This window comes from Streptomyces sp. NPDC127092 (assembly GCF_042722475.1).
Taxonomy (GTDB): domain Bacteria; phylum Actinomycetota; class Actinomycetes; order Streptomycetales; family Streptomycetaceae; genus Streptomyces.
This window is the reverse complement of sequence record NZ_JBHXFE010000024.1, coordinates 1-111337: the sequence shown is the minus strand read 5'-3', so window position 1 is coordinate 111337 and position 111337 is coordinate 1. Positions and strand designations below refer to the sequence as shown.

The window sequence follows — 111337 nt, the reverse complement described above, 5'->3', positions numbered from 1 at the left end:
GCGCTCGGGGCGGTGGTCAGAGCGGCCGACGGGGCCGGGGGCCGGGCCGGGTGGTCCGGCGGCAGCATGAGATCGCCGAGGCCCACGTGGGCGCGCAGCGTCACCGTCGCGTTCCGCGGCACGATCACCTTCACCTTGCCCGCGCCGACCTCCACCCGCGTCGACACGGTCGTCCCTGCCGGGACCGCGAGCTGGGACAGGTCGAGCGTGCCGACGCCGGTGCCCAGCTCGTACCGCGGCTGCACCGCCGCGACCGCCGCCGGGCGCCAGGTCTCCCGCGCCCAGACCGTGGAGATCTCCTTCGGCAGCACCGAGGCGACCGCGAGCAGGCCCGCCGTGAGGACCATGAGGCAGAGCGTGCCGAACCCGGTGCGGCCGAGGAAGCTGCTGACGAGCAGCCCCAGACCGATCACACCCAGCGCGGCCGCGAGTCCGATCTGCAGGCTCGTGCCCAGCGGATGCCCGTCCCACGACAGACCCGTGCCCAGACCGCCCGCCATCAGGGCGAAGAGGAAGACCAGTCCGCCGATGGACACCGGCTCGCCGCCGACCCGGCGGGACGGCACGGGCCGGCCGGGAGCGACCGGCGGCCCCCACTGGCCGCCGGGGGTGGGCACCTCGCCGTTGACCCTGCCGTCCTTGTCCACGATGCCGTGCGGACCCCAGAGATAGCCGATGGCCACCTTGCCGGTCGAGCCGTCCTTGACGATCGGGTCCCGCCACCACGACGGGAACTCCACCAGCGGCGGCGCCTTGGTCTCCGGCGGCGCCTCCGCGACCGCGAGCGCCGCGGCCGGGTCTATCCGGCCGCCCTCCTCCGCCGTCGCGGCGACCGCCGGCCGCCGCTGCGACCAGACCGCCGCGCCGCTCAGGCCGAGCGTGAGGACGAGGGCGAACGCCATCGTCCCCCCGTTGCGCAGCATCGACAGGAAGATGCCGCTGCCCACGAGCGCCATCAGCACCGCGGACAGCGAGGAGCCCGAGACCCGGCCGGTGAGCAGCCTGCGTCCCTCGTTCTCCTCCTCATCCGCGAGCGGGATCACCAGCCACGCGAAGCCGTAGAAGATCAGCCCGACGCCACCGGTCACCGCGAGCACGCCCAGCGCGACCCGGAAGATCACCGGGTCGAGGTCGAAGTGCCGGCCGAGACCGCCGCACACGCCGGCCACGACCTTCTGCCCGCGCGAGCGGCGCAGGGGCGGGGCGGACCGGGCCTCCGCCGGCGGCGGGGCCTCGTGGTGCGAAGGCGTCGAACTCGTCATGGCTCCATGGTGACCGCCCGTGACGCCCCGCGGCACCGGGACCGACCCTGCCTTGACCCTGATCTTCCGCCGCCCGCCGACCCCGAGACGCTTCCGGGGTCGATATCCGGGCCGACCCTGATGCCCGCGGGCGGCCGAACGTGTGACGATCGGTACATGTCCGCAGCCGCTCGTGTCACCGACCTCGACGAACCGCCCGTGCGCAGGCTCTACCGGAGCGCCGACGGCCGGTGGCTCGGCGGTGTCGCGCGCGGCCTCGCCGGGCACCTCGGCCTTCCCGTGATCTGGGTGCGCGCGTTCTTCGTCGCGCTCCTCCTCGCGGACGGGCTCGGTGCGCTGCTGTACGCGGTGTTCTGGATCGTCGTCCCGCTCGGCGTCGGCGGCCGTTCCGCGCCCCGCCCCGTCTTCGAGACCACCCCGGACGGCCGCAGGCGGCTCCGCAAGCCCGACCGCGGCCAGGTCTTCGCCCTGATCGCGCTCGCGATCGGGATCTCCGTCTTCGTCGGCAGCGTCAACGTCGACAAGCAGGCCGGTCGCTATGTCTGGCCGTCGCTGCTGATCGGCGTCGGCGTCGTCCTCGTCTGGCGGCAGGCCGACAACGCGCGGCGGGCCAGCTGGACCGATCCCGGCCGGCGGCGACGGGTCCTGCAGCTGGTGCGCGGCCTCGTCGGCGTCGCCCTGGTCGGCACCGGCCTCGCCGTCTTCATGGTGGTCCGCGGCTCGGTCGCCCAGCTCGGCACGGCCCTGACCGCCGCCGTCGCGGTGCTCACCGGGATCGCCCTGCTCGCCGGCCCCTGGCTGGTGCGGATGTCGCAGGACCTCAGCGAGGAGCGGACGCTGCGCATCCGCGCCCAGGAGCGCGCCGAGGTCGCCGCCCACGTCCACGACTCGGTGCTGCACACCCTCACCCTGATCCAGCGCAACGCCGAGGAACCCGGCGAGGTCCGGCGGCTCGCCCGCGCCCAGGAGCGGGAGCTGCGCAACTGGCTGTACAAGCCGGAGGGCACGGGCAAGGACGAGGACGAGGAGCCGGCCACGCTCGCCGAGGCGGTCAAGCGGAGCGCGGCCGAGGTGGAGGACAAGCACGGCGTCCCGCTGGAGGTCGTGGTCGTCGGCGACTGCCCGCTCGACGAGAAACTGGGCGCGCAGATGCAGGCGGCGCGCGAGGCGATGGTCAACGCCGCCAAGTACGGTGGCGAGGGCGGCCCGGTCCAGGTCTACGCGGAGGTGGAGGGCCGGACGGTCTTCGTCTCCGTGCGGGACCGCGGCCCCGGTTTCGACCTGGACGCGGTGCCGGACGACCGGATGGGCGTACGAGAATCGATCATCGGCCGGATGCAGCGCAACGGCGGATCGGCGCGGCTGAGATCCGTGCCGGGCGGGGGCACCGAAGTGGAGCTGGAGATGGAAAGGGCGGACGGATGAGCGACGAGACCGTGACCGGGAGCGGGGCGGCGCGGGACGCGGAGCGCCGGGTGCGAGTCGTGCTCGTCGACGACCACCGGATGTTCCGTACGGGCGTGCAGGCCGAGATCGGCCGGACGGATGTGACGGGCGTCGAGGTGGTCGGCGAGGCCGCCGACGTCGACCAGGCGGTCACAGTGATCACCGCGACCCGCCCCGAGGTCGTCCTGCTGGACGTCCACCTGCCCGGCGGCGGCGGGGTCGAGGTGCTGCGCCGCTGCGCCGGCCTCATGGCCGCGGCCGAGGACCCGGTCCGCTTCCTGGCCCTGTCGGTCTCCGACGCCGCCGAGGACGTGATCGGGGTGATCCGGGGCGGCGCCCGCGGCTATGTCACCAAGACGATCACCGGCACCGACCTGGTCGACTCGATCTTCCGGGTCCAGGAGGGCGACGCCGTCTTCTCCCCGCGCCTGGCCGGGTTCGTCCTCGACGCCTTCGCCTCGACGGACGCCCCGCCCGTGGACGAGGACCTGGACCGGCTCACCCAGCGGGAGCGCGAGGTGCTGCGGCTGATCGCCCGGGGGTACGCGTACAAGGAGATCGCCAAGCAGCTGTTCATCTCGGTGAAGACGGTCGAGTCCCATGTCTCCGCGGTGCTGCGCAAGCTTCAGCTGTCCAACCGGCACGAGCTGACCCGCTGGGCGACCGCCCGGCGCCTCGTGTAGCGCCTGCGCCTGCGCCCGCCCCGGCGGACTGGCCGAGCCCGCCGGCCAAGCCCGCCGGGGCGCGCGCCGGCCGGCCTGCGCGCAAGCCCGCCGGGGCCGCCCACAGGCCCCGCCCCGCCGGCCCGGTCAGCCGACCCTGGTGGCGCCCGCGAAGGGCATCTCGTCGATCGGCGCGATCCGCACCGGCGCGCCCGGGCGGGGTGCGTGGATCATCTGGCCGCCGCCGATGTAGAGGCCGACATGGCTGATGCCGGAGTAGAAGAAGACCAGGTCGCCCGGGGCCAGTTCGGAGCGGGAGACCCGGCGGCCGGCGTTGATCTGGGTGTAGGTGGTCCGCGGCAGCGAGACCCCGGCCGCGCGCCAGGAGGCCTGGGTCAGCCCCGAGCAGTCGTAGGCGGAAGGACCCGTCGCGCCCCACACGTACGGCTTGCCGATCTGCGCCCGGGCGAAGGCGATGGCCTCGGCGGCCCGCCCCGTCGCCGTGCCGATCGGGCCGCGGACCGCGGCGGCCCGGTCGGCACGGTCGGGTGCCGTCGCGCCGCCCGTGGCGGCGTCGTGGCTTCCGGCGGCCACGGCCGCGTCGTAGCGGGCCCGTTCCTCGGCGGTGAGCCGGGCGAGCAGCGTGCGGGCGGCGTCCAGCTTGCCCTGGACGGCCGCCTTCTGCCGCCGCAGCTCCGCCTCGTGCGCCTTCAGCTCGCGCAGCCGGCCCTCCGACCGGACGCGCAGCTGCCGTACGGCGGCGAGCTCACGCCGTACGGAGGCGATGGCGGCGGCCTGCCGGTCCCCCGCCTTCTCGGCGAGCGCGGCCCGCTCCAGGTACTGGTCCGGGTCGGAGGTCAGCGCGAGCTGGATGGCCGGGTCGAGCCCGCCGGAGCGGTACTGCGCGGCGGCGAAGGCGCCGAGGGCGTCGCGGGAGCGGTTGAGCCGCTCCGTCCTGCGGGCGGCCTCGTCCCGGAGCCGGTCGAACGCGGCCCGCGCCTGGTCGGCCTGCTCCTTCGCCCCGTTGTACTTCTCCGTCGCGACCTCGGCCTCCTCGTAGAGCCGGTCGACCTCGGCCTTGACCTGCGCGGGAGTGGGCTTGGGCGCGGCGTGCCCGGATCCCTCGAAGGCGGTCGCGGTGGCCGCGGAGGCGAGGGCGAGGGTGGCGGCGGTGCGGACGGCCTGGCCACCGAGCGGGGACTGCCTGGGCTTTCGGTGTGCTGCCACGAGGGCGGGTCACATCCTCTCCCTGTGGGGGACGCTGCCCGCCGGGGCCGGCGGCGGCCCGCACAGGGGAGACGGGCCGCCGCCGGTTTTCTCGGCGGGGGCGGTCGGCAACCGCCGGGATGCGGCGGTGGTGGGGAGCCGGCCACCTGGGGGAGGACGCTAAACCTGGCCGCCGCCCGGCGGCCGTCGTTGACCGCTATTGGCGTCGGATGGCGTTTCCGTGACCGTTTCCGTTCGACCCGACGGCGCTCGGGCGGTGCTTCCCGCAGCCGCCTGACCGAAGCCCCGGAGAAGGTGGACCCGCCCCGGGGCCGGTGCTAGGGGGTGTCTCGCCGATCATGCCGGGCTCGCGACGCCTGGCACCGCGCCTCGCCGCGTTGCCGAAGCGCCCCGATAGCTCCGCTATCGAGCCACTCCGGCGCCTTGCGACGCACGGCACCAGACGCCGCTCCCTGATCCGGCCTGATCGACGAGACACCCCCTAGCCCCGGTTAGGCTCCGCCCCATGGACGTACTCATTCATGTCTTCGTCGCCCTGCACATCATCGGAATCGGCGCACTGCTCGGCGGATTCCTGGCCCAGATGAAGGCGATGGGCGCGGGTACGGCCCGCTTCACCCCCGCGATGCTGCACGGCGCCCTGACCATGCTGGTCACCGGCGTCGCCCTCGTCGGGCTCAACCAGGCCGACGACCAGACCGTGAACAACCTCAAGATCGGCATCAAGCTCGCCGTCCTCGTGGTCATCCTCGGCCTGGTCTACGTCAAGCGCGACGAGGAGAAGGTCGACAAGGCCCTCTTCGGCGCGGTCGGCGGCCTGACCATGGCGAACATCTTCATCGCCACCCTCTGGGTCTGACGGTCCTCAGGCCGGGCGCACGCTGCCGTAGATCGGCATGTAGTAGATCGACTCCTCGCGGACGTAGGCGCCCGGCTTCGGCGCGTGGATCATCTTGCCGTCGCCGATGTAGATGCCGACGTGGCTGATGTCGTCGTAGAAGAAGACGAGGTCGCCGGGGAGCAGGTCGGCGGTGGCGACCCGGGTGCCGACCTTCACCTGGTCCCAGGTCGTACGCGGCAGATCGACGCCCGCCGCCCGCCAGGAGGCCTGGGTGAGGCCGGAGCAGTCGTACGAGCTGGGGCCGGTCGCGCCCCAGACGTACGGCTTGCCGATCTGCGCCCGCGCGAAGGCCAGCGCCTCGGCGGCCTTCGCCGCGTACGAGGAGTCGCCGGACGTCGGCGGCGTGGTGGGCGTGGGCGTCGGGGTGGGCGTCGGGCTCGGCGTGGGCCGGGCCGCCTCCTCCTGGCGCCTGCGCTCGGCCTCGGCCTCCGCCTCCGCCTTGGCCCGCTCCTCCGCCTTGCGCCGGGCCTCGGCCTCCCGCCTGCGTTCCAGCTCCGCGAGCCGGGCCTTCTCCTCGGCCGTCAGCCGCGCGAGCAGCGTGCGCGCCTCCGCGAGCTTGCGCTGCACGGTCCGCTTGCTCGCGCTCAGCTCCTTCTGCGACGCGGTCAGCTCGGCGAGCCGCCGGGTCGCCTCGGTCCGCTGCTTCGCCGCGGCGGCGCGCCGGGACTCGTACTCGGCGACCGCCGTGCGCTGCCGCTCGGAGAGCCGGTCCATGAGGTGGGTCTGGTCGAAGTAGTCCTGCGGACTGTCCGCGAAGATCAGGGTCGCGGTCGGGCCGACCGCGCCCGCCCGGTACTGGGCCGCCGCGTACGAGCCGAGGGCGCGGCGCGCGGTGTTGATCTCCTCCGTGCGGCGGGCCACGTCGTCGAGGATCCGGTCGACCTCGCGCCGCTTGCGGTCGGTGGCCTCCTTGGCGCGGTCGTATTCCTGGGTGGCCACGCCGGCCTCCCGGTACAGCCGGTCGACCTTCTTCTGGACCTCCTCGACGGTCGGCCTGGGAGCCGGGGCCGAGGGAGCCGCCTGGGCGCTCTGCCCGGAGAGCAGCGTGACGGAGGCGAGCGCGGCCGTCGTGACGCCGACGGCGGGGGAGTGGGGGCGGGTGGTGCGCGGCTTGCGATGGGACGCCAAGGCCGGCATCTCCTTCCGTGGACGCCGGTCACCACGAGGCTCAAGTGGCGTGGGGAAGAGCCGGTTTCGGCGTGGGCCGCCCGCTCGGCGTGGTTCGCCGACGGTGGAGAGCGGTAGGGGACGGGCTGCTTGGGCGAGCACGCTAGCGAGCCGTGGGACGCCTGGGAAGGCCGGTGCGCCTTATGTCCGATACATTTCCGTGACCTGAAGCGGATCGTCGCCCTCCGTGAGTTCGCGGTCACTTCCGGGGACAGGAGCGGACTGTCAGTCCGGCGTCCTAGACTCGTGAGGCGATGAGCAACAGCCTCTTTGACGACAGCTTCCTGGCGAGCCTCCAGAACCACTCCTCGGAGGAGCCTCCGCCCCTGCCCGAGGACGACGAGCACGGCGCCCCGGCCGCGGAGGAGGTTCCGCACGACCTCTTCGGGGAGCACTTCGACGTGCCCCCGGCCGACCGGGACGCGTACTACCGCGACGGCGCCCACCGGCCCGTCGTGGACCCCGCCGCGCTCCTGGACGGGCTGAACGAGCAGCAGCGCGCCGCCGTCGTCCACACCGGCTCCCCCCTGCTCATCGTCGCGGGCGCCGGCTCCGGCAAGACCCGGGTGCTCACCCACCGCATCGCCCACCTCCTGGCCACCCGGCACGTCCACCCCGGCCAGATACTGGCGATCACCTTCACCAACAAGGCCGCGGGCGAGATGAAGGAGCGCGTCGAGCAGCTCGTCGGCCCGCGCGCCAACGCCATGTGGGTCTCGACCTTCCACAGCGCCTGCGTGCGCATCCTGCGCCGGGAGAGCAAGAAGCTCGGCTTCACGTCCTCCTTCTCGATCTACGACGCCGCCGACTCCAAGCGCCTCATGGCGCTGGTCTGCCGCGACCTGGACCTCGACCCGAAGCGGTTCCCGCCGAAGTCCTTCAGCGCCAAGATCTCCAACCTGAAGAACGAGCTGATCGACGAGGAGACCTTCGCCGACCAGGCCGCCGACGGCTTCGAGAAGACCCTCGCCGAGGCCTACCGGATGTACCAGGCCCGGCTGCGCGAGGCCAACGCGCTGGACTTCGACGACATCATCATGACGACGGTCCACCTGCTCCAGGCCTTCCCGGACGTCGCCGAGCACTACCGCCGCCGCTTCCGGCACGTCCTCGTCGACGAGTACCAGGACACCAACCACGCCCAGTACACCCTCGTCCGCGAGCTGGTCGGCACCGGATACGAGGACCTGGCCCCGGCCGAGCTGTGCGTCGTCGGCGACGCCGACCAGTCGATCTACGCGTTCCGCGGCGCGACCATCCGCAACATCCTCCAGTTCGAGGAGGACTACCCGGACGCGACCACGATCCTGCTGGAGCAGAACTACCGCTCCACCCAGACGATCCTGTCCGCCGCCAACGCCGTCATCGAGCGCAACGAGTCCCGCCGCCCCAAGAACCTGTGGACCAACGCGGGCGCCGGCGCCCAGATCACCGGCTACGTCGCCGACACCGAGCACGACGAGGCCCAGTTCGTCGCCGACGAGATCGACCGGCTCACGGACGCGGGCGACGCCAAGGCCGGCGACGTCGCGGTCTTCTACCGCACCAACGCCCAGTCCCGCGTCTTCGAAGAGATCTTCATCCGCGTCGGACTGCCCTACAAGGTCGTCGGCGGCGTGCGCTTCTACGAGCGCAAGGAGGTCCGTGACGTCCTCGCCTACCTGCGCGTCCTCGCCAACCCCGAGGACAACGTGCCGCTGCGCCGCATCCTCAACGTGCCCAAGCGGGGCATCGGCGAGCGCGCCGAGGCGATGATCGACGCCCTCGCGCTGCGCGAGAAGATCACCTTCCCGCAGGCCCTCAAGCGGGTCGACGAGGCGTACGGCATGGCGGCCCGCTCCGCCAACGCCGTCAAGCGCTTCAACACCCTCATGGAGGAGCTGCGCACCATCGTCGACTCGGGCGCCGGACCCGCCGTCGTCCTGGAGGCCGTGCTCGAACGGACCGGCTACCTCGCCGAGCTGCAGGCCTCGACCGACCCGCAGGACGAGACCCGCATCGAGAACCTCCAGGAACTCGCGGCCGTGGCCCTGGAGTTCGAGCAGGAGCGCGGTGAGGAAGGGGGCTCGCTCGCCGAGTTCCTGGAGCAGGTCGCGCTCGTCGCCGACTCCGACCAGATCCCCGACGAGGACGAGGAGGGCTCCGGCGTCATCACGCTGATGACCCTCCACACCGCCAAGGGCCTGGAGTTCCCGGTGGTCTTCCTCACCGGCATGGAGGACGGCGTCTTCCCGCACATGCGCGCCCTCGGCCAGACCAAGGAGCTGGAGGAGGAGCGGCGGCTGGCGTACGTGGGCATCACCCGCGCCCGCGAGCGCCTCTACCTGACCCGCTCCGCGATGCGCAGCGCGTGGGGCCAGCCCTCGTACAACCCGGCCTCGCGCTTCCTCGAGGAGATCCCCGCCACCTACCTGGAGTGGAAGCGGACCGGCCCGATGGCCAAGCCCGCCGGGCCGACCTCGGGCATCACGTCGGCGCTGTCCTCGTCGCGCTCCCGCTCCGGCCCCTCGGGCTTCGCGACCCGGCGCACCACCGACAAGCCGGTGATCGCGCTCCAGGTCGGCGACCGGGTCACGCACGACCAGTTCGGCCTCGGCACCGTCATGGCGGTGCAGGGCGCGGGCGCCGACGCGCAGGCGACGATCGACTTCGGCGACGAGAACCCGGAGCGCCTGTTTTGGTGTTCCGCGCTGTTTGAGACTCTTTACCCACCCACCGGTGCTCACTCCGTTTGACGGGGGGGGTCCCCGGCCGTGTCGGCCGGGGCCCCTCCTCGTGTGTACGGGTTCAGCTGGTCGGGTCGAGGCCGTGGCCGCGCAGCCAGGCCAGCGGGTCGATCGCCGAGCCGCCGTTGGGCCGGACCTCGAAGTGGAGGTGCGGGCCGGTGGAGTTGCCCGAGTTGCCGGAGTACGCGATGACCTCGCCGGCCTTGACCTTGCCGGAGCGGATCTTGGTGCTGCTGAGGTGGCAGTACCAGGTCTCGGTGCCGTCCGGAGCGGTCACGATCGCCATGTTGCCGTAGGCGCTGTTCCACTGGGTGCGGACGGTGCCGTCGGTCGCGGCCATGACGGGCGTGCCGTACTGGACCGGGAAGTCGATGCCGGTGTGCACGGACATCCAGTTGACGCCGGACTGGCCGTACCGCGCGCTGAGCTGGTGCAGCTTCACCGGCAGCATGAACTTGGGGCGCAGGGCCTCCCGGCGGGCCGCCTCCTCCTCGCGCTTCTTCTTCTCCGCCTCCTGGCGGAGCTTCAGGTCGATGCGCTCCTGGGTGCGGCTCGCACGGTCGCCGAAGTCGCGGGCGTCGGCGCTGAGCGCGGCGAGCTGGGTGTCCAGCTTGCTGTTGGCGGCGACCTGCTTCACGGAGGCCGGGTCGGCGGCGGCGAGGGACGTCGTGTCGTCCTTCTGGTCGGCACCGCCGTCGGTGAGGCCGCTCACGGAGGCGGCGGCGATGCCGGCGACGCCCATCACGCAGGCGGAGGGGACGGCGACCGTGAGGAGCGCGGAGCGCTTGGCGGGCGTACGGCGCCGGCCGCGGCCGCCGCCGCCGGAACGGCGTACGGGGCGGGCGGGGAGCTCGGTACCCGGGGCCGGAGCGGCCGCCCGGTCCGGATCGAGGTCGGCGCCGTCGAGCTCCAGGGCGATCATGGTCTCGGCGTCGTGGAAGGTGTCGCGCTCCGGCTGCGGGCCCTGCTGCGCCTGCGGCTCGTCGTAGCCCGTGTCGTAAGCGGTGTCGTACGACGTGTCGTAGGCGTAGTGGTCGTCGGCGTCGTACTCCGCGACGGCGGGGTATTCGGTGGTGGCGAACTCCGGCGCGGAGTAGTCGCCGCCGGAGAACTCGGTGGCGGAGAACTCGGCGGTGTGCTCCGGGGTGTACTGCTCCGGGGTGTACTGGTGCGGGACGACCGGCTCGGGCGAGGCCTGGTTCCAGGCGGTGGCGTCGTAGGCGCCGGTCTCGTAGCCCGCCGGGGTCGTCCACTGGCCGGTGCCGGTGGAGTCGTACGAGGCGAACTGCGCCGCCGTCTCGTACTGGCCGGTCTGCTGGGCCTCGGTCCACGCGCTCGCGTCCCACTGGCCGGTGGTGGTGTACGAGCCGTACGAGCCGGTGTCCCACTGGCCCTGGCCGCTGTAGTCGGCGGCGTAGCCGCTCTGCTCGCCGTACCCGCTGTAGCCGTCGTATCCGGCGCTGTAGTCGGTGTAACCGCTCTGACCGCTCTGACCTGCTTCGTATCCGGCGTCATAGGTGCCGAACAGTGGGTCGACGGCGAAGCTGCCCGTGGTCTGGGTGGCGTCCGTGACGTACCCGGCGTGGGGGTGCTGGTCGTTCACCAACTTCTCTCTCGCCTCGGCAGCAGGGGGTCAAGCAGTGGCGTGACTGTACCCGGCGGTACGCGCGGCGGACAATCTTCGGCGGGTTTCGAGCCGCCAGGAAACGGGCAATCGGCCGCCTTTCGGCGGGTTGTGGGGAGAGCCTTGGCCCTGTGTTCGAAGAACGTTCGAAGAACGGAAACCCTCTGGCGGTCCGTCAGGGGGAGGCGCCGGTGAGCCGGCCGGGTCCGTCAGAGGTGCCGTCACGCCACCGAGGCGGCGCCGGTCGAACCGTCCCGCGCGTCCGTCGCCGGCGCCCCGTCGTCCAGGGCGCGGAGGATGCCGGTCGCGACCGTGGGATGCACCGGCAGCGCGAGGTGTCCGATGCCGCTCACGCGCACGTTCTGGACGGTGAGGTCCGGATGGTCGAGGCGGGCCGTCTCCACCGGGACCATCACCTGGTCCAGATCGCTCCAGAAGCTCACGAAGCGGGTGCGGCAGCCCGGCGCCGGGCCCGCGAGCTCGCGCAGCACCTCCGAACCCGGGCGCATCTGGCGCACCAGCGGGTGGGCGTCCGCCAAGGCCAGTGGCGCGAAGGCCGTCCCGGAGTGCGGGGTCCCCAGCATGACGAGCGTGCGCACCTTCGCGTCACCGCCGAGGCGCTGTACGTAATAGCGGGCGATCAGACCGCCGAGGCTGTGGCCCACGAGATCGATCTCGGTGTGGCCGGTGCGGTCGAGGAGCTCCGTCACCCGGCGCCCGAGCAGCTCCGCGGCGGTGCGCAGGTCGCACGTGAGCGGGGAGTAGTTGAGCGACTCGACCCTGTCACGGCCGTGCCGGGCGAGGGCGCGGCGCAGCAGGACGAAGACCGAGCGGTTGTCGACGAAGCCGTGCAGCAGCACGACTGGACGGGCGGCCGCGCCGGGACCGGGCGGGGAGCCGTCACCAGAGGCCGAGGAAGGCGCGGTGCGACGTTCGCCCACGAGTCCGGAGGGGTAGAGAACCAGATGTCCCGCGAGGACGGCGATCTCCAGGGCGGTGGCCTTCATCCGGTCGGCGAACGCGGTGGGGAAGAACTCCATCGCCGACCTCCGTCCGGTACGGCGGTGCGCCGCACTCCGTGCCGCACGACAGGCGGCGCGGACGTACGGCACACTCCGCGGCGGCTCCTCCGGGGAGCGAACAATGTCCCACGTGTGATTTCCCCCTCGCTGTCCACCGCGAAACGGGCGCGTGCGGGATGCTGGCGATAACGTTCGTTCACCTCCCCGGCAACGAAGCGCGGGGGTCGCATGTGGAGGCAGTGATGGGTGTGACCGGTCCGATCCGCGTGGTGGTCGCCAAGCCGGGTCTCGACGGCCACGATCGCGGGGCCAAGGTGATCGCTCGCGCGCTGCGCGACGCCGGTATGGAGGTCATCTACACCGGCCTCCACCAGACGCCGGAGCAGATCGTGGACACCGCCATCCAGGAGGACGCCGACGCCATCGGCCTGTCGATCCTCTCGGGTGCGCACAACACGCTGTTCGTGAAGGTGCTCGAGCTCCTGAAGGAGCGCGACGCCGAGGACATCAAGGTCTTCGGCGGCGGCATCATCCCGGACGCGGACATCGCCCCGCTGAAGGAGAAGGGCGTGGCGGCGATCTTCACGCCGGGCGCGACGACGGCGTCCATCGTGGACTGGGTCAACGCCAACGTGCGCGTGGCGGCCTGACACCTTTCGGTACGGCGGGGGCAGGGCTGGCCCGGGCCCGGGCCGGGGGCCCGGGCAGGGCGGGACGCGGCTGGGCACGGCTGGCACGCAGCCCCGCTCGCCCCGGCAGCCCTGCCCCGCTGGCCCCGCCCCGCCCCGCCGTTTCAAGCCGCCGCGTCCGGGGCCCGCAGTTCCGCGTGCATCGCGGCGCGGAGCTCCAGGGTGGAGACCAGGCGCTGGAAGGCCTCCGACCAGTAGCCGGCGGCACCGGGCGAGGCGTCCTCCGGCTCCGCGGCCAGCGCGGTGAGGGCCGCGAGCTGGGGCGCCGCGGCCGGGGACAGACAGCGCTCGGCGAGCCCCATCACCCCGCTGAAGCTCCACGGGTAGCTGCCCGCGTCCCGTGCGATGTCGAGCGCGTCGACGACGGCCCGGCCCAGCGGCTCCGCCCACGGCACCGCGCACACGCCGAGCAGCTGGAAGGCCTCCGACAGGCCGTGTGCCGCTATGAAGGACGCGACCCAGACGGCCCGCTCCTCCTCCGCGAGGGTCGAGAGCAGCTGGGCCCGCTCCGCGAACGACGAGGTGCCGGGACCACTGGCCTGCGGTGCCGCCGGAGAACCGAGCAGGGCGCGCGACCAGTCCGCGTTCCGCTGGCGTACGGCCGCCCGGCACCAGGCCGCGTGCAGCTCGGCGCCCCAGTCGTCCGCGACCGGCAGCGCGACGATCTCCCCGGGGCCGCGCCCGCCGAACCGCGCGGGCCAGCAGTCCAGCGGCGCCGCCTCCACCAGCTGGCCCAGCCACCACGAACGCTCGCCGCGACCGGTGGGCGGCGTGGCGACGACCCCGTCGTGCCGCATGCCCGCGTCGCACTCGTGCGGCGCCTCCACGACGATCGTCTCCGCACCCTGCGTACGGTCCAGGGACACGCACGACGCGGCCCGCTCCGCCATCCGCGCGGCGAGCGCGGACGCCGGCAGGGCGGAGAGCAGCTCGGCGGCCGTCGCGCGGACGTTGCGGCTGCGGTCGGACAGGGCCGCCTCCAGGAACTCCTCGTCCGCCGGACCGAGCCCCGCCCGCAGCGAGTCCAGGAACATCAGCCGGTCCTCGGCCCGCTCCGCCCCCCACGTCGAGGCCAGCAGCTCCCGGCCCCGCGCCGGGTCGTCGGCCCGTACGGCGGCGAGCAGCGCGACCCGCTCCGCGAACAGACCCTCCTCCCACAGCGCCAGGACCGCGTCCCCGTCGGCCGGGTCGGGCAGCGAGCCCCCCGCCCCGCCGCCCGGGCCGGCCGCCCCGCGGAGCGCGAACCTCCACTCCGGGTTCAGCCGGGCCAGCCACAGCCCGCGCGGTCCGGCGAAGGCCAGCGCCTGGGGCCGCAGGTCGGTCCGGGCCCGGGCGGCGTCGAGCAGCGCGGGCAGTGCGGCGGCGGGCGCGCGGTAGCCCCGCTCGTTGGCGGCGGCCAGCCACTGCGGCAGCAGCTCGGCAAGGTCCGGTGCCGCCCCGCGCCGCCCCCCGGACGGCGCGGGCGCGGCCCGGCCCGCGAGCAGCTGCCCCAGCCGCCGCCGGGCCGCCGCGGGCAGTGGCTCGCGGGTGTCCTCGGGCGCGGCCTCCAGCGGCGCGGCGGCCGGTCCGGGGCGGAGCCCCGCTCTGCGCCGTACGGTGTGCACGGCGGCGGCGTCCAGCAGCGCGACCGGCGCCGTGTCCCCGCTGCCGTGCGCGAACGGCTTCCGGTCGGTGCCCCGCAGCGCCGACGTGACGAGCTCTTCCCAGGCGTCCATGGACTCCTCCAGAGGTGTTCGGGTCAACGCGGTCGGTGGGTCGTCGGGGCGGGAGCAGCGGTGGGAGGCGTCAGGTGAGCGGCACCGTCTCGCCGGGCTCGTCCGGCGACCAGGCGGCCAGCGGAGTGAACCCCTGGTGCCCCACCTCGCCGAACACGCTCACCGGCCCGCCTCCGGACAGCGCGACCAGCCGCCATAGCCCGGGATGCGCCTGGGCGGCGCGGGTCAGCGGTACGGCGTCCCGCTCGTCGGGCGCCGTGCCGCCGGCGCGGCCCGCGGTGCCCGCGTGCGGCCGTGCGTCGGCCAGTTGCCAGCCGTACTCCGCCCGTGCCGGGACCACGTCCGACAAGGTCACCGGCCAGGTGTCCAGCCACGGGTCCTCGCGCAGCGCGCGGCCGTAGGCGGCGAGGGCGTCGGCGACGCGAGTGCCCGCGGGCGGCGGACCGGAGGCCGTGGTGGTGCCGGACTGCTCGACGAGCTCGGCGCGCAGTCCGCCGCCCGATCCGTAGGGCCGCAGCCCGGCCTCGACCACGACACCGGCCGGGAGGGCCAGTTGAGGCGAGCGGCCCGCCGCGCCGAAGGAGAGGACCAGGGCCGTACGCCCGGTCGACCGGCCGTGCAGCCAGATGCGGCGGGTCGTCAGACGCGGGTCCGCCGTGTCGTACTGGGCGAGCACCAGCCAGTGGTCCCGCAGCACGGGACCCTCCGGCGAGACCGGCAGGCCGACCCGGCCGCGGACGGTCGCGGCCAGCGGGCCGGGCAGCGCGTCCACCGACAGCCAGGCGCGGTCGAGGAGATGGGTCAGCGCGCACTCCTCCAGGAGCCGCACCGGCCAGCCGGGCCCCGAGCCCGCGACCGCGCCCAGCTCGCGCACCCGGCCGGCGAGTCCCGGAGCCTGCGCGTCGACCATGCGGGCGGCGGTCTCCTCCCACAGCCCGTACCCCGCCTGCTCGGCCGAGGCGAGCCCGCCGCGCAGCAGATCGGCGAGCCGCTGCTCCAACTCCCGCGCGCCGGACGTTATTCGCGCCGCCCTGCGCTCCGCCCGGCGGCGCGCGGCCTCCGGGTCGGCCGGCCCGGAGCCCGTCTCCGCCCGCGCCGCCTCCGCCCGCGCACGTCTGCCCGCGAGCCAGTCCGCCGCCCAGCCGGGCGCCTCGCCGGCCGTCGGCACCGCCGTCCCTGCCGCGTCCCCCGCCCACAGCAGCAGCAGTCCCAGCGCGTGCTTGCACGGGAACTTCCGGCTCGGGCAACCGCACGCGTACGCCGGGCCCGTGGTGTCCACGACCGTGCGGTACGGCGTCTTCCCGCTGCCCGCGCACAGGCCCCAGACGGCCCGGCCGTCGCAGCCCGCTCCGGACCACGGGCCGGGCGAACCCAGCTTGCCTCCCGCTTTGCGCGACGCGGCGTCAGGAGCCAGTGCCAGCACCTGTTCCGACGTCCAGCGCACCCCCTGCTCAGTCATGCGAACGACCGTACGGGTCGCCACTGACAACGGCCTCGCCGTGGCCCTGACCTGGCATTTCCACCGACCGCGACCGAATGTCAGTGGCATGGTGCACCGTGGGTCGCACAGCAGGTCGAACGATCTGGAGGGGGACTCATGACCCTGCCCGAAACCACCACGACCACCAGCGCGGACGGGGCCCTGCGGCCGCACGCCGAGCACGCCTTCGCCCACGAACTCGCCGCGCTCGCCGCCGCCGACGACCGGCCGCGACCCGCACGCTGGCGGCTCTCCCCGTGGGCCGTCGCCACCTATCTCCTCGGCGGCACGCTGCCCGACGGCACGGTGATCACGCCCAAGTACGTCGGCCCGCGGCGCATCGTCGAGGTCGCCGTCACCACGCTCGCCACGGACCGCGCCCTGCTCCTGCTCGGCGTGCCCGGCACCGCCAAGACCTGGGTCTCCGAGCATCTCGCCGCCGCCGTCAGCGGCGACTCCACGCTGCTCGTCCAGGGCACCGCCGGCACGCCCGAGGAAGCCATCCGCTACGGCTGGAACTACGCGCAGCTGCTCGCCCACGGCCCCAGCCGCGCCGCCCTCGTCCCCAGTCCCGTCATGCGGGCCATGGCGCAGGGCATGACCGCCCGCGTCGAGGAGCTGACCCGCATCCCCGCCGACGTGCAGGACACCCTCATCACGATCCTGTCCGAGAAGACCCTGCCGATCCCCGAGCTGGGCGAGGAGGTGCAGGCGGTCGGCGGCTTCAACCTCATCGCCACGGCCAACGACCGCGACCGCGGCGTCAACGAGCTGTCCAGCGCGCTGCGCCGCCGCTTCAACACCGTCGTGCTGCCGCTGCCCGCGACGCCGGACGCCGAGGTGGACATCGTCGCCCGGCGCGTGGACCAGATCGGCCGCTCGCTCGACCTGCCGGCCGTGCCGGACGGCGTGGACGAGATCCGCCGGGTCGTCACCGTCTTCCGCGAGCTGCGCGACGGCGTCACCACGGACGGCCGCACCAAGCTCAAGTCCCCCTCCGGGACGCTGTCCACGGCCGAGGCGATCTCCGTCGTCACCGGCGGCCTCGCCCTCGCCGCCCACTTCGGCGACGGTGTGCTCCGCTCCGCCGACGTCGCCGCCGGGCTCCTCGGCGCGGTGGTCCGCGACCCGGCCGCCGACCGGGTGATCTGGCAGGAGTACCTGGAGACGGTGGTCCGTGAGAGAGACGGATGGAAGGACTTCTACCGCGCCTGCCGCGAGGTGAGCGCATGACGCGCCCCGCCGTCGCCGCCTACGCCGCCGATGCCGTGGAGACGGCCGCGAGCACCCTCGGCCGGCCGGCGCCGTCCCTGACCGGGCCGCTCGTGCTCGGTGTGCGGCACCACGGCCCCGGATCCGCCCGGGCCGTGCTCGCGGCGCTCGACGCCGGGCGGCCCAAGGCGGTGCTCGTCGAGGGACCGCCCGAGGCCGACGCGCTGGTCGAGCTCGCCGCCCACGAGGAGATGCGGCCCCCGGTCGCGCTGCTCGCGCACGCCGTGGACGACCCGGGCCGGGCCGCGTTCTGGCCGATGGCCGAGTTCTCGCCCGAGTGGACCGCGATCCGCTGGGCCCTCGCCCACGGCGCCGAGGTCCGCTTCGTGGACCTGCCCGCCGCCCACACCCTCGCCGCCCTCGACCCCACCTGGGACGACGGGGAGGAGTTCACCGGGGCGCCACCGGCCGGCGGCCGGGAGCTCCGCGTCGACCCGATCGCGGAGCTCGCCCGCACCGCCGGTTACGACGACGCCGAGCGCTGGTGGGAGGACGTGATCGAACTGCGCGGCGCCGCCGACCCGTTCGCCCCGTTCGACGCCGTGGCCGAGGCGATGGGCGCGCTCCGCGAGGCGTACGGGCACGGCGGCCACCCGCGGGACCTGGTGCGCGAGGCGCACATGCGGACAGGGCTGCGCGCCGCCCAGAAGGAGTTCGGCGACGACGTCGCCGTGGTCTGCGGCGCCTGGCACGTGCCCGCCCTGCGCCGCCGGACCACCGTCACCGCCGACCGCGCCCTGCTCAAGGGCCTGCCCAAGGTGAAGGCCGAGCTGACCTGGGTCCCCTGGACCCACCGCCGGCTCGCCCGCCGCTCCGGCTACGGCGCGGGCATCGACGCCCCCGGCTGGTACGCCCACCTGTTCTCCGCGCCCGACCGGCCCGTCGAGCGCTGGATGACCAAGGTCGCGGGCCTGCTGCGGGACGAGGACCTGTCCGTCTCCTCCGCCCACGTCATCGAGGCCGTACGGCTCGCGGACACCCTGGCCGTCCTGCGCGGCCGCCCGCTGCCCGGCCTCGGCGAGACCACCGACGCCGTCCGCGCCGTCATGTGCGAGGGCTCCGAGGTCCCGCTGAACCTGGTGCGCGACCGGCTCGTGGTCGGAGACGTCCTCGGCACGGTCCCGGCCGGCGCCCCCGCCGTGCCGCTCCAGCGCGACCTCGACCGGCTCCAGCGCCGGCTGCGCCTCAAACCGGAGGCGTACGAGCGCGAGCTCGACCTCGACCTGCGCAAGGACAACGACGCCGCCCGCAGCCGGCTCCTGCACCGGCTCCGGCTGCTCGGGGTCGGCTGGGGCAGCCCCGTCGCGGGCCGCGGCTCCACCGGAACGTTCCGGGAGAGCTGGCGGCTGCGCTGGGAACCCGAACTCCACGTGCAGGTCGCCGAGGCGGGCGTCTGGGGCACCACCGTCGAGGCGGCCGCCACCGCCAGGGCACGCTCGCAGGCGGCCGCCGTCGACGACCTCGCCTCCATCACCGCGCTCGCCGAGCAGTGCCTGCTCGCCGGACTCCCCGACGCCCTGCCCGCCGTCCTGCGCGCGCTCGCCGACCGCGCCGCCCTCGACACCGACGTCGCCCACCTCGCCCAGGCCCTGCCCGCCCTCGCCCGCTCCCTGCGCTACGGAGACGTCCGCGCCACCGACACCACCGCGCTCGGCGAGGTCGCCGCCGGTCTCGCCGAACGGATATGCGTCGGCCTGCCGCCCGCCTGCGCCGCCCTGGACTCCGACGCCGCCGCGGAGATGCGCGACCGCCTCGACGCCGTCCACACGGCGATCACCCTTCTGACGACCCGGTCCACCGGCCGGCCGGAGCCATCTGAGCCGGCGGAGGCGGCGGAGAGCCTGGCCACGGCCACAGCCACAGCCACAGCCACAGCCACGACCACCCCCGCCCCCGCCGCCGGGCTCGGTGAGCGGTGGGCCGCCGTGCTGCGGCGGCTCACCGTGCGCGACCGGGTGCCCGGTGTGCTGCGGGGCCGGGCCGCCCGGCTGCTGCTCGACGAGGGCCGGGTCGGCGTGGACGAGGCGGCGCGGCTGATGGGGCTCGCGCTCTCGCCCGGGACGCCGCCCGCCGACGCCGCCGGCTGGATCGAGGGCTTCGTCGGCGGCGCCTCCGGCGGCGGACTGCTCCTCGTCCACGACGAGCGGCTGCTCGGCCTGGTCGACGACTGGCTGGGCGGCGTGTCCGCGGAGGCGTTCACCGACGTCCTGCCGCTGCTGCGGCGCACGTTCGGCGGATACGAGCCGGGCGTCCGGCGCACCCTCGGCGAGCTCGTCGCCCGCGGCCCCGCCACCGGCGGCTCCGCCGGCGCCGCGGCCGTCACCCCCGGCTTCGCCACCGTCCTCGACGAGCGCCGCGCCGACGACGTCCTGCCCCTGCTCCACCTCATCCTCGGTACGGAGGCACCCGCATGACCAGCACCGGCACCGGCACTCGCACCGGCACGGACGACGAGCGGCTGCGCCGCTGGCGGCTGGTCCTCGGCGGCGGCGCGGCCGACGGCACCGGCCGCGCCCTCAGCGGCACCGACGCCGCCATGGACGGCGCCCTGGCCGCCCTCTACGGCGGCACGAGCGGCGGCGACCGGCGGACCGGCGGGGACCGCACGGCCGGACTCGGCGCCTCCGCGCCGTCCGTCGCCCGCTGGCTCGGCGACATCCGCACGTACTTCCCCAGCTCCGTCGTCCAGGTCATGCAGCGCGACGCCATCGACCGGCTCGGGCTCGCCACGCTGCTCCTGGAGCCCGAGATGCTGGAGGCGGTCGAGGCGGACGTCCACCTCGTCGGCACCCTGCTCTCCCTCGACAAGGCGATGCCGGAGACCACCAGGGAGACCGCCAGGGCCGTCGTCCGCAAGGTCGTCGACCAGCTGGAGAAGCGGCTCGCCACCCGCACCCGCGCGACGCTCACCGGCGCCCTCGACCGCTCGGCCCGGATCAGCCGCCCGCGCCACCGGGACATCGACTGGGACCGCACCGTCCGCGCCAACCTCGCGCACTACCTCCCGGAGTACGGCACGGTCGTGCCCCAGCGGCTGATCGGGTACGGCCGGGCGAGCCAGGCGGTGAAGAAGGAGGTCGTGCTCTGCGTCGACCAGTCCGGATCCATGGCCGCCTCCGTCGTCTACGCCTCCGTCTTCGGCGCCGTCCTCGCCTCCATGCGCTCCCTCGCCACCCGCCTGGTCGTCTTCGACACGGCCGTCGTCGACCTCACCGACCAGCTCGACGACCCCGTCGACGTGCTCTTCGGCACCCAGCTCGGCGGCGGCACCGACATCAACCGGGCGCTCGCCTACTGCCAGTCGAGGATCACCCGCCCCGCCGACACCGTCGTCGTCCTCATCAGCGACCTCTACGAGGGCGGCATCCGCGACGAGATGCTCAAGCGGGTCGCGGCGATGAAGGCCTCGGGCGTGCAGTTCGTCGCCCTGCTCGCCCTCTCCGACGAGGGCGCTCCCGCCTACGACCGGGAGCACGCCGCCGCCCTCGCCGCGCTCGGCGCCCCCGCCTTCGCCTGCACCCCCGACCTCTTCCCCGAGGTCATGGCCGCCGCCCTGGAGAAGCGCCCGCTGCCGATACCCGAGGCCTGAGCCACCCGACCGAGGCCCGGGCCACCCGACCCGGGACGCGGTCCGACCGGACCGAGGCCCGGGCTGCGCGGTGCGGATACGGTGGCGGAGCGGTGCGGATTCCGTCGCCGCGCGACCACCCGGACGGGCGCGCCCCCTGTCACTGAGGCCCATATCACACCACCGGCCGCACGGCCCTCACCTCTCCGCCCGGCGCGCCGTGAGGCGCCCGATCCCCGCACCCCGCCTGCCCCGAGGCCCTGCCGGGCGTCCGCGGTCACCACTCCGGACCGCCTCACCGCGCCTACGTTCTGTGACCCGTATCACCGCCAGGTTGTGATCTGCGATTTAGGGACCCACGTCCCTCGGGGATAACCTGCGAGACGGACATGCCGCGTCCACGGACACCGTGTACGCCTCCCTAGTGACAGCGCAGTCACGTTGCCCTTCGCGGCACGCCCACGCAGACAACGAACCGCGATCATCTAGAAAAGGGACGCGCGTGGACCTGTTCGAGTACCAGGCGAGGGACCTCTTCGCCAAGCACGGTGTACCGGTGCTGGCCGGTGAAGTCATCGACACGCCTGAGGCGGCGCGCGCTGCGACGGAGCGGCTTGGCGGCAAGTCGGTCGTCAAGGCGCAGGTCAAGGTCGGCGGCCGCGGCAAGGCCGGCGGCGTCAAGCTGGCCGCCACCCCGGAAGAGGCCGTCGCCCGCGCGACGGACATCCTGGGCATGGACATCAAGGGCCACACGGTCCACAAGGTGATGATCGCGGAGACCGCTCCGGAGATCGTCGAGGAGTACTACGTCTCGTACCTCCTCGACCGCACCAACCGCACCTTCCTCGCCATGGCCTCCGTCGCCGGTGGCATGGACATCGAGGAGGTCGCCGCCACGACCCCCGAGAAGCTCGCGAAGGTCCCGGTCGACGCCAACAAGGGCGTCGACATCGAGAAGGCCCGTGAGATCGTCGCCCAGGCCCAGTTCCCGGCCGAGGTCGCCGAGAAGGTCGCCGAGGTCCTCGTGACCCTGTGGAAGACCTTCATCGCCGAGGACGCCCTCCTCGTCGAGGTCAACCCGCTGGCCAAGGTCGCCTCCGGCGACATCCTGGCCCTCGACGGCAAGGTGTCCCTGGACGCCAACGCCGACTTCCGTCAGCCCGAGCACGAGGCGCTCGAGGACAAGGCCGCAGCCAACCCGCTCGAGGCTGCTGCCAAGGCCAAGGGCCTCAACTACGTGAAGCTCGACGGCGAGGTCGGCATCATCGGCAACGGCGCCGGCCTGGTCATGTCGACCCTGGACGTCGTCGCGTACGCCGGTGAGAACCACGGCGGCGTGAAGCCGGCCAACTTCCTCGACATCGGCGGCGGCGCCTCCGCCGAGGTCATGGCGAACGGCCTGGAGATCATCCTCGGCGACCCGGACGTCAAGTCCGTGTTCGTCAACGTCTTCGGTGGCATCACCGCCTGTGACGAGGTCGCCAACGGCATCGTGCAGGCCCTGGAGCTCCTCGCCTCCCGTGGCGACGAGGTCACCAAGCCGCTCGTCGTGCGCCTCGACGGCAACAACGCGGAGCTGGGTCGCAAGATCCTGTCGGACGCCAACCACCCGCTGGTGCAGCGTGTGGACACCATGGACGGCGCGGCCGACAAGGCCGCCGAGCTCGCGGCTGCGAAGTAAGGGAAGAGGGACAGAACAGCCATGGCTATCTTCCTCAACAAGGACAGCAAGGTCATCGTCCAGGGCATGACCGGTGCCACGGGCATGAAGCACACCAAGCTCATGCTGGGTGACGGCACCAACATCGTCGGCGGCGTGAACCCGCGCAAGGCCGGCACGACCGTCGACTTCGACGGCACCGAGGTCCCGGTCTTCGGCACCGTCGCCGAGGCGATGAAGGAGACCGGCGCCAACGTCTCGGTCCTCTTCGTCCCGCCGGCCTTCGCCAAGGCCGCCGTGGTCGAGGCGATCGACGCCGAGATCCCGCTCGCCGTCGTCATCACCGAGGGCATCGCGGTCCACGACTCCGCCGCGTTCTACGCGTACGCCGTGGAGAAGGGCAACAAGACCCGCCTCATCGGCCCGAACTGCCCCGGTCTCATCACCCCGGGCCAGTCGAACGCCGGCATCATCCCGGGCGACATCACCAAGCCGGGCCGCATCGGCCTGGTCTCGAAGTCCGGCACGCTGACGTACCAGATGATGTACGAGCTCCGCGACATCGGCTTCTCCTCCGCCGTCGGCATCGGTGGCGACCCGGTCATCGGCACCACGCACATCGACTGCCTGGCGGCCTTCGAGGCCGACCCGGACACCGACCTGATCGTCATGATCGGTGAGATCGGCGGCGACGCCGAGGAGCGTGCGGCCGACTTCATCAAGGCCAACGTCACCAAGCCGGTCGTCGGCTACGTCGCGGGCTTCACCGCGCCCGAGGGCAAGACCATGGGCCACGCCGGCGCCATCGTCTCCGGCTCCTCCGGCACCGCCCAGGCGAAGAAGGAGGCCCTCGAGGCCGCCGGTGTGAAGGTCGGCAAGACCCCGACCGAGACCGCCAAGCTGGCGCGCGCGATCCTCGCGGGCTGACGCGCGACAACCACACGGGAGGGGCCCCCCCCAACCGGGGAGACCGGGGGGTGCGGGCCCCACTCGCGTACGCGCCGCCCTACTCGGCGGCAGGGACCAGCCGCTCGGGGCCCGGGTGGGGGGCCGTGCGCAGCCGGTCGCGGAGCTTCCGGTCCTCCGGGCCGAGTTTCTGCGGGCCACCGCGTACCGGAACGCCCTCGACGACCTCGCCCGGTGCGATCACGGGGATGTACTGGGTCGGCGCGGTCGCCGCGGTGACCGCCGTGACGCAGATCAGTGCCGCCGTCACCCCGATCACCGTCCGCGTCAGCCGCCGGGACCGCCGCTCGCTGCCCGTCCGCACCGCGCGCGCCGCGGGGAGCGTGGCCGTCGGCGCCTCCGCGACGAGCGCGGCCAGCCGGCGGTGCAGCGCCTCCGGATCGGCGAGCTCGGGCACCCGCTGCCCGATGACCGTACGGGCGTGCAGCAGCCGGTTCCCGGCGGCCGGGGTGCTCGCCTCGGTCTCCGCGGCCGTCTCCGGCAGGTCCAGGCCGAGGCCGTCGTAGAGCAGGACGGTACGGCGGTACGGCGGCGGCAGCTCCAGGAGCGCCCCGAGTAGCGCGCGCCGGGAGGCCTCGGTCGGCGCGGAGTCGGGATGCCGGTGGCGGCGCCGGAACCGGTGCCAGGGCGACAGCGCGTACTCGTACGCCGCCGCGCGCACCCAGCCCACCGGGTCGCGGTCGACGGCGACCTCGGGCCAGTGCTGCCAGGCGTGGTGAAAGGCGAACTCGACGGACTCGCGGGAGAGCCGGCGGCGCCCCGTGAGCAGATAGGTCTGGTGGACGAGCGAGGGAGCGGCGTACGCGTAGAGCGCGTCGAACGCGGCCTCGGGCGTGAACTCCGGGCCACCGGCCGCCGCCTCAGCCGCCTCCGCGGCAGCGCCGTCCTCGCGGCCGGGTGCGCCGGCGCGCGCGTCCGCGTCGACGGCACCCGTGCCTGCGCCTGTGCCGTCCGTGCCTGTTCCGGCCGCCCCCGCGCCTGCGCCGTCGGTGCTTGTTCCGACGACACCGGCGCCTGCTTCGTCCGCGCCTGCGCCGACCGCTTCCGCGCCGTCGACACCCGCGTCTGCGCCGACCGCTCCTGCACCCTCCGTGCCGGCCCTCGCCGCGTCCGCGGCGGGTCCGTCCGTCGCCTCCGGCGTGGGTGCCGTGCCGGCGCCTGCGTTCCCGTCAGTCGGAGTCCGGGCGTGCCGGCCGGAACCGGCGCGCGAGCGGTCCGGTTTCAGGCGCTCCTCCGGCGGCTGGGCGGCTTCCCACGGGCGGTGGGGCTCCACGGGCTCCTGGGTCGGCCTCGCGGCCGTCGCGGCCGTCGCGGCCGACGGCGCCGTGGGTGTCTTCGGCGGCCGGGCGGCGCCCTTCGCGGCGGGTCGCGGGCGGGTGCCCGCCGGCGAGGGGCGGGCGGGCTTCTCCGTGCGGGGCGCGGTCGGCTCCTCGTACACGCCGAGCAGCCTCGCGTACGCCTCCCGCTTGCGCCCTCTGGGGGAACTGCGGCCGGTCTCCCAGGCGCGGACGGTGGCCCGGGTGACGCCCAGGGCCTCCGCGACCTGGTCCTCGCTCAAGGAGAGGGCCTCACGCAGCCGGCGCCGTTCCTTGGGTGAAGGGAGGGAGACGGAGGGGCTCGTCGGACTCATCGGCGTCGACCTCCCACAGCACGGCTCCGGGCGGAAAAGTACATAAACGTATCTTGAGCGACACAACGGCCATTCGCCTGTTACGCGGGCAAACCGCGTGTCGCTGGCAGCATGGCCTCCGTGACGTACGTGACCGAGCAGCGCCCGCCCGCGGTGCCCGACGCACCGGTCCAGGGCCGCGCTTCCGCCGCGCCCCTGGCCACCGCCTTCGTGCGCGGCGCCGTCGCGGCGGGCCTCGGTCTCGGTGCGCTCGCCGTGCTCGTGATCGCGGCGTGGATCGCCTCCCCGTTCCCGGACAGCGGCCCCGGCGGCGCCCTGCACACCGCCGCCGGTCTGTGGCTGCTCGCCCACGGCGCGGACCTGATCCGCACCGGCACCGTCTCCGGCGTCCCCGCCCCGCTCGGCGTCACGCCGCTGCTGATCACCGCCCTGCCGCTGTGGCTCGCGCACCGGGCGGCCCGGGACACCCTCGACGAGGACGGCGGCCCGGCGCCCTCACCGCTCGGTGCGGTGGCCGCCGTCGCCGGCGGGTACCTGCTGGTCGCGGCCGCGGTCGTGGTCTACACGGAGGCCGGGACGCTGCCCGCGGACCTGATCGCCACGGGTGCCTGGACGCCCGTCACCGTCCTCGCCGCGGCGGGCTCGGGCGTCTGGACGGCCCAGGGCCGGCCACTGCCGGAGCGCGAGCGGTACGAGGTCGCCCTGCGTGCCGCCGGCCGCGCCCTGGTCGTGCTCCTCGCGGGCGGCGCGCTGCTCGCGGCGGCCTCGCTGTTCTGGCACGTGGGCGAGGCCCAGGCGTCCTTCGACGGGCTCGCGGGGGAGTGGTCGGGGCGGGCGTCCGTCGCGCTGCTCGTCCTCGCGCTGCTGCCGAACGCCGTCGTCTGGGGACTGGCCTACGGGCTCGGCCCCGGCTTCTCGCTCGGTACGGGCGCCCTGGTGACCCCGCTCGGTTTCACCGGCACTCCGGCCGTGCCGGACTTCCCGCTGCTCGCGGCGCTGCCCGGCGAGGGGCCCGGCCGGTGGCCGCACTGGGCGGCGGCCGCGGTCCCGGCCGTCGCGGCGCTGGTGCTCGGCCGCCGGGTGGGCCTGGCGTCCCGTGACCGGTCGGGGCGGGAGACGGCGCTGACCGCGCTGGGCGCGTCCTGGGTGTGCGGGGCGGCCGTCGCCGTCCTGTCGGCCCTGGCCGGCGGCCCGCTGGGCTCGGGGCGGCTCGCGGTCTTCGGCCCGGTGTGGTGGCAGACGGGCGGGGCGGCGGTGCTGTGGTGCGCGGTCGTGGGAGTTCCGGCCGCTTTCGCGGTACGGGCCTGGGGCCGCCGCGCGGCACGCGAGGCGACGGAACGGGCGGCCGCGGCGGCGGCCCTGGCGTCGTCCCCGGCGCCCGGGTCCCTTCTCGGGGCCGTGCCGGGATCCGGTCCTGGGAAGGCGCCCGGGGCCGTACACGGGTCCGGTCCCGGGTCCGGGGCCGTGTTCGGGAGCGCGCCCGCGCACGTACCGCCGACCGTGCCCGCGCCCGGCGGGGCGGATGCGGAGCGGCCGCCGGAGTCCGGTGCCACGGCGGCCCCGGACGGCGCGCGGGGGAGCAGCGCGGGAGCCCTCGCCGCGCTCGACGCCCTGGAGGCGCTCGACGCGCTGGACGACGACGCGGGGGAGGAGGGTTACGGCTTCCTGCCGGCGGCCTGGGAACCACCGGCCTGGGAACCACCGGCGGGGAAGGCTCCCACGGGGCCGCCTCTCCCGGAGCCCTTGACCCCGAAGTCCCCGACTCCGAAGTCCCCGAATCCGAAGTCCTCGGCCCCGAAGTCTTCGACCCCGCAGCCCTCGCCCCCCAAGTCCCCGGCCCCGGAATCCCCGGCCCCGGCGCCCGCCCCGAAGCCGTCCGGCCCCGAGCCCTCGGCACCGGCGCCTCCCCGCGGGATGCCGGCACCCGAGCCGCCGGCAGCGGCGCCCGTCCGGCCCCCCGGTGCGGATCCGGAGTGACTACTCCCGCACGCCGAGCGTGTCCTGGAGCGGCTTCGGCAGCAGGTCGTTGCAGGACAGCTGGGCTTCCTTGGTCAGGGCGTCGGCCCGGCACTCGTAGAAGTCGCGGTAGACCAGGTGCACCAGGAAACCGCTCGCGACGATCATCAGGGCCAGCGTGGACGCGACCAGACCGCTGATCGCCGCCGTCTGCTTGGCGCGGTTCGCGGTCGCCGCGGCCACCACCTGCGCCGGCGACGGCGGACCGGCGGCCCCGTCAGGAGCCGCGGCACCCTCCGGGCCCTCCGGCACCTTCGTCCGCATGCGCAGGGCGCTGATCGCCCAGTACGCGCCGAGGGCGCCGAGCAGCAGCGCGACCTCCTGCACGAAGAAGGCGAAGAAGAAGGCCCACATGCCCGAGAGCACCGCGTACCGCGCGCGCCGCTGGGCCGGGTCGGTCGGGTCCCAGCGGAGCCCGGGGCCCTGCCCGCCGTCGGGCCCGCCGCCCGGTCCGCCCGCGCCGCCGCCCTGGCCGCCGGACCGCTCGGGGCGGCCGCCGAAGCCGTCGGAGGACCGGCCCGGCTGACTGCTGCTCCAGCCCGGGCCCGAGCCCGAACCGTCGTCGGAACCCTGGGAGCCCTCCGGGAGCCGCGGCTGCCACGGCTGGTCCGGCTGCCCCTCCGGCGGCGGAGCGAAAGGGTTGCTGTCGTTCGTGGACTGGCGATCCGGCATGTGCTGGACGTCTTCCCTCTGTCTGTGTGCGCGGGTGGGACTGTGGCGCGGCGCTGGTGTGGCGTGTCGTCGGACCCTGACGCTACCCCCCGGTCCCGCCCCCGTCCCGTGGGGGCCTTCCCGTGTGCCGGTATCGTTGCTGACGGTCGGACCCTTCGTAGGGTTCCCCGTATCCAGGGATGCGATTCGTTCGTACGACCGCACAAACACCACGGAAAGAGTGACCCAGTGGCTGCCGCCCGCCTCGTCGTCCTGGTCTCCGGCTCCGGCACGAACCTCCAGGCCCTGCTCGACGCGATCGCCGCCGACCCCGAGGGCTACGGCGCCGAGGTCGTCGCCGTCGGCGCCGACCGCGAGGGCATCGCCGGTCTCGAGCGGGCCGAGCGCGCCGGGCTCCCCACCTTCGTGTGCCGCGTCAAGGACCACGCGAGCCGCGACGAGTGGGACCGCGCGCTGACCGAGGCCACCGCCGCGTACGAGCCCGATCTCGTCGTCTCGGCCGGGTTCATGAAGATCGTCGGCAAGGAGTTCCTCGCCCGCTTCGGCGGCCGGGTCGTCAACACCCACCCGGCGCTCCTCCCCAGTTTTCCCGGCGCGCACGGCGTGCGCGACGCCCTCGCCTACGGGGCGAAGGTGACCGGGTGCACCGTCCACTTCGTCGACGACGGTGTCGACACCGGCCCGATCATCGCCCAGGGCGTGGTCGAGGTGCGGGACGAGGACGATGAGGCCGCGCTCCACGAGCGCATCAAGGAAGTCGAGCGCTCGCTGCTCGTCGAGGTCGTGGGGCGCCTCGCCCGCAACGGCTACAGCATTGAGGGACGAAAGGTTCATGTCGGTGAACACGGACACCGTTAAGCCCATCCGCCGCGCGCTGGTCAGCGTCTACGACAAGACGGGCCTGGAGGAGCTGGCCCGCGGTCTGCACGAGGCCGGGGTCGAGCTGGTCTCCACCGGCTCCACCGCGTCGAAGATCGCCGCGGCCGGCGTCCCGGTCACCAAGGTCGAGGAGCTGACCGGCTTCCCCGAGTGCCTGGACGGCCGCGTCAAGACCCTGCACCCGCGCGTGCACGCCGGCATCCTCGCCGACCTGCGCCTCGAGTCGCACCGCGAGCAGCTGGCCGAGCTGGGCGTCGAGCCCTTCGACCTCGTCGTCGTGAACCTGTACCCGTTCCGCGAGACCGTCGCCTCCGGCGCCACGCCGGACGAGTGCGTCGAGCAGATCGACATCGGCGGCCCGTCGATGGTCCGCGCCGCGGCCAAGAACCACCCGTCGGTCGCCATCGTCACCAGCCCCGAGCGGTACGCGGACGTCCTTGCCGCCGTCCGGGCCGGAGGCTTCGACCTGACCGCCCGCAAGCGGCTCGCCGCCGAGGCCTTCCGGCACACCGCCGCCTACGACGTCGCAGTGGCCGGCTGGTTCGCCGACGACTACGCGGCGGCCGACGACTCGGGCTTCCCCGGCTTCCTGGGCGCCACGTACGAGCGCAAGAACGTGCTGCGCTACGGCGAGAACCCGCACCAGGGCGCCGCGCTCTACGTCGACGGCACTGGCGGCCTCGCCGAGGCCGAGCAGCTGCACGGCAAGGAGATGTCGTACAACAACTACACGGACACCGACGCCGCGCGCCGGGCCGCGTACGACCACGCCGAGCCCTGCGTCGCGATCATCAAGCACGCCAATCCGTGCGGCATCGCGGTCGGCGCCGACGTCGCCGAGGCGCACCGCAAGGCCCACGCCTGCGACCCGCTGTCCGCGTTCGGCGGCGTCATCGCCGTCAACCGTCCGGTCTCCGTGGAGATGGCCGAGCAGGTCGCCGAGATCTTCACCGAGGTCATCGTGGCCCCCGGCTACGAGGACGGCGCGGTCGAGATCCTCGCGAAGAAGAAGAACATCCGCGTGCTGCGCGCCGAAGGCGCCCCGGCCAACCCGGTCGAGGTCAAGCCGATCGACGGCGGCGCCCTGCTCCAGGTCACCGACCGCCTCCAGGCCGACGGCGACGACCCGGCGAACTGGACCCTCGCGACCGGCGAGGCCCTCTCGGCCGATGAGCTGGCCGAGCTGTCCTTCGCCTGGAAGGCCTGCCGCGCGGTCAAGTCCAACGCGATCCTGCTCGCCAAGGACGGCGCCTCGGTCGGCGTCGGCATGGGCCAGGTCAACCGCGTCGACTCCGCCAAGCTGGCCGTCGAGCGGGCCGGCGAGGAGCGCGCCCGCGGCTCGTACGCCGCGTCGGACGCCTTCTTCCCCTTCCCCGACGGTCTGGAGATCCTCACGGCCGCGGGCGTGAAGGCGGTCGTGCAGCCGGGCGGGTCGGTCCGCGACGAGCAGGTCGTCGAGGCGGCGAAGAAGGCGGGCGTGACGATGTACTTCACCGGGACGCGCCACTTCTTCCACTGAGCCCAGCCGCTCGGACGGACGGAGGGCCCGCCGGTACGCGATGCGTGCCGGCGGGCCCTCCGCGTGCGGCGGCCGGACGTGACGCCGGCGATTCCGCCGGTCGAGTGGACTCTGTTCTAATGGGTTGCTCTTTTGTCGGCGGCTGGTCCATGGGGGCGCGGTGTTGGATGTGCAGAGCAGTTCCGCGGCGGAGCCCTCCGCCCCGGAGGCCGTCGGCGACGCGCCGGACGGCGGCCTCGCGCCGGCGCCCGCGCTGCCGTACGCGATCGTCGCGACCGTCCTCGGCGCCCTGTACTTCCTGTACTCCTGGGTGCAGTACTCGCGCTTCCGCACGCCCTCGTGGGACCTCGGGATCTTCGAGCAGTCCGTCCGCGCCTACGCGGAGCTGCGCGCGCCGATCGTCGACATCAAGGGCCCCGGCTTCCTCATACTCGGGGACCACTTCAGCCCGGTGACGGCGCTCCTCGCGCCGCTCTACTGGGTGTGGTCCTCCCCGCTCGCCCTGCTCCTCGCCCAGGCGGCGCTGTTCGCCGGCTCCGCGGTCGTGGTCGGCCGCACCGCGCAGCAGGTGCTCGGCAGCCGGGCCGCCGGCATCTCCCTGACCGTGGCGTACGGGCTGTCCTGGGGCCTCCAGGAGGCGGTGAAGTCCGACTTCCACGAGATCGCCTTCGCGGTCCCGCTGCTCGCCCTGGCCTGCCGGGCCCTGCTGCTCGGCCGCTGGAACGCGGTGGTCGGCTGGTCCGTGCCGCTGGTCCTCGTCAAGGAGGACATGGGCCTGACCGTCGCCATGGTCGGCGCGGTCCTCTTCGTGAAGGGCCAGAAGCGGCTCGGCGCGGCCCTCGCCGGCTTCGGGGCGGCCTTCTTCGCGCTGACGGTGCTCGTGCTCATCCCGGCGGCGAGCCGGGTCGGCCAGTACGACTACTGGGCCAAGATCGAGAAGGGCGGGGACGGCGCCGAGGTGTCCTTCCTGGACTCCGTGCTCGGCGCCTTCCAGCACGGCGAGAAGTGGGAGATGCTCCTCTTCCTCGTCGCCGTCACCGGCTTCCTCTGCCTGCGCTCCCCGCTGATGCTGCTCGTGCTGCCGACCCTCGCCTGGCGCTTCCTCTCCCACGACCCCAACCACTGGGGCATGTTCTGGCACTACAGCGCGATCCTCATGCCGGTGGTCTTCCTGGCCCTGGTCGACGCCGTCCGCGAGGTGCGGACCTCGCCGCGGCCCTGGCTCGTGGCGTACGGGAAGGTCGCCGTCCCCGTCGCCACGGCGGTCGCGCTCGTGCATGCCCTGGACATGCCGCTGCGCGAGCTGACCCGGCCCGAGACCTACCGCACGGACGCCCGCACGCTGGACGCGCGGCGCGCGGTGGCGGCGGTGCCGGAGGGCAGCAGCGTGGAGACCAACGTGACGCTGATGGCCCACCTGACCGGCGACCACACCGTCTACTGGGTCGGCGGCGCGCAGGGCGTGAACCCGGACTACCTGGCCTTCGACCTCAACTCGGGCTGGTCCCAGCCGGTCGCCGACCCGGTCGGGCTCGCCGCCCAGCTGCACCCGGAGGCGCGGTACGCGGTGACCGAGCAGGCGGGGCAGTTCGTGGTGCTGAAGCGGCAGTGACGGAGCGGAGCGCACGCGCCCGCATGCGGAAGGGGCCGGGTCCCGTCGGAACCCGGCCCCTTGCGCGTACTGCTCGGTGCGCCGCCCGTGTCAGAACTGCTGGCGCTGGCGGTTGAACCAGGCCGCGCCGTCCGACTTCGCCGCGAAGACGACGACCAGGATCGCCATCACGGTGTGCGCGAGGCCGACCACGACGAACGGGTAGATGCCGAGCACGGCCGTGATGACGCCGAAGACGATCGCGGTGACGCGGACGCCGTTGCCGCCCGAGCCGAACTTCGCGCCGAGCACGATGGACAGGACGCCCCAGGCCAGGATCAGCAGCGCGACCGCCCAGACGGCGCCGGCCGACCAGTCGGCGACCTGCTGGAACTGCACGTCGTCCTTCAGGGCCGGGTCGTTCTTCGCGGCGGAGACGCCGACGGCGGCGAGGGCGGCGAAGATCGCACCGATGACCTGGAGGCCGCCGATGACGAAGAGCATCACGCGGGCCGCCTTCAGGCCGCCCGGCATCTCGGTCGGGCCGGCCGGGTAGCCGCCGTACGCCGGGGCGGCCGGGTAGCCGTAGCCCTGCTGCGGCGGGACGCCCTGCGGGGCCTGCTGGGGGTAGCCGTAGCCGGGCTGCTGCCCCTGCTGCTGGCCGTAGGGGTTGTTCGGGTCGCCGAAGCTCATCGGGAGACTCCTCCGTTGGTTCCTGTGCGGGGACGACGCGGCCCTGCGCGGAGGAGATGTCACCACGTGTTTCACGACGTATGAGCGGTTTTGCCCCCCGGCACTGCTCGCGGCACTGCGCAGATCATCGTGGTCAGAACGTCCACATCTTGTCCAGTCGATAGGCAGCGCAGTTGTGCAAGTGCAATCTCCGGTTCCGAATTGGAATCCGGCGGGGGTCATCCGGGAGGATGGCCGCATGAGCGCCCAGATTCTCGATGGCAAGGCCACCGCAGCCGCGATCAAGTCCGATCTGACCGCCCGTGTGGCGGCCCTCAAGGAGCGGGGCGTCACGCCCGGTCTCGGCACGATCCTGGTCGGCGACGACCCGGGCAGCCAGAAGTACGTCGCCGGCAAGCACCGCGACTGCGCCCAGGTCGGCATCGCCTCCATCCAGCGCGAACTGCCCGCCACCGCCACCCAGGAGGAGATCGAGGCGGTCGTCCGGGAGCTCAACGAGGACCCGGCGTGCACCGGCTACATCGTCCAGCTGCCGCTGCCCAAGGGCATCGACGAGAACCGCATCCTGGAGCTGATGGATCCGGCCAAGGACGCCGACGGTCTGCACCCGATGAACCTCGGCCGGCTGGTCCTGAACGAGCCCGCCCCGCTGCCCTGCACCCCGTACGGCATCATCCAGCTGCTGCGCGAGCACGGCGTGGAGATCAAGGGCGCCGAGGTCGTGGTCGTCGGCCGCGGCGTCACCATCGGGCGCCCGATGCCGCTGCTGCTCACCCGCCGCTCCGAGAACGCCACCGTGACGCAGTGCCACACCGGCACCAAGGACCTCGCGGCCCACCTGCGGCGCGCGGACATCATCGTCGCGGCGGCCGGTGTGCCGCACCTCATCAAGCCGGAGGACGTGAAGCCGGGCGCGGCCGTGCTCGACGTCGGCGTCTCCCGCAACGACGAGGGCAAGATCGTCGGCGACGTGCACCCCGGTGTCGCCGAGGTGGCCGGCTGGATCTCCCCGAACCCCGGCGGTGTCGGCCCGATGACCCGCGCCCAGCTCCTCGTCAACGTCGTCGAGGCCGCCGAGCGCGCGGCCGGGGTCCGCTGACCGTGTCCTCCTCCGACGCCTCCGGCGACCCGGAGACCCCGGAGGAGCCCGGCGAGGGGGGCGGTGGCGGCACGGCATCGCGCCGGCACCCCCGGGCGAAGCTCACCACCACGACCGCCCGGCCCGAGGGCGGCGGCCGGGCGGCGCCCGGCGACGCGTCGGCGCCCGCGCGCCAGTGGCCGCTGCTCACCGTGCTCGGCATGGCCGTGCTCGGACTGCTGATCGTCGGCACGGACCTGTTCCCGCAGGCGTTCCGGATCGGCACGCTGCTCGTCGGGGCCGCGCTGCTGACCGGCGCGGTGCTGCGCCGGACGATGCCCTCGGTCGGGATGCTCGCGGTGCGCTCGCGCTTCACGGACATGATCACGTACGGCGTGATGGGCGGGCTCATCGTGCTGCTCGCGCTCATGGTGCAGCCGGAGCCCTGGCTGCGAATCCCGTTCCTGGAGGACATCCTCCATCTGACGGTCACCTGACGGGGCCTGAAGCGCCGGTGACGGGGGCCTGAAGCTCCGGTCCATCGGTCGCCCGGGATCCGTGGGTCACCCGAAACGGTGACGGCGCCCGCCCTCTCCCCCGTGGGAGGACGGGCGCCGCTGCGATCAAGGGTCATGTACGTGCCAACGTCGGTTCAAGGTCCGCCGGGCCGTTGTGGCACGGAGGTGACGGAGGTGACCATTCCGCTACGTGTCCGGTACCCGGGTGGCAGTGAGCCGCACCACAAGGGGGTGGAGGTGCGCGGGGGCCCGGGTCCGATAGCCTGACGCCGGATATCTCTTCACGTCGAGACATCGATCGATCACGAAGGGACGTCCAGCCTCCGGGGCCTCCTCAGGGGCAAGGGAAACCCCACCGCCAGCTGTCTTACGGAGATCGCCATGACCCGCACTCCCGTGAATGTCACCGTGACCGGCGCGGCCGGCCAGATCGGCTACGCGCTGCTGTTCCGCATCGCCTCCGGCCACCTGCTCGGCGCGGACGTGCCGGTCAAGCTGCGCCTCCTCGAGATCCCGCAGGGCGTCAAGGCCGCCGAGGGCACCGCCATGGAGCTCGACGACTGCGCCTTCCCGCTGCTCAAGGGCATCGACATCTTCGACGACCCGAACAAGGGCTTCGAGGGCGCCAACATCGGCCTCCTCGTCGGCGCCCGCCCGCGTGGCCCGGGCATGGAGCGCGGCGACCTGCTCGCCGCCAACGGCGGCATCTTCAAGCCGCAGGGCGAGGCCATCGCCGCCCACGCCGCGGACGACATCAAGGTCCTCGTCGTCGGCAACCCGGCCAACACCAACGCCCTGATCGCCCAGGCCAACGCCAAGGGCGTCCCGGCCGAGCGCTTCACCGCCATGACCCGCCTGGACCACAACCGCGCCCTGACGCAGCTGGCCCAGAAGACCGGCTCCTCGGTCACGGACATCAAGCGCCTCACCATCTGGGGCAACCACTCCGCGACCCAGTACCCGGACATCTTCCACGCGGAGATCGCCGGCAAGAACGCCGCCGACGTCGTGAACGACCAGGCGTGGCTGGCCGACACGTTCATCCCGACCGTCGCCAAGCGCGGCGCCGCGATCATCGACGCCCGTGGCGCGTCCTCCGCCGCGTCCGCCGCCAACGCCGCCATCGACCACGTGTACACCTGGGTCAACGGCACCGCCGAGGGCGACTGGACCTCCATGGGCGTCCCGTCCGACGGCTCCTACGGCGTCCCGGAGGGCCTGATCTCCTCCTTCCCGGTCACCTGCAAGGACGGCAAGTACGAGATCGTCCAGGGCCTGGACATCAACGAGTTCTCCCGCGCCCGCATCGACGCCTCCGTCAAGGAGCTGTCGGAGGAGCGCGACGCGGTCCGCGAGCTCGGCCTCATCTGAGAGCAGCACCCGTGACGTGACGGTGCCCCCGGCCGCTCCGGCCGGGGGCACCGTCGTGTCGTCCTGACGCTGTGTCGTCCTCAGGCCGTCTCCGCCGCCAGGCCGGCGCTCAGGTCCGCGAGGTGCGCGAGCGTGCGGCGGAGCAGGCCCGGGCCGAAGGTGATCCGCGTGGCGCCCAGCCGGCCGAGCTCGGCGAACGACGGGTCGCCCGGCCGGGCAAGGAAGTTGAGCGGACCCTCGACGCCCGCCGCCCTCAGCCGGGGCAGGTCCTCGGGCGGCGCGAGGACCGGGAAGACGCAGTCCGCGCCCGCCGCCCGGTAGAGCACGGCGCGCTCGGCGGCCTCCTCGGCGGTCCCGCCGTGGAGGTACGTGTCGACGCGGGCGTTGACGAAGAGCGCGGGCCCGGCCGCCGCCCGTACCGCCGCGAGCCGTTCGGCCTGCTCGCGCGGGTCCCGCAGCCGGTGGCCGGAGCGGTCGGAGTCCTCCAGGTTCAGCCCGACGGCGCCGGTCTCCAGGACCCGCGCCACGAGCTCGTCGGCCGGGAGCCCGTAGCCGTCCTCCAGGTCGGCGCTGACCGGCACGGACACGGCCCGCGCGATCCGCGCCACGGCCGCCAGCATCTCCTCCGGCGGGGTGGTGCCGTCCGGGTTCCCGAGCGCCGCGTCGATCGCCGCGCTGGGCGTGGCCAGAGCCGGAAACCCGGCCTCCTCGAAGACCCGCGCCGAGGCCGGGTCCCACGGCCCCGGCAGGACCAGCGGACGCCCGGCGGGCCGGCCGAGGTGCAGGGCGCGCAGGGCGTCGACGCGTGAGGGGCCGCCGGCGGGTCCGGTGAGGTCCGCGCTCATCGCTTGTACGCGCCGGGCGTGTGGTGGCCCGGCGTGAAGCGGCAGGTCACGGCGATCCGGTTCCAGGCGTTGATCGTCACGATCGCGCCGACGAGGTGCGCCAGCCCGGTCTCGTCGAAGTGGCGGGCGGCCTCCGCGTACACCTCGTCGGGCACGAAGCCGTCGGTGAGCACGGTGACCGCCTCGGTCAGGGCGAGGGCGGCCAGCTCGCGCTCGGTGTAGAAGTGCCGCGACTCGCGCCAGGCGGACAGCTGCACGATCCGCTCGACGCTCTCCCCGGCCGCGAGCGCGTCCTTGGTGTGCATGTCCAGGCAGAAGGCGCAGTTGTTGATCTGCGAGGCGCGGATCTTGACCAGCTCGTACAGCGTCGGGTCCACGTGCTTCGACGCGGCGATCTCCAGGCCGATCATGGCCTTGTAGAACTCGGGGTGCCGCTCGGCGAAGGCGAGCCGGGGCGGCTGCTCGGGGGCGCGGGCGGCCTGGGCCGGGTCCTGCGGGGCGGCGGTCGTGGTGGTGGTCATGCCGACGACCGTACGGTCGGGATGGCGCCCGGGTATGGTCCATTTCCATGGCGGATGAATGGGCCACTTTCGGCGCCGACCTGCACCTGGAACTGCGCGGGCACGGCCTGCGCGACGGACTGATGAACGCGCTGCGGGAGGCCGTGCGCAGCGGGCGGCTGGCGGCCGGGACCCGGCTGCCGTCCTCGCGTTCGCTCGCCGTCGACCTGGGCGTCGCCCGCAACACCGTCGCCGACGCGTACGCGGAGCTGGTCGCCGAGGGCTGGCTGACCGCACGTCAGGGCTCCGGGACCCGGGTGGCCCCGCGCTCGGTGCCCCGGCCGGCGGCGCGCCGCGCGGCCCCGTCGGGCGGCGCCGCGGCCGTCACACCGGCGGCGGGGAAGCCCGCGTACAGCCTCCGGCCCGGCACGCCCGACGTCGGCTCCTTCCCGCGCGCCGAGTGGCTCAGGGCGGCCCGCAAGGCGCTCATGGCGGCGCCCCACGAGGCCTTCGGCTACGGCGATCCGCGCGGCCGGATCGAACTGCGCACGGTCCTCGCCGAGTACCTGGCGCGGGCGCGTGGTGTCCACGCGCGGCCGGAACGGATCGTGGTCTGCTCGGGGTTCGTGCACGGCCTGATGCTCATGGGCCAGGTGATGCGGGACCGCGGGGTGCGCGAGATGGCCGTGGAGTCGTACGGCCTCGACGTCCACTGGGACCTGCTCGGCCGCCAGGGCATCCGGATGCCGGCCCTGCCCTTCGACGAACGCGGCACCCGGACCGAGGAGCTGGGGTCGGGCGCGCTGGGCGAGGTCGGCGGCGTCCTGATGACGCCCGCCCACCAGTTCCCGACGGGCGGCGCCCTCCGGCCCGACCGGCGGGCGGCCGCCGTCGACTGGGCGCGGGCCTCCGGCGGTCTGATCCTGGAGGACGACTACGACGGGGAGTTCCGCTACGACCGCCAGCCCGTCGGCGCCCTTCAGGGACTGGACCCGGAGCGGGTGGTCTACCTCGGCACCGCGAGCAAGTCCCTCGCGCCCGGTCTGCGGCTCGCGTGGATGGTGCTGCCGGAACACCTGGTCGACGAGGTCGCGGCGGCCAAGGGCGTGGTCGACTGGATGTCGGGAGTCACCGACCAGCTGACCTTCGCCGAGTTCCTCGCCTCCGGCGCGTACGACCGGCACGTCCGGGCCATGCGGCTGCGCTACCGGCGGCGGCGCGACCAGTTGGTCGCGGCGGTCGCCGGCTCCTCGCCCGGAACCCGCGTCAGCGGCATCGCTGCCGGGCTGCACGCCGTCCTCGAACTCCCCGAGGGCACCGAGGAGTCGGTGATCCGCGCCGCGGCCTTCCAGGGCCTTGCCCTGGACGGCATCAACCGCTTCCGGCACGAGACCGTCCCCCGCACCCGCGACGCCCTCGTCGTCGGCTACGGCACCCCGACGGACAGCGCGTGGTCGGGCGCGCTGGACGCGTTGTGCAGGGTGCTGCCGTAGGGCCGTAGGGCCGTTGGGCTGTAGGGCCGTGGAGCCGCTGGGCTGTAGGGCCGTTGGCGTGGTCCCGGCCCGTCGCACGGCCCGGCTCGGGCGGCTCGGGCCGGCGGCCTCGGCCGTGCCGACGGCGACGGCGACGGCTTCGGCCACGGCCCGGCTCGGGCCCGTTCGGCCCTGCTCAGCCCCGGAGTTCCGCGTCCGCCCGCTCCACGGCCGGGGCCTCGCCGAAGCGGGCCAGGGTCAGTGAGCCCGCGACCGCGACGGCGAAGCCGAGCAGGGCGAGCCAGCCGAGGCCCTCGCGGGTGCGGTCGCCGAGCCAGACGACGCCCGCCAGCGCGGGGCCGATGGTCTCGCCGAGGACCAGGCCGGCGGTCGCGGTGGTGACCGAGCCGCGCTGCAGGGCGGAGGTGTAGAGCAGGAAGGCGCTACCGCCGCCGACGAGGAGGGCGTACAGGGCGGGCTCCGTGAGGTCGACCGAGTCGATCAGCCGTACGGCGACCTCCACCACGCCGAAGCCGAAACCGCCCGCGAGGCCGAGGGTCAGGGCCCGCGGCCGCTCCGGGAGCCGGCCGGCCGCCGCCCCGACGAGCAGCACCCCGAAGGCCGCGGCGAGCAGCCCCCACTCCAGCACGGCACCGGGACTGTCGTGGCCCTCCCTGCCGGAGGCGAGCGCCAGCATCGCGAGCCCGAGGCACACCACCGCGACCGCAGCCCACTCCACACGGCTGAGCCGCACCTTCAGCATGCGCGAGGCGATCACCGCCGTGACGGCGAGACTGGCCGCGAGGGAGGCCCCGACCGCGTAGATCGGCAGCGTCCGCAGCGCGACGATCTGGAGCACGAAACCGAGCCCGTCCATGCCGAGCCCGGCGACGTAACGCCACTGCCGCAGGGCCCGCCACAGCAGCGCCACGTCGACCCCGCTGCCCGTGCCGGGCTCGGCGGCCCTGGCGCCGAGCGCCTGGAAGACCGAGGCGGCCCCGAAGCAGACGGCGGATCCGAGTGCGCACATCATCCCAAGAAGCACGAAAGGGACTCTAGTGCGACGGGGATCGGACGGGCGTTCACGCCGGGCCTACACTGTGCGATCGCAACCGGGCGCGGCCGCCGCCCCGTCCGGAGAACAGGGGCAACAGGGGAGGACAGGGTCATGCGCAGACTGCGGTCGACCACGGTGGTACTCGGTGGAGTGGGCATGCTCGCGGCCACACTCACCGCCTGCTCCTCGGAGCCCGACCGGCGCTGCGTCGACCCGGTGACGTACAAGGAGCTGCCGGACTACAAGTGCGACGGCGACGGCAGCAGCGGAAGCAGCAGCAGCTCCAACGGCCGCTACTACTACGGCGGCTCGTCCAGCAACGGCAAGGTCAGCGGCGGCAGCTTCGACAAGTCCGCGGTCGACAGCGGCGGCTTCGGCGGCCACCACTCCTCCTCCGGCGGCTGATCCGGCCGTGGAGCGCCATACCATCGAGCCCCGCCCCGGCTGGCAGCAGACCGTAGAGGAGCAGGGCCTGATCTACCCCCTGACCCGCTATCCCGACGGTTCGCTGCGCCCCTACTGGGACGAGAGCGCCTACTACTCCTTCAGCCTGCCCGAGGTCGAGGCGCTGGAGGAGGTCGTCGAGGAACTGCACGCCATGTGCCTCGCGGCCGCGGCGCACATCGTCGAGAAGGACCGTTTCGCCGAGCTCGGCATCACCGATCCCCGGCTCGCCGCCCGGGTCGCCGAGTCCTGGCGCCGCCGGGCCGAACTCCCCACCGTCTACGCCCGCTTCGACCTGCGCTACGACGGTACGGGCCCGGCCAAGATGCTGGAGTACAACGCCGACACCCCCACCTCCCTGGTGGAGGCCGCGAGCCCGCAGTGGTTCTGGATGGAGGAGCGCTTCCCCGGCGCCGACCAGTGGAACTCGCTCCACGAGCGGCTCGTCGACGCCTGGAAGCGGCAGGCCCATCTGCTGCCGCCCGGCAGCCCGGTGCACTTCGTCCACTCCGACGGCGACGAACTCGGCGAGGACCTGATGACGGTCGCGTACCTGCGCGAGACCGCCCAGCAGGCCGGGCTCGCCACGGAGGCGCTCTCCGTCGAGCGGATCGGCTGGGACCGCATCTCCGGACGCTTCGTCGACGACCGGCTCCGCTTCATCCGCGCGTGCTTCAAGCTCTACCCGTGGGAGTGGCTCACCACGGACCGCTTCGGCCCGCACGTCCTGGACACCCTCGACAACGGCGGCGGCACCGGCACCACCTGCTGGATCGAACCCGCCTGGAAGATGCTCCTCTCCAACAAGGCCCTCCTGGCGATCCTCTGGGAGCTGTACCCGGGCCACCCGAACCTGCTGCCGGCCTACCTGGACGGCCCGCGCGAACTCGCCGCCGCCGGCGGCCCCGGCTACGTCTGCAAGCCGCTGCTCGGCCGCGAGGGCGCGGGCGTGACCCTGCACGAGCCGGGCGCGGCGCCGTTGGCGCGCGAGGAGCCCTGCGTCTACCAGGAACTGGCCCCGCTGCCCGACTTCGACGGCAACCGCGTGGTGCTCGGTGCCTGGACCGTCGGCGACGAGTCGGCGGGGCTCGGGATCCGGGAGTCGGCGGGACTCGTCACGGACGAGTACGCCCGCTTCGTCCCGCACGTCATTCTGTGACGTAGTCCCTGAGGGGCGCGGGCTTCAGACCGGCCGCCTCGGCCGCGTCCAGGACGCGGCGGAGGTCCTGCTCGACGGTGCCGTTGAAGTGCAGCAGCACGATGTCGCCCGCCTTCAGCCGGGGCATCGGGACGGGATCCGCACCCCAGGTGGTCAGGTCGTACGTCCACGTCACCAGGGCCTTCGCCCCGCAGGCCCGCGCGGTCGTCCGGGTCGTCGCGTCGTACGCGCCGTACGGCGGGCGCAGCAGCCGCGGCCCGTCCCCGAACTCGGCGAGGTGTGCCTCGCGCGCCCCGCAGACCTCGGCCTTCTGCCCCGCGGCGTCGAGCGTGGTGAGGTCCGGGTGACTGACGGTGTGGTTCTCGACCCGGGATCGCCCCTGGTCGAGCAGGCCGTGGAAGTAGCCGGAGTCGTACGAGTACGCGCCCGGCAGCAGGAACAGCGAGGCGGGCACCCTGCGGTCGAGCAGGAGTCTCGCGGCGCCGGGGTCGTGGTTCCAGCCGTCGTCGACGGTGATGAAGACGACCGGGTCGGCGGTCTCGACACGGGAGACGACCGGCACGGGCTCGGGCCACGCCGCCGCGGGGGCGGCATGGGCGGAGCCGGAGAACGCGCCGAGCAGCGCGAGCGGGACGAGTGCGGCGAGCGCACCGCGCAGGGCGCGGCGCAGACGGGGTCTCGACATGGCCGCAACATTGGCCTAGACCAACTCCCGTGTCAACGGCTCGAGTTGCCCGCGAACCGGACCCGGCGCATCCACCTCCCGGCCCCGGCGCAACCACCCCCCCCAGCCCCGGCATCCACCTCCCGGCCCCGGCGCGGGTCCAGTACGGGCCAGGGGGCCCACTGGGCCCGCGCGGTCGCGGCCCGCGCTCCTGGCCGGCGCACGCGGACCGCCCCGGCGCGGCAGCCAGGCACGGCGCGCGCACGGCCCGCCCGGGCACGGCCGGCGCACCGGGTTGGCGCACCCGGACCGCGCTCGTGGTCGGCGGAGGCGGACCTCCCGGACACGGCAGCCGGGCGCGGCAGCCGGGAACGGCCCGCCCGGGCACGGCCACACACGGCCCGCCGGGCACGGCCCACGCGCACCACCCGCCGCACACGGCTGGCGGACCCGGGCGGCGCGCGCCGGTCGGTCGCGCGCCGGCCGGCCGTCACTCCTCCGTCAGCACCGCCCGCAACTGCTCGAGCCCCCAGTCCAGATCCTCCTTCGAGATCACCAGTGGCGGCGCGATCCGGATCGTCGACCCGTGGGTGTCCTTCACCAGCACACCCCGCTCCATCAGCCGCTCCGAGATCTGCCGCCCCGTGCCCTTCGAGGCCGCGATGTCGACGCCCGCCCACAGGCCCCGCCCGCGCACCTCCTCCACCGCGCCGCCGCCCACCAGCAGCTTCAGCTCCGCGTGCAGGTGCTCGCCCAGCTCCGCCGCCCGTTGCTGGTACTCGCCCGTCCGCAGCATCGCGATCACCTCGAGGGCCACCGCACAGGCCAGCGGATTGCCGCCGAACGTCGAGCCGTGCTCGCCCGGCCGGAACACCCCGAGGACGTCCCGGTCCGCGACCACCGCCGACACCGGCACCACACCGCCGCCCAGCGCCTTGCCGAGAACGTAGACGTCGGGCACCACGTCCTCGTGCTCGCACGCGAAGGTCTTGCCCGTGCGTCCCAGGCCCGACTGGATCTCGTCCGCCATGAACAGCACGTTCCGCCGCGCCGTCAGCTCCCGCACCCCCCGCAGATAGCCGGGCGGCGGGACGAGGACACCCGCCTCACCCTGGATCGGCTCCAGGAGCACGGCCACCGTGTTCTCCGTGACCGCCGTCTCCAGTGCCGTCAGATCGCCGTACGGCACGATCTCGAAGCCCGGCGTGTACGGGCCGTAGTGGTCGCGCGCCTCGTGGTCCGTGGAGAAGCTGACGATCGTCGTCGTCCGGCCGTGGAAGTTGTTCCCCGCGACCACGATCTTCGCGTGCCCGTCCGGCACGCCCTTCACCTCGTAGCCCCACTTCCGCGCGGTCTTCACCGCCGTCTCCACGGCCTCCGCGCCCGTGTTCATCGGCAGCACCATCTCCTTGCCGCACAGCTCGGCCAGGCGCGTGCAGAACTCCCCGAACCGGTCGTGGTGGAAGGCCCGCGAGGTGAGCGTCACCCGGTCCAGCTGCGCCCGCGCGGCGTCCAGCAGACGCCGGTTGCCATGACCGAAGTTGAGCGCCGAGTAACCGGCGAGCATGTCGAGGAAGCGGCGCCCCTCGACATCGGTCATCCACGCCCCCTCGGCGGTGGCGACGACCAGGGGAAGCGGGTGGTAGTTGTGGGCGCTGTGCGCGTCCGCGGCAGCGATCTCGTCTTGCGTCTTCGACACGGGATCTCCGTTCGTCCTGCGGCTGGGGAGGGTGTGGCTCCCTTTTCTTATCGTCGCTCACATGCCGGACCGGGAAACCTGCCGTGACGGCGCGCCCGCTAGTCTGGGAACACGCACGGCGACTGGCGCACGGGGAAGCGACCCCGGGGGAACCGTGCGCGGCAGACCACACGAGGTGCCGCTCGCCTGGGCACCACGGAACCGTCAGGTCCCGTGTGGCGCCGCGCGGCACCCGCACCGGGACCTCCTGCCCGGAGGAACGAACGCCATGAACCTTCCCGCCCACCACCCGGCACTCGCCGCCGCCGACCCCGAGCTCGCCGCCCTCGTCGGCGCCGAGGAGCGGCTCCAGGCCGAGACGCTCCGGCTCATCCCGAGCGAGAACTACGTCTCCGCCGCCGTCCTCGAGGCCTCCGGCACCGTCCTGCAGAACAAGTACAGCGAGGGCTACCCGGGCCGCCGCTACTACGAGGGCCAGCAGAACATCGACCAGGTCGAGAGCCTCGCCATCGAGCGCGCCAAGGCCCTCTTCGGCGTCGACCACGCCAACGTCCAGCCGTACTCCGGCTCCCCGGCCAACCTCGCCGTCTACCTCGCCTTCGCCGAGCCCGGCGACACCGTGATGGGCATGGCCCTGCCCATGGGCGGCCACCTCACCCACGGCTGGGGCGTCTCCGCCACCGGCACCTGGTTCCGCGGCGTGCAGTACGGCGTGCGCCAGGACACCGGCCTCATCGACTTCGACCAGGTCCGCGAACTCGCCCTCGCCGGACGCCCGAAGGTCATCTTCTGCGGCGGCACCGCGCTGCCCCGCACCATCGACTTCGCCGCCTTCGGCGAGATCGCCCGCGAGGCAGGCGCCGTGCTCGTCGCCGACGTCGCCCACATCGCCGGCCTGATCGCCGGCGGCGCCCACCCGTCGCCCGTGCCGCACGTGGACGTGATCTCCACGACCACGCACAAGACCCTCCGCGGCCCGCGCGGCGCCATGCTGATGTCCCGCGAGCAGCACGCCAAGGCCCTCGACAAGGCCGTCTTCCCCGGTCTCCAGGGCGGCCCGCACAACCAGACCACCGCCGCCATCGCCGTGGCCCTGCGCGAGGCGGCCCAGCCCTCCTTCCGTGACTACGCACACGCGGTCGTCGCCAACGCCAAGGCCCTCGCCGAGGCCCTGCTGGCCCGCGGCTTCGACCTGGTGTCCGGCGGCACCGACAACCACCTGATCCTCATGGACCTCACTCCGAAGGAGGTCCCCGGCAAGGTCGCCGCGAAGGCCCTCGACCGGGCCGGGATCGTCGTCAACTACAACACCGTCCCCTACGACCCCCGAAAGCCCTTCGACCCCTCCGGCGTCCGCATCGGCACCCCCTCCCTCACCTCCCGCGGCCTGGACGTCTCCCACATGCCCCAGGTCGCCGACTGGATCGACCGCGGTGTCACCGCCGCCGGCAAGGGCGACGAGGACGCCCTCGCGGTGATCCGCGCGGAGGTCGCCGACCTGATGTCCGCCTTCCCGGCCCCCGGCCTCCCGACCTGACCTGCCCGGCCACGCCGGCCGGCGCCCCTCCGGCCCGGTCGGCGACCCTCCGGCCCCGGCCGGCGACCTTCCGGCCCGGCCCCCCGGCCCCTGCCTTGGCCCGGCCCGGCCCCGGCCTTGGCCCGGCCCCGGCCTTGCCCCGGCCTTGGCCCGGCCCGGCTCCCGGCCCCCGGCCTTGGCCCAGCCCCGCCCTGGCCAGCCCCGGCCCCCGCCGCCTCCGTCCGGCCCTTACCGGACGGACGCGGCGATGCGTATCGCCTCCGTCCGGTCGGTCACGCCCTCCAGGCGGAGGGTGAGGGCGCCCCCGCTTCTCGTCCAGAGCAGCGTGGGGCCCGCCGGCCGGACCGACGGGGTCCAGCCCGAGCCGGCGGAGTCCGTCATCGGGAAGGTCAGCAGATGCGGCCGGGCGAACCAGTAGGCCTCCGTGCCGTCCGGCAGCGCCACCCACTCCGGCGGCACCCGCACCTGCTTGCCGAAGCCGACGTCCAGCCGCGCCGGGAACTCGTCCAGCCGGACCGCGCGGCCCTCCGCCGTCCGCCAGCACAGGCCGATCACGCCCCGCGGCGGGACGCCCGTCACCGTCGCCGCGTCCGGCTCCCCGAGCGCCCCGGGTATCAGCGGCATGAAGCCCGCTCTGCGCCCTGCCTCGGCGAGCGGCACCGGGTTCCGGCAGCCCGGCACCCCGGCCACCGCGCCGGGCGCGGGCGGCGCCCCCGGCTCGTACCGCACCGCGACCCCGCCGAAGCCCAGCCACTCCACCACCGTCGCCCGCACCGGAGGAGTGAGCACCACGACCATCAACAGCCCCGAGACCGAGGCCACCAGCGCCTTCCACCAGCGCCGCAGCCACGCCCACCGGTCAGGCGGCGGCGGGGGTGCCGGTGCCGGCACCCGCTCGGCCAGGAGCTGGGCCAGCACCCGCTCGGCCATCGTCGGCCCGTCGACATCGGGCACCCTCAACGCCCGCCCGAGCTCCCGCAGCTCCTCCTCCAGCTCCCGCTTCGACTCAGCCATGCTCCTCACCTCCCTTCAGCACCGTCCCCAGCCTCTTCAGCGCCCGGCTCAGCCGGGACTTCACCGTCCCGCGCGGCCAGCCGAGGGCCTCGGCCGTCTCCGCCTCGTCCAGCTCCAGCAGATAGCGGTGCACCACCACCGCGCGCTGCTCCTCGCCCAGCGCTTCGAGCGCCACGAGCAGGCGTCTGCGCCGCTCGTCCTCCTCCAGCGCCACCGCCGGATCCGCGCCCTCCGGTATCAGCGGCTCGCCCGCGAGCAGCTCCGCCTCCCGCCCGGCCACGGCCCGCTGCCGACCCGCCGAGCGCAGTGTGTTCCTCGTCTCATTGGCCACGATGCTGAGCAGCCACGGCCGGAACGCCGACCCGTCCCTGAAGGCGCCCAGCGAGCGATACGCCTTGAAGAACGCCTGCTGCACGACGTCCTCGGCGTCCGCGCCCGCCCCGCAGGCCACCGCGGCCCGCAGCGCGACCCCGGTGTGGGCGCGAACCAGCTCCGCGTACGCCTCCGGCTCTCCGGCGCGCACCCGTGCGATCACGGCCCCCTCGTCGACGACGACTCGGCCCCCCTCCCGGGTCCCCTCCCTCGTCCTCACATCTCTGATACACCGGCAGTCCGGGATCGGTTCCCACACCTGAGAGAATGATGAGCATGGCCTCTGATCGACCTCGTGTGCTCTCCGGAATCCAGCCCACCGCAGGCTCGTTCCACCTCGGCAACTACCTCGGCGCCGTCCGTCAGTGGGTCGCGCTGCAGGAGTCCCACGACGCCTTCTACATGGTCGTGGACCTGCACGCGATCACGGTCCCGCAGGACCCGGCCGAGCTGCGCGCCAACACCCGGCTCGCCGCCGCCCAGCTGCTCGCCGCCGGCCTCGACCCGGAGCGCTGCACCCTCTTCGTCCAGAGCCACGTGCCCGAGCACGCCCAGCTCGGCTGGGTCATGAACTGCCTCACCGGCTTCGGCGAGGCCTCCCGCATGACCCAGTTCAAGGACAAGTCCGCGAAGCAGGGCGCCGACCGCGCCACGGTCGGCCTCTTCACGTACCCGATCCTCCAGGTCGCCGACATCCTGCTCTACCAGGCCCACCAGGTCCCGGTCGGCGAGGACCAGCGCCAGCACATCGAGCTGACCCGCGACCTCGCGGAGCGCTTCAACGGCCGCTTCGGCGAGACCTTCACGATCCCGGCGCCGTACATCCTCAAGGAGACGGCCAAGATCTACGACCTGCAGGACCCGTCGGTCAAGATGAGCAAGTCGGCGTCCACCCCCAAGGGTCTGATCAACCTCCTCGACGAGCCGAAGACCACCGCGAAGAAGGTCAAGAGCGCCGTCACCGACACCGACACGGTCATCCGCTTCGACCCGGAGAACAAAGCCGGCGTCTCCAACCTGCTCACGATCATGTCCGTGCTCACCGACACGTCGGTCGCCGACCTCGAGAAGAGCTACGAGGGCAAGATGTACGGCGCCCTGAAGACCGACCTGGCCGAGGTCATGGTGGACTTCGTCACGCCGTTCCGGACCCGCACCCAGGAGTACCTGGACGACCCGGAGACGTTGGACTCCGTGCTGGCCAAGGGCGCGGAGAAGGCCCGCGCGGTCGCCGCCGAGACGCTGGCGCAGACCTACGAGCGGATCGGCTTCCTGCCCGCCAAGCACTGAGCCGGACACCGGCCCGGCACCAGGTCCGAGGACTCTGGCCCAAACGGTGGTGCAGGCCGCACACTGGCGGCTGCACCACCACACACATTTCCACGCACGACGGACGACGCACGACGGAGGAGAACGACGTGGGGACCGTAACGCTCGGCGTTTCGATCGCGGTCCCGGAGCCTCACGGCAGCCTGCTCCAGGAGCGGCGCGCGGGCTTCGGGGATCCCGCCGCGTACGGCATCCCGACCCACGTCACGCTGCTCCCGCCGACCGAGGTCGACGAGGAGCGGCTGCCGGAGATCGAGGCGCACCTCGCCGGCATCGCCGCGCTCAGCGACCCCTTCACGATGCGGCTCGACGGCACCGGCACCTTCCGGCCGCTCTCTCCCGTCGTCTTCGTGAAGCTCGTCGAGGGCGCCGCCGGCTGCGACCGGCTCCAGCAGCGGATCCGCGACGCGGCCGGCCCCGTCCCGCGCGAGCTGCAGTTCCCGTACCACCCGCACGTCACCGTCGCCCACGGCATCGCCGACGAGGCGATGGACCGCGCCTTCGAGGAGCTCTCCGGCTACGAGGCGACGTGGACCTGCCGTTCCTTCGCGCTGTACGAGCAGGGCGCGGACGAGGTGTGGCGCAAGCTGTACGACTACGAGTTCGGCAGCGGCCGGACCGTCACGGCGGTCCCGGCGCAGGGCGGCAGCCCGGTCGACGCGCCGGCCACCACACCGGCGGTCTGAACCGGGAGAGCCGGACACCCGGCCCCGGACTCGGACCCCGGACACCCGGACCCGGACCGCGACCCGGAGCCGCGCCCGTACGGCAGGTCACACCGGGAGGCGCCGGAACAGCGGTCGCGGCACGTGCCGCAGCGCCGACATCACCACCCGCAGCGCGCCCGGCACCCACACCGTCTCCGAGCGGCGCCGCAGCCCCAGCTCGATCGCCGTCGCGACGGCCTCCGGCGTGGTCGCGAGCGGCGCCTCCTCCCGGCCCGCGGTCATGCGGGTGCGGACGAACCCGGGCCTGACCACCATCACGTGCACGCCCGTGCCGTGCATCGCGTCCCCGAGTCCCTGCGCGAAGGCGTCCAGCCCGGCCTTCGACGAGCCGTAGATGAAGTTCGCCCGCCGGGCCCGCTCGCCCGCTACCGACGACAGCACCACCAGCGAGCCGTGGCCCTGCGCCTGAAGGGCCTGGGCACAGACCAGACCGGCCGATACGGCACCGGTGTAGTTCGTCTGGGCGACCCGTACGGCCGCGAGCGGATCGGACTCGTCGCGCACCTGGTCGCCGAGGACGCCGAAGGCGAGCAGCACCATGTCGATGTCGCCCTCGGTGAAGATCTTGCCGAGCCGCTCCTCGTGCGCCTCGGTGTCCAGCGCGTCGAACGGGACGGTGCGCACCTCCGCGCCGAGCGCGCGCAGCGAGTCGGCCGCGGCGGTGAGGGCGGGGGAGGGGCGGCCGGCCAGCCACACCGTACGGGTACGCCGGCTGATCAGCCGGCGGGCGGTGGCCAGGCCGATCTCGGAGGTGCCGCCGAGAACGAGCAGGGACTGGGGTGCGCCGAAGGCGTCCTTCATGGCGTTCAGCCTCCAGGGAGGGAGCGGGACGGGGAGAGGTCGGAGGGGACGACAGCGGAGGGGAGAGGACGGGGGGGAGGACGGGGGGAGGACGGGAGAGGACGGGGGGAGGACGGGAGAGGACGGGGACGGGACGGGGGCCGCGGGAGGCGGATGAGGCGGGTGAGGGACGGCGGGGGACGGCAGGGGACGGGGATCAGAGGGCGAGGCGGCGGGCGAGGTCCGACATGAACACCGAGTGCGGGTCGAGGGCGGCGCGCAGCTCGCGGAAGTCGTCGAGCCTCGGGTACATCGCCGCGAGCAGGTCCGGCCGCAGCCGCGAGTCCTTGGCGAGGTACACCCGCCCGCCCGCCGCGACGACCTCCTCGTCCAGTTCGTCGAGGAAGGCGCCGAGCCCGCTGAGCGAGGCCGGGATGTCGAGCGCGAGGGTCCAGCCGGGCAGCGGGAAGGAAAGCCAGCCGGGATCGGCCTCGCCGAAGCGCTTGAGGACGGCGAGGAAGGACGGACAGCCGCGGGTCGCGATCCGGCGCACGACGCGGCGTAGTGTCTCCTCCTGCCCGTGGCCGACGACGAACTGGTACTGCACGAAGCCGCCGCGCCCGTACACCCGGTTCCAGTGCGGCACGCCGTCGAGCGGGTGGAAGAAGGAGGAGAGCCGCTGGAGCCGACCGGTGGAACGGCGCGGCGCCTTGCGGTACCAGAGCTCGTTGAAGAGACCGACCGTGGTGCGGCCGAGCAGTCCCTCCGGGACGTACGCGGGCGCGGGCGGCAGCTGTCCGGTCCGGAAGGCCAGGGGCGCGCGGCGGGCGCGCCGGGCCCGTACCGGCAGCGCGTCGTACGGGGCGTGGTCGCCGCGGGTGAGGACGGCGCGGCCGGTCGAGGCGCCGCGGGCGAGCAGGTCGATCCACGCCACGGAGTAGCGGTAGCGGTGATCGGTGGCGGTCAGCCGGGCCATCAGGTCGTCGAGGTCGGTGGCCCGTTCGGTGTCGACGGACATCAGCGAGGTCTCGACGGGCAGCAGCCGGAGCGTGACGGAGAGGATCACGCCGGTCAGGCCCATGCCGCCGGCGGTGGCGTCGAAGAGCGGCGTGCCGGGGCCGACGGTGTGGACCCGGCCGTCGGCGGTGAGCAGGTCGAGGGAGACGACGTGGCGCGAGAAGGAGCCGGAGACGTGGTGGTTCTTGCCGTGGATGTCGGCGCCGACGGCCCCGCCGACGGTGACGTAGCGGGTGCCGGGGGTGACCGGCACGAACCAGCCGAGCGGCAGCAGCACCTCCATCAGGTGGTGCAGGCTGACGCCGGCGTCGCAGACCACGAGCCCGGCCTCGGCGTCGACGGCGCGGATCCGGGCGAGTGCGGTCATGTCGAGCACGGACCCGCCGGCGTTCTGGGCGGCGTCTCCGTAGGCCCGGCCGAGGCCGCGTGCGATCGACCCGCGGGCGCCGCACGCGCGGACGGCGGCTGCGGCCTCGTCGTACGTACGCGGGCGGATCACGCGCGCGTGGGTGGGGGCGGTGCGGCCCCAGCCGGTGAGGGTGTCGATGTCGACGTCGGTGTCGATGTCGGTGTCGACGTCGGTGTCGAGGGCGGGGGCGACGTGGGTGTCGACGCCCGTCTCGAAGTCGGTCTCGGCTGCCATGGAGCGACCGTATAGCCGGGAGTGTCGCTTATGCCGGGATTGGTGGGCGGTTCGTCGAAATGGGTGATTAAACGAGTGTCAGGAAAGCGTGCCGTGCCGAAGGCCGCCTCTGGACGTCAGAGTCGCCCATGGTTGACGGCGGCGCACCGGGGAGGCGGGCGAGAGACATGCGATACGGGGAGTGGGCCGCACCCGGGACCGCCGCTAGGAGGCGTGCAGCACGCGGGGCCCACGGCACGGTGCGGACGGCGCCCGAGCCCCAGGCCACCGGCGCCGCCGGGCCGAGCCCCAGCGGGGACCGGGCGCGGCCCCGGACCTGGCCGGCACCGCGGGCCACCGACACGGCCGGCGACCGGGACCGGGAGCCGACGCGGGTCACGCCTTGGGCTGCCTCCTGGGGCGCGCCCGGGACGGCGCTCGTGCCCGGACCCGCCCCCGAGCCCAGACCCGCCCCCAGCCCCCCGCCCCAGGCCGCGCGGACCGCGTCCTGGGTCGCTCTCGTCGCTTCCGCCGCCGCGGTCGACCGTCGGCTGCTGGCCGTAGCGCGCCGCGCCGGGCAGTGGCCCCTCGTGGGCGGAATCGCCCGCGGTCTCTCGTACGGCGGTGAGCACGCCGCGCTCTGGCTCGCCGCCGGGGCCACCGCCGCCGCCTTCGATCCGGCGCGCCGGGCGGCCTGGCTGCGCGGCACGGCCCTGGTCGGGGCCGCGCACCTGGCCAGCATGGGCGTCAAGCGGGTGGTACGGCGCCCCAGGCCGCGCCCCGCGCGTGACGCACCGCTGGTCCGCACCGCCGGGCGGCACTCCTTCCCCAGTTCGCACGCGAGCTCGGCCGCCGCCGCGGCCGTCGCCTTCACCGTCCTGCACCCACCGCTCCGGCACGTCGCCGTCCCGGCCGCCGTGGCGATGTGCCTCTCGCGGCTCGTCGTCGGCGTCCACTACCCGAGCGACGTCGCCGCGGGCGCGCTCCTCGGCGCGGCCACGGCCGCGGCGGGCCGCGACTGGCTGCGCGCGACCCCACCGGGAGGCACCCGTGGCTGAACCGGTCGCCTCCACCTCCACGGCCGTCTCCGCCGACGCCGGCGCCCCGACCACCGGCGCCACCGCCACCGCCACCGCCACCACCGAGGCCGCCGCCGGCACCGCCATCGGCACCGCCCTGCTCGACGCGCCCGACACACCCGACGCGCCCGACACACCCGGCGCGCCCGACACACCGGACGCGCCCGACACAGCCGACGCATCCGCCACACCCGCCGCCGAACCCTCCCGGCCCGCCACGCGGCCCGGCGCGCTCGCCCTCGCGGTGGCCCTCCTCCGCACCGCCCGGCCCCGCCAGTGGGTCAAGAACACCCTCGTCGTCGCCGCGCCCGTCGCCGCCGGGCAGCTCGCCTCCTGGCACAGCGCCGCCCGACTCGGCCTGGTCTTCGCCCTGTTCACGGCCGCCGCCTCCGCCGTCTACCTGGTCAACGACGCCCGCGACGCCGCCGCCGACCGCGCCCACCCCGTCAAACGGCACCGCCCGGTCGCCGCCGGCCTCGTCCCCGTACCCCTCGCGTACGCGACGGGCACCGTCCTCGGGACCGGCGCGGCGGTCGCCGCCGCCGTGCTGTGCAACGCGATGACGGCGCTGCTCCTCGCCGCGTACCTGGCCATGCAACTCGCCTACTGCGTCCGCCTCAAGCACGTCCTCGTCGTCGACCTCACCGTCGTCACCACCGGCTTCCTCATGCGGGCGATGATCGGCGGGATCGCGCTCGGCATCCCGCTCTCGCGCTGGTTCCTCATCACCACCGGCTTCGGCGCGCTGTTCATGGTGGCGGCCAAGCGCTACTCGGAGGCCGTACAGATGGAGGAGGCCCAAGGGGCGACCCGGGCGCTGCTCACCCAGTACACGGCCGGATACCTGCGTTTCGTCTGGCAGCTGGCGGCCGGGGTCGCCGTCCTCGGCTACTGCCTGTGGGCCCTGGAGAGCGGCGGCGTCGCGAACGGCTCGCTGCTGCCATGGCGTCAGCTGTCCGTCGTCGCCTTCGTCCTGGCGGTGCTGCGCTACGCGGTCTTCGCCGACCGGGGCACGGCCGGCGAACCCGAGGACGTGATCCTGCGCGACCGGCCGCTCGCCGTCATCGGCGTGGTGTGGGCGGCGATGTACGGCATGGCGGTCGCGGACCTGTGAGCAGCACCGCACGAGCCGGAGCCCGCCCGAAAACGGTCGGCCCCTGCCGCGAGCCGACGGGCCGCCCGGGCGGCGAGATCCTCGGCTTCGCCCTCGCCGGTCTCGCCGCGTACGCCGCCGACCTCGCCCTCTTCCTCTGGCTGCGCGGGCCGCTCGGCCAGGACCCGATCACGGCCAAGGCCGCCTCCTTCCTCGCCGGCTGCACCGTGGCGTACCTCGGCAACGCGCTCGGCACCTACCGCCGCCGGGCCGTCGCCCTCCGCGAGTACGCGGTCTTCTTCGCCGTGAACGTCGCCGGAGCAGTCGTCCAGCTGCTCTGCCTCCTCGTCTCGCACCACGGCCTCGGATTCACCTCCGCCCGGGCCGACACGGTGTCAGGACTCGGTCTGGGCATGGTCCTGGCCACGTGTCTGCGATTCTGGGGTACTCGGACCCTGGTGTTCCGGATTCCGTCCCGCGAGGGACCAGAGGAAGAGGCACGTACGGCATGGACTGGCTGACCAAGCTCCCCGTCGTCGGCCCGTGGGTCACACGGCTGATGAAGACCCACGCCTGGCACTCCTACGAACGCCTCGACGAGGTCCGCTGGGCCCGGCTCGCCGCCGCCATCACCTTCCTCAGCTTCCTCGCGCTCTTCCCGCTGATCACCGTCGCCGCCGCGGTCGGCGCCGCGCTGCTCTCCGACGAACAGCTCAAGAAGATCGAGGACAAGATCGCCGACCAGGTCCCGGGCATCTCGGACCAGCTCGACATCGCGGGCCTCGTCGACAACGCCGGCACCGTCGGTCTGGTCGCCGGCGCCGTGCTGCTCTTCATGGGCATCGGCTGGATCGGTTCGATGCGCGAGTGCCTGCGCGCGGTCTGGGAGCTGGACGCCGTCGACGAGGGGAATCCGTTCCTGCGCAAGGGCAAGGACGCGGTCGTCCTGCTCGGCCTCGGCGGTGTGATGCTCTGCTCTCTCGCCGCGTCCTGGCTCGGCTCCACCGCCGTGGGCTGGAGCGCCGAGCGGCTCGGCATCGCGCACACCGGCCCCGGTCGGGTGCTGATCGAGGCCGCCGCGATCCTGGTGGCGGTCGTCGCGGACTTCCTGATCCTGTCGTACGTGCTGACGCTGCTGCCCGGCGTCGAGCCGCAGCGCCGCGACCTGCTGATCGCGGCGCTGCTCGGCGCGGTCGGCTTCGAGCTCCTGAAACTGCTGCTCGGCGGCTACATGAGGGGCGTCGCCGCGAAGTCGATGTACGGGGCCTTCGGCGTGCCGGTGGCCCTGCTGCTGTGGATCAACTTCACCGCGAAGCTGCTGCTCTTCTGCGCGGCCTGGACCGCTACGGGCAGGAAGACGGAGCAGGCCCCGGCGGACGAGTCCGAGCCGAAGGGAGCGGATGACCCTACGGATTGACGCTCTCGTCGACCGGAGCGGCGGGCTCCTCGGCCGGGCGGGGGCGACGGGCCGACCCCGCCAGCGGCCAGCGCCGGTTGACCAGGAACACCGCGCCGGCGAGCAACACCAGCACACCGCCCGCCACGGCGAGCGCGATGCCCACGCCGCCCGACTTCCCCTCGACGGCCGCCGCGTGCTCCGTACCCGCGGGAGCGTTCTTGCCGGGAGCGGGGTCCGTACCGTTCGAGCTGGTTCCCGAGCTCGTCCCGGGGCTCGTACGCGCCGACTTCGGCGGCACCAGCTCGCCGACGGGCGTCACCTTCCCCGCCGCCGCGAAGCCCCAGTCCAGCAGCCGCGCGGTCTCCTTGTAGACGGCGTGCTGCTCCTTCGACGACGGGTTCATGACGGTGACGAGCAGCACCCGGCCGTTGCGCTCGGCGACGCCGGTGAAGGTCGCGCCGGCGTGCGTGGTGTTGCCGTTCTTGACGCCCGCGATGCCCTGGTACGCGGGGACGCCGAGGTCGCCGGTGAGCAGCCGGTTGGTGTTCTGGATCTCGAAGGTCTCACGCTTCTTGCCGGGCTTCTGCTCCCCGGGGAACTTGGCGCGCGCGGTCGCGGCGTACTCCCGGAAGTCCGGCTTCTGCATGCCGCTGCGGGCGATGAGGGTGAGGTCGTACGCGGAGGAGACCTGGCCCGGCTCGTCGTAGCCGTCGGGGGTCTTCACCGTGGTGTCCAGCGCCTGCAGCTCCACCGCCCGCTGCTGCATCTCCTGGACGGTCCGCTCCTTGCCGTTGTTCATCGCGGTGAGGACGTGGACGGCGTCGTTGCCGGAGCGCAGGAAGACGCCCATCCACAGGTCGTGGACGCTGTACGTCTGCTTCTCCTTGATGCCGACCAGACTGGACCCGGAGCCCAGACCGGTCAGGTCCTGGGGCAGGACCGTGTGGTTCTGCGTCTTGGGGAACTTGGGCAGCAGGGTGTCCGCGAACAGCATCTTCAGGGTGGAGGCGGGGGCCAGCGGCCAGTGCGCGTTGTGCGCGGCGAGGACCTGCCCGCTCTCCGCGTCCGCCACGATCCACGAGCGCGCGCTGAGCTCCTTGGGCAGCACCGGGGCGCCCGGGCCGAGCCGCACCTGAGTGCCGGGCTGGGCAAGCAGCGCGCCGCCGACGCTCGACATCCGGGCGGGCGGCTGCGGCTGCGGGGGCTTGCCGTCGGCGTGCGCGGGGGCGGCGGCGAGCAGCGGGAGCAGCGCGGCGGCGGCGGTCGCCGCCAGGGCGGCCTTCGCGGTGGTCGAGGCCTTCGCGGTCATCTTCGAAGCGGACACGACCGAGAACGTACATCCCCGGAACCTCCTTCCGAACCCCGCGGGGCGGTTCGCCCCCGCTCGTCCACCCGTCCGCAGGGCCGCGGGACCCTCTGGTGATACTGGGACCATGAAGCTCAGCCGCCCCGTCTCCTGGTTCCTGCTCGCGTTCGGCGTGTGGAGCTGGTTCATCTGGATCACTTTCGTCAAGAACCTGTGGAACGACGCGAGCGGACTCGCCTTCGACGACGCCGGCGATCCGACGGGCTACTTCTGGGTTCACCTGCTGCTGGCCGTGACGTCCTTTGTCTTGGGGACGGTGGTCGGGGTGGTCGGGTTGCGTGGCGTGCGCGCGCTTCGGCGCGAGCGCGGCTGACGGGGTAGGGAGAGGGTGGGGCGGGGCGTGGTCGTGTTCCTGGTGGTACTGGTCGTGATCCTCGCGCTCCTGGGCGCGGTGCACTGGTACGTGTGGCGGCGCCTGGTGCGCGATCTCACAGCGCCCGGCGGGGCGGCCCGGCGGATCGGTACGGGCGCCGCCGTGCTGCTGCCGTTGCTGTCGGTCGCGGCGCTCGTCTCCGGGCGCGCCGGCGCGCCGTTCGCCGTGGAGCAGGTCCTCGCCTGGCCGGGCTTCCTGTGGCTCGCGGTGCTCCTGTACGTGACGCTGGCGCTGGTCGTGACGGAACCGCTCCGGCCGCTGCTGCGGCGGCTGCTCGCCCGGCGGGGGCCCGTGGCGGTGGCCGAGGCTCCGGCCAATGCCGTGTCCGTGCCGGCACCCGTTTCCGCGGGGGCTGCCGAGGGCACCGCCGAGGCTCGGGCTGCCGAGGGCGCCGTCGAGGCTCCTGCCAGCGCCCCGGACCCGGTCCCCGACCTCTCCCGCCGTCTGTTCGTCAACCGGATCGTCTCCGGGACCGCCGTCGCCGTCGCCGTCGGAACGGTCGGACAGGGGACGTACGGCGTGCTGCGCGGGCCGCGCCTCAAGCGGGTGACCGTGCCCTTGGCGAAGCTGCCGCGCCGGGCGCACGGGTACCGGATCGCGGTGGTGTCGGACATCCACCTCGGCCCCATCCTCGGGCGCGCCCACACCCAGCGCATCGTCGACACGATTAACGCCGCCCAGCCCGATCTCGTCGCCGTCGTCGGTGACCTGGTCGACGGCTCCGTGGCCGACCTGGGGCCGGCCGCCGAGCCGCTCGCGCACCTCAAGGCCCGTGACGGCGCGTTCTTCGTGACCGGCAACCACGAGTACTTCTCCGGTGCCGACGCCTGGGTCGACCACGTCCGCGAGCTCGGCCTGCACCCCCTGCGCAACGCCCGCGTCGAGATCGGCGCCGGGTTCGACCTCGCCGGCGTGGACGACGTCGCCGGTGAGAGGGAGGGCCAGGGGCCCGACTTCGGCAGGGCGCTCGGGGACCGCGACCGGTCCCGTACCGCCGTGCTCCTCGCCCATCAGCCGGTCGTCATCGACGACGCCGTCCGGCACGGCGTCGACCTCCAGCTCTCCGGCCACACCCACGGCGGGCAGCTCTGGCCCGGCAACTTCATCGCCGAGCTGGCCAATCCCACCGTCGCGGGGCTCGAGCGTTACGGCGACACGCAGCTGTACGTGTCGCGCGGCGCGGGTGCCTGGGGGCCTCCGGTCCGGGTCGGCGCGCCCTCCGACATCACGGTCGTGGAGCTCGCGTCCAGGCAGGCGTGACGGGGACGGCGGGGGCGACGGCGAGCGCCGGCGGGTCGCCGGGCGTGAGGCGGCTGCGAGCGTCTGACCTGGTGCGTTACTGAGTGCTTGGTGACCGGTACGTACGGTTCAGGTAGTCGAAATCCCTTATCCCTGGACATATGCGTGCGGTGTGAAGGTTTACTCTTCCACCAGTGAAATTCGTGTGATGGGATGGCGCCCATCGCGGCCGGCCGTTTTCCGCCGCGGCAGGGGTGGGCACGCGATGAAGGAAACACGACTCATGCGGTCGACGGTCCGTCTGCGAATTCTGATCACTTGCGGTGTTCTGGTGGTCGCCGGGATCGGAGGCTGGCAGTTGCTGCCCTCCGACGACGTGCGGACGGATCCGATCTCCGTCGGCACCACGGACGAGGTGACCTCGCTGGACCCGGCCGGGGCCTACGACGCCGGTTCCTGGGCGATGTACAGCAACGTCTTCCAGTCGCTGCTGACCTTCAAGCCCGGCTTCACCACGCCGGTCCCGGACGCCGCCGAGAGCTGCCGTTTCGTCGGCAACAAGCTGACCACGTACGAGTGCACGCTGCGCGACGACCTCACCTTCTCCAACGGTCGCAAGATCACCGGCGAGGACGTCAAGTACTCCGTCGAACGCATTCTCGCCATCAAGACGGACGTCGGCCCGGCGCCCCTCTTCCCGACCCTGAAGAACGTCGAGGCGGACGGCCAGAAGGTCACCTTCCACCTCAGCGGCCGGGACGCCACCTTCCCGCTGAAGCTCGCGACGGGCGCCGGCTCGATCGTCGACCGCACCCTGTACCCGGCGAAGAGGCTGCGCGAGGGCACGGCGGTGGACGGCTCGGGGCCGTACATCCTCAAGGAGTACCGGCCGGGCGAGCTCGCCCGCTTCGAGCCCAACCCGAGCTACCGGGGCGCGGTCTCCAAGGCCGGTCGCACGGTCGTCGTGAAGTACTTCAAGGAGTCGGAGCAGCTCGCCGCCGCCTGGAAGGCGAAGCAGGTGGACGTGACGCACCGGCAGATGCCGCCCGGCTTCATCAACTCGTTGAAGGACGCGTCAAGCGACGGCACCCGGATCACCGAGGTGGCGACCGCCGAGATCCGCAACCTCAACTTCAACCTCCGGTCCGGCTCGGTGATGGCGGACAAGGCGGTACGGCAGGCCGTCGCCGCCGTCCTCGACCGCCCGGCCATCACCACCGGCCCCTACCAGGGCACGGTCGAGCCGCTGTACTCCCTCGTCCCGCAGGGCTTCGTCGGTCACAGCACCGCCTTCTACGACGCCTACCCGGAGCCCAGCGCGGCCGTCGCCAAGCGGCTGCTGAAGAACGCGGACGTCGACGTCCCGGTGAAGTTCACCCTCGGGCACCGCGCGGACGCCACGTACGCCGCCGAGGCCGCCGAGATCAAGAAGCAGCTGGAGCAGAGCGGGCTGTTCGAGGTCGAGGTCGAGTCGGTGGACTGGAAGGCCTTCCAGAAGGCTTACGCGCAGGGCAAGTTCGACGCCTACCCGATCGGCTGGTTCCCCGACTTCCCGGACTCCGACAACTTCGCCGCGCCCCTCGTCGGCACCGGCAACGCGCTGCACAACGGGTACTCCAGCAAGACGGTCGACTCGCTGATCGCCGCGTCGCAGCAGTACAGCGACCGGGCGCGGGCCACCGACGACTTCAAGGACATCCAGAGCGAGGTCGCCAAGGACGTGCCGCTGGTGCCGCTGTGGCAGAAGAAGGACTACGTGCTGGCCACCGACCAGGTCGCCGGCTCGCAGTACCTGTCGGACGGCACGGGCGTGTGGCGCCTGTGGGAACTCGGCTGGATCTGAGGACGGCTCCCGAGGGCCGGGCCCCCGGGAAGCCCGGACGCCCAGGTCCTCCTCTTGGGGGTCGCTAGGGCTTCCTGCCGGCTCGCTTCGGCTTGCCGGAGGCCGCCATTCCCGCCGCCGTCGGCATGAAGTCGGACAGGACGTCGTGGACGTCCGTGACCAGGGGGCGCAGGATCCGGAAGCGGGACAGCGAGATGGCCCGGGCCGTGACCGGGGCGAGGCGTTCCACCAGGCGGCGGCTGTTGGCGGCGCCCTCGGAGCGGTCGTACACCCAGAACAGCACCAGGCCCATCTGCTGGAGCCAGAGCAGCCGCGGCAGCGGCTCGGCCAGTTCCTTGTCGACCTTGACCGCGGCCCCGCGGATGACCCGCCGGTGGACCTCGATCGCCGCCTCCCGCGGGCCCTCCGACTCGGGGGAGAAGGGGCTGAGCGGGCTGTCCGGGTCGGCGGCGTTCTTGAAGAACTGGGACGCGAACTCGTGGTACGGCTCGGCGATGTCGAGCCAGGCGAGGAGCACCCCGCGGATCCGGGCCGTCAGGTCCTTCTCGCCGCCCTCCAGGATCGGCTCGACGGCCGCCTGGTGCTCCTGGGCGATCCGGTCGTAGAAGCCCTGGACGAGGTGCTCCTTGGAGGAGAAGTAGTAGTACGCGTTGCCGACGGAGACCCCTGCCTCCTGGGCGATGGCCCGCATGGTCGTCTTGTCGTAGCCGCGCTCCTTGAACAGCCGGAGCGCGGTCTCCAGGATGAGCGCGCGGGTCTGCTCGCTCTTGGGCGCCTTGGCGGCCCTGTCCTGCTTCTCTTCCATCTCTTCCCTCGCGTCCACGGGACCTGAGCCTAGCCGGACGAGCTGTGAGTCTCGCACCGTCCGTCGGCGCAGCCGTTGCCGGAGTGCTCGCCGCCTTCGCCGGGACCTTCTCCGCGGCCGGACTTGAGCGCCTCGCGCCACTTGGCGGCGGCGAGGACGGTGGCCCGGGCGAACGGCTGCCCGGCGGGCGTGGCCAGCCAGTGGGCCCGGGGCCGGTGTTCGGCCAGGGCCCAGAGGCAGACGATCCAGGCGGCGGTGGAGCGGTAGATCTGGCCGCCGTCGCCGACGACGGTGATCTCGCGCAGGGTGGACTCGTGGTCGAGGTCCGGGAAGCGCTGCCGCGCCTCCCGGGAGCCGGCCGGGACCAGGTCCAGGGGCACCAGCTGCGGCTGGCGGAGCAGCCAGTGCCTCAGGTGGACGCAGAGCGGACAGTCCGCGTCGTAGAGGACGGTCAGGCGCCGCACGGGCGCGTTCGGGTTCACGGGTGCTCCCGGCCGGGCGGGGCGTCAGGCGTTGGTCGCCGGGGCCGCCCAGGGGCCGGGGCCCTGCGGGCTGCCGGGGCCGCCCTTGCCGGGGCCCATCCAGCCCTGCGGCGGCACGGGCGGGACCTGGCGGCGCTCCATGACGCCCCGGCGGCGGATCTTGTTGAGGACGTAGACGTTGGCGAGGTGCAGCACGCCGAGGACGAGCAGGACGACGCCGAGCTTGACGGAGAGGGCCTCGAAGAGCCCGCGGGCGTCGGGGACGGCCTCGTCCTGGCTCAGGTAGAGGGCGACGAAGCCGAAGTTGACGAGGTAGAACCCGACGACGAGCAGGTGGTTGACGGCGTCCGCGAGCTTCTCGTTCCCGTGCAGGACGTCGGCGAGGAAGACCTTTCCGTTGCGGCTGAGGGTGCGGGCGACCCAGATGGTGAGCCCGACACTGACGAGCAGGTAGACGACGTACGCGACGACAGTGAGGTCCATGCCCCACGCTCCCTTGAACGCGTTCAAAGCTGACAGGCATGACTGTAGACCTCTCTTTGAACGTGTTCAAGCCGTGCTTGGCGATCCTGGGGAAACCCCTGGTGGGGCGGGTCCTGGGCGATCTAGGGTCAGGCCCATGACACTTGCTCACGACGTGGCCGGCGACGGCCCCTCCACCGTGCTCCTGCTCCACTCCGGCGTCTGCGACCGGCGCATGTGGGACGGACAGTTCCACGCCCTCGCCGAGGCCGGACACCGGGTGGTGCGGTGCGACCTCCGGGGCTTCGGCGACAGTCCGATCGACCGCCCGCACGTCCACGCCGACGACATACGCGAGCTGCTCGACCACCTCGGCGTCGAACGCGCCGCGCTCGTCGGCTCCTCCTTCGGCGGCGAGGTGGCCCTGGAGTTCACCGTCCGCCACCCCGGCCGCACCACCGCCCTCGCCCTGCTCTGCGCCGCCGCCCCGGGCCACGAGGCCGGGCCGGAGCTGCGCGAGTTCTTCGCGCGCGAGCGGGCGCTGCTCGTCGACGGCGACATCTCCGCCGCGGCCGACCTCAACGTCGACTTCTGGCTCGGCCCGGACGCGGACGCCGACGCCCGCGAGCTCGTCCGCCGCATGCAGACCCGCGCCTTCGAACTCCAGCTGCCGGCGCCCGACGAGTTCGCGCCCGGCGACGTCGAGGTGACCGACGCCGACCTCGCCGCGATCGGCGTCCCGGTGCTCGTCGCCACCGGGGCCCACGACGTGCCGGACTTCCGCGCGATCGGCGACCGGCTCGCCCGGCTCTTCCCGGACGTACGCCGCGTCGAGCTCGACCGGGCCGGTCATCTGCCCGCCGTGGAGCACCCGGAGGAGACCGCGAAGCTGCTCGTCGACTTCCTGGGCTCCCGCACCTCCCTCACCACGCCCGCCGCCTGAGGCCGGGCCCGCCTGAGGCCGGGCCTGGCGGAGGCCGGGCCTGGCGGCCGGGGCGGCGCCCTGCGGAGGACCGCCCGGCGGAGGCCGTGCCCGCCGCCCGGGGCCGCCCGGCCGAGGCCGTGCCCGGCGCCTGAGACCGCGCCCAGCGCCCGGGCCCGCGCTCGCTACCTGAGGCCCGGCCCGGCGGCGGCCAGGCCTGGCCTGGCAGAGGCCGTGCCCGGCGGTCCTCCCCGGTCCTGCCGTCAGTCGCTCCTGAACCTCCGTACGCCCGGCACCAATGCCGTCCCGAGGCAGCACGCCGCCACCGTCACTGCCGCCGCCACCAGCGGGAGTTCCGGCCCCCAGGCCGAGGCGGCGAGCGGGGCCAGGCCGTAGCCGAGCGGCATCGCCGCGAAGGACAGCAGCCAGTCGTACGAGGTCACGCGTGCGAGCGCGTGTTCCGGCACGGCCCGCTGCACCGCGGTCCCCCAGACCGGCGTGAGGAACCCGAGCCCCGCCTGCGCGAGCCCGTACGCGGCGAAGACCGCCGGAGCCGGCGCGTGGGCCGCCAGGAGCAGCAGCGGCAGCGCGTACAGGGCGAGGCCCAGATTGGCGACGAGGATCGGGCGCCGGGGGCGGATCCGGTCGGCGGCCAGCGAACCGGCGAGCAGCCCGATCGCCCCCACCTGGAGCAGACCCGCCCACGCGAGGTCGCCGCCCAGCCGGTCGAGGGCGAGCGCGGGGCCGAGCGTCATCAGGACGGCGGCGGCGCCGTTCCAGGCGCTGTGCCCGACGAGGCTCGTCCAGTACCAGTCACGGGTGCGGACCTCCCGCCAGCCCTCCTTGAGGTCGGCGAACACCGACCGGCGCGGCGGCGCCGCCACCCGCTCGACCCGTACGGCGCTCAGCAGCGCGGCGCTGACCGCGAAGCTGGCGGCGTCCAGGACGAAGGCCCAGCCGGGACCCACGGTCGCGATCAGCGTCCCCGCGAGCGCCGGACCGCCGACCCGGCTCGCGCTGTACGCCACGGCCATCGCTGCGTTCGCCCGCTGCAGGGACTCCGCCGGCACCGTGCCCTTGACCAGCGGCGCGGCCGTGGGCATCGCGAAGGCGCCCGCCGCACCGCCGAGCACCTCGACGACCGCGATGACCGCGAGGGACGGTGTGCCGCTCAACAGCTGGACGCCGACGACGAGTTGGGTGACGCATCGGACGAGGTCCATGGTCAGGGCGACCGTCCTGGCGTCGAACCGGTCGCCGACCACACCGCCGAGCGGCAGCAGAAGCAGCCTGGGCACCATCGAGCACGCGAGCACGAGCGCGAGGGCCGAGGTGGAGCCGGTCGCCTTCAGGACGGCGAGGGCGAGGGCGGCCGGGATGACGGCGTCGCCGAGGAGGGAGAGCGCGCGCCCGGTGAAGAGCAGCCGGAAGGAACGGGTGCGCAGCGGATGGGGGAGAGGAGGCCGGTCGAGGGTGGTGGCAGGCATGCACCGCAGAGTATTTCGGTACCGAATAATTCGTCAACGAAATACTTCTCCGGTGCTTCGCCCCCGCGCCGACGTACGATCACCCCATGGCACCGACCGAGCAACCGAGCGCAGAGGACCCCGGCGCGGAGCAGCCGAGCGCCGAGCGGTCGGGCGAACCCGCCCCGCAGGGCACCCCCGCGCCGCCGCGCGACTGGACCGACGAGCACGTCGCCCGCTGGCAGCCCGTCCTGCCCGGCCTCGACCCGGTCGTCGAGGGCGCGGTCACCCGGATGAAGAAGCTCTCCGTCTACTTCCGCCGCGTGCGCGAACAGTCCCTCGTCGACTTCGACCTCGAACGCCACGAGTTCGACACGCTCCACAAGCTCGCCGGCCGCGGCGGCAGCGCCGCGCCCTCCGAACTCGCCCAGGACCTCGACCTCGCCCCGGCCTCCGTCACCGGCCGCCTCGACGCCCTGGAGAAGCGCGGCTTCGTCCGCCGTACCCAGTCCACGACCGACCGCCGCCGCGTGATCGTCGAACTCACCGAGTCGGGACACGAGACCTGGCTCGGCGCCATGGACCTCCTCGGCCACGAGGAATACCGGCTCCTCGGCGTCCTCGGCCCCGAGGAGCGCGCCACCCTGAACGACCTGCTCCGCCGCATCATGCTCGCCGCCGAGGAGGACCCCACGGTCCCCCACTGGCACGGCTAGCGCCCGTCCGGCGGGCCGTGGCCGCGCCTGCCGGGCGGCCCCCAGGGGGTCTAGCGCGGCACGCCGCGGAACGCGGCGTCGGCTATCCTCCGGACCCGCGCGACCTCCTGGTCCGCGTCCTTGCCGGTCGGCAGCGTCGAGTAGACGAGGACCCGGCCCAGGTCCGCCGTGGCGAACACCCCGCTCGCGTACCCGTGGTGGGAACCCGTCTTGCCCCAGACCACCGTTCCGTCCTTCAGCTCGACACGGGTCAGCCCGCCATAACTGAAGGCGGCCCCCGGCACCTCCGGCATCGCGAACAGCAGCCGCCGCTCGGCCGGGCGCAGCAGCCCGCCGCGTATCAGCGCGGTCGTGAAGCGGCGCAGATCGGTGGCGTCGGACACGAGCCCGCCCTCCGCCCAGGCCCAGTCGCCGGCCGGCAGCCGGGTGTGCCGCAGGCCGAGCGGGCGGAGCACCCGGTCGTCCAGCTCCTCCGCGTACGTCCGGCCGGTCACCTTCTCGACCACCAGGCCGAGGACGAAGTAGTTGATGCCGTTGTACTGAACGGCGCTCCCCGGGGCGCCCGGAGTCCCGCAGGAGACCGCGGACCTGACGACCTCCACCGGCGTCCCGGGACGGACGCAGGTGGGCTTCTGCAGCCCGCTGGTGTGACTGAGGAGCTGCCCCACGGTGATCGGGGCGTAGGAGTCCGGCAGCAGGCCGGGCAGCACCTCCTGGACCGTGCCGTCGAGCGACAGCCGGCCCTCGCCGACGAGCTGGAGGACCACGGCGGAGGTGAACAGCTTGGTGACGCTGCCTATGGCGAACTCGGCCTCGGCCGGCGCGGTCCACTCACCGGCCGTCCCGCTCCACCGCCCGTCCCGCCCGGTCACCTTCACCATGGCGCCCCGTACGTAGTCGTCGGGCAGTCCGGCGAGCGCCTTCCGCAGCGCCGCGGCATCGACCCGGCCGGCGGCCTGCGCCACCACTGCCGGGGCCACCGCTGCCGGCGCTGCCGGGGAAGGGGCCGCCAGGGAAGGAGCCGCCGCCGCGCCCGCCGGTACGGCCGCACCCGCCACCACCAGGGCGGCCACCACCGCAGCCGTCGCCCAACGTGCCGTGTTCATCCACGAGTTCGTCATGGATCAAGGTTCCCGCCGGACCGACCCTCGGGACCATCGGGGACCACCCTGGTCCACCCCTGAACCGTTCGGGCTCCGAACCCTGAGACCCGCTCAGACGCTAAGCGACCGCGCGTAGTTCAGCTGCCCCATCACCCAGTGGATGGTGTCCGGACCGGTCGCCGGGATCATCGTCGAGTGGTGCTTGCCGCCGCTCGTCACCGTGACCTGGATGAAGCCGGTGGTCTGCTTCTCCTTCATCAGCAGGAACAGCAGGCCCAGCAGACACAGCACGAAGAAGATGATCGCGAGCACGATCGCGACCGTCGGGATCTTCTCCTCGGTCCGCGACATGTCCATCGCGTTCCACACCGCGCCCTTGAGCGGCATCGACCCGGCCGGCGTGATGATCTGGTCGCCGACCACGGTGATGTCACCGAGACTCAGCAGCGGAGCCCCGCCCGCCATCGGCATGGCCGGCACCGGCGCGTGCTGCGGCGGCACCGGGACGCCGCCCGGCAGGGTGGGCTGGTAGGCAGGCGGCGTCTGCGGGTAGCCGTAACCCGGAGTCCCCGCCTGCTGGCCCGGCCCCCACTCGTAGTTGCCGGAGTCGTCCGACTTGTAAGGGTTCGGCTCGCTCATCAGTCCCCGTCCTTTCCTGCACGTCAACGCTGCCTCAGATCCTGGCACATCCGGTCGGCTCCCGGAGGGTGCTGGTGTCCCCCCGTACATGGCGAAGGGCCCCGCCTCCAGAGGGAGACGGGGCCCAGCGTCGAAAGGGGTCAGAAGCGGGCTTCCCCGTAGTGACCTGGTGTCAGAAGCGGCGGGTGATGAGCGCGCGCTTCACTTCCTGGATCGCCTTCGTGATCTCGATGCCACGCGGGCAGGCGTCCGTGCAGTTGAACGTCGTGCGGCAACGCCACACGCCGTCCTTGTCGTTCAGGATCTCCAGGCGCTGCTCGCCGGCCTCGTCACGCGAGTCGAAGATGAAGCGGTGCGCGTTGACGATCGCGGCCGGACCGAAGTACTGGCCGTCGTTCCAGAAGACCGGGCAGGAGGAGGTGCAGGCCGCGCAGAGGATGCACTTCGTCGTGTCGTCGAAGCGCTCGCGGTCCTCCGCCGACTGCAGCCGCTCGCGGGTCGGCTCGTTGCCCTTGGTGACCAGGAACGGCATGACGTCCCGGTACGCCTGGAAGAAGGGCTCCATGTCGACCACGAGGTCCTTCATCACCGTGAGGCCCTTGATGGCCTCGACGGTGATCGGCTTCTCGGGGTTGATGTCCTTGATCAGCGTCTTGCAGGCAAGGCGGTTCTTGCCGTTGATCCGCATCGCGTCCGAGCCGCAGATGCCGTGCGCGCAGGAGCGGCGGAAGGTCAGCGTGCCGTCCAGGTCCCACTTGATCTTGTGGAGACCGTCGAGCACGCGCTCCTTCGGGTCGATCTCGATCTGGAAGTCCTCCCAGACCGCCGCGTCCGACACCTCGGGGTTGTAGCGGCGGATCCGGAAGGTGACCGTGATGTACGGGGACGCGGCGGAGTCCTTCTCCACCTTGTCCAGAACGGGGGTAGCCATCAGTACTTACGCTCCATCGGCTGGTAGCGGGTCTGGACGACCGGCTTGTAGTCGAGACGGACGGTCTCGGAGCCGTCCTCGCCGACCTCGCGGTACGCCATGGTGTGGCGCATGAAGTTGACGTCGTCGCGGTTCGGGTAGTCCTCGCGGTAGTGACCGCCGCGGGACTCCTTGCGCGCCAGGGCCGAGACGGCCATGACCTCGGCCAGCTCGAGCAGGTTGCCCAGCTCGATGGCCTCCAGGAGGTCGGTGTTGAAGCGCTTGCCCTTGTCCTGGATGGACACGTTCTTGTAGCGCTCGCGCAGCTCGGCGATCTTCTCGACGGCCGTCTTGATGGTCTGCTCCGTACGGAACACCATCACGTTCGCGTCCATCGTCTCCTGGAGCTCGCGGCGCAGGTCGGCGACCCGCTCGTTGCCCGTGGAGTTGCGAAGGTTCTCGATCTGCTCGACGACGAAGGCCTCCGGGTTCTCCGGCAGCTCGACGTAGTCGTTCTTGGCGGCGTACTCGGCGGCGGCGATGCCCGAGCGCTTGCCGAAGACGTTGATGTCGAGCAGGGAGTTGGTGCCGAGGCGGTTGGCGCCGTGCACGGAGACGCAGGCGACCTCGCCGGCCGCGTACAGACCCGGGACGACGGTGGTGTTGTCCGAGAGGACCTCACCCTCGACGTTGGTCGGGATGCCGCCCATGGCGTAGTGCGCGGTGGGCTGGATCGGGATCGGGTCCGTGTACGGCTCGATGCCGAGGTACGTACGGGCGAACTCGGTGATGTCCGGGAGCTTGGCGTCCAGCTGCTCCGGCGGGAGGTGCGTCAGGTCCAGGTAGACGTGGTCGCCCTCGGGACCGCAGCCGCGGCCCTCGCGGATCTCCGTGTAGATGGAGCGGGAGACGACGTCACGGGACGCGAGGTCCTTCATGACCGGCGCGTACTTCTCCATGAAGCGCTCGCCGTCCTTGTTGCGGAGGATGCCGCCCTCACCGCGGGCGCCCTCCGTCAGGAGGATGCCCATGCGCCAGATGCCCGTCGGGTGGAACTGGAAGAACTCCATGTCCTCCAGCGGCAGACCGCGCCGGTAGCACGCGGCCTGGCCGTCACCGGTCAGGGTGTGGGCGTTGGACGTCACCTTGAAGAACTTGCCGGTGCCGCCGGACGCGTAGATGACCGCCTTCGCCTGGAAGACGTGGATCTCGCCGGTGGCCAGCTCGTAGGCGACCACACCGGCCGACTTCTTGATGCCGTCGACCTCGGTGATCAGCTGGTCCAGGACGTAGAACTCGTTGAAGAACTCGACGCCCTCCTTGACGCAGTTCTGGTACAGCGTCTGGAGGATCATGTGACCGGTGCGGTCCGCGGCGTAGCAGGACCGGCGGACCGGGGCCTCGCCGTGGTTGCGGGAGTGACCGCCGAAGCGGCGCTGGTCGATGGTGCCGTTCGGGGTCCGGTTGAACGGCAGACCCATCTTCTCCAGGTCGAGGACGGCGTCGATGGCCTCCTTCGCCAGGATCTCGGCGGCGTCCTGGTCGACCAGGTAGTCACCGCCCTTGACCGTGTCGAAGGTGTGCCACTCCCAGTTGTCCTCCTCCACGTTGGCCAGCGCGGCGGCCATGCCGCCCTGCGCGGCGCCCGTGTGGGAGCGGGTCGGGTACAGCTTCGTCAGCACGGCGGTGCGGCTGCGCTTCGTCGCCTCGATGGCGGCGCGCATGCCGGCGCCACCGGCGCCGACGATGACGGTGTCGTACTTGTGGAACTTCATGACGTGGTTACCTCAGCCCCGTGCCTAGCGGATGTTCGGGTCGAAGGTGAAGATCACCAGCGTGCCCAGAAGGATGGTGAACACCGTGGCGGTGTACAGCAGGCCCTTGAGCCACAGGCGCGTGTTGGCCCGCTCCGCGTAGTCGTTGATGACCGTGCGGAGGCCGTTGGCGCCGTGCAGCATCGCGAGCCACAGCATCAGCAGGTCCCAGACCTGCCAGAACGGGGACGCCCAGCGGCCGGCCACGAAGGCGAAGCCGATCTTGGAGACGCCGCCGTCCAGGAAGAGCTGGATCAGCAGGTGGCCGAGGACCAGGACGACGAGGACGACACCCGAGAGGCGCATGAAGAGCCACGCGGCCATCTCGAAGTTGCCTCGGGTCGCCCGCGGGGTCTTGCCCGTGCGCTTGCGGGGGGCCTCGATGTACGGGGCCGGGTTGTCCACGTCGTAGCCGGCGCCTTCGACGGGGCCGATCGCGGTAGAGGTGTCAGCGGACATGTGCGTCAGCTCCCGAACAGTTCACGTGCGGCGTGGCCGAGGACGGGGTACAGGGAGCCCGCCATCAGCACGACCCAGATGCCCACGACGGTCCAGAGCATCTGCTTCTGGTAGCGCGGGCCCTTGGACCAGAAGTCCACGGCGATGACCCGGAGGCCGTTGAGCGCGTGGAAGAGGATGGCAGCGACGAGGCCGTACTCGAGCAGAGCGACGATCGGCGTCTTGTAGGTCGCGACGACCTCGTCGTACGCCTCGGGGGAGACGCGGACGAGAGCGGTGTCCAGCACGTGTACGAACAGGAAGAAGAAGATGAGGACGCCGGTGACTCGGTGAGCCACCCAGGACCACATTCCTTCCCGGCCGCGGTACAGCGTTCCAGCCGGCACGGAAAAACCCTCCGGGAGCGGGGATCAGGGCCGGCCGGCTTCTCTGTCGGTCTGGCCCGGCCGGGTACGGTCCACCGGCCCCGGTCATCGTAGCGACGACTTGTCGGTTCGCTCGCGCGGGGTCCATAGGTGTGATCAAACAGGCACGGACGGGCTATCGTCCGGCCCTGAATCGCCGCGTTCCGGGCGAACTCACCGCGCGGTGATCGAACGCGTGAGCCGGGTACGGGCCAGCCGGCGCAGTTCCTCGGCCGCGATCGCCCGTTCCTCCTCCCTTTCGTTGCCGAGGCGTGACCGGATGCCTTCGAGCACCTGGTCGAGCCGCTCGCCCGCCGGGACGCCGTCCAGGCTGATCACGAAGGCATGGCCGAAGCTGCTCTCGTACGCGGCGAGGGCGGCGCCGAGCGCGGTGCGGGCGGCCGGCGGCGCGTCCGGGTGCGGCAGCGACGAGGTCTCGCGCGACAGCGCCTCGTCGAGGTCCGGACCCGACAGGTCGTACCCGGCCTCGTCGGCGGCGGCGAGCAGCGCGTCGAGGGTCGGGTAGGGCCGGTGCGCGGCCACCCGTTCGGCCCAGCGGCGGCTGCCGCAGCAGTCCAGCAGCAGTGCCTCGGCCGCGCCGGGCGGGTCCGCGTTGAAGCGCACGAGCCCGGTGAGGTGCCGGCCGGTGCCCTGCTGGGCAGGTATGGCGGGAGTGACCGGCGTCCGGCAGGGGGCGGCGTGGGTGTCGCTGGTCAGCGGGGACTCCGGGAGCGAGACGTGGAGGTGTCGGGGAGAACGATGGGGAGGATGTGACGCCACGCTATCGGCGGGAAGGGGGAAGCGTCCGACGGATGCGCGAATTTCACCTGGACGAGTGGGTTTCGTCGTGAAGGTCGACCGTGTCGGCGGGGTGGACGGAGGGGCCGGAAGGCCCCGGGATGCCGTGGTTCGCGCGGTGAGGGAGGATTCCGGGTGATGCGGTACTCCATACGAGGGCCCCGCCGGGGGCCCGCACTCGTGGCGGCCGCGGTGGCACTGGCCACCGTGGCGGCCTGTTCGAACGGATCCTCCGCCGGGCCGCCGGAGGGCACCGGCGGCACCGCCGCGAGCGGCGCGTCCAGCCCGGCCGGCCCGGCCGTGAGCAGTCCGCCGCCGAGCCCGCCGCCCAGTCCGACGCCGACGAGGACGTACCCGCTGTCGAAGGCGCCGCAGGTCGTCCCCTCCGTCGTCGCCCACCGGGCGGCCCGCGGCCCCGGCTGGAAGCCGGGCCGGGACACCGCCGTGGTGGTCGCCGAGAAGGACGAGTTCGCGCTGGCCGACGAGGCCCGGCTGATCGCCGCCGAGCTGCGCGTCCCGTACGGGGGCACCGCCGCCGCCGGGCCCGGTGACGTCAGCCTCGCCCTCGGCGGGGCGGGCGCCGCCGAGTCGTACACCCTCACCGTCCAGGGCGGCGGGGTCCGCATCACCGGGCCCGACCAGGCCGGGGTCTTCTACGGCACCCGCACCCTCAAACAGTCCGTCAGGTCCACCGGCGCGATGCCGGAGGGAGTGGTCACCGACGCCCCGGCCAAGCCGCAGCGCGGACTGATGGTCGACATCGCCCGCAAGTACTACTCCGCCGACTGGATCGAGGGCCGGCTGCGGGAGATGGCCGACCTCAAGCTCAACCAGCTCGGCCTGCACTTCTCGGACGACCAGGGCTTCCGCATCGCCTCCGACAGCCACCCCGAGGTGGTCTCCCAGCGGCACCTCAGCAAGGCCGAGGTGCGGCGGATCGTGGACCTCGCCGCGAGCCTGCACATCACGGTCGTCCCCGAGATCGACTCGCCGGGGCACCTGGGCGCGGTCATCGCCGCGCACCCCGAGCTGCAGCTCGTCAGCGCGAGCGGCCGCACCCCGCGCGGCGCCGTCGACATCTCGAAGCCGGCCTCGGCGAAGATCGTCGACGAGCTGCTCCGCGAGTACGCCGGGCTGTTCCCCGGTGCCTTCTGGCACCTGGGCGGCGACGAGTACGTGGCCCTGATGGTGAAGAACCCCGAGGCCACGTATCCCCAGCTGGCGCGTGCCGCGACCGCGAAGTACGGGGCGTCGGGCCGGGTCCAGGACCTGGCGACCGGCTGGCTGAACGACCGGGCGGCCGTGGTCCGCCCGACCGGCAAGGCCATGCGCGTCTGGAACGACGGCTTCTTCACCGGCGGCGTCACCAGCGCCGACAAGGACCTCCAGGTCGCCTACTGGACGGGCAAGGAGATCGGGGCCAGGACGCCCGTCTCGTACCTGAGCGCCGGCCGCAAGGTGATCAACTACAACGACAAGTACCTCTACTACGTGCTCGGTCAGCCGAACCAGTTCGTGTACCCGACCGGGCGCCTCATCTACGAGCAGTGGACGCCGCTCGTCCTGCGCGGCAGCACTCCGGTGCCCGCCCGCTACGACCCCCAGATCCTGGGCGGCAGCTTCGCCGTCTGGGGCGACCTCCCGAACGCCCAGACCCAGGCGCAGGTGGCGGCCGGCATCCGGATGCCGCTGGCGGCGACCGCCCAGAAGCTCTGGGACGCCAGGAAACCGGCACTCGGCTGGGCGGCCTTCCAGACGCTGGCGGGACGCGTGCGCGGCTGACGCTGCCGCTGATCTCCGTGGACTCCGGCGCCCGGGGTGCCGTACGGTCCCTGTTCGGCGGCCGCGCGGCCGCCCGGCGTGCTCGGGGAGGGGGGCGCCGCGCATCCGTGGGGGTCCGCTTTCCGCATGCTCAGAAACCCCGGTGGCCTGGCGGGCGCCGTCGTGCCGCTGCTCGCCGCCAATGCCGCCGTCGACGTCGTGCTCGGCCTGTTCGACATCCGCTTTCTCGTCGTGGGCGACCAAAGCGGTGACTTCGACGCCGCCGTGATCGGCGGCGCCGACCTGAACCCGCTCTACAGCCTCGCGTTCATGCTGTACGTGGCGACCGGCGTGGTCTTCATCGTCTGGTTCCACCGGCTGCGGCAGAACGCCCAGGTGTGGGCGGGCGACCAGCAGGAGCGCGGTGTCGGCTGGGCCATCGGCGGCTGGTTCGTCCCGATCGGCAATCTGTGGATCCCGCGCGGGATCGCCGCCGACATCTGGCGGGCCAGCCGTTTCGCGCCGACCGCGGCCGACCGGCCGGGGGAGCTGTCGTTGATCAACGCCTGGTGGGGCTTCTGGGTCGCGAGCACGCTGGTCAACTGGATGTCCGGGGTGCTGTTCCGCGGGGCGGCGGACGCCGCGGCGTACACCGCCGCGACCTGGTGGTCGGCGACGGGCTACGGCCTGGACATCGTCGCCGCGCTGTACGCGATCCGCTTCGTCCGCTGCCTGACCTCTATGCAGCACGCGAGGGCCACTGGCATGATTCCGGCCGCGCAGTGACGAAAACGCGCCGGGCGGCGCAGTAGTGGAAGTACTGCTTCCGCATAGCTGGCGAGGAGGCGTCCATGACGTCCGTGACGAGCACGAGCCTGCAGGAACTGATCGACCGCGCCGACGAGCGGGGCCTCGCGGCCGCCGGGCTCGCCTGCCTCGACCGGTGTCTGCCGCTGCTCTCGCCCGACGGTGCGGACGTCCTCCGGCCCGTCTGGGCCGCCGTCGCCCGCGGGGACGGCGGTGCCTGGGGCGAGGCCGTCGCGAAGGCCCGGGTCGAACTCGACGGCGTGGGCTCCGGGGCCGGTGACGAGGCCGCCGCCCTGGTGCGCGGGATGCTCGACGGCGCGCCCGCCGACTGGGCCGGGGAGCCGCTGCGGGAGTGGGCCCGGCGCTGTTCCGAGGCGGCGCTCACCGCGCACGCCCACCACGACGCCACCGACGCGGGCCCGCTGTACGCGGGCGAGCTCCGGCGCCAGCAGGCCGTCCTGGAGGCCGTGGCGCACGGGCCGACCGGACTGCGCCGCGCCCGCGACCTCTCGACCGAGGGCGGGCGCGTCCTGCGCGCGGTCGTCTCGCGCAGGGCGCGCACCGCCTGAGCCGCGTCCGCGTGGCACCGGTGCGACTCCGGGCCGTACGGACCGGGTAGCACCGCCTGAGCCGTGCGCCCGTCAGGCCTCCGGCTCGGTGTCCGCGATCGCCAGCGAACCGATCGCCTCGGAGATCTCCCGCTCGGCCCTGGCCTTGTCGAGGCCGAGGTCGGCGAGCACGCCCTTGCCGTCCTCGAACTCCAGGAGCGCGAGCAGGATGTGCTCGGTGCCCACGTAGTTGTGGCCGAGCCGCAGGGCCTCCCGGAAGGTGAGCTCCAGGACCTTCTTGGCGTCCGCGTCGTACGGGATGAGCGCGGGCACCTCCTCGACGGCCGGCGGCAGCGTCGCCGTGACCGCCTCGCGGAGCCGCTCCGCGGTGACGCCCTGGCCGGCGATCCAGTGGCCCGCGAGCCCCTCCGGCTCGGCCAGCAGGCCGAGGGCCAGGTGGGCCGGGACCGTCTTGTCGTTGCGGGCGGCTGAGGCCTCGTTCTGCGCGGCCATCACGACGTTGCGGGCCCGGGGCGTGAACCGGCTGAAGCCGGCGTTCGGGTCCATCTTCGCCGCGTCCGCCTCCTTGTCGTCCTTGGGGACGAACCGCTTCTGGGCGGCCTGCCGGGTGACGCCCATGCTCTTGCCGATGTCGGTCCAGGAGGCGCCGGCCCGCCGTGCCTGGTCCACGAAGTGGCCGATGAGGTGGTCGGCGACCTCGCCGAGGTGGTCCGCCGCGATGACCGCGCCGGACAGCTGGTCGAGGGCGTCCGAGTGGGACTTCTTGATCGCTTCGATCAGGTCGTCGAGTCGCACCGGGTTGTTCATGCCGAGAGGATTCGTCATGAGTGCAACCCTAGGTTGACACCCCTGGATTGTCAACGGTCGGTTGACAGTTGTGGTCGACAGTCGTGGCGGGTCTGGGGGCGGGCCGCGGTCGAAAGGTGCGGGCGAAGGCGCGGGCAAAAGAAAAGGGCGCCCCTCGTGGGCGCCCGTAACCGCAGGTGAAAGGAAGACGACCGGGGCCGCCACCCCCCACAGGAGAGGCCCCGGTCGTCGTCCGCGGAGCCGCAGCACGGCCCCGTACTCCTAACAGCGCCGGGCATGCGTTTTCTGTCACACCCCGAAGTTGCGAGTTGCACAAAGAACCGGACCCGCGTGGACGCGGCGCCCGAAAAGGACGTAGCGTTCTGCTGCGCCCGGGCGGCGTGGCGGTGACGACCAGCCGCGATGAGCGCGACGACGGACAGGTGTGGGGAGTGCTGGGGGACGACGCGGAGCTGACAGCCGCAGTGCTCGCCGCGCAGGAGGGCGACGAGCACGCCTTCCGTACCGTCTACCGCGCGGTGCATCCGCGGCTGCTCGGATACATACGCACCCTGGTCGGCGAGGCCGACGCGGAGGACGTGGCTTCCGAGAGCTGGCTGCAGATCGCCCGCGACCTCGACCGCTTCGACGGCGACGCGGACCGGTTCCGCGGCTGGGCCGCCCGCATCGCCCGCAACCGCGCCCTGGACCACATCCGGATGCGCGGCCGCCGCCCCGCCGTCGGCGGCGACGAGACCGAGCTCACCGACAAGCCCGCCGACTCCGACACCGCGGACGAGGCCCTGGAAGCCCTGGCCACCGGCCGCACCATGCACCTCATCGCCCAACTGCCGCAGGACCAGGCCGAGGCCGTCGTCCTGCGGGTCGTCGTCGGACTCGACGCCAAGAGCGCTGCCGACACCCTCGGCAAGCGGCCCGGCGCCGTCCGCACCGCCGCACACCGCGGCCTCAAGAAACTCGCCGAACTCCTCGGCACGGCCGGTGCCGACGACACCGCCCCGCTGGACGGCGTCCCTCCGCAGCGCGGCCCCCGGCCCGGGGCCGGCGCCCCCGGCGGTGTGACGCAATCGCGCGCGCGGACGCAGAAGGACATGTGATGGCCGACGAGCGGTACCAGTGGCTCGACCAGGAGGCCGCGGAGCGGCTGCTGCGCGGCGAGCCGGTCGACCCCGTCGACGACGCCTCCCGCGCGCAGGCCGAACTCCTCGCGCGCGTCCTCGACACGGCCCGCACCCCCGCCGTCGGCCCGCTCGCGGGATCCGGCGGGGAGCTCCCCGGCGAGGCCGCCGCGCTCGCCGCCTTCCGCAAGGCCGCCGCCGAGCGTGCGGCCGCCGCCGTACCGGGATACGCCGGCCAGGCCGCCACCGATCTCGGCCGCGTCCGGATCGCGCCCGTGCTCACCGGCCGCCGCTGGGGACGCTCCCTGCGCTACGGCCTGGCGGCCGCGGTCGCCGCCGTCACGGTCGGCGGTGTCGCCGTCGCGGCGGGCACCGGCATGCTGCCGCTGACCACCGACCCGGAGCCCGGGAAGTCGGTCGTGTCCGTCGGCACCACACCGCCCGGCGAGTCCGGCAGCCCCGGCACCTCCGGCTCGCCCAGCGGCGGCGCCGGCACGCAGGTCCCCGGCGTCCCGACCGACCGGGACGGGCAGACCGCCACTCCCGGCGCCACGGACGGCCCCGGCACCGCCTCGGCGGGAGCCGGCGGCGGCGACGGCGCCACCGCCACGCCCGGTGAGACCGCCGACGGTCGCACGCCGGACGCCGACGAGCGCGCCAAGGTGATCCAGGCCTGCCAGGACTACCGCGCCGGCCGGCTGGCCGACAGCGGCCGCGACCGGCTCACGAACGCGCTCAGGAGCGGCGAGACCGTCAAGCGCTACTGCGACCGGATCCTCTCCGGCGCGCCGGCCACGGCCACCGCCACGCCCAAGCCCACCGCCGGACGGACGTCCTCCAGCGGCGGCTCGGGCAGCGGCGGCTCCGGCGATTCCGACTCGGGCAGCGCCGACGGCGACGACAAGAGCGACCGAGGCGACCGGGACCGGGACCACGGGAAGAACGGCGACCACGGCGGCGGGAAGACCGGCGCGGCGGGCGGCGGGACGCACGGCGCGGCGGGCGGAACGGGCGGCGGAACGCACGGCAGGGACCGCTGACGTTCACGGCGCCGACGGGGGTGTGACACTTTTCGACCCCGCGACGCAGTACTGAATGAGCCGACTGGTCATCGGCGAGCGCAAGGAGCCGGGGTTCCCCCCGTACCTTCGGCTCGGCGCACCGGGGCGGGTGGGGGACGTTCCCCCGGTCCCACCCGCGCCCTCTCTCCTACGGGGTCACCCGCGCACGACGGTCCTTCGCACGAGGCTCCCGCACACGGCGGTCACCAGTGCACGACGACCTTGTCGCCCACCTTCACCTGGTCGAACAGCACCGCGAGCCTGGCCTTGTCACGGACGTTCACGCAGCCGTGCGAGCCGCCGTTGTAGCCGCGGGCCGCGAAGTCGGCCGAGTAGTGCACCGCCTGGCCGCGGCTGAAGAACATCGCGTACGGCATCGGCGTGTGGTAGATCGTCGACGTCCAGTTGCGGGCCTTCCACTCCACCTTGAACTCGCCCTCGCGGGTCGGGGTGTTCTCCGAGCCGAAGCGCACGTCGAGCGACGACACGACCTTGCCGTCGATCATCCAGGCCAGCGTCCGGCTCTCCTTGCTGATGCACAGCACCCGCCCGGTCATGCAGCGCGGGTCGGGCGTGTCCAGCTTGTTGGTCGTGGACGGCTTCAGTTCGTCGGCCGTCGGCCGGTGCGTCATGGCGAGCAGCCGCTGCCAGGTGACCTCGTCCACCGAACCGGTCTGCGGCAGCTCCCGCTTCTTCTGGAAGGCCTTCACCGAACCCGCCGTCATCGTCCCGTAGAAACCGGTGGGCGCCCGGTCGAAGTAGCCGATCTGGCGCAGCCGCGCCTGGAGCTCGCGCACCTGCTCGTTCTCGTCGCCGTCGTCCATCAGGACCTTGGGCTTCGGCTTCTCCGTCGTGGGCGTGGCCGACGGCTTGTCGTCGGACGAGGGCGTCGCCGGCGGAGCCGTGGTGCCGGCCGACGGCGTCGTCGTACCGCCCGCGCCCCCGCCGGAACCGGAGCCCGCCGCCTGGGCCGTACAGCCGGCGGCGAGCGCGACGGCCGCGGCGGCCAGCACTGCTCTGCGTATGACGGATGACGAACGCTTCATCGGAGCCCCCCGGGAAGAATGACGTGTGTACGAAGTGATGCTTCCCGCGCCCGAGTGGTTGCGCACGTGACCGAAAAGAGACGGGCATGCTGGGAGCGAGCACGACGTCGATCGGGAGGCACAGCACATGGCGCGCGAGTCGGAGTCGGGGCTGCCCGTGGAGCCGGTCTACGGGCCGGAGGCCCTGGAGGGCTGGGACCCGGCCGAGAAGCTGGGCGAGCCCGGCGCGTACCCCTTCACCCGTGGCGTGTACCCGTCGATGTACACCGGCCGGCCGTGGACGATGCGCCAGTACGCCGGCTTCGGCACGGCCGTCGAGTCCAACGCCCGCTACAAGCAGCTCATCGCGAACGGCACCACGGGCCTTTCGGTCGCCTTCGACCTGCCGACCCAGATGGGCCACGACTCCGACGAGCCCATCTCGCACGGCGAGGTCGGCAAGGTGGGCGTGGCCGTCGACTCGCTCGACGACATGCGGGTCCTCTTCGACGGGATCCCGCTGGACAAGGTGTCCACGTCGATGACGATCAACGCCCCCGCCGCGCTGCTGCTCCTGCTCTACCAGCTCGTCGGCGAGGAGCAGGGCGTCCCCGCGGACCGGCTGACCGGCACCATCCAGAACGACGTGCTGAAGGAGTACATCGCCCGCGGCACGTACATCTTCCCGCCGCAGCCCTCGCTGCGCCTGACCGCCGACATCTTCAAGTACTGCCGGGCCGAGATCCCGAAGTGGAACACCATCTCGATCTCCGGCTACCACATGGCGGAGGCGGGCGCCTCGCCCGCGCAGGAGATCGCCTTCACCCTCGCCGACGGCATCGAGTACGTCCGCACCGCGCTCGACGCCGGCATGGACGTGGACGAGTTCGCGCCACGGCTCTCCTTCTTCTTCGTCGCGCGCACGACGATCCTCGAGGAGGTCGCCAAGTTCCGGGCGGCCCGCCGGATCTGGGCACGGGTGATGAAGGAGGAGTTCGGGGCCAGGGATCCCAAGTCGCTGATGCTGCGCTTCCACACCCAGACCGCCGGCGTGCAGCTCACCGCCCAGCAGCCCGAGGTCAACCTGGTCCGGGTCGCGGTCCAGGGCCTCGCGGCCGTCCTCGGCGGCACCCAGTCGCTGCACACCAACTCCTTCGACGAGGCCATCGCCCTGCCGACGGACAAGTCCGCCCGGCTCGCGCTGCGCACCCAGCAGGTCCTCGCGTACGAGACCGACGTCACCGCGACCGTCGACCCGTTCGCCGGCTCGTACGTCGTGGAGAAGATGACCGACGACGTCGAGGCCGCGGCCCTGGAGCTCATGCGGAAGGTCGAGGACCTCGGCGGCGCCGTCAACGCGATCGAGCGCGGCTTCCAGAAGAACGAGATCGAGCGGTCCGCCTACCGCATCGCGCAGGAGACCGACTCCGGCGAGCGGGTCGTCGTCGGCGTCAACCGCTTCACCCTGGACGTCGAGGAGCCCTACGAGCCGTTGCGGGTCGACCCGGCGATCGAGGCCCAGCAGGCCGAACGGCTCGCGAGGCTGCGCGCCGAGCGTGACCAGGCGGCCGTGGACACGGCGCTCGCGGAGCTGAGGAAGGCGGCGGAGGGCACGGAGAACGTCCTCTACCCGATGAAGACGGCGCTCAGGGCGCGGGCCACGGTCGGCGAGGTCTGCGACGCGCTGCGCCAGGTCTGGGGCACCTATGTCCCCACCGACGCCTTCTGACGCTGCCCGCCGCCCGCCTTCCGATCTTCCGCGATGCGAAACACCGGAGCAGAGTGTCGTACGCACGTGCGACACTCCGCTCCATGCTGGGTGTCACCGATCTGCCGACCTATCTCGCCGGGCTCGTCCTCATCATCCTCCTCCCGGGGCCGAACTCGCTGTACGTGCTGTCCGTCGCCGCCCGCAAGGGCACCAGGACCGGATACAAGGCCGCCGCCGGCGTGTTCACCGGCGACACGGTCCTGATGACCCTGGCCGCCCTCGGCGCGGCCTCGCTGCTCCAGACCACCCCGCTGCTCTTCATGATCGTCAAGTACGCGGGCGCGGGCTACCTGGCCTGGATGGCCTACGGGATGCTGCGCGCCGCCCGCGAGATGTGGCGCACCCGCGGCCAGGCCGTCGCGGACGAGCCGGCCACCGAGGGCGCCGCGGGTCCGGTGGAGCGCCCCTACCGCCGCGCCCTGATCATCAGCCTGTTCAACCCCAAGGCGATCCTCTTCCTGATCTCCTTCTTCGTGCAGTTCGTGGACCCGTCCTACGCCTACCCGGCGCTGTCCTTCCTGGTCCTCGGCACCCTGCTGCAGCTCGGCAGCTTCCTCTACCTGACGACGCTCATATTCGGCGGCACCCGCCTCGCCGCCGCCTTCCGCCGCCGCAAGCGCCTCTCGGCGGGAGCGACCTCCGCCGCCGGCGCGCTCTTCCTCGGCTTCGCCGTGAAGCTCTCGCTCAGCAGCGCCGCCTGACCGGTTGACCCTGACACCGTGTGAGGCCGTTCCGTAGGAGACGTCATGTTCACCATCGGAGACTTCGCCCGGCACGGGCGGGTGTCGGTCCGCATGCTGCGTCACTACGACGCCATCGGACTGCTGCGCCCGGCCCACGTCGACCCGCACAGCGGCTACCGCTTCTACTCCGCGGACCAGCTCGCCCGGCTCAACCGCGTCATCGCGCTCAAGGACCTCGGCTTCACCCTCGAACAGGTGGCGGCCATCCTCGACGACGAGATCGGCGCGGACGAGCTGCGCGGAATGCTGCGCCTGCGCCAGGCCGAGCTGGAGACGGCCCTGGAGGAGGCGCGGGCCCGGCTCGCCCAGGTCGGTGCGCGGCTCCGAGCCATCGAGAGCGAGGGACGCATGTCCACGCAGGACGTCGTCGTCAAGAAGATCCCCGCCGTCCGGATCGCCGAGCTCAGCGGCACCGCCGGCAGCTTCGGGCCGAAGGACATCAGCCCGGTCATCGGCCCGCTGTACGAGGAGCTGTGCGGCCGCCTGGAGGCGGCGGGCGTCACCGGGTTCGGCCCGGGCATCGCCTACTACGAGGACGCGGGCAGGGGCGACGGATCGGTCGTCGTGCACGCCGGCATGACCGTCCCCGAGGGGACGGCCGCGGAGGGCGTGCTGGTGCACGTCCTGCCGGGCATCGAGGAGGCCGCCACCATCGTCCACCGCGGCTCCATGGACGGGATCCTCCCGACCGCCCAGACCCTGGCCTCCTGGATCGACACCAACGGCTACCGCTCCGCCGGCTACGCCCGGGAGCTGTACCTGGAGTGCCCGGAGGACCCCGCCGGCTGGATCGCCGAGATCCAGGAGCCGATCACCCGGGGCTGACCCGGTCCGGCGCGTGGGCCCCGTCCGGCCGGCGGGCCCGGTCCGGCGCGCGGGCCGGGTCCCCGGGTCTCACCGGCCGCCGAGGGCCCGTCGCTTCAGCTTCAGGGCGCGGCGGGCCAGGCGGCGCAGGCCCGGGTGGCGGGGGACCGGGAGGCCGCCGGGGAGGCCGAGCGAGGTGAGCCGGCGCCGGGTGAAGTGGTGCCGGGTGCCGGCCGCGAGCGGGCCCGACAGGTGCCGTACGGCTTCCTCGCGCAGGTCCGGCCGGATCCTCGGCTGCATCGCGAAGCCCACCGCCGCGACCAGGCCGGTCAGTTCCGGCAGGCCGAGCGCCGGCTGCCCGGGGTCCTCCAGGTCGGGCACCAGCGAGTCCACCAGGACCACCGGCACCCGGTTGCTGTTCTGGTACGGCGAGAGCCGGGCCAGCAGCGGCCGGGTGCCGACCCTGGCGGTCTCGATGCCGTAGAAGGCGCTCGCCGTGAACAGCGCCGTCGAGAAGCAGCCCACGACGAGCGCGGGCCGCAGCTCCCGGTAGAGCACCTCGGCGAGCACCGGCCGGTCCTCGACGGTGAGCTCGGCGCCCAGCGTCTCCGCCTCCCGGACCAGGGCCTTCGACCAGGCGTCGGGGGCCGTCGGGTGCGGCTTGAAGACCAGCCGGCGGTGGCCGCGGGCGACCGCGCCCCGCACCATCCGCAGGTGCAGTTCGCCCTCCTCCTCGGCGGTGAGGAGCGAGAGCGCCGCCAGGTACTGGCCGAGCAGCAGGGCGGGGCCCCGCTCCGCGCCGGGATCCGTGGCCTCGGGACCGGAGAGTTCCTCGACGACCTTGGTGAAGGCCTCCGTCGGCACGGTCTCCGGGGCCGCGCCGAACTCGGCCAGCAGCAGCGGCGCGAGACCGGGGACCAGGTCCAGGTGGAGCAGCCGGCGCACCCGTTCGCCGACCAGCGGGTCGATCTTGTTGCGGGTCGGGCCGTAGCTCATCAGGCCGTCCGCGTAGACGTCGATCGGCGCGTCGGGGAAGAGCTGGGCGATCGTCAGGGCGGGCGCGACCTGGAGGGATTCCACGACGAGTTCGACCCGGTCGGTGCCGAGCCCCCACAGCCGCCGCAGGTGCCGCTGGAGCAGCGGCAGGTCGTCCGGGCGCGGGGTCCAGCCGCCGGGGTGCAGCGGCTCGATGGTCTCGTTCCAGTCGAGGACCTCGTCGAACCGGCCGCGCAGCCGCTCGAATCCGGGCATCCGGTCCACCGGGGTGGTGGTCTCCGGCACGGCCGCGTTGGTGGAGACGAGCAGGAGGCGCCGCCCGGCCGGGCGGAAGCAGCCGCTGTCGAGGGCCGCGGCGAGCGTGACCGCCCCGTACAGGGTGGAGGCGTAGAAGATCTGGGTGGTTCCGGTGCGGTTCTCGCTGCTCATGCGGCGTTCTCTTCCTGGGCCGGGGCGGCGGGTGCGGCCGGGGCGGGCGCGGGGCGGCGGCGCTTGAGCCGGCGCAGCGGGCCCGCGCGGTCCTCGCCCATCGCGGACAGGGCCTCGGCGAGCACGTCCTGCGGCAGCCGGCGCAGCGCGCCCGAGCTCATGGCCCGCAATTTCCTGCCGACCTCGGGTTCGAATTTCGCCATGTTGCCGATGTGGTGGGAAATCACCGCGCAATAGGTACGGACGGCTTTCGGAAGCAGGAGATCCGCATCGGGATCGTTCTTTGTCTCGTCGATCACCTGATCGAAAGCGCGGATGAAATCGAGCTGCCGGACGTCACCGATCTGCGTGAGCGAGGTGGCGACCCCGCGCCGGTAGAAGATTCCCAGATCACCGGTCACGGCGAAGGATTCCGCCTCCCGGTGCAGCCGCCAGATCCACGGCCGGTCCTCGGCGGTCCGCAGCCCGTGCGGGAAGTGCAGGAGCCCCCGGTCGAGCAGCCGCCGGTGGTACATCCCGGCCCAGGCGTACGGGTAGTCCACCGAGGTCGTCCGGTCGGCCGGCAGGATCGCGTCCCGGGGGCGCAGCAGCTCCCCGCGCCGGCCCACCGGCGCCCGCCGCACGGAGCGGCTGCGGCCGGTCACCCGGACGTGGTCGGTGCGCAGGAAGTCGCAGTCCAGTTCGTCCATGGCGGCGACCAGGCCCGCGTAGAAGCCGGGCGAGAGCCAGTCGTCCCCGTCCAGGAAGGCCACGTACCGGCCGCGGGCCTGGTCGAGACCGGTGTTGCGGGCGGTCGCCAGTCCCTCGTTGCGCGCGTGCCGGAGCAGCCGGGCCCCCGGGATCTCGCGCTCCGCCCGTGCCAGGAGCTCCGGGGTCCCGTCCGTCGAACAGTCGTCGACCAGCAGGAACTCGAAGTCCTCACGGGCGTTCGCGCGCAGGCTTCTGAGGGCGTCGGGGGCATATGTCTGCACGTTGTAGAACGGCACGACGACGGAGAGCTTGACCACGGAACCGACGCTAGGCGGCGCCCCGGCATTCGTCCTGACCGGCAAGGGGATGCTCGGTGAACACGAAGCGGCGAGCCCCTTAACCGCCCCGGATCCGCTTCTCTTTCTGTCCGTTTCCCGCAATGCGTCATGGTGCTGTTAACCATTTGTTGTGGCCCAGTTGGGCTGCGAATCCCCGGGCCCTCCTAGCGTCCTGGACGTGCCATCACGTACCGATCGAGCGGTGCGCGTCGCCGTTCTCGCCGACTCCGACACCCGGTGGAAATGGGGCGTGCTCACCGCACGCAGAATCAGCGCCGAAGACGCCCCCGCTCCCACGGGATTCGTGCTGCGCGGCCGCGCCACCCCCACCTCCCGCCAGCTCGCCGAGACGGCGGTGTCCGACACCGCACCGCGCGAGGTGACGGGCACGGAGTTCCTGCGTGAGGTACGCGACGCCGCCGACCGCGGAGAGGGCTACGACGTCGTGGTGCTCGCCCTCGTCGGCGGCACCGTCCGCGCCATGCTCCAGGGCCTCGCCGACCTCGCCCTCGACCGCCGCCCGGTGCTCGTCACCGGCTATGTCGGCGTCGTCTACGAGAAGCTCGCCGACGGGCTCCTGCTGCGGCACGGCGCCGACGTCGTCCTCGCCAACTCCCGCCACGACGCGGAACGTTTCCGTGCCGTGTACGAGGGCGTCGGCGCCGATCCCGGCTCGGTCGTCGAGGCCGCCCTGCCCTTCCTGGGCGGCGCCCCGCACCGCCCCGAACCCGGCCGCGACACCCTGGTCTTCGCCGCCCAGCCCTCCGTGCCCGTCACCAAGGCCGAACGTGCCTACGTGCTGCGCCGGCTGGTCGAGCACGCCCGGCTGCGCCCGGACCGCGAGGTGCTGCTCAAGCTGCGCTCCCGGCCCGGCGAACACACCACGCACCTGGAGGAGTTCCCGTACCAGAAGCTGGTGCGCGACCTGCCGGTGCCGCCCAACTTCCGCCTCGTGTACGGGCACATGGGCGAGGTGCTGGACCGCACCGACCTGCTGGTCACCGTGTCCTCCACGGCCGCCCTGGAAGCCCTGCACCGGCGCGTCCCCACCGCGATCCTCACCGACCTCGGCGTGCGCGAGGCGCTCGGCAACCACCACTTCATCGGCTCCGGACTGCTCACGTCCTTCGACGCGCTCGACGAGGGCGCCGTACCGCGGCCCGACGAGCACTGGCTGGCCCGCCAGGGCGTCGGCGCCGCGGGACTGCCCGGGGGAGTCCCGTACGAGAAGGCCTTCGACGCCGCCCGCGAGCGGGTCGCCGAACTCCTCGCCGGGCCCGCGCTGCCGCCGGTCGCCCCGTACTACACGGCCGAGACCGCCGGCGGCTACCTGCCCGGCATCCTCGCCCGCCACCGCCTCGACGTCACCGCGCCCCAGCCCCGCGAGAGCGGGGTGCGCCGGATCGTCCGCGAGGCGGCACGCGGCGCCTACCGCCACGGCGTCCAGCGCGTGGCGCCCGTCATCCGCCGCCTGGGAGAACTCTGATGACCACCGACACGCCGACCGTGCTCGCCGTCATCCCCGCACGGGGCGGCTCCAAGGGCGTTCCCGCCAAGAACCTCGCCCCGGTCGCCGGGATCCCGCTGGTCGGCCGGGCCGTCCGGGCCTGCCTCGGCGCCCCCGGCGTGACCGACGTCGTCGTCTCCACCGACGACCCGGCCATCGCCGAGGCCGCCCGCGCCTTCGGCGCGGAGGCGGTCCACCGCCCCGCCGAGCTCTCCGGCGACACCGCGACCAGCGAGTCCGCCGTGCTGCACGCCATGGACGCCTTCGAGGCCACCCGGGGCCGCGGCGCGGACGTGGTGCTGCTCGTCCAGTGCACGAGCCCCTTCCTCACGCCGGAGGAGGTGGCCGAGACCGCCGGGCGGATCACCTCCGGCGCGGCCGACACCGCCTTCACCGCGGCCCCGAGCCACGGCTTCCTGTGGCGGGAGGCCGACGGCGACGCCACCGGCGTCAACCACGACAAGGCCCACCGGCCGCGCCGCCAGGACCGCGAGCCGGAGTACCTGGAGACCGGCGCCGTCTACGCGATGGCCGCCGAGGGCTTCCGCACCCACGGCCACCGCTTCTTCGGCCGCACCGCGCTCGTCGTCACCGACCCGGCCCGGGTCCTGGAGATCGACGACCCGCACGACCTGGCACGCGCCCGGGTCCTCGCGCCGCTGCTCGACACCCCGGCGACGCCCGTCCTCGCCGACGTCGACGCCGTCGTCCTCGACTTCGACGGCACCCAGACCGACGACCGGGTCCACATCGACGCCGACGGACGCGAGTTCGTCTCCGTGCACCGCGGTGACGGCCTCGGCATCGCCGCCCTCCGCAGGGCCGGCGTGCCGTTGCTGATCCTCTCCACCGAGCAGAACCCCGTCGTCGCCGCCCGCGCGCGCAAGCTTCGCATCCCCGTGCTGCACGGCGTGGACCGCAAGGACCTCGCCCTCAAGCAGTGGTGCGACGAGCAGGGCATCGACCCGCAGCGCGTGCTCTACGCCGGCAACGACGTCAACGACCTGCCCTGCTTCCACCTCGTCGGCTGGCCCGTCGCGGTGGGCAGCGCCCACGACGCCGTACGGGCCGCCGCCCGCGCGGTCACCCACACCCCCGGCGGCTCCGGAGCGATCCGCGAGATCGCCGCCTGGCTCCTCGGACCCGAGCTCACCATCCCCGAGCCCCGCACCCCCAACTCGTAAGGAACCACCACCATGAGCAGCAACCGTCTCCGCACCCTCGGCAGCAAGACCGCCGGCCCGGGCATGCCCGTGTACATCACGGGTGAGATCGGCATCAACCACAACGGCGACCTGGACAACGCCTTCGCGCTCATCGACGTGGCCGCCGAGGCGGGCTGTGACGCCGTCAAGTTCCAGAAGCGCACCCCGGAGATCTGCACCCCGCGCGACCAGTGGGACATCGAGCGCGACACGCCCTGGGGCCGGATGACGTACATCGACTACCGCCACCGCGTCGAGTTCGGCGAGGACGAGTACCGGGCCATCGACGAGCACTGCAGGAAGCGCGGCATCGACTGGTTCGCCTCCCCGTGGGACACCGAGGCCGTCGCCTTCCTGGAGAAGTTCGACGTCCCCGCCCACAAGGTGGCCTCCGCCTCCCTCACCGACGACGAGCTGCTGCGCGAGCTGCGCGCCACCGGCCGCACGGTGATCCTCTCCACCGGCATGTCCACCCCCAAGCAGATCCGCCACGCGGTGGAGGTCCTGGGCTCCGACAACATCCTGCTCTGCCACGCCACCTCCACGTACCCGGCGAAGGCCGAGGAGCTCAACCTGCGCGTCATCCAGACGCTGATGGACGAGTACCCGAACGTCCCGATCGGCTACTCCGGCCACGAGACCGGCCTGCAGACCACCCTCGCGGCCGTCGCCCTCGGCGCCACCTTCGTGGAGCGCCACATCACCCTCGACCGCGCCATGTGGGGCTCCGACCAGGCCGCCTCCGTCGAGCCGCAGGGCCTGCAGCGCCTGGTCCGCGACATCCGCACCATCGAGACCGCGCTGGGCGACGGCGTGAAGAAGGTCTACGAGTCGGAGCTCGGCCCGATGAAGAAGCTCCGCCGGGTCCAGGGACTCGTCTCCGCATGACCGGCCAGCTGGCGTTCGTCGAGAGCCCGGTCCAGCTGCTGAACGTCCTGGAGTGGGCCCACGCCACGGCCCACCGCCCCGCCCCGACCCTGCCCGCCGTCCCGGCCCAGCCGGCCGGCGGGCGCCGGGCCGGGGCCGCCGCCCCGGCTCCCGGTGCCGACGACGGCCCGGTCGTCGTGACCGGGCGGGGCACCGCCCCGGTCGGGCCGCTCGCCGGGCTCGGGCTCACCGTGGTCGTGCTGTCGCCCACCGACCCCATGTCCCGCGGGCAGCTGCGCCGGATGGCCCAGCTGGCGCGGGACGAGGGGGTCACGGTGAAGTGGCAGGACGCGCGGCAGGGCCGGGGGGCGCTGGCCAGCACGCTGCGCGAGCTCGCGGCGCCGCTGCGGACCGCGGAGCGGGTGATCGTCGGGGATCCGTTCTCACGCTACGTCCAGCTGCTGCTCACCCTCTTCGGGCCCCGCCGGGTCACCGTCGTCGACGACGGCACCGCCACCATGGAGTTCGCCGCCCAACTCGCGCGCGGCGAGCGGCTGGTGCGCTGGCACCGGCGGGGCAGCGGACGGGGGCCGCGCGAGCTGGTGCTCGCGCCGGTCACCACGCTCGCCCGCCGCAAGCTCGCGCCGGGCCGACGCCGCACCGTGGAGATCTTCACCTCGCTGCCGGTCGAACCGCCGCCCGGGACCATCGTCACCGCCAACGACTTCGCCTGGACCCGGTCCCGCTTCGGCCCGCCCCGGCTCACCCGCGGCGCCGACCTGGTCGGCACCTCCCTCGTCGAGACCGGCGTCGTCGACCCCGACGAGTACCTGCGGGCCGTCACCGTCCTGGCCCGCACCCACGGCGCCACCCGCTACTTCGCGCACCGCCGCGAGAGCGCCGAGAAGCTGCACCGGATCGCGGTGGAGACCGGTCTGGAAGTGGTCCGGCCCGACCTGCCGCTGGAGCTGATCGCCCGCCGCGGCCCCGTCGGCCGCACGATCGTCAGCTTTCCGTCCACGGTCGTGCACACCCTGCCGCTGGCCCTCGCCGGCACCGGCGTGAAGGTCGCCGTCTGCGAGATCGCCCCGGAGTGGCTGCGCGACAACGCCTCGCCCCGCGCCCAGGGCTTCCTGGCCGGCGTCGCCGGCACCGCCACCCGCACCGAGAGACTCGAATTCGGGTAACCATACCCACAGAGGGTGACCGTCATGCCCAAGGAACAAGATTTCTTTCCCCTATCGGGCTGAACTTTTCGTGATCAACGGGCAGTTGATCTCACTGGGGGCCTACCCTTCAAAAGGTGAACCAGTTGAAGTCCCGAGAGCCCGGTCCCGGCGCGGCGCCCGCAGCACTGCCCGGAACGCTGTCCGAACCCCTGCGCGCCGAACTGATCGCGTTCCGCAGGGACTTGCACATGCACCCCGAGCTCGGCAACCAGGAGTTCCGTACCACCGCCGCGGTCAGAGCCCGCCTGGAGGCCGCCGGACTGCGACCGCAGGTGCTTCCCGGCGGCACGGGGCTGATCTGTGACATCGGGACCTGGGACCGCGGACGGCCCATGCTGGCGATCCGCGCCGACCTCGACGCGCTGCCCATCCCGGACGTCAAGACCGTCCCGTACCGCTCCCAGGAGCAGAACCGGGCCCACGCCTGCGGCCACGACGTCCACACCACCGCCGTCCTGGGCGCCGGACTCGTCCTCGCCGAGCTCGACCGCCAGGGCCGCCTCCCCGCGGCCGTACGACTGCTCTTCCAGCCCGCCGAGGAGGTGCTGCCCGGCGGCGCCGCCGACGCCGTCGCGGCGGGCGTCCTGGACGGCGTGGGCCGGATCCTCGCGGTCCACTGCGACCCCCGGGTCGACGCCGGCAAGATCGGGCTGCGGCCCGGCCCCATCACCTCCGCCTGCGACCGCCTGGAAGTGACCCTCGACGGTCCCGGCGGCCACACGGCCCGCCCGCACCTCACGACCGACCTGGTCACGGCCGCCGCCCGCATCGCGGTCGACGTGCCCGCCGTGCTGGCCCGCCGGGTGGACGCCCGCTCCGGGCTCTCGGTCACCTGGGGCCGCATCGAGTCCGGCCACGCGCCCAACGTCATCCCGCAGCACGCGGAGCTCTCCGGCACCATCCGCTGCCTCGACCTGCCGACCTGGCGCGAGGCCCCCGACCTGGTCCACGCCGCGATCGACGAGATCGCCACGCTGCACCGCGCCAAGTCGACCGTCGACTACGTCCGCGGCGTCCCGCCGGTCGTGAACGACCCGGTGATCACCGAGCTGCTCCGCGACGCCATGACCGCCCGCCGCGGCCCGCTCTCGGTGGAGGACACCGAGCAGTCGCTCGGCGGTGAGGACTTCTCCTGGTACTTGGAGCACGTCCCCGGCGCCATGGCCCGCCTCGGCGTCCGCACGCCGGGCGACACGCGGGTCCGTGACCTGCACGCCGGCGACTTCGACGTCGACGAGCGGGCCATCGGGGTCGGCGTGGAGCTGTTCACCGCGGCCGCGCTGCTCGACGCCACGCCGAAGGCCGCCAAGCGCTGACCGGGCCGCCGGCCGGCGGGTCGATCGGCGGTCGATCGGGGGCCGGGCCGGGCTTCGGCGCAAACGACGAAATCCGGACTTTTAAGTACGACTTAACGAGCGAGCGGAGGCGGTTCATCCGCCCGGCCCAAGGCCCGGCGTGTCGCTTCGTGGCCCGGCCCGTACGCCCGTACCAGCGTGTATGACGGGCGGTATCGGGCCGGACGCCGCCGGTGTCCGGCCTGGCTGGTTCGCGTCGATCCGATAACGACTCATGAACGGGTCTTTAACTGACATCTACGCGCGTTACGATCGCCGCGAAACCAGCGCCGGAAGAGGCGCTTTCGGTCAGTCTTGAAGGGACCTCCTCTTGCGCCGGATCACCAGGATCACGACCGTGGGCATCGCCTCCGCGGCGCTCGCCCTGTCCGCCACCGCTTGTGGCAAGTCGTCGACGGACTCGGGCTCCTCCTCCGACTCCAAGGCCGTCAAGGCCGCCATCGCCTACGACATCGGCGGCCGTGGCGACCAGTCCTTCAACGACGCCGCCTACGCGGGTCTGAAGAAGGCCGAGGACGAGCTGGGCGTCAAGGGCGCCGAGGCCGAGCCCTCGGAGGGTGAGGGCGACGCCGACAAGGTGCAGCGCCTCACCGCGCTCGCCCGCGCCGGCAACAACCCGGTCATCGGCGTCGGCTTCGCCTACGCGCCGGCCATCGAGAAGGTCGCCAAGGCCTACCCGAAGACCACCTTCGGCCTGATCGACGACACGTCGAAGACCGGCCCGAACATCGCCAACCTCGTCTTCAACGAGGAGCAGGGCTCCTACCTGGCCGGCGTCGCCGCCGCCAAGGCGTCCAAGACCGGCACGGTCGGCTTCATCGGCGGTGTCGAGGTCCCGCTGATCAAGAAGTTCGAGGCGGGCTTCGTCCAGGGCGTCAAGGACACCAACCCCAAGGCCAAGGTGCTCACCCAGTACCTGACCCAGCCGCCGAACTTCGACGGCTTCTCGAAGCCCGACCTCGGCAAGGCCGCCGCGCAGGGCCAGCTCGACAAGGGCGCCGACGTGATCTACGCCGCCGCCGGTCTCGCCGGCTCCGGCGCGATCGAGGCCACCGCGAAGGCCGGCAAGTGGGCCATCGGCGTGGACTCGGACCAGTACAACCAGAAGGGTCTGGCCGCCTACAAGGACCACATCCTGACCTCGGTCACCAAGGACGTCTCGGACTCCGTCTACAACCTGATCAAGTCGGTCAAGGACGGCAAGCCGCAGAGCGGCGAGGTCCGCTACGGCCTCGCGACGGACGGCGTCGGTCTGGCCACGTCCAACCCGGCGTACTCCAGCATGACCGAGATGGTCGCCGCCGTGGACAAGGCGAAGAAGGACATCGTCGACGGCAAGATCACCGTCAAGACCACGCCGTAACGGCGACCCCAGGTCCTGACCTGAGCCTGCGGGCCCGGCTCCAGTGGCACCCCACCGGAACCGGGCCCCGGCCCCATTCCCCCGGAACGGGACCCAATCCCGTACGGGTTTTCAATTTTCGGCAGTGCTACGCGTGTAGATGTCCCAGCGGCACGATAACTTCGCCCCGCCCTGCCCTCCGCTCCCACTCCTTCCGGCCAAGGAGAGTGCGCCATCAACGCGTCCAGCCCCCCTGCCGTAGAACTCCACGGCATCACCAAGCGCTTCCCCGGCGTCGTCGCCAACAAGGACATCGCGATCACCGTTCGCAAGGGCACCGTGCACGCCCTCATCGGTGAGAACGGTGCCGGCAAGTCGACCCTGATGAAGATCCTCTACGGCATGCAGAAGCCGGACGAGGGCACCATCGCCATCGACGGCGAGCAGGTCTCCTTCTCCAGCCCCGGTGACGCCATCGCGCGCGGCATCGGCATGGTGCACCAGCACTTCATGCTCGCCGACAACCTCACCGTCCTGGAGAACGTCGTCCTCGGCGGCGAGAAGCTCTACGGCATCGGTGCCAAGGCCCGCAGGAAGATCCAGGAGATCTCCGACGCGTACGGCCTCGGCGTCCGCCCCGACGCGCTCGTCGAGGACCTCGGCGTCGCCGACCGGCAGCGCGTGGAGATCCTCAAGGTCCTCTACCGCGGCGCCAAGATCCTCATCCTCGACGAGCCGACCGCCGTGCTCGTCCCGCAGGAGGTCGACGCGCTCTTCGACAACCTGCGCGAGCTCAAGTCCGAGGGCCTGACCGTCATCTTCATCTCGCACAAGCTGGGCGAGGTCCTGAAGGTCGCCGACGACATCACCGTCATCCGCCGCGGCACCACGGTCGGCACCGCCGACCCGAAGACCGCCACCACCAAGCAGCTCGCCGAGCTGATGGTCGGCACCGAGCTGCCGTCGCCGGAGACCCGCGAGTCGACGGTCACGGACGTCCCGATGCTCCAGGTCAAGGGCCTCACCCTGACCGAGGCCGGCGCCGCCGCGGCCGCGCCGCTGACCAGCGCCGCCCCGCCGGACCCGTCCGGCGCGGTCGCCCTCCAGGAGGTCGGCGCGGGCCGCAAGCTCCTCGACGACATCTCGCTCACCATCCACAAGGGCGAGATCCTGGGCATCGCCGGTGTCGAGGGCAACGGCCAGACCGAGCTCATCGAGGCCCTCATGGGCATGAACGCCCCCGACGCGGGCGTCATCACCCTCGACGGCCGGGACATCTCCGCCACCTCGGTGCGCAAGCGCCGCGAGGGCGGCATCGGCTACATCCCCGAGGACCGCCACCGCCACGGCCTGCTCCTCGAGGCCCCGCTCTGGGAGAACCGCATCCTCGGCCACGTCACCGAGGCGCCCAACTCCAAGCGCGGTGTCCTCGACCCGAAGGCCGCCCGCAAGGACACCGAGCGGATCGTGCGCGAGTACGACGTGCGCACGCCCGGCATCGACGTCACCGCGGCCTCGCTCTCCGGCGGCAACCAGCAGAAGCTGATCGTCGGCCGCGAGATGAGCCACGACCCCAAGTTCCTGATCGCCGCCCACCCCACCCGCGGAGTGGACGTCGGCGCGCAGGCGCAGATCTGGGACGCGATCCGTGACGCCCGCCGCGAGGGCCTCGCGGTGCTGCTGATCTCCGCCGACCTCGACGAGCTGATCGGCCTGTCCGACACGCTCAAGGTCATGTACCGCGGCCGGCTCGTCGCGGACGCCGACCCCGCCACCATCACGCCCGAGCAGCTGGGCTCCGCCATGACCGGCGCGGCCACCGGCCACCTCGAAGGCACCGACGCGCCCTCCGCAGAGCACCCCGAAGACGGTGACGCCCGATGATGAAATTCGACAAGGACAAGCTGATCATCGGGGCCGCGGGCCCGGTGCTCGCGCTGGTCTCCTCGTTCGTGCTCACCGTGCTGGTGCTGCTCGCCACGGGTCTGGACCCGATCGAGCCGATCCGGATCATGATCGACCAGGCCGGCTTCGCCGACATCCAGGTGCTGATCGTCAACCAGACCGGGATCTACTACCTGGCGGCCCTGGCCGTGGCCATCGGCTTCCGGATGAACCTCTTCAACATCGGTGTCGACGGCCAGTACCGGCTCGCCGCGATGGTGTCCGCCCTGGTCGGCGCGTCCATCGAGCTGCCGGGTCCGCTGCACATCCTGGTGATCGTGCTGGTCGCGATGTTCACCGGTGCCTTCTGGTCCGGCATCGCCGGCATCCTGAAGACCACCCGCGGTGTCTCCGAGGTCGTCTCGACGATCATGCTCAACGCCATCGCGACCTCGCTGGTGGCCTGGCTGATCCTGCCGAAGAACTTCGGCGTCCAGCCCGAGGGCTCCAACAACCTCACCACCGGTGAGATCTCCGAGTCCGGCTGGTTCCCCGGCATCGACATGGGCGAGGGCAACGGCGTCATCTACGGCTTCACCTTCGTGGCGCTCGCGCTCGGTGTCGTCTACTGGTTCGTCCTCAACCGCACCCGCTTCGGCTTCGACCTGCGCGCCACCGGCGCCAGCGAGTCCGCCGCCCAGGCCAGCGGTGTCGACGCCAAGAGGATGATCCTCACCTCGATGCTGCTCTCCGGCGCCCTCGCCGGTCTGTCCGGCATGCCGACCCTGCTCGGCGAGACCCACACGTACAGCCTCGACTTCCCCGTGGGCGTCGGCTTCACCGCCATCACCATCGCGCTGCTCGGCCGCAACCACCCGGTCGGCATCTTCTTCGCCGCCCTGCTCTTCGCCTTCCTTGAGAAGGCCTCGTCGTCGCTCGACGTGGAGGGCTACCCGAAGGAGATCACCAAGATCATGCAGGGCATCATCGTGATCGCCGTGGTCGTCTCCTACGAACTCGTCCGCCGTTACGGCCTCCGCCGCCAGCAGCAGAAGGTCGGCGAGGAACTCGCCGCCGGCGGCGCCCTCAAGACCGACAAGGAGGTTGCGGCATGAGCACGGGCACCGTCACCAAGCCGAGCGCCGCGCCCAAGAAGGCGGGCGGCCGCCGCAAGCTCACCTGGCCCTGGATCCTGCTGATCGTCGCGGCCGGCCTCGTCCTCTTCTCGATGGTCCGCGCCATCTCCGGCGCCAACGACCTCACCTCGGTCGGCCAGGTCTCCGGCGCGCTGCAGCTCGCGGTGCCGATCGGTCTCGCCGGTCTCGGCGGTCTGTGGGCCGAGCGCGCGGGCGTCGTCAACATCGGTCTCGAGGGCATGATGGTCCTCGGCACCTGGTTCGGCGCCTGGGCCGGCTACCAGTGGGGCCCCTGGACGGGCGTCGTCGTGGGTCTGCTCGGCGGTGCGCTGGGCGGTCTGCTGCACGCGGTCATCACCGTCACGTTCAACGTGAACCACATCGTGTCCGGTGTCGCGATCAACATCCTCGCGGTGGGCTTCACCCAGTACCTGTCGAACTTCACCTTCGCCGAGGCCGAGGGCGGCTCCTCCAAGCAGTCCCCGCGCATCGACCAGATCACCCAGATCACCATCCCGGGGCTCTCGGACTGGCTGGCCGACCTCCAGGCCAAGCACTGGTTCCTGATCTCGGACGTGGCCGGCATCCTCGGCGGTCTGGTCACCAACCTGTCGCTGCTGACCGTGGTCGCCCTCCTGCTGGTGCCGGTCACCTGGTGGGTGCTGTGGCGTACGGCCTTCGGCCTGCGGCTGCGTTCCTGCGGTGAGAACCCGGTCGCCGCCGAGTCGCTGGGCGTCAACGTCTACAAGTACAAGTACATCGCCGTCGTCGTCTCCGGTGGTCTCGCGGGTCTCGGCGGCGCGTTCCTCGCGATCGTCTCCACCGGCATCTACCAGGAGGGCCAGACCGGCGGCCGCGGCTTCATCGGCCTCGCGGCGATGATCTTCGGCAACTGGATGCCGGGCGGCATGGCGATGGGCGCCGGCCTGTTCGGCTTCACCGACAGCCTCAAGCTGCGCGGCGGCGCCGAGAACGTCCACGCGATGCTGCTGCTGGTCGCGATGGTGCTCGTGATCGCCGCCCTGTGGCAGCTGTACAGGAAGAAGTACGTGGCCGCGGCGCTCTCCGCCTTCTTCTCGGCCGGCTTCTTCCTCTGGTACGCGCTCACCGACGAGGTCCCGAGCCAGTTCGTGGACGCCGCCCCGTACGTCACCACGCTGCTCGTGCTCGCCCTTTCGGCGCAGCGGCTGCGGATGCCGAAGGCGGACGGTCTGCCGTACCGGAAGGGCCAGGGCAAGTGACCCGGGCCGGATCCGAGCCGGACTGGGAGCTGCTGCGTACGACGGCGCGCGAGGCGATGTCCCACGCCTACGCCCCGTACTCGAAGTTCCCGGTCGGCGCGGCGGCCCTCGTCGACGACGGGCGGGTGGTCTCCGGATGCAACGTGGAGAACGCCTCGTTCGGCCTCGGCCTGTGCGCCGAGTGCGGCCTGGTCTCGCAGCTGCAGGCGACCGGCGGCGGGCGGCTCACGCACTTCGTGTGCGTGGACGGCAGCGGCGGCCCGCTGGTGCCGTGCGGCCGCTGCCGGCAGCTCCTGTACGAGTTCGGCGGCCCCGGGCTCGTCCTGGAGACGCCCGCCGGGTTCACCACCCTGGCGGAGATGCTCCCGCAGGCCTTCGGCCCGGACCACCTCGCCCAGTAGTACCTCCGAGCGGCCCTTCCGGCACGATGGGAAGGGCCGCTCCTCCTTTCCCCCTCTATGCGCGTAGAAAGAGGCACCATCACATGGACGTCATCTCCGTCATCCGCACCAAGCGGGACAAGGGCGAGCTGAGCCCCGAGCAGATCGACTGGGTCATCGACGCCTACACCCGCGGTGTGGTCGCCGACGAGCAGATGTCCGCGCTGGCCATGGCGATCCTGCTGAACGGCATGAACCGCGAGGAGATCGCCCGCTGGACGGCCGCGATGATCGCGAGCGGCGAGCGCATGAACTTCGACTCCCTCTCCCGGCCGACCGCCGACAAGCACTCCACCGGCGGCGTCGGCGACAAGATCACCCTGCCGCTCGCCCCGCTGGTCGCCGCGTGCGGCGCGGCCGTGCCGCAGCTCTCGGGCCGCGGTCTCGGCCACACCGGCGGCACCCTCGACAAGCTGGAGTCCATCCCGGGCTGGCGGGCGCTGCTGTCCAACGAGGAGATGCTGCACGTCCTCGACACGACCGGCGCGGTCATCTGCGCGGCGGGCGACGGCCTGGCCCCGGCGGACAAGAAGCTCTACGCGCTCCGCGACGTGACGGGCACGGTCGAGGCCATCCCGCTGATCGCCTCCTCGATCATGTCGAAGAAGATCGCCGAGGGCACCGGCTCCCTCGTCCTCGACGTCAAGGTCGGCACCGGCGCCTTCATGAAGAACATCGAGGACGCCCGCGAGCTGGCCTCCACGATGGTCGCGCTCGGCACGGACAGCGGCGTGAAGACGGTGGCCCTGCTCACCGACATGTCGACCCCGCTCGGCCTCACGGCGGGCAACGCGCTCGAGGTCCGCGAGTCGGTCGAGGTCCTGGCGGGCGGCGGCCCGGCGGACGTCGTCGAGCTGACGGTGGCCCTCGCGAAGGAGATGCTGGACGCGGCCGGCATCAAGGACGCCGACCCGGCGAAGGCCCTCGCCGACGGCTCCGCGATGGACGTCTGGCGCCGCATGATCGCCGCGCAGGGCGGCGACCCGGACGCGGCCCTCCCGGTCGCCCGCGAGCAGCACGTCGTGACGGCCCCGTCCTCCGGCGTCCTCACCCGCCTCGACGCCTACGACATCGGCATCGCCGCCTGGCGCCTCGGCGCCGGCCGCGCCCGCAAGGAGGACCCGGTGCAGGCCGGCGCGGGCGTCGAACTCCACGCGAAGCCCGGCGACACGGTGACGGCGGGCCAGCCGCTCCTGACCCTGCACACGGACACCCCGGAGAAGTTCGACTACGCCCTGAAGTCCCTGGAGGGCGCCTGGGACATCGCGCCGGCGGGCACGGCGTTCGCCCCGAACCCGATCGTCCTGGACCGCATCGCGTGACGCCCTTCGCCGCTGGCATGTGCCAGTGACACCTTCGGGTGAACGGGGCCGGTGGACCTCCACCGGCCCCGTTCGGCATGCTGGGATCGGTGTCACACCGAAAAGGAGACCGCCATGAGTGCACTCCCCGTCGATCCCGATCCGGGCCCGCACTGGGACGAGCTCGTCCGCTTCTGGGAGGAGTCGGACTGGCCCGAGGGCAGCAAGGTGGAGATCATCGATGGGATCATTGTTGTGACACCTCCGCCTGGCGCACCTCACAACCGCATTGCCGAGAAGGTTCACCGAAGGCTGTACACGGTGATCCCAGAGGACTGGGGCATCTACCAGACGCTCGGTGTCGCCCACCCTTCGCGTGGCCGCCTGTACGTCCCCGATCTCGTAGTGGTCCCTGATGGGGTCGTGGCCGAGTTGGAAGGTGGCGAGTACGCGCCCCTCACAGCGGCCGAGCTCATTGTGGAGGTCACGTCGCTGTCCAACGCGAGCTACGACCGGATGAACAAGGCGGCTGCCTACGCGGAGGCGAAGGTCCCCCTCTACCTGCTGATCGACCGGTTCGCGCCAGCAGGGCCGACCGTCACGCTCTACGGGGAGCCGAAGATCGACGTCTACCAGGAGCTCCAGAAGGTGAAGTTCGGGGAGGAGATCCACCTCCCCGAGCCCTTCGACCTCACGATCGACACCAGCGTCTTCCCGCTCGGCTGAGTGCCCCGCCGCGCCCCGCGATGAATTCCGGGCGCGGCGGCGGTCCACCACGTGTGGACACCTCACGCCCTCTTGAACTGCGGCTCTCCGGGCCGCCCGCGCCCACCGACGTCGGGCGGCTCTGCGCGCTGCTCGACGCCGCCGAGCCGACCGTCGTCGTCTGCGAGATCGGCGGCCTGGAGCCCGCCGGGCTCGCCGGCGTCGACGCCCTCGCACGGCTGCGGCTGACCGCACGACGGCGCGGACACCGTCTGGTGTTCACGGGCGCCGGGCCCGAGCTGCGTGAGATGCTCGACCTCTTCGGGCTCGGGGAGCTGCTGTGAGCACCCCGGAGGAGGTCAGGCCTCCAGTCGCTCCGGCAGGTCGAACAGCGGGAACCAGCGCTTGGTGTCCAGGAAGAAGTCCATCCCGCCGATCTTCCCGTCGTTCACCTGGAGCACGATCAGCGCCCACGGCGCGTACCCGCCCTCCGGGTCCGGGTGGTAGTGCGCGAAGGCCGGCTGGCCGTTCGCCACGGTCGGCACCAGCTTCGAGCCGCGGCACACCTCGCCGACGCCCAGCATCCAGCCCACGATGTCCTCGTGGCCGCGCAGCCAGAGGTCGTACGGCGGCATGGACATCGTCGCGTCCTCGTGGAGGAGCGCGGTGAGGGCCTGCATGTCGTAGCCCTCGAAGGCCGCCACGTAGCGGTCGAGCAGGGCCTTCTGCTCCTCGTCCAGGGGGTCCGCCGCGTCGGACGCGGCCGGGGCCTGCTCGGCGATGGTGGCCCTGGCGCGCTGCAGCGCGCTGTTGACCGAGGCGACGGTCAGGCCGAGCAGCTCGGCCACCTCGGCCGCCTTCCATGCGAGCACCTCGCGCAGGATCAGCACCGCCCGCTGCTTCGGCGGCAGGTGCTGGAGGGCCGCCACGAAGGCCAGCCGCACCGTCTCGCGCGAGACGGCCGTCTCCGCCGGGTCCGCCACCGACGGCAGCACCCTCCCGTCCGGCACCGGCTCCAGCCAGGTGACCTCGGGGCGCTCGTTGAGCCGGGCCTGGGCGACCGGCGTCGGATCCGTCAGGTCCATCGGACGGGCCCGCCGGTTGCCCGCGTTGAGGGAGTCCAGGCACACGTTGGTGGCGATCCGGTAGAGCCAGGACCGCAGGGAGGAGCGGCCCTCGAAGGAGTCGAGGGAGCGCCAGGCGCGCACCATGGTGTCCTGCACGGCGTCCTCCGCCTCGAAGGCGGAGCCCAGCATCCGGTAGCAGTAACCGGTCAGCTCCGTGCGGTACTTCTCCAGGTCGTCCGACTTCAGGTCCTCGGCCGTCCGTGCCATCGCGTCCACCCCGCTCGCCCCTCACCGGCGCCCGTTCGGCACCGATGAGGGGAAGTTATCGCAGGGCACCGACAACCGGGGCCGACTCCGGTCAGGTTGCCGGTCGGGCCGCCGGTCAGGTGCCGGGCTTGCGCCCGTAGACGTAGACGTCGTCACCGTTGCGGAGCAGGTTCCAGTACGCCTTGGCGTCCTTCTGCGTCATGTTGACGCAGCCGGCCGAACCCGGCGGGTTCCACATCGACTTGGTGACCGAGTGGAAGGCCTGCCCGCCGTCGAAGAACTGCGCGTACGGCATCGACACGTGGTAGAGCGTCGACCAGTGGTTGATGTTGCGCCAGTAGATCTTCTTGGCGCCCGTACGCGTCTCCGAGCCGTCCCGGCCCGTACGCACCGGCACCGGGCCGTACTTGAGCCTGGCGCCGTCCTGGATCCAGCTGAGCTGCCGGGTCAGGTCGACACAGGCGATCCGGCCCTTGTTGGTCGGGCACTTCCCGGCCTTGTTGGGGTTGGTCCCCGCCGCCTTCTGCGCCAGCATCGTCGACATGGTCCGCCAGGTCACCGGCCCCGCGTACCCCGCCGACGGGGTGATCCCGTGCTTGACCTGGAAGGCCTGGGTGGCCTTGCAGTCGGCGAGCGACTGCTTCCCGTCGACCGGGCGGCCGAGGAACTTCTCCACCTGCTTCTGGTAGGGGCCGGTCGTGACGTTGCACGACGCGGCCTGGGCCGGGGCGGCGGTGAGCGCCACCGTCATGGGTACCACCAGAGACGTGACGGCGAGCCCGATGCCCGCGCGTCTGCGTATCCCGTTCATGATCGTCAACTCCCCCTAGAGTCCTGACCCGTTTGACGCTCGGGGGAGCCCGACAGTTGCAGTCCTCAGGCGGCCGTGGCGACTTCGTGACGCAGGGCCTTCACCCGCCGGGCCTCGACCCGGGCGCTGTGCGTCCCGTACAGGGTGACCGACACGACGCCGAGCACCGCCACCAGGCCGATCAGCACCGTCCCGGCCCAGCCGCCGGCGTGGAAGGCGACCGCGCCGAGCGTGCCGCCCGCGCTGCTGCCGAGGTAGTACGCCGACTGGTACAGCGCCGAGGCCTGCGCCCGGCCCGTCCGCGCCGTGCGGCTCACCGAGGAGGACGCCACCGCGTGCCCCGCGAAGAAGCCCGCGGTGATCAGCACCAGGCCCGCGAGGACGGCGGGCAGCGCGTCCGCGAGGGAGAGCAGCAGACCGGCCGCCGTCGTGGAGACCGCGAGGTAGAGCGCGCCGCGCCGGCCGAGCCGGCCGACCAGCTTGCCGGCCGCCGCCGAGGAGACCGTACCGACCAGGTACACCAGGAAGATCGAGCCGACCACGCCCTGCGGCAGCGAGAACGGGGCCTCGGCCAGGCGGTAGCCGATCACCGTGTACACGGCGCCGAACACCGTCATGAACAGCGCGCCGATCGCGTACAGACGCAGCAGCAGCGGGTCGGCGAGGTGCCCGCGCACGGTCCGCGCCAGCGCCCTCGGGTTCAGCGTGCCGGGGGTGAAGTGCCGCGCCTTCGGCAGCAGCGCCCGGAAGGCGACCGCGCACGCCACGGCCATCAGGCCGACCGCCGCCAGACCCGCCCGCCAGCCCCACAGCTGGGCCACCCAGCCGGTGACGATCCGGCCGCTCATGCCGCCGATGGAGTTGCCCGCGACGAACAGGCCGATCGCCGCGATCAGTGCCTTCGGCCGTACCTCCTCGGCGAGGAAGGCCATCGCCGAGGCCGGCACGCCGGCCAGCGCCGCGCCCTGCACCGCGCGCAGCGCGACCAGGCTCTCCAGGTTCGGGGCGAGCGGCACGAGCAGACCCACGGCCACGGCGACCGCGAGCGAGACCGTCATCGTCGAGCGGCGTCCGAAGCGCTCGGAGAGCGCGCTGAGCGGGAGGACGCACAGGGCCAGCGCGCCGGTCGCGGCGGAGACCGTCCAGGAGGCGGCCGACGCGCTCGCGCCGAACTCGGCCGAGACGGCGGGGAGAAGGGCCTGGGTGGAGTAGAGGAGGGCGAAGGTGGCCACTCCGGCGGCGAAGAGCGCGAGGCTCATCCGGCGGTAGCCGGGGCGACCGGGGGAGAGGCGGGTGTCGGCGGAGTCATGACCGGTGTCGGCGACCGCGCGGGTGGCGGCCGCCTTGGTACTGGCGGAAGGCATGCCTCGAACGTAGGACGGTCCGCTTCATGCGTCCAATGCACGGAACTGCTGTAATCGTTCCCATGGTGCATGAGTACAGGTCACAGCATCGCCTGTCACCGAACAGTAACGAAGAAGACATGGGACTGCTGCTCGCGCCGCGGCTCGCGTACTTCGCCGCGGTCGCCCGGCACGAGCACGTGACCCGCGCCGCCGCCGAGATGGGCGTCCCGCAGTCGACGCTGTCGCGGGCCATGGTCAGGCTGGAGGAGGACCTCGGCGTCGCCCTGTTCGCCCGCCGCGGCCGCACGGTCGCGCTGACCCCGGCCGGCCGCCGCTTCCTCTCCGCCGCGGAGCGGGCCCTCGCCGAGGTCGAGCGGGCCGCCGACACGGTACGGGCGGACGCCGATCCCACCGCCGGCCGGGTCGCCTTCGGCTTCCTCCACACCATGGGCTCCGAGACCGTGCCGGGGCTGATCCGCGCCTTCCGCGTCGACCACCCGAAGGTCCGCTTCACCCTGGTCCAGAACTACGGCGAGGCGATGATCGAACGGCTCAGGGCCGGCGAACTCGACCTGTGCCTCACCTCGCCCGTGCCGGACGCGCCCGACCTGGTCGGCCGCCGCCTCGACGAACAGCGGCTGCGGCTCGTCGTACCCGACGACCACCGGCTCGCCACCCGCAAGCGGATCCGCCTCGCGGAGGCCGCCGACGAGACCTTCGTGACCCTGGAACCGGGCTACGGGCTGCGCCGCATCACCGACGACCTGTGCGCGCAGGCCGGCTTCAAGCCGCGCATCGCCTTCGAGGGCGAGGAGGCGGAGACGCTGCGCGGCCTGGTCGCCGCGGGCCTCGGCGTCGCCCTGCTGCCGCCGCCGGCCGTCGCCCGCCCCGGCGTCGTCGAGCTCGGCGTGACCTCGCCGCGCGCGGTCCGCGAGATCGGCGTGACCTGGCTCGACGGTCATCCGGACACGCCGCCGGTGGCCGCGTTCAAGAAGTTCCTGCTGAGCAAGCGGGGCAGCCTGTTGCCGGAGTGACGGGCCGGCCGCGCGGGGCCGTCAGCCGAACGACCGCCCGAACCCGGCCGCCAGCGGCATCCGGAGTCCCAGCGGCGGGGGTGCGGCCATCGCGTCCGCGAGCGGGCGGCTCTGCGGGCGGGCGAAGAGCGCGGAGAGTACGAAGTCGGCGGCCAGGGCGTGGACTTCCTCGCGGTACTGGCGCAGCGCGTGCCCGTCCGCGTGGACCTCGAAGCGGCAGGTGTCCCGGTTGGACTTCTTGGCCCGCTCGGCGAACCGGTAGCTCAACTCCGGGTCGGTACGGGCGTCGTTGGTGCCGTGCACGATCAGCACCCGCCGTCCCACGAGCTGCCGCACCGGTTCCGGCTCGGCCGCCCGGTCCTCCTCCGGCAGCCACGGGGCGAGCGCCAGGACCGCCGTCACCGCCGTGTGCCCGCCGGCCGCCAGGGCGGCGCGGGCTCCCATCCCGCGGCCGACGAGGCAGACCGGCACGTCGCCGTAGCGCCGCACCGCCTCCGAGACCGCCCACCGGGCGTCGGCCGCCAGCTGCGCGTCCGTTCCGTTCCAGCCCCGCCCCCGGTACCGCACCACGTGCGACACGAGCCCGTCGGCCCGCCCCGCCCGCACCAGCTGCCGCCCCAGCGGCAGGACCGCGGCGTGGGCCCGTACGGAGTGCCGCCGCCCGGAGGCGACCTCGCCGTCCGGGAGCAGCAGCACCACCCCGCCCGCTTCGGTGACCGCTGTCGTCGCCGCGACGGGCCGGCCGAGGCGGGGTGTCCGGGAGCCGGCCGTTCCCACGAGTGCGTTGTGCGCCATGGCAGAACAGTCTCAGAAGCCGAGGTGTACGCGAGTGGTACGCGCGGTCTCTGTTACGTATCGTCCGCTGACCGAACGCCCGTACCCCTCACGCCCGTTCGAAGCAGTGCACGGTGCCCGTGGGGACGAAGCCGCGGCGCGCGTACCAGTGGCGCGGCCAGTCCGTGGCGAGGGCCGTCAGGAAGACGGTCGTGCAGCCGGCGGCGTCGGCCATGCGCAGGGCGGTGTCCAGGACGACACCGGCGTGGCCCTGGCGCAGGTGGGTCTCGGCCGTCACCAGGTCCTCGATCTGGGCCGTCCCCGAGGCCGCGTCGATGTACAGGTCGGCCCAGGACGCCACCTCGCCGAACTCGTCGTGCGAGGCGAGGAAGCGGACGTCGTCGGCGCCCCGGCGCCGGGCCGCACGGCGCTCCACCAGGTCGCTGATGACGTCGTCCCCGACGTCCGGGAGGAAGCGCCGCTGGCTCTCGGTCAGCGGGCCGCGCAGGGCGGGCAGGTCGACCTCGCGCGCCCCGCCGAGCTCCGGTACGGGGCCGGTGTGGACCATCAGGAGGACCTCGGAGCACTCGTACCCGGCCCGGGCCAGCGGCCCGGCGCAGGCCTCGGCGACCGCCGTGTCCGGGATGTACACGGTGCGGTGCGAGAGGTGGGCCATCAGCTCGTCGACCCGGCCCGGCAGGGCTTCGGGATCGGTCCGCCCGTCCACCAGGACGTGGTTGTTGCCGTGGGAGAGCGCGTAGGTGTCGTCGAGCGCGGCGAACCCGCCGGGGAAGTCGACGGTCCGTTCGGCCTGCCGGCGCGTGAAGGCGGACAGGAAGCCGATGATCCGGCGCAGTTCGGAGTCGCTGGTGGCCGTGGTCATACCGGCAGGCTAGGTGTCCGCGGAGGTGCCCGCACCCGGGTTTCGGGTGGCACCCGCCCGGAAATCCGGCCGAAGGATGCGGCGCAGAAGAGGCGCGCTCTACGCGCGTAGGCGCTAGAGTGCGGCAATGACGAGCCAGATCCCCAGCACCCCCTCGGCGGATCAGATCCGCCGCGCCCCGAAGGTCCTGCTGCACGACCACCTCGACGGCGGCCTGCGCCCCGGCACGATCATCGAACTCGCCCGGGCCCAGGGCTACGGCAGCCTTCCCGAGACCGAGCCGGACAAGCTCGGCATCTGGTTCCGGGAGGCCGCCGACTCCGGCTCCCTGGAGCGCTACCTGGAGACCTTCGCGCACACCTGCGCCGTCATGCAGACCCGCGAGGCCCTGGTCCGGGTCGCCGCCGAGTGTGCCGTCGACCTCGCCGAGGACGGCGTCGTCTACGCGGAGGTCCGCTACGCGCCCGAGCAGCACTTGGAGGGCGGTCTCAGCCTCGAAGAGGTCGTCGAGGCGGTCAACGAGGGCTTCCGCGAGGGCGAGCGCCAGGCGAGGGCCAGCGGCCACCGGATCCGGGTGGGCGCGCTGCTCACCGCGATGCGGCATGCCGCCCGGGCCCTGGAGATCGCCGAACTGGCCAACCGCTACCGGGACTCCGGCGTCGTCGGCTTCGACATCGCGGGCGCCGAGGCCGGCTTCCCGCCCACCCGGCACCTCGACGCCTTCGAGTACCTGAAGCGCGAGAACAACCACTTCACGATCCACGCGGGCGAGGCCTTCGGCCTGCCCTCGATCTGGCAGGCCCTGCAGTGGTGCGGCGCCGACCGGCTCGGCCACGGCGTGCGGATCATCGACGACATCGAGGTCGCCGACGACGGCACGGTCAGCCTCGGCCGGCTCGCCGCGTACGTGCGCGACAAGCGCATCCCGCTGGAGATGTGCCCCACCTCCAACCTGCAGACCGGCGCCGCCGAGTCGTACAAGGAGCACCCCATCGGGCTGCTGCGCAAGCTGCACTTCCGCGCGACGGTCAACACCGACAACCGGCTGATGAGCGGCACCAGCATGAGCCGTGAATTCGAATTCCTGGTCGAGGCATTCGGTTACACGCTCGACGACATGCAGTGGTTCACGGTCAATGCGATGAAATCAGCGTTCATTCCTTTCGATGAACGACTCGCGATGATCAATGACGTCATCAAGCCCGGTTATGCCGAGCTGAAATCCGAATGGCTGTTCCAGCAGACCGCCACGACCAGCGAGTCTTCCCGCCAGTCGGACTGATCAGCCGCCCTCGGGACGGGACGGACGGCGGCCGGGCGCACCACGCCCGGCCGCCGTCCGGTGTTTGCGGCCGGGACTTTCGGTGGTTAGTTTGCATAGCCACTCTGCATTCCCCGTTTCCCCGAAAATCCCCGCTCTCAGGGCCTTCCCCGTCGCCCCGAGACGCACCCGAGATTCCTGAGGAAGATTTTCTGATGAAGCAGTCTGCCGCCAAGACGCTCGGTGTCGCCGCCCTCGGTGCCGCCTTCGCCGCTGCCGCCGCCGGAACGGCCTCCGCCGCCCCCGGGCTGCCGGTCGTCGGCTCCGACGCGCTCGGCACGGTCACCAGCGTCGTCCCGCTCGGTGACGGCCTCACCGAGCTCCCCGCGGGTGCCTCCGAGGCCCTCGTCGGCGGCCAGGGTGCCCTCGGAACCGGTGTCGAGGAGGGCGCCAAGACCCTGCCCGGCGCGGTCGAGCAGGCCCAGAACCTCCCCGGCGAGGTGCAGAAGCAGGCGCAGGACCTGCCGCTGGACGGCGCCAAGGCCGGCCTCGGCTCCACCCCGCTCGGCGCGGCCACCGGCCTCCTCGGCGGCCTCCCGGTGAACGGCCTGCCGCTGGGCGGCATCGGCCTCTGAGCCCCCTACGCCGAAGGGGCGCCCACCCGGTCCGGGTGAGCGCCCCTTCGGCGTACGTACGACGGGTCCGCGGCTACCAGGCCGTGCTCGCCGTCTTCTCCGCGGGCAGCAGCACCCACAGCGCCAGGTACAGCAGGAACTGCGGGCCCGGCAGCAGGCACGAGACCAGGAATATCGTGCGCATCGTCCAGGCGGAGATGCCGAAGCGCCGTGCCAGCGCCGCGCACACTCCGCCGATCACGCGTCCGTCACGAGGGCGGGCAAGTGCGGCCATGGTGGGCTCCTTCAGTCCGGGTGTCCGGTTCTTCCGATGTCCCCATCGTGCCGCCGGACCCGTGGACAAAGCGTCCCTCTACGGGGCGATCCCGACCCTGGGAATCGTCGGGGTCGTCCCCTGAGAAGCCCGCTGGGAGGCCTGCTGCCTCCTCCTCCCGGAGGAGGACTTCCCCGGCCGGGAGGACGGACGGCGCCCGCGCGGGCCGCGGCGCAGCCGCGCCCGCCCCGCCGGGACGAGGAGCAGGTGCGCGAGTGCCACGCCGGCCGTGTTCAGGAGCACCGAGTCGACGTCCACGACCTGCCCGGGCACCGCCGTCTGCAGCAGCTCCACCGCCAGTGACACCAGGGCCCCGGCCGCCGTCGTCCGGGCGAGCGACGCCCAGGGCGACACCGCGAGCCGTCCGTCGGCCATCGGCAACAGCACCCCGAGCGGGGCCAGGAGCAGCAGTCCGCCGGCGATCCGCCGCGCGGCCTCGGCCGGACCGAGCGCCAGATCGCCCCGGATCCCGGCCAGCGGCGTCAGGTTCGGCGCGGTCACCCAGGCCACGTCGCGCGGGCGGAGCGTCACCCAGGCGACGAGCAGCAGATGCGCGAGGAGAAGGACGAACCCCGCCACGCGTACGACCACGGCGACAGAGCCGCCGGAACTGCCCGACCCACCCGAACCTTGACGTTGCACGCCCCCCAAGACGCGCCCTCCGGCGGCATCGGTTCCGCCCGACCGTCACGGACCTGGAACAGCGCCACGGCCCCGTAAGACGGGCCGCCCGCGGTCCCGCCGTCCCGTCAGCGCCCCGCCGGGGACGAGGGGACCGCCGACTCCGGGCGTTCCTTCAGCTCCGTCGTACAGCTGTAGCGGCGCGGCCCGTACGGGCCGGGGCCGCCCAGGACGACGGAGTCGGCCGCGGCGCCGGAGCCGCCCGGCTCACCGGCCGCGCTCTCCGCGAAGGTGCAGACGATCTGGGCCAGGGCCGTCGGCGGCAGGTCCTCGGGCTGGCGGCTGAGCCGCAGGGTGCCCTTCGGGTCGCCCGCGCGGCCCGCGCTCACCACCAGCGGGCCCTTCACCGCCGTCGCGAAGCCCGCCCGGCGCTCCTCGTCCGACGGCTCGCTCTCCAGCTGGGCGAGCAGCGCCGAGGCCGTGCGCACCCGGTCGCCCGCCGCCTTCTCCTCGGGCAGCGGCGACCTGCGTTCCACGGCGTCCAGCTGCGCACCGCACACCAGGTACACGCGCAGCGGCACCCCGCTCTGCACGCCCGTCGCGGACGCCTCGCCCGGCACCGTGCACGGCACCCGCGAGGGCGCCGCGCCCGCGTCGACCGGCACCGAGGTCGTACGGATGCCGCAGCCCGAGAGGAGGACGGCGGCGCCCAGGGCCAGCAGCCCCGTACGGCGACGTCCCCACGTACGGCGCAGTCTCAACTCTCCTCCACCTCGCCCTGGCTGCTGCGGGTCCGCAGTTCGCGCGCGATCCCCGAGGCGTCCCGGGGCAGCCGCAGCACGAACACCGCGCCGTCCACCCGGCCGTCGGCGTCCGTGGAGTTGGCGGCGGTGATCGAACCGCCGTGGATCAGCGCGTTCTCCATCGCGATCGACAGACCGAGACCGCTGCCGTCCGAACGCGGCCGTGACGCGCTCGCCTTGTAGAAGCGGTCGAAGACGTGCGGCAGGACCTCCACCGGGATGCCGGGCCCGTGGTCGCGCACCGCGATCACCAGCTCCTCGCCCTCCTCGGTCTCCTCCGTCCGCACCGACACCCGCACCGGCGAACCGCCGTGCTTGAGGGCGTTGCCGATCAGGTTGGCCAGGACCACGTCGAGCCGGCGCGGGTCGAGCCGCGCGACGATCCCGCGCTCGGCGTCCAGGTCCACGGCGTCCAGCCAGGCCCGCGCGTCGATGCAGGCGGTGATCTGGTCGGCGATGTCGACGTCGTCCAGGACGAGACGCGCGGTGCCCGCGTCGAAGCGGGTCACCTCCATCAGGTTCTCCACCAGGTCGTTGAGCCGGCGGGTCTCGCTGACCACGAGGGCGACGGCGGGCGCGATCATCGGGTCGAGCGCGTCCTGCTCGTCCTCCAGGACCTCCGTCACGGCGGTCAGCGCGGTCAGCGGCGTGCGCAGCTCGTGCGACATGTCGGCCACGAAGCGGGCGCTCGCCTCCTCCCGTGCGCTCATGTCCGCGACCTTCTTCTGCAGCGACTCGGCGGCGCTGTTGAACGTACGGGAGAGGTCCGCCAGTTCGTCGTTGCCCGAGACCCGCAGCCGGGTGTCCAGCTTGCCCTCGCCGAGCTGCCGGGCCGCCTCCCCGAGCCGGTGCACCGGGCGCAGCACGGTCGTCGCCGCCACCTGCGCGAGCAGCACCGAGCCGAGCACGGCGAGACCGGTGGCGATGCCGAGCGACCAGGCCAGCGAGTTGAGGTCGGCCTTCTCCGCGGCGAGCGACTTGAACATGTAGCCGGTCGGCCCGCCGCCGTCGATCTTCGTGCCGCCCACCAGGTACGGCGTCGAGCCGCGCTGGGTGCGCTGCCAGAACAGGTGGTACGGGTACGGGTTGGCGTCCGACACCGGACGCTCGGTGGTCACGGCGGTCTGCAGCGGACGCGGCACGTCCGCGAGCGTGAACACGTCCGGGTCGGAGGCGCCCACGATCGGCTTGCCCGCGGCCCGCTCGCCGATGAGCAGCACGCTGTAGCCGGCGCTGCCGCTCGCCATCTGCTCGGCGGTGCGCCGCAGCTCCTCCTCGGTGGGCCGCGACGGCAGCGTCGCCGCCCGGTTCTGCATCTCCTGGCGGAAGTCGTTCAGCGCGCTGTCCTGGGTGCGCTTGAGCACGGCCTCGCGGTTGAGCCAGTACGCGATGCCGGAGGCCGACACGGCCGCGAGGAGCGCGACCAGGGCGAAGACGACGACGAGGCGGAGCCGCAGGCTGGTGAACCTCAGCACCGAGACGATCCCTTTGCTCACGCAGGAACGTCCAGCCGGTAGCCCACGCCCCGCACGGTACGGATCAGGGTCGGCGAGGAGGGCACGTCCTCGACCTTGGCGCGCAGCCGCTGCACACAGGCGTCGACCAGGCGCGAGTCGCCGAGGTAGTCGTGCTCCCACACGAGCCGCAGCAACTGCTGGCGCGACAGCGCCTGTCCGGGCCGCCGGCTCAGCTCCAGGAGCAGCCGCAGCTCGGTCGGCGTGAGCTGCAGGTCCTCCCCGTTCTTCGTCACCGTCATCGCGGAGCGGTCGATGACGAGGGAGCCGAAGGTGGCCGAGTCGGTGGCCTCCCGCTCGCCGCGGCGCAGCACCGCGCGGATCCGGGCGTCGAGCACCCGGCCCTGCACCGGCTTCACCACGTAGTCGTCGGCACCGGACTCCAGGCCCACGACCACGTCGATGTCGTCGCTGCGCGCGGTGAGCAGGATGATCGGCAGCTGGTCCGTACGCCGGATCCGGCGGCACACCTCGAAACCGTCGATGCCGGGCAGCATCACGTCGAGGACGACCAGGTCGGGCCGCTGCTCCTTGAGCAGCTTCAGGCCGTCCTCGCCCGTCGCCGCGGTGGCCACACGGTGGCCCTGGCGTGACAGGGAGAGTTCGAGGGCCGTGCGGATGGCGTCGTCGTCCTCGATCAGCAACAGGAAAGGCACGGCCTCATTCTGTCGCATGCGCCCGTCCGAGTTCGACCGTGCGGACACGCCTCCCTTCCGCCCCCCGCCTGTGACACGCCTGTGACAGTCGGCGGACACCGCCATGAAGTCGGCCGGGCAGGCTTTTCGACATCAAGGACCTACGGACTCCAACCGACGGGGGGCGCGAGATGAACGCACTGCACAGCACCACCTCCAGCGCAGTTGTCACGCGTCTCCACGACGTCACGCGGAGCACCGAGAAGTCCGGCGCGGTGAACGGGCGGGGGTGCGTTCGCAGCGTCGGGCGTCAGCACAAGGCGCCGTACATGGTCGCCGTGGCTGACGGGGGAGCGGTGTACGGGGAGGCCACGGGGGAGCGCTCCAGCCGGTCGGAGGCCGAGTTTACGGCCTACGTTCAGGAGCGCCGGGCCTCCCTGTACGCCACCGCCTACCACCTGACCGGTGACCGTTTCGAGGCCGAGGACCTGCTCCAGAGCGCGCTGTTCTCCACGTACCGCGCCTGGGACCGGATCAGCGACAAGGCCGCGGTCGGCGGCTACCTGCGCCGCACGATGACCAACCTGCACATCAGCGCCTGGCGCCGGCGCAAGCTCAACGAGTACCCGACCGAGGAGCTCCCGGAGACGGTGGGCGAGACGGACGCGATGCGCGGCACCGAACTGCGCGCGGTCCTCTGGCAGGCGCTGGCCCGTCTGCCCGAGCTCCAGCGCACGATGCTGGTGCTGCGCTACTACGAGGGCCGGACCGACCCGGAGATCGCGGAGATCCTGGACATCAGCGTCGGCACGGTGAAGTCGAGCATCTGGCGCTCGCTGCGGCGACTGCGCGAGGACGAGGTGCTGAGCTTCGGCCGTGACGAGGAGGAGTCCTTCGGCGAGCTCGTCGCCTGAGGGATACGGGGGGACACGGGGGCACGGGGGAAACACGGGGGACCGTACGGGGGTACGGGGTAAAGGGCGAGGGCCGGACAGGATCGGGGGATCCTGCCCGGCCCTCGGCACGTTCACGGGGCGACGGGTCCGGCGGGCCGGAACGGGGCCTGCGGGTCAGGCGCGGGTCGCCGGGACGCGGCAGCGGCCCGCCGCGGCGGCGGCCAGCCGGCCCAGGGCCTCGTCCCTGGCGCACGGGTGGGCGCCGAGCGCGGTCTGCCGGGCCACGATCGACCGCTCGGTCCGCATCAGGCGCCAGCCGCGGCGCAGCAGGAACGGCACCGACTTGCGGCCCTCCCTGAGGTCCCGCAGCAGCCGGCGGCGGAAGGTCGTGGACGGGCGGCCGCGCAGGCACAGCGCGTCGGCGAGCACCCCGAGGTCACGGCAGCGCGCCACGATCTCGGCGGCGAAGATGCCCTCGGCCACGAACAGCGGCGTCCGCTCGATGTCCAGGGCCTCGTGGTCCACGCGGGAGCTGGTGGCGATGTCGTAGACGGGCACGTCGGTCCGTCCCGTACGGCACAGTTCGGCGATCGCGGCGACGGCCGCGTCCGCGTCCCACGAGAGCGGGGAGTCCCAGTCGATGTCCGTGCTCCCCTCGACGAGGGGCAGGGAGGGGTCGTCGCCCTCCTTGTAGAAGTCGTCGAGACGCAGGACCGGCAGCCCGGTGCGGGCGGCGAGGGACGACTTGCCGGAGCCGGAGGGGCCCGCGAGCAGGACGACCCGGGTCGGGATCGGTTGGGAACTCACGGGACACCAGTGTGAGGCATTCCCCCGTGCAGGGGACCACCGAGGCGGCCCGTTGGTATCGAGCATCACACCTCCACTACTGTCGGTGCCCGCTCGACCACCCTCCGGAAGGATCCTCATGGCGCGTCACGCACAGTCCCGGACGTCCCGGCCCCGTGCCCTGCTGAAGGCCGGTCTCACCGTCACCGCGGCGGGAGCCGCCGTGTTCGGCGCGGGCGCCGGCGCCCAGGCCGCCGAGGGAGTCGGCGTGCCGCTGCCGCCCGACTCGCTGACCCGCGTGGACGGCGCCGCGGCCCTGGAGGGCCTCGGCCACGGCGTGGCGCCGCTGACGCAGCTCCAGCTCGACCCGCTGGCCAACACGGGCGTCGACCCGCTCGACAACGGTCTCGGCACCCAGGTCGCCGACTTCAAGCCGGTCGGCACGACCATGGTGACCGACCACGTCACGAAGGGCGGCGCGCAGCCCCTCCTCGGCGTGCGCACGTGCCTCGGCGTGGCGTCCGGCGCGCAACTCGGCGTAGGCGAGGTACTCCAGGGCGCGGGGCACCAGCGCGGCCGAGCCCTCCTGCCGGGG

Annotated in this window: 104 protein-coding genes and 1 riboswitch (1 of these 105 cut by a window edge); of the genes, 58 read left to right on the top strand and 46 right to left on the bottom strand. The window is 73.0% G+C overall.

Annotated features, from left to right (window positions below):
• Positions 1-1262, bottom strand: the 5' portion of a protein-coding gene (locus ACFWJO_RS21135; protein WP_386867234.1) for a PspC domain-containing protein. Its footprint begins 259 nt before the window's first position; only the first 1262 of its 1521 coding nucleotides appear in the window; the start codon lies at positions 1260-1262; its stop codon lies beyond the left edge, outside the window.
• Positions 1263-1418: 156 nt separating this feature from the next.
• Between ACFWJO_RS21135 and ACFWJO_RS21130 the strand changes: the two genes are divergently transcribed.
• Complete coding sequence (locus tag ACFWJO_RS21130) at positions 1419-2687, top strand: PspC domain-containing protein (protein ID WP_386867232.1); 1269 nt, start codon at positions 1419-1421, stop codon at positions 2685-2687.
• Positions 2684-3391, top strand: coding sequence for a LuxR C-terminal-related transcriptional regulator (locus ACFWJO_RS21125; protein ID WP_384423265.1), 708 nt, complete (start codon positions 2684-2686; stop codon positions 3389-3391). Before ACFWJO_RS21130 ends, ACFWJO_RS21125 begins: the two co-directional genes overlap by 4 nt.
• A gap of 126 nt (positions 3392-3517) precedes the next feature.
• Here ACFWJO_RS21125 and ACFWJO_RS21120 read toward each other — a convergent pair whose 3' ends face one another.
• Entirely contained in the window at positions 3518-4597 is a 1080-nt protein-coding gene (locus ACFWJO_RS21120; RefSeq protein ID WP_386867230.1) for an NlpC/P60 family protein, read from the bottom strand.
• Between the two features lie 505 nt (positions 4598-5102).
• On the opposite strand from ACFWJO_RS21120, the gene ACFWJO_RS21115 reads away from it, so the two are divergent.
• Entirely contained in the window at positions 5103-5456 is a 354-nt protein-coding gene (locus ACFWJO_RS21115) for a hypothetical protein (RefSeq protein WP_386867229.1), read from the top strand.
• A 6-nt stretch (positions 5457-5462) separates the two neighbouring features.
• On the opposite strand, the gene ACFWJO_RS21110 is transcribed toward ACFWJO_RS21115, so the two are convergent.
• The gene (locus ACFWJO_RS21110) at positions 5463-6635 is read right to left on the bottom strand and encodes an NlpC/P60 family protein (RefSeq protein WP_386867227.1); all 1173 of its coding nucleotides are present in this window, start codon (positions 6633-6635) and stop codon (positions 5463-5465) included.
• Between the two features lie 284 nt (positions 6636-6919).
• Here ACFWJO_RS21110 and pcrA point away from each other — a divergent pair, with 284 nt between their 5' ends.
• On the top strand, positions 6920-9400 hold the full coding sequence (gene pcrA / locus ACFWJO_RS21105) for a DNA helicase PcrA (RefSeq protein WP_386867225.1): 2481 nt from the start codon (positions 6920-6922) through the stop codon (positions 9398-9400).
• 52 nt (positions 9401-9452) lie between these two features.
• On the opposite strand, the gene ACFWJO_RS21100 is transcribed toward pcrA, so the two are convergent.
• Both ACFWJO_RS21100 and ACFWJO_RS21095 read right to left on the bottom strand, forming a co-directional pair.
• Positions 9453-10994: a peptidoglycan DD-metalloendopeptidase family protein gene (locus ACFWJO_RS21100; protein WP_386867223.1), complete on the bottom strand. Its 1542-nt coding sequence runs from the start codon at positions 10992-10994 to the stop codon at positions 9453-9455.
• Between the two features lie 242 nt (positions 10995-11236).
• Positions 11237-12055: a lipase family alpha/beta hydrolase gene (locus ACFWJO_RS21095; RefSeq protein ID WP_386867221.1), complete on the bottom strand. Its 819-nt coding sequence runs from the start codon at positions 12053-12055 to the stop codon at positions 11237-11239.
• 224 nt (positions 12056-12279) lie between these two features.
• Here ACFWJO_RS21095 and ACFWJO_RS21090 point away from each other — a divergent pair, with 224 nt between their 5' ends.
• A complete protein-coding gene (locus ACFWJO_RS21090) occupies positions 12280-12687 on the top strand; it encodes a cobalamin B12-binding domain-containing protein (protein WP_128976030.1) in 408 nt (135 codons plus the stop codon).
• Between the two features lie 143 nt (positions 12688-12830).
• On the opposite strand, the gene ACFWJO_RS21085 is transcribed toward ACFWJO_RS21090, so the two are convergent.
• Both ACFWJO_RS21085 and ACFWJO_RS21080 read right to left on the bottom strand, forming a co-directional pair.
• On the bottom strand, positions 12831-14441 hold the full coding sequence (locus tag ACFWJO_RS21085) for a DUF5691 domain-containing protein (RefSeq protein WP_386867218.1): 1611 nt from the start codon (positions 14439-14441) through the stop codon (positions 12831-12833).
• Positions 14442-14511: 70 nt separating this feature from the next.
• Positions 14512-15900 carry an SWIM zinc finger family protein gene (locus ACFWJO_RS21080; protein ID WP_386867216.1) on the bottom strand — a complete coding sequence of 463 codons (1389 nt, stop codon included), beginning with the start codon at positions 15898-15900 and terminating at the stop codon, positions 14512-14514.
• 138 nt (positions 15901-16038) lie between these two features.
• On the opposite strand from ACFWJO_RS21080, the gene ACFWJO_RS21075 reads away from it, so the two are divergent.
• The 5 genes from ACFWJO_RS21075 to sucD all read left to right on the top strand — a co-directional run bounded on the left by ACFWJO_RS21075 (position 16039) and on the right by sucD (position 23348).
• Positions 16039-17154 (top strand): AAA family ATPase, encoded by a 1116-nt coding sequence (locus tag ACFWJO_RS21075; RefSeq protein WP_386867214.1) that lies wholly within the window; start codon positions 16039-16041, stop codon positions 17152-17154.
• Complete coding sequence (locus ACFWJO_RS21070; protein WP_386867213.1) at positions 17151-19607, top strand: DUF5682 family protein; 2457 nt, start codon at positions 17151-17153, stop codon at positions 19605-19607. The genes ACFWJO_RS21075 and ACFWJO_RS21070 overlap by 4 nt, the downstream gene beginning before the upstream one ends.
• Positions 19604-20782 (top strand): VWA domain-containing protein, encoded by a 1179-nt coding sequence (locus ACFWJO_RS21065; RefSeq protein ID WP_386867211.1) that lies wholly within the window; start codon positions 19604-19606, stop codon positions 20780-20782. The genes ACFWJO_RS21070 and ACFWJO_RS21065 overlap by 4 nt, the downstream gene beginning before the upstream one ends.
• 481 nt (positions 20783-21263) lie before the next feature.
• Positions 21264-22442 carry an ADP-forming succinate--CoA ligase subunit beta gene (gene sucC, locus ACFWJO_RS21060; RefSeq protein ID WP_384422894.1) on the top strand — a complete coding sequence of 393 codons (1179 nt, stop codon included), beginning with the start codon at positions 21264-21266 and terminating at the stop codon, positions 22440-22442.
• Positions 22443-22463: 21 nt separating this feature from the next.
• Positions 22464-23348, top strand: coding sequence for a succinate--CoA ligase subunit alpha (sucD, locus tag ACFWJO_RS21055; protein WP_386867208.1), 885 nt, complete (start codon positions 22464-22466; stop codon positions 23346-23348).
• A gap of 79 nt (positions 23349-23427) precedes the next feature.
• Here sucD and ACFWJO_RS21050 read toward each other — a convergent pair whose 3' ends face one another.
• Positions 23428-25017, bottom strand: coding sequence for a sigma factor-like helix-turn-helix DNA-binding protein (locus ACFWJO_RS21050; RefSeq protein ID WP_386867206.1), 1590 nt, complete (start codon positions 25015-25017; stop codon positions 23428-23430).
• 120 nt (positions 25018-25137) lie between these two features.
• Between ACFWJO_RS21050 and ACFWJO_RS21045 the strand changes: the two genes are divergently transcribed.
• Complete coding sequence (locus tag ACFWJO_RS21045; protein ID WP_386867204.1) at positions 25138-26994, top strand: DUF6350 family protein; 1857 nt, start codon at positions 25138-25140, stop codon at positions 26992-26994.
• Here ACFWJO_RS21045 and ACFWJO_RS21040 read toward each other — a convergent pair whose 3' ends face one another.
• Positions 26995-27705, bottom strand: coding sequence for a hypothetical protein (locus tag ACFWJO_RS21040; protein ID WP_386867202.1), 711 nt, complete (start codon positions 27703-27705; stop codon positions 26995-26997). It lies immediately after the preceding gene.
• A gap of 228 nt (positions 27706-27933) precedes the next feature.
• Here ACFWJO_RS21040 and purN point away from each other — a divergent pair, with 228 nt between their 5' ends.
• From purN to ACFWJO_RS21025, 3 genes are all read left to right on the top strand, one after another.
• Positions 27934-28563 carry a phosphoribosylglycinamide formyltransferase gene (gene purN / locus ACFWJO_RS21035; protein ID WP_384422880.1) on the top strand — a complete coding sequence of 210 codons (630 nt, stop codon included), beginning with the start codon at positions 27934-27936 and terminating at the stop codon, positions 28561-28563.
• Positions 28538-30103: a bifunctional phosphoribosylaminoimidazolecarboxamide formyltransferase/IMP cyclohydrolase gene (purH, locus tag ACFWJO_RS21030; RefSeq protein ID WP_386867199.1), complete on the top strand. Its 1566-nt coding sequence runs from the start codon at positions 28538-28540 to the stop codon at positions 30101-30103. Before purN ends, purH begins: the two co-directional genes overlap by 26 nt.
• Before the next feature lie 160 nt (positions 30104-30263).
• Positions 30264-31715, top strand: a complete 1452-nt coding sequence (locus tag ACFWJO_RS21025) for a DUF2079 domain-containing protein (protein WP_386867197.1) — start codon at positions 30264-30266, stop codon at positions 31713-31715.
• A gap of 90 nt (positions 31716-31805) precedes the next feature.
• Here the strand turns inward: ACFWJO_RS21025 and ACFWJO_RS21020 are convergent, their stop codons facing one another.
• Positions 31806-32387, bottom strand: coding sequence for a hypothetical protein (locus ACFWJO_RS21020; protein ID WP_386867195.1), 582 nt, complete (start codon positions 32385-32387; stop codon positions 31806-31808).
• A 238-nt stretch (positions 32388-32625) separates the two neighbouring features.
• On the opposite strand from ACFWJO_RS21020, the gene ACFWJO_RS21015 reads away from it, so the two are divergent.
• The 3 genes from ACFWJO_RS21015 (at position 32626) to ACFWJO_RS21005 (ending at position 35354) form a co-directional block, all read left to right on the top strand.
• Entirely contained in the window at positions 32626-33486 is an 861-nt protein-coding gene (locus ACFWJO_RS21015; RefSeq protein WP_386867193.1) for a bifunctional methylenetetrahydrofolate dehydrogenase/methenyltetrahydrofolate cyclohydrolase, read from the top strand.
• The gene (locus ACFWJO_RS21010; protein WP_386867262.1) at positions 33387-33962 is read left to right on the top strand and encodes a DUF3017 domain-containing protein; all 576 of its coding nucleotides are present in this window, start codon (positions 33387-33389) and stop codon (positions 33960-33962) included. Before ACFWJO_RS21015 ends, ACFWJO_RS21010 begins: the two co-directional genes overlap by 100 nt.
• A gap of 402 nt (positions 33963-34364) precedes the next feature.
• The gene (locus ACFWJO_RS21005) at positions 34365-35354 is read left to right on the top strand and encodes a malate dehydrogenase (protein ID WP_386867191.1); all 990 of its coding nucleotides are present in this window, start codon (positions 34365-34367) and stop codon (positions 35352-35354) included.
• 80 nt (positions 35355-35434) lie between these two features.
• Here the strand turns inward: ACFWJO_RS21005 and ACFWJO_RS21000 are convergent, their stop codons facing one another.
• Both ACFWJO_RS21000 and ACFWJO_RS20995 read right to left on the bottom strand, forming a co-directional pair.
• Complete coding sequence (locus ACFWJO_RS21000; RefSeq protein WP_386867189.1) at positions 35435-36199, bottom strand: isocitrate lyase/phosphoenolpyruvate mutase family protein; 765 nt, start codon at positions 36197-36199, stop codon at positions 35435-35437.
• Positions 36196-36720 (bottom strand): carboxymuconolactone decarboxylase family protein, encoded by a 525-nt coding sequence (locus ACFWJO_RS20995; protein WP_386867187.1) that lies wholly within the window; start codon positions 36718-36720, stop codon positions 36196-36198. Before ACFWJO_RS20995 ends, ACFWJO_RS21000 begins: the two co-directional genes overlap by 4 nt.
• Before the next feature lie 47 nt (positions 36721-36767).
• Between ACFWJO_RS20995 and ACFWJO_RS20990 the strand changes: the two genes are divergently transcribed.
• The gene (locus tag ACFWJO_RS20990; RefSeq protein ID WP_386867185.1) at positions 36768-38192 is read left to right on the top strand and encodes a PLP-dependent aminotransferase family protein; all 1425 of its coding nucleotides are present in this window, start codon (positions 36768-36770) and stop codon (positions 38190-38192) included.
• Between the two features lie 175 nt (positions 38193-38367).
• Here ACFWJO_RS20990 and ACFWJO_RS20985 read toward each other — a convergent pair whose 3' ends face one another.
• The gene (locus ACFWJO_RS20985; RefSeq protein ID WP_386867260.1) at positions 38368-39204 is read right to left on the bottom strand and encodes a hypothetical protein; all 837 of its coding nucleotides are present in this window, start codon (positions 39202-39204) and stop codon (positions 38368-38370) included.
• 135 nt (positions 39205-39339) lie between these two features.
• Here ACFWJO_RS20985 and ACFWJO_RS20980 point away from each other — a divergent pair, with 135 nt between their 5' ends.
• Together ACFWJO_RS20980 and ACFWJO_RS20975 are read left to right on the top strand one after the other, a co-directional pair.
• Complete coding sequence (locus ACFWJO_RS20980) at positions 39340-39633, top strand: hypothetical protein (RefSeq protein ID WP_386867183.1); 294 nt, start codon at positions 39340-39342, stop codon at positions 39631-39633.
• 7 nt (positions 39634-39640) lie between these two features.
• Positions 39641-40831 carry a glutathionylspermidine synthase family protein gene (locus ACFWJO_RS20975; protein ID WP_386867181.1) on the top strand — a complete coding sequence of 397 codons (1191 nt, stop codon included), beginning with the start codon at positions 39641-39643 and terminating at the stop codon, positions 40829-40831.
• On the opposite strand, the gene ACFWJO_RS20970 is transcribed toward ACFWJO_RS20975, so the two are convergent.
• Together ACFWJO_RS20970 and rocD are read right to left on the bottom strand one after the other, a co-directional pair.
• A complete protein-coding gene (locus tag ACFWJO_RS20970; protein ID WP_386867179.1) occupies positions 40821-41516 on the bottom strand; it encodes a polysaccharide deacetylase family protein in 696 nt (231 codons plus the stop codon). The genes ACFWJO_RS20975 and ACFWJO_RS20970 overlap by 11 nt on opposite strands.
• Before the next feature lie 469 nt (positions 41517-41985).
• Complete coding sequence (gene rocD / locus ACFWJO_RS20965) at positions 41986-43194, bottom strand: ornithine--oxo-acid transaminase (RefSeq protein WP_386867177.1); 1209 nt, start codon at positions 43192-43194, stop codon at positions 41986-41988.
• Between the two features lie 108 nt (positions 43195-43302).
• Positions 43303-43393: riboswitch (ZMP/ZTP riboswitch) on the top strand.
• A gap of 69 nt (positions 43394-43462) precedes the next feature.
• On the opposite strand from rocD, the gene glyA reads away from it, so the two are divergent.
• Entirely contained in the window at positions 43463-44731 is a 1269-nt protein-coding gene (gene glyA, locus ACFWJO_RS20960) for a serine hydroxymethyltransferase (RefSeq protein ID WP_386867175.1), read from the top strand.
• Between the two features lie 228 nt (positions 44732-44959).
• Here glyA and ACFWJO_RS20955 read toward each other — a convergent pair whose 3' ends face one another.
• Together ACFWJO_RS20955 and ACFWJO_RS20950 are read right to left on the bottom strand one after the other, a co-directional pair.
• Positions 44960-45745 carry a hypothetical protein gene (locus ACFWJO_RS20955; protein ID WP_386867173.1) on the bottom strand — a complete coding sequence of 262 codons (786 nt, stop codon included), beginning with the start codon at positions 45743-45745 and terminating at the stop codon, positions 44960-44962.
• Positions 45738-46337 (bottom strand): RNA polymerase sigma factor, encoded by a 600-nt coding sequence (locus ACFWJO_RS20950; protein WP_386867171.1) that lies wholly within the window; start codon positions 46335-46337, stop codon positions 45738-45740. The genes ACFWJO_RS20955 and ACFWJO_RS20950 overlap by 8 nt, the downstream gene beginning before the upstream one ends.
• Before the next feature lie 56 nt (positions 46338-46393).
• Here ACFWJO_RS20950 and trpS point away from each other — a divergent pair, with 56 nt between their 5' ends.
• Both trpS and ACFWJO_RS20940 read left to right on the top strand, forming a co-directional pair.
• Positions 46394-47407, top strand: coding sequence for a tryptophan--tRNA ligase (trpS, locus tag ACFWJO_RS20945; protein WP_384417688.1), 1014 nt, complete (start codon positions 46394-46396; stop codon positions 47405-47407).
• A 128-nt stretch (positions 47408-47535) separates the two neighbouring features.
• Positions 47536-48132, top strand: coding sequence for a 2'-5' RNA ligase family protein (locus tag ACFWJO_RS20940; RefSeq protein WP_386867168.1), 597 nt, complete (start codon positions 47536-47538; stop codon positions 48130-48132).
• A gap of 87 nt (positions 48133-48219) precedes the next feature.
• Here the strand turns inward: ACFWJO_RS20940 and ACFWJO_RS20935 are convergent, their stop codons facing one another.
• The gene (locus ACFWJO_RS20935) at positions 48220-48975 is read right to left on the bottom strand and encodes a decaprenylphospho-beta-D-erythro-pentofuranosid-2-ulose 2-reductase (RefSeq protein WP_386867166.1); all 756 of its coding nucleotides are present in this window, start codon (positions 48973-48975) and stop codon (positions 48220-48222) included.
• 196 nt (positions 48976-49171) lie between these two features.
• Complete coding sequence (locus ACFWJO_RS20930; RefSeq protein ID WP_386867164.1) at positions 49172-50614, bottom strand: FAD-binding protein; 1443 nt, start codon at positions 50612-50614, stop codon at positions 49172-49174.
• 530 nt (positions 50615-51144) lie between these two features.
• On the opposite strand from ACFWJO_RS20930, the gene ACFWJO_RS20925 reads away from it, so the two are divergent.
• From ACFWJO_RS20925 to ACFWJO_RS20910, 4 genes are all read left to right on the top strand, one after another.
• Positions 51145-51651: a phosphatase PAP2 family protein gene (locus ACFWJO_RS20925; RefSeq protein ID WP_386867258.1), complete on the top strand. Its 507-nt coding sequence runs from the start codon at positions 51145-51147 to the stop codon at positions 51649-51651.
• Positions 51644-52786, top strand: coding sequence for a decaprenyl-phosphate phosphoribosyltransferase (locus tag ACFWJO_RS20920; RefSeq protein ID WP_386867163.1), 1143 nt, complete (start codon positions 51644-51646; stop codon positions 52784-52786). Before ACFWJO_RS20925 ends, ACFWJO_RS20920 begins: the two co-directional genes overlap by 8 nt.
• 77 nt (positions 52787-52863) lie before the next feature.
• Positions 52864-53286: a GtrA family protein gene (locus tag ACFWJO_RS20915; RefSeq protein WP_386867256.1), complete on the top strand. Its 423-nt coding sequence runs from the start codon at positions 52864-52866 to the stop codon at positions 53284-53286.
• Complete coding sequence (locus ACFWJO_RS20910) at positions 53274-54182, top strand: YihY/virulence factor BrkB family protein (protein WP_386867161.1); 909 nt, start codon at positions 53274-53276, stop codon at positions 54180-54182. Before ACFWJO_RS20915 ends, ACFWJO_RS20910 begins: the two co-directional genes overlap by 13 nt.
• Here ACFWJO_RS20910 and ACFWJO_RS20905 read toward each other — a convergent pair.
• The gene (locus ACFWJO_RS20905) at positions 54172-55473 is read right to left on the bottom strand and encodes a D-alanyl-D-alanine carboxypeptidase (protein WP_386867254.1); all 1302 of its coding nucleotides are present in this window, start codon (positions 55471-55473) and stop codon (positions 54172-54174) included. The two genes, ACFWJO_RS20910 and ACFWJO_RS20905, sit on opposite strands and share 11 nt — an antisense overlap.
• A 124-nt stretch (positions 55474-55597) precedes the next feature.
• Between ACFWJO_RS20905 and ACFWJO_RS20900 the strand changes: the two genes are divergently transcribed.
• The 3 genes from ACFWJO_RS20900 (at position 55598) to ACFWJO_RS20890 (ending at position 58985) form a co-directional block, all read left to right on the top strand.
• On the top strand, positions 55598-55843 hold the full coding sequence (locus ACFWJO_RS20900) for an SCO4848 family membrane protein (RefSeq protein WP_386867159.1): 246 nt from the start codon (positions 55598-55600) through the stop codon (positions 55841-55843).
• A gap of 27 nt (positions 55844-55870) precedes the next feature.
• Positions 55871-57163: a metallophosphoesterase gene (locus ACFWJO_RS20895; protein WP_386867157.1), complete on the top strand. Its 1293-nt coding sequence runs from the start codon at positions 55871-55873 to the stop codon at positions 57161-57163.
• A 262-nt stretch (positions 57164-57425) separates the two neighbouring features.
• Entirely contained in the window at positions 57426-58985 is a 1560-nt protein-coding gene (locus ACFWJO_RS20890) for an ABC transporter substrate-binding protein (protein WP_386867156.1), read from the top strand.
• A 64-nt stretch (positions 58986-59049) separates the two neighbouring features.
• Here the strand turns inward: ACFWJO_RS20890 and ACFWJO_RS20885 are convergent, their stop codons facing one another.
• From ACFWJO_RS20885 to ACFWJO_RS20875, 3 genes are read right to left on the bottom strand one after another with little or no spacing between them, the layout of a single operon-like run.
• Positions 59050-59790, bottom strand: a complete 741-nt coding sequence (locus ACFWJO_RS20885; protein WP_386867252.1) for a TetR family transcriptional regulator — start codon at positions 59788-59790, stop codon at positions 59050-59052.
• A 29-nt stretch (positions 59791-59819) separates the two neighbouring features.
• A complete protein-coding gene (locus tag ACFWJO_RS20880; protein WP_386867154.1) occupies positions 59820-60272 on the bottom strand; it encodes a thiol-disulfide oxidoreductase DCC family protein in 453 nt (150 codons plus the stop codon).
• 24 nt (positions 60273-60296) lie between these two features.
• Complete coding sequence (locus tag ACFWJO_RS20875; RefSeq protein WP_386867152.1) at positions 60297-60755, bottom strand: hypothetical protein; 459 nt, start codon at positions 60753-60755, stop codon at positions 60297-60299.
• A 136-nt stretch (positions 60756-60891) separates the two neighbouring features.
• Here ACFWJO_RS20875 and ACFWJO_RS20870 point away from each other — a divergent pair, with 136 nt between their 5' ends.
• Complete coding sequence (locus ACFWJO_RS20870) at positions 60892-61677, top strand: alpha/beta fold hydrolase (RefSeq protein ID WP_386867150.1); 786 nt, start codon at positions 60892-60894, stop codon at positions 61675-61677.
• Between the two features lie 242 nt (positions 61678-61919).
• Here ACFWJO_RS20870 and ACFWJO_RS20865 read toward each other — a convergent pair whose 3' ends face one another.
• Positions 61920-63143, bottom strand: a complete 1224-nt coding sequence (locus ACFWJO_RS20865) for an MFS transporter (protein ID WP_386867148.1) — start codon at positions 63141-63143, stop codon at positions 61920-61922.
• Positions 63144-63229: 86 nt separating this feature from the next.
• On the opposite strand from ACFWJO_RS20865, the gene ACFWJO_RS20860 reads away from it, so the two are divergent.
• Positions 63230-63838, top strand: coding sequence for a MarR family winged helix-turn-helix transcriptional regulator (locus ACFWJO_RS20860; RefSeq protein ID WP_386867146.1), 609 nt, complete (start codon positions 63230-63232; stop codon positions 63836-63838).
• Between the two features lie 50 nt (positions 63839-63888).
• Here ACFWJO_RS20860 and ACFWJO_RS20855 read toward each other — a convergent pair whose 3' ends face one another.
• The 7 genes from ACFWJO_RS20855 to ACFWJO_RS20825 all read right to left on the bottom strand — a co-directional run bounded on the left by ACFWJO_RS20855 (position 63889) and on the right by ACFWJO_RS20825 (position 69947).
• Positions 63889-64944 carry a serine hydrolase domain-containing protein gene (locus ACFWJO_RS20855; protein WP_386867144.1) on the bottom strand — a complete coding sequence of 352 codons (1056 nt, stop codon included), beginning with the start codon at positions 64942-64944 and terminating at the stop codon, positions 63889-63891.
• 108 nt (positions 64945-65052) lie between these two features.
• Positions 65053-65580: a hypothetical protein gene (locus ACFWJO_RS20850; protein WP_386867142.1), complete on the bottom strand. Its 528-nt coding sequence runs from the start codon at positions 65578-65580 to the stop codon at positions 65053-65055.
• A gap of 172 nt (positions 65581-65752) precedes the next feature.
• The gene (locus tag ACFWJO_RS20845) at positions 65753-66511 is read right to left on the bottom strand and encodes a succinate dehydrogenase iron-sulfur subunit (RefSeq protein ID WP_128982423.1); all 759 of its coding nucleotides are present in this window, start codon (positions 66509-66511) and stop codon (positions 65753-65755) included.
• On the bottom strand, positions 66511-68265 hold the full coding sequence (gene sdhA, locus ACFWJO_RS20840) for a succinate dehydrogenase flavoprotein subunit (protein ID WP_385694456.1): 1755 nt from the start codon (positions 68263-68265) through the stop codon (positions 66511-66513). The genes ACFWJO_RS20845 and sdhA overlap by 1 nt, the downstream gene beginning before the upstream one ends.
• A gap of 24 nt (positions 68266-68289) precedes the next feature.
• Positions 68290-68763, bottom strand: a complete 474-nt coding sequence (locus tag ACFWJO_RS20835) for a succinate dehydrogenase hydrophobic membrane anchor subunit (protein ID WP_384417739.1) — start codon at positions 68761-68763, stop codon at positions 68290-68292.
• Positions 68764-68768: 5 nt separating this feature from the next.
• Positions 68769-69149, bottom strand: coding sequence for a succinate dehydrogenase, cytochrome b556 subunit (gene sdhC / locus ACFWJO_RS20830; protein ID WP_015035721.1), 381 nt, complete (start codon positions 69147-69149; stop codon positions 68769-68771).
• 192 nt (positions 69150-69341) lie between these two features.
• Positions 69342-69947 carry a 2-oxo-4-hydroxy-4-carboxy-5-ureidoimidazoline decarboxylase gene (locus ACFWJO_RS20825; RefSeq protein ID WP_386867139.1) on the bottom strand — a complete coding sequence of 202 codons (606 nt, stop codon included), beginning with the start codon at positions 69945-69947 and terminating at the stop codon, positions 69342-69344.
• 156 nt (positions 69948-70103) lie between these two features.
• On the opposite strand from ACFWJO_RS20825, the gene ACFWJO_RS20820 reads away from it, so the two are divergent.
• The 3 genes from ACFWJO_RS20820 to ACFWJO_RS20810 all read left to right on the top strand — a co-directional run bounded on the left by ACFWJO_RS20820 (position 70104) and on the right by ACFWJO_RS20810 (position 73102).
• Positions 70104-71747 (top strand): glycoside hydrolase family 20 protein, encoded by a 1644-nt coding sequence (locus ACFWJO_RS20820; protein ID WP_386867138.1) that lies wholly within the window; start codon positions 70104-70106, stop codon positions 71745-71747.
• A gap of 126 nt (positions 71748-71873) precedes the next feature.
• Positions 71874-72512, top strand: a complete 639-nt coding sequence (locus ACFWJO_RS20815) for a DUF4328 domain-containing protein (RefSeq protein WP_386867136.1) — start codon at positions 71874-71876, stop codon at positions 72510-72512.
• 65 nt (positions 72513-72577) lie between these two features.
• Positions 72578-73102 carry a hypothetical protein gene (locus tag ACFWJO_RS20810; RefSeq protein ID WP_386867134.1) on the top strand — a complete coding sequence of 175 codons (525 nt, stop codon included), beginning with the start codon at positions 72578-72580 and terminating at the stop codon, positions 73100-73102.
• Positions 73103-73174: 72 nt separating this feature from the next.
• Here the strand turns inward: ACFWJO_RS20810 and ACFWJO_RS20805 are convergent, their stop codons facing one another.
• Entirely contained in the window at positions 73175-73927 is a 753-nt protein-coding gene (locus ACFWJO_RS20805) for a Clp protease N-terminal domain-containing protein (protein ID WP_386867132.1), read from the bottom strand.
• A gap of 413 nt (positions 73928-74340) precedes the next feature.
• On the opposite strand from ACFWJO_RS20805, the gene ACFWJO_RS20800 reads away from it, so the two are divergent.
• Positions 74341-75006, top strand: a complete 666-nt coding sequence (locus tag ACFWJO_RS20800) for an RNA polymerase sigma factor (RefSeq protein WP_384417851.1) — start codon at positions 74341-74343, stop codon at positions 75004-75006.
• Positions 75006-76067 carry a hypothetical protein gene (locus ACFWJO_RS20795; protein ID WP_386867131.1) on the top strand — a complete coding sequence of 354 codons (1062 nt, stop codon included), beginning with the start codon at positions 75006-75008 and terminating at the stop codon, positions 76065-76067. Before ACFWJO_RS20800 ends, ACFWJO_RS20795 begins: the two co-directional genes overlap by 1 nt.
• 224 nt (positions 76068-76291) lie before the next feature.
• Here ACFWJO_RS20795 and ACFWJO_RS20790 read toward each other — a convergent pair whose 3' ends face one another.
• Positions 76292-77134: a peptidoglycan-binding protein gene (locus ACFWJO_RS20790; RefSeq protein WP_386867129.1), complete on the bottom strand. Its 843-nt coding sequence runs from the start codon at positions 77132-77134 to the stop codon at positions 76292-76294.
• 127 nt (positions 77135-77261) lie between these two features.
• Here ACFWJO_RS20790 and ACFWJO_RS20785 point away from each other — a divergent pair, with 127 nt between their 5' ends.
• From ACFWJO_RS20785 to ACFWJO_RS20775, 3 genes are all read left to right on the top strand, one after another.
• The gene (locus tag ACFWJO_RS20785) at positions 77262-78842 is read left to right on the top strand and encodes a methylmalonyl-CoA mutase (RefSeq protein ID WP_386867127.1); all 1581 of its coding nucleotides are present in this window, start codon (positions 77262-77264) and stop codon (positions 78840-78842) included.
• A gap of 83 nt (positions 78843-78925) precedes the next feature.
• Positions 78926-79585 carry a leucine efflux protein LeuE gene (gene leuE / locus ACFWJO_RS20780; RefSeq protein WP_386867125.1) on the top strand — a complete coding sequence of 220 codons (660 nt, stop codon included), beginning with the start codon at positions 78926-78928 and terminating at the stop codon, positions 79583-79585.
• Positions 79586-79630: 45 nt separating this feature from the next.
• Positions 79631-80452 (top strand): MerR family transcriptional regulator, encoded by an 822-nt coding sequence (locus tag ACFWJO_RS20775; protein ID WP_386867123.1) that lies wholly within the window; start codon positions 79631-79633, stop codon positions 80450-80452.
• A 69-nt stretch (positions 80453-80521) separates the two neighbouring features.
• On the opposite strand, the gene ACFWJO_RS20770 is transcribed toward ACFWJO_RS20775, so the two are convergent.
• Together ACFWJO_RS20770 and ACFWJO_RS20765 are read right to left on the bottom strand one after the other, a co-directional pair.
• Positions 80522-81856: an alpha-2,8-polysialyltransferase family protein gene (locus tag ACFWJO_RS20770; RefSeq protein ID WP_386867121.1), complete on the bottom strand. Its 1335-nt coding sequence runs from the start codon at positions 81854-81856 to the stop codon at positions 80522-80524.
• Positions 81853-82863 (bottom strand): glycosyltransferase family 2 protein, encoded by a 1011-nt coding sequence (locus tag ACFWJO_RS20765; protein ID WP_386867120.1) that lies wholly within the window; start codon positions 82861-82863, stop codon positions 81853-81855. The genes ACFWJO_RS20770 and ACFWJO_RS20765 overlap by 4 nt, the downstream gene beginning before the upstream one ends.
• Positions 82864-83062: 199 nt before the next feature.
• Between ACFWJO_RS20765 and ACFWJO_RS20760 the strand changes: the two genes are divergently transcribed.
• The 13 genes from ACFWJO_RS20760 (at position 83063) to ACFWJO_RS20700 (ending at position 97440) form a co-directional block, all read left to right on the top strand.
• The gene (locus tag ACFWJO_RS20760; RefSeq protein ID WP_386867118.1) at positions 83063-84370 is read left to right on the top strand and encodes a DUF6716 putative glycosyltransferase; all 1308 of its coding nucleotides are present in this window, start codon (positions 83063-83065) and stop codon (positions 84368-84370) included.
• Entirely contained in the window at positions 84370-85575 is a 1206-nt protein-coding gene (locus tag ACFWJO_RS20755) for a cytidylyltransferase domain-containing protein (protein ID WP_386867116.1), read from the top strand. The genes ACFWJO_RS20760 and ACFWJO_RS20755 overlap by 1 nt, the downstream gene beginning before the upstream one ends.
• A gap of 12 nt (positions 85576-85587) precedes the next feature.
• Positions 85588-86484, top strand: coding sequence for an N-acetylneuraminate synthase family protein (locus ACFWJO_RS20750; protein WP_386867114.1), 897 nt, complete (start codon positions 85588-85590; stop codon positions 86482-86484).
• Positions 86481-87650: a hypothetical protein gene (locus ACFWJO_RS20745; protein ID WP_386867112.1), complete on the top strand. Its 1170-nt coding sequence runs from the start codon at positions 86481-86483 to the stop codon at positions 87648-87650. The genes ACFWJO_RS20750 and ACFWJO_RS20745 overlap by 4 nt, the downstream gene beginning before the upstream one ends.
• Positions 87651-87766: 116 nt before the next feature.
• Positions 87767-89008, top strand: a complete 1242-nt coding sequence (locus tag ACFWJO_RS20740) for an amidohydrolase (protein ID WP_386867110.1) — start codon at positions 87767-87769, stop codon at positions 89006-89008.
• Between the two features lie 349 nt (positions 89009-89357).
• Positions 89358-90410, top strand: coding sequence for a BMP family protein (locus ACFWJO_RS20735; protein WP_386867109.1), 1053 nt, complete (start codon positions 89358-89360; stop codon positions 90408-90410).
• Positions 90411-90623: 213 nt separating this feature from the next.
• Complete coding sequence (locus ACFWJO_RS20730) at positions 90624-92273, top strand: ABC transporter ATP-binding protein (protein ID WP_386867250.1); 1650 nt, start codon at positions 90624-90626, stop codon at positions 92271-92273.
• Positions 92270-93388, top strand: a complete 1119-nt coding sequence (locus ACFWJO_RS20725) for an ABC transporter permease (RefSeq protein WP_386867107.1) — start codon at positions 92270-92272, stop codon at positions 93386-93388. The genes ACFWJO_RS20730 and ACFWJO_RS20725 overlap by 4 nt, the downstream gene beginning before the upstream one ends.
• Complete coding sequence (locus ACFWJO_RS20720) at positions 93385-94650, top strand: ABC transporter permease (protein ID WP_386867105.1); 1266 nt, start codon at positions 93385-93387, stop codon at positions 94648-94650. Before ACFWJO_RS20725 ends, ACFWJO_RS20720 begins: the two co-directional genes overlap by 4 nt.
• On the top strand, positions 94647-95051 hold the full coding sequence (locus ACFWJO_RS20715; RefSeq protein WP_386867103.1) for a cytidine deaminase: 405 nt from the start codon (positions 94647-94649) through the stop codon (positions 95049-95051). Before ACFWJO_RS20720 ends, ACFWJO_RS20715 begins: the two co-directional genes overlap by 4 nt.
• Positions 95052-95134: 83 nt before the next feature.
• On the top strand, positions 95135-96412 hold the full coding sequence (locus ACFWJO_RS20710) for a thymidine phosphorylase (protein WP_386867101.1): 1278 nt from the start codon (positions 95135-95137) through the stop codon (positions 96410-96412).
• A 114-nt stretch (positions 96413-96526) separates the two neighbouring features.
• On the top strand, positions 96527-97117 hold the full coding sequence (locus ACFWJO_RS20705; RefSeq protein WP_386867100.1) for a Uma2 family endonuclease: 591 nt from the start codon (positions 96527-96529) through the stop codon (positions 97115-97117).
• Positions 97118-97170: 53 nt separating this feature from the next.
• Positions 97171-97440 carry an STAS domain-containing protein gene (locus tag ACFWJO_RS20700; protein WP_386867098.1) on the top strand — a complete coding sequence of 90 codons (270 nt, stop codon included), beginning with the start codon at positions 97171-97173 and terminating at the stop codon, positions 97438-97440.
• 15 nt (positions 97441-97455) lie between these two features.
• On the opposite strand, the gene ACFWJO_RS20695 is transcribed toward ACFWJO_RS20700, so the two are convergent.
• The 3 genes from ACFWJO_RS20695 to ACFWJO_RS20685 all read right to left on the bottom strand — a co-directional run bounded on the left by ACFWJO_RS20695 (position 97456) and on the right by ACFWJO_RS20685 (position 100605).
• The gene (locus tag ACFWJO_RS20695; protein WP_384417815.1) at positions 97456-98430 is read right to left on the bottom strand and encodes a sigma-70 family RNA polymerase sigma factor; all 975 of its coding nucleotides are present in this window, start codon (positions 98428-98430) and stop codon (positions 97456-97458) included.
• Between the two features lie 115 nt (positions 98431-98545).
• Positions 98546-99241, bottom strand: coding sequence for a L,D-transpeptidase (locus ACFWJO_RS20690; protein ID WP_384417818.1), 696 nt, complete (start codon positions 99239-99241; stop codon positions 98546-98548).
• Positions 99242-99306: 65 nt separating this feature from the next.
• Positions 99307-100605: an MFS transporter gene (locus ACFWJO_RS20685; RefSeq protein WP_386867095.1), complete on the bottom strand. Its 1299-nt coding sequence runs from the start codon at positions 100603-100605 to the stop codon at positions 99307-99309.
• Positions 100606-100667: 62 nt separating this feature from the next.
• On the opposite strand from ACFWJO_RS20685, the gene ACFWJO_RS20680 reads away from it, so the two are divergent.
• Positions 100668-101621 carry a LysR family transcriptional regulator gene (locus ACFWJO_RS20680; RefSeq protein WP_386867094.1) on the top strand — a complete coding sequence of 318 codons (954 nt, stop codon included), beginning with the start codon at positions 100668-100670 and terminating at the stop codon, positions 101619-101621.
• Positions 101622-101642: 21 nt separating this feature from the next.
• Here ACFWJO_RS20680 and ACFWJO_RS20675 read toward each other — a convergent pair whose 3' ends face one another.
• Together ACFWJO_RS20675 and ACFWJO_RS20670 are read right to left on the bottom strand one after the other, a co-directional pair.
• A complete protein-coding gene (locus tag ACFWJO_RS20675; protein WP_386867092.1) occupies positions 101643-102416 on the bottom strand; it encodes an alpha/beta hydrolase in 774 nt (257 codons plus the stop codon).
• A gap of 88 nt (positions 102417-102504) precedes the next feature.
• On the bottom strand, positions 102505-103278 hold the full coding sequence (locus tag ACFWJO_RS20670) for a GNAT family N-acetyltransferase (RefSeq protein WP_386867090.1): 774 nt from the start codon (positions 103276-103278) through the stop codon (positions 102505-102507).
• A 127-nt stretch (positions 103279-103405) separates the two neighbouring features.
• On the opposite strand from ACFWJO_RS20670, the gene ACFWJO_RS20665 reads away from it, so the two are divergent.
• Positions 103406-104560 (top strand): adenosine deaminase, encoded by a 1155-nt coding sequence (locus ACFWJO_RS20665; RefSeq protein ID WP_386867088.1) that lies wholly within the window; start codon positions 103406-103408, stop codon positions 104558-104560.
• A gap of 194 nt (positions 104561-104754) precedes the next feature.
• Positions 104755-105174, top strand: a complete 420-nt coding sequence (locus ACFWJO_RS20660) for a hypothetical protein (protein ID WP_386867087.1) — start codon at positions 104755-104757, stop codon at positions 105172-105174.
• Positions 105175-105247: 73 nt separating this feature from the next.
• Here ACFWJO_RS20660 and ACFWJO_RS20655 read toward each other — a convergent pair whose 3' ends face one another.
• From ACFWJO_RS20655 to afsQ1, 5 genes are all read right to left on the bottom strand, one after another.
• Complete coding sequence (locus ACFWJO_RS20655; RefSeq protein ID WP_386867085.1) at positions 105248-105448, bottom strand: PspC domain-containing protein; 201 nt, start codon at positions 105446-105448, stop codon at positions 105248-105250.
• 78 nt (positions 105449-105526) lie between these two features.
• Complete coding sequence (locus ACFWJO_RS20650) at positions 105527-106129, bottom strand: VanZ family protein (protein ID WP_386867083.1); 603 nt, start codon at positions 106127-106129, stop codon at positions 105527-105529.
• Between the two features lie 107 nt (positions 106130-106236).
• Positions 106237-106869, bottom strand: coding sequence for a hypothetical protein (locus ACFWJO_RS20645; protein ID WP_386867081.1), 633 nt, complete (start codon positions 106867-106869; stop codon positions 106237-106239).
• Positions 106866-108407, bottom strand: coding sequence for an ATP-binding protein (locus ACFWJO_RS20640; RefSeq protein ID WP_386867080.1), 1542 nt, complete (start codon positions 108405-108407; stop codon positions 106866-106868). Before ACFWJO_RS20640 ends, ACFWJO_RS20645 begins: the two co-directional genes overlap by 4 nt.
• On the bottom strand, positions 108404-109081 hold the full coding sequence (gene afsQ1, locus ACFWJO_RS20635; RefSeq protein ID WP_265869013.1) for a two-component system response regulator AfsQ1: 678 nt from the start codon (positions 109079-109081) through the stop codon (positions 108404-108406). Before afsQ1 ends, ACFWJO_RS20640 begins: the two co-directional genes overlap by 4 nt.
• Before the next feature lie 170 nt (positions 109082-109251).
• Between afsQ1 and ACFWJO_RS20630 the strand changes: the two genes are divergently transcribed.
• On the top strand, positions 109252-109974 hold the full coding sequence (locus ACFWJO_RS20630) for a SigE family RNA polymerase sigma factor (RefSeq protein WP_386867077.1): 723 nt from the start codon (positions 109252-109254) through the stop codon (positions 109972-109974).
• Between the two features lie 156 nt (positions 109975-110130).
• Here the strand turns inward: ACFWJO_RS20630 and ACFWJO_RS20625 are convergent, their stop codons facing one another.
• Positions 110131-110829: a uridine kinase gene (locus ACFWJO_RS20625; protein ID WP_386867076.1), complete on the bottom strand. Its 699-nt coding sequence runs from the start codon at positions 110827-110829 to the stop codon at positions 110131-110133.
• A 52-nt stretch (positions 110830-110881) separates the two neighbouring features.
• Here ACFWJO_RS20625 and ACFWJO_RS20620 point away from each other — a divergent pair.
• On the top strand, positions 110882-111337 hold a 456-nt coding region (locus tag ACFWJO_RS20620), incomplete at its 3' end, for a hypothetical protein (protein ID WP_386867074.1).

Excerpts from the sequence above, each read along its gene's own strand:
- ACFWJO_RS21130 (WP_386867232.1), top strand. The coding sequence starts at position 1,419 with ATGTCCGCAGCCGCTCGTGTCACCGACCTCGACGAACCGCCCGTGCGC.
- ACFWJO_RS21125 (WP_384423265.1), top strand. The coding sequence starts at position 2,684 with ATGAGCGACGAGACCGTGACCGGGAGCGGGGCGGCGCGGGACGCGGAG.
- ACFWJO_RS21115 (WP_386867229.1), top strand. The coding sequence starts at position 5,103 with ATGGACGTACTCATTCATGTCTTCGTCGCCCTGCACATCATCGGAATC.
- ACFWJO_RS21110 (WP_386867227.1), bottom strand. The coding sequence starts at position 6,635 with ATGCCGGCCTTGGCGTCCCATCGCAAGCCGCGCACCACCCGCCCCCAC.
- pcrA (WP_386867225.1), top strand. The coding sequence starts at position 6,920 with ATGAGCAACAGCCTCTTTGACGACAGCTTCCTGGCGAGCCTCCAGAAC.
- ACFWJO_RS21095 (WP_386867221.1), bottom strand. The coding sequence starts at position 12,055 with ATGGAGTTCTTCCCCACCGCGTTCGCCGACCGGATGAAGGCCACCGCC.
- ACFWJO_RS21090 (WP_128976030.1), top strand. The coding sequence starts at position 12,280 with ATGGGTGTGACCGGTCCGATCCGCGTGGTGGTCGCCAAGCCGGGTCTC.
- ACFWJO_RS21085 (WP_386867218.1), bottom strand. The coding sequence starts at position 14,441 with ATGGACGCCTGGGAAGAGCTCGTCACGTCGGCGCTGCGGGGCACCGAC.
- ACFWJO_RS21080 (WP_386867216.1), bottom strand. The coding sequence starts at position 15,900 with ATGACTGAGCAGGGGGTGCGCTGGACGTCGGAACAGGTGCTGGCACTG.
- ACFWJO_RS21075 (WP_386867214.1), top strand. The coding sequence starts at position 16,039 with ATGACCCTGCCCGAAACCACCACGACCACCAGCGCGGACGGGGCCCTG.
- ACFWJO_RS21070 (WP_386867213.1), top strand. The coding sequence starts at position 17,151 with ATGACGCGCCCCGCCGTCGCCGCCTACGCCGCCGATGCCGTGGAGACG.
- ACFWJO_RS21065 (WP_386867211.1), top strand. The coding sequence starts at position 19,604 with ATGACCAGCACCGGCACCGGCACTCGCACCGGCACGGACGACGAGCGG.
- sucD (WP_386867208.1), top strand. The coding sequence starts at position 22,464 with ATGGCTATCTTCCTCAACAAGGACAGCAAGGTCATCGTCCAGGGCATG.
- ACFWJO_RS21050 (WP_386867206.1), bottom strand. The coding sequence starts at position 25,017 with ATGAGTCCGACGAGCCCCTCCGTCTCCCTCCCTTCACCCAAGGAACGG.
- ACFWJO_RS21040 (WP_386867202.1), bottom strand. The coding sequence starts at position 27,705 with ATGCCGGATCGCCAGTCCACGAACGACAGCAACCCTTTCGCTCCGCCG.
- purH (WP_386867199.1), top strand. The coding sequence starts at position 28,538 with ATGTCGGTGAACACGGACACCGTTAAGCCCATCCGCCGCGCGCTGGTC.
- ACFWJO_RS21020 (WP_386867195.1), bottom strand. The coding sequence starts at position 32,387 with ATGAGCTTCGGCGACCCGAACAACCCCTACGGCCAGCAGCAGGGGCAG.
- ACFWJO_RS21015 (WP_386867193.1), top strand. The coding sequence starts at position 32,626 with ATGAGCGCCCAGATTCTCGATGGCAAGGCCACCGCAGCCGCGATCAAG.
- ACFWJO_RS21005 (WP_386867191.1), top strand. The coding sequence starts at position 34,365 with ATGACCCGCACTCCCGTGAATGTCACCGTGACCGGCGCGGCCGGCCAG.
- ACFWJO_RS21000 (WP_386867189.1), bottom strand. The coding sequence starts at position 36,199 with ATGAGCGCGGACCTCACCGGACCCGCCGGCGGCCCCTCACGCGTCGAC.
- ACFWJO_RS20995 (WP_386867187.1), bottom strand. The coding sequence starts at position 36,720 with ATGACCACCACCACGACCGCCGCCCCGCAGGACCCGGCCCAGGCCGCC.
- ACFWJO_RS20990 (WP_386867185.1), top strand. The coding sequence starts at position 36,768 with ATGGCGGATGAATGGGCCACTTTCGGCGCCGACCTGCACCTGGAACTG.
- ACFWJO_RS20985 (WP_386867260.1), bottom strand. The coding sequence starts at position 39,204 with ATGATGTGCGCACTCGGATCCGCCGTCTGCTTCGGGGCCGCCTCGGTC.
- ACFWJO_RS20980 (WP_386867183.1), top strand. The coding sequence starts at position 39,340 with ATGCGCAGACTGCGGTCGACCACGGTGGTACTCGGTGGAGTGGGCATG.
- ACFWJO_RS20970 (WP_386867179.1), bottom strand. The coding sequence starts at position 41,516 with ATGTCGAGACCCCGTCTGCGCCGCGCCCTGCGCGGTGCGCTCGCCGCA.
- glyA (WP_386867175.1), top strand. The coding sequence starts at position 43,463 with ATGAACCTTCCCGCCCACCACCCGGCACTCGCCGCCGCCGACCCCGAG.
- ACFWJO_RS20955 (WP_386867173.1), bottom strand. The coding sequence starts at position 45,745 with ATGGCTGAGTCGAAGCGGGAGCTGGAGGAGGAGCTGCGGGAGCTCGGG.
- trpS (WP_384417688.1), top strand. The coding sequence starts at position 46,394 with ATGGCCTCTGATCGACCTCGTGTGCTCTCCGGAATCCAGCCCACCGCA.
- ACFWJO_RS20935 (WP_386867166.1), bottom strand. The coding sequence starts at position 48,975 with ATGAAGGACGCCTTCGGCGCACCCCAGTCCCTGCTCGTTCTCGGCGGC.
- ACFWJO_RS20930 (WP_386867164.1), bottom strand. The coding sequence starts at position 50,614 with ATGGCAGCCGAGACCGACTTCGAGACGGGCGTCGACACCCACGTCGCC.
- ACFWJO_RS20910 (WP_386867161.1), top strand. The coding sequence starts at position 53,274 with ATGGACTGGCTGACCAAGCTCCCCGTCGTCGGCCCGTGGGTCACACGG.
- ACFWJO_RS20905 (WP_386867254.1), bottom strand. The coding sequence starts at position 55,473 with ATGACCGCGAAGGCCTCGACCACCGCGAAGGCCGCCCTGGCGGCGACC.
- ACFWJO_RS20900 (WP_386867159.1), top strand. The coding sequence starts at position 55,598 with ATGAAGCTCAGCCGCCCCGTCTCCTGGTTCCTGCTCGCGTTCGGCGTG.
- ACFWJO_RS20890 (WP_386867156.1), top strand. The coding sequence starts at position 57,426 with ATGCGGTCGACGGTCCGTCTGCGAATTCTGATCACTTGCGGTGTTCTG.
- ACFWJO_RS20885 (WP_386867252.1), bottom strand. The coding sequence starts at position 59,790 with ATGGAAGAGAAGCAGGACAGGGCCGCCAAGGCGCCCAAGAGCGAGCAG.
- ACFWJO_RS20875 (WP_386867152.1), bottom strand. The coding sequence starts at position 60,755 with ATGGACCTCACTGTCGTCGCGTACGTCGTCTACCTGCTCGTCAGTGTC.
- ACFWJO_RS20870 (WP_386867150.1), top strand. The coding sequence starts at position 60,892 with ATGACACTTGCTCACGACGTGGCCGGCGACGGCCCCTCCACCGTGCTC.
- ACFWJO_RS20865 (WP_386867148.1), bottom strand. The coding sequence starts at position 63,143 with ATGCCTGCCACCACCCTCGACCGGCCTCCTCTCCCCCATCCGCTGCGC.
- ACFWJO_RS20860 (WP_386867146.1), top strand. The coding sequence starts at position 63,230 with ATGGCACCGACCGAGCAACCGAGCGCAGAGGACCCCGGCGCGGAGCAG.
- ACFWJO_RS20855 (WP_386867144.1), bottom strand. The coding sequence starts at position 64,944 with ATGAACACGGCACGTTGGGCGACGGCTGCGGTGGTGGCCGCCCTGGTG.
- ACFWJO_RS20850 (WP_386867142.1), bottom strand. The coding sequence starts at position 65,580 with ATGAGCGAGCCGAACCCTTACAAGTCGGACGACTCCGGCAACTACGAG.
- ACFWJO_RS20845 (WP_128982423.1), bottom strand. The coding sequence starts at position 66,511 with ATGGCTACCCCCGTTCTGGACAAGGTGGAGAAGGACTCCGCCGCGTCC.
- sdhA (WP_385694456.1), bottom strand. The coding sequence starts at position 68,265 with ATGAAGTTCCACAAGTACGACACCGTCATCGTCGGCGCCGGTGGCGCC.
- ACFWJO_RS20835 (WP_384417739.1), bottom strand. The coding sequence starts at position 68,763 with ATGTCCGCTGACACCTCTACCGCGATCGGCCCCGTCGAAGGCGCCGGC.
- ACFWJO_RS20820 (WP_386867138.1), top strand. The coding sequence starts at position 70,104 with ATGCGGTACTCCATACGAGGGCCCCGCCGGGGGCCCGCACTCGTGGCG.
- ACFWJO_RS20815 (WP_386867136.1), top strand. The coding sequence starts at position 71,874 with ATGCTCAGAAACCCCGGTGGCCTGGCGGGCGCCGTCGTGCCGCTGCTC.
- ACFWJO_RS20810 (WP_386867134.1), top strand. The coding sequence starts at position 72,578 with ATGACGTCCGTGACGAGCACGAGCCTGCAGGAACTGATCGACCGCGCC.
- ACFWJO_RS20805 (WP_386867132.1), bottom strand. The coding sequence starts at position 73,927 with ATGACGAATCCTCTCGGCATGAACAACCCGGTGCGACTCGACGACCTG.
- ACFWJO_RS20795 (WP_386867131.1), top strand. The coding sequence starts at position 75,006 with ATGGCCGACGAGCGGTACCAGTGGCTCGACCAGGAGGCCGCGGAGCGG.
- ACFWJO_RS20790 (WP_386867129.1), bottom strand. The coding sequence starts at position 77,134 with ATGAAGCGTTCGTCATCCGTCATACGCAGAGCAGTGCTGGCCGCCGCG.
- ACFWJO_RS20785 (WP_386867127.1), top strand. The coding sequence starts at position 77,262 with ATGGCGCGCGAGTCGGAGTCGGGGCTGCCCGTGGAGCCGGTCTACGGG.
- leuE (WP_386867125.1), top strand. The coding sequence starts at position 78,926 with ATGCTGGGTGTCACCGATCTGCCGACCTATCTCGCCGGGCTCGTCCTC.
- ACFWJO_RS20775 (WP_386867123.1), top strand. The coding sequence starts at position 79,631 with ATGTTCACCATCGGAGACTTCGCCCGGCACGGGCGGGTGTCGGTCCGC.
- ACFWJO_RS20770 (WP_386867121.1), bottom strand. The coding sequence starts at position 81,856 with ATGAGCAGCGAGAACCGCACCGGAACCACCCAGATCTTCTACGCCTCC.
- ACFWJO_RS20755 (WP_386867116.1), top strand. The coding sequence starts at position 84,370 with ATGACCACCGACACGCCGACCGTGCTCGCCGTCATCCCCGCACGGGGC.
- ACFWJO_RS20750 (WP_386867114.1), top strand. The coding sequence starts at position 85,588 with ATGAGCAGCAACCGTCTCCGCACCCTCGGCAGCAAGACCGCCGGCCCG.
- ACFWJO_RS20745 (WP_386867112.1), top strand. The coding sequence starts at position 86,481 with ATGACCGGCCAGCTGGCGTTCGTCGAGAGCCCGGTCCAGCTGCTGAAC.
- ACFWJO_RS20725 (WP_386867107.1), top strand. The coding sequence starts at position 92,270 with ATGATGAAATTCGACAAGGACAAGCTGATCATCGGGGCCGCGGGCCCG.
- ACFWJO_RS20720 (WP_386867105.1), top strand. The coding sequence starts at position 93,385 with ATGAGCACGGGCACCGTCACCAAGCCGAGCGCCGCGCCCAAGAAGGCG.
- ACFWJO_RS20710 (WP_386867101.1), top strand. The coding sequence starts at position 95,135 with ATGGACGTCATCTCCGTCATCCGCACCAAGCGGGACAAGGGCGAGCTG.
- ACFWJO_RS20705 (WP_386867100.1), top strand. The coding sequence starts at position 96,527 with ATGAGTGCACTCCCCGTCGATCCCGATCCGGGCCCGCACTGGGACGAG.
- ACFWJO_RS20695 (WP_384417815.1), bottom strand. The coding sequence starts at position 98,430 with ATGGCACGGACGGCCGAGGACCTGAAGTCGGACGACCTGGAGAAGTAC.
- ACFWJO_RS20690 (WP_384417818.1), bottom strand. The coding sequence starts at position 99,241 with ATGAACGGGATACGCAGACGCGCGGGCATCGGGCTCGCCGTCACGTCT.
- ACFWJO_RS20685 (WP_386867095.1), bottom strand. The coding sequence starts at position 100,605 with ATGCCTTCCGCCAGTACCAAGGCGGCCGCCACCCGCGCGGTCGCCGAC.
- ACFWJO_RS20680 (WP_386867094.1), top strand. The coding sequence starts at position 100,668 with ATGGTGCATGAGTACAGGTCACAGCATCGCCTGTCACCGAACAGTAAC.
- ACFWJO_RS20675 (WP_386867092.1), bottom strand. The coding sequence starts at position 102,416 with ATGGCGCACAACGCACTCGTGGGAACGGCCGGCTCCCGGACACCCCGC.
- ACFWJO_RS20670 (WP_386867090.1), bottom strand. The coding sequence starts at position 103,278 with ATGACCACGGCCACCAGCGACTCCGAACTGCGCCGGATCATCGGCTTC.
- ACFWJO_RS20665 (WP_386867088.1), top strand. The coding sequence starts at position 103,406 with ATGACGAGCCAGATCCCCAGCACCCCCTCGGCGGATCAGATCCGCCGC.
- ACFWJO_RS20660 (WP_386867087.1), top strand. The coding sequence starts at position 104,755 with ATGAAGCAGTCTGCCGCCAAGACGCTCGGTGTCGCCGCCCTCGGTGCC.
- ACFWJO_RS20655 (WP_386867085.1), bottom strand. The coding sequence starts at position 105,448 with ATGGCCGCACTTGCCCGCCCTCGTGACGGACGCGTGATCGGCGGAGTG.
- ACFWJO_RS20630 (WP_386867077.1), top strand. The coding sequence starts at position 109,252 with ATGAACGCACTGCACAGCACCACCTCCAGCGCAGTTGTCACGCGTCTC.
- ACFWJO_RS20625 (WP_386867076.1), bottom strand. The coding sequence starts at position 110,829 with ATGCTCGATACCAACGGGCCGCCTCGGTGGTCCCCTGCACGGGGGAAT.